Source organism: Streptomyces akebiae, assembly GCF_019599145.1.
In the GTDB taxonomy this organism is placed as follows: domain Bacteria; phylum Actinomycetota; class Actinomycetes; order Streptomycetales; family Streptomycetaceae; genus Streptomyces; species Streptomyces akebiae.
Genome location: NZ_CP080647.1, coordinates 7,115,528 through 7,230,870, shown reverse-complemented (window position 1 = coordinate 7,230,870; position 115,343 = coordinate 7,115,528). Strand labels below are relative to the sequence as shown.

Sequence of the window (115,343 nt, the reverse complement as noted above, 5' to 3'; positions counted from 1 at the left end):
GGGCCACGCCGACCGGTGACTCCGCACCGACCGACGGCCCCTGACGATGCGTCAGGGGCCGTCGCCCGTCAGTCGTTCTTCTCCGGGTCCGCGGGCGTGTCCGCCCTCAGGCGCACCACCACAGGAACTTCTCGCACGTCTCCGAGGGCGACGGCTCGGGGTCCGGGTCGTCCGGGGTCGGGTCGTCGGTGGGCTCCACCGTCGGGTCGGGGCCGGACGTGGCGGCCGGGGCGGAGGGGGACGCACCGGGGCGGGAGCCGCCGGTCGCGGACTGGTCGTCGCGCTCCTTCTCCTGCTCGGCCGCGTCCTCGTCCTTGTCGTCCTTCTCCGACTCGGAGGCGGACGGCGAGGCCGACTTGGAGGGCGAGGCGGACGGGGAGGCGTCCTCGCCGGAGCCCTCGCCCGTTTCCTCCCGCTCGACCGAACCCCCGTCGGGGGAGGCCGAGGCACCCCCCGCGGGCTCGTCGTCGGCCGCGTTGGTGGCCGGACCCGAGCCGGGGGACTCCATGCCCAGCTCCGTCAGGCTCAGCGCGCCGACGGCCAGCAGCAGCCCGGAGCCGATCAGCAGGACGCGCTTGCGTCGCCGCCGGTGGGCGGCCGCCTTGCGGTCGCGGCGGTTGGAGCGGGTCCCCGCCGCTCGCTCCCGGCCGGCCCGGCGGCGCGAGGCGCGGGGGCCGGGCTCGTCCTCGGGCACCGAGGAGGTCTGCTCCGCTTCCTCGGGGTGCGCGTCGGCGTCGTCCGCGTACGCGCTTAGCTCTTCGACGGGGGTGCCGCAGCCCGGGCAGGCGAGGGCGCCGTTGAGGTGCCGTCGGCACGGGTGGCAGTAGTCCATGACGCGGGAAGACTAGATTCCGCACAGGGAGCGTTCCTAGAGGCTCCTGTGAAGGTTGTGTGCGGAACTGGGCTTTCCGGTTTGCTCGGTTGAGGTCAAGCCCGACCATTCGCCGCGATGTCGGCGAACGCCGCGCGGTCCGCCGCACGGGGTGTGCGACGGACCGCGGGAGCCGACGTGCCGGGGAGCTCCTCGGCTCAGGTCTGCTTACGGGCCGTCATGGCCCGCTGGATCAGGATGAACGCGCAGAGCAGCACACCGGTGGCGATCTTCGTCCACCAGGAGCTGAGGGTGCCCTCGAACTGGATGATGCTCTTGATCAGGCCCAGCACGAGGACGCCGAAGAGGGTGCCGATGACATAGCCGGAGCCGCCCGTCAGCAGGGTGCCGCCGATGACCACCGCGGCGATGGCGTCGAGTTCCATGCCGACGGCGTGCAGCGGGTCACCGGACTGGATGTACAGCATGAACAGCAGGCCGGCCAGCGCCGAGCAGAAGCCGCTCACCGTGTACACGGCGATCTTGGTGCCGCCCAGCGGAAGCCCCATCAGCAGCGCCGACTGCTCGTTGCCGCCGATGGCGTACACGCGGCGTCCGAAGCGCGTGTAGTGCAGGACGTAGAAGGCTGCGGCGAGGACGGCCAGGGCCACGAGGGCGCCGATCGACAACTCCCCCAGCCCCAGGGGCACCCGTGTCTGGGCCAGCGTGCTCACCGTGGAGTCGCTGATGGAGATGGACTCCTTGCTGATGACCAGGCACAGGCCCCGGAAGAGGAAGAGCCCGGCGAGGGTCACGATGAACGGCTGGATCTCGAAGTTGTGGATCACATAGCCCATGAGGAAGCCGCCGAACGCGCCCACGCCGAGGGCGATGGGGACGACCACGATCAGGGGCAGGCCCTGACGCTCCACCAGCCAGGCGGTGAACATCGTGGTGAAGCCGATCAGCGAGCCCACGGACAGGTCGATGCCGCCGGACATGATGACGAAGGTGGCGCCCACGGCGGCGACCAGGAGGTAGCCGTTGTCGATGAACAGGTTGAGGAACACCTGCGGTTCGGCGAACCCGTAGTTCTGGTACCGGCCGAGGCCGGTGAGGTACATCGCGAGGAACAGGGCGGCCGTGACCAGGACCGGCAGCCGCCGGTCACCGAGCAGCCGGGTGATCGCGGACGCCTGGGACGCCGTACGGCCTTCCGGGGCCGTACGGGTCTTGGTGGTCGCGCTCATCGCGACACCTCCATCTTCGGGGCGGCGTCGGCCGGGGCGGCGGGCTGCGCCGGGGCGGCGGGCTTTCCGCGCCCCTTGGCGCCGAAGACCTTGGCCCGGAACTTCGGGGACTGCAGCAGGCAGACGACGATGACGACGGCCGCCTTGAAGACCAGGTTGGTCTGGGTCGGCACGCCGATGGTGTAGATCGTGGTGGTCAGGGTCTGGATCACGAGGGCGCCGATCACGGTGCCGCCGATCGAGAACCGGCCGCCGAGCAGCGAGGTGCCGCCGATGACCACGGCGAGGATCGCGTCCAGTTCGATCCACAGGCCGGCGTTGTTGCCGTCCGCGGCCGAGGTGTTGGAGCTGATCATCAGGCCCGCGATGCCCGCGCACAGGGCGCAGAACATATAGACCATGATCTTGATGCGCCGCGACCGGATGCCCACCAGGCGGCTGGCCTCGGCGTTGCCGCCGACGGACTCGACGAGCAGACCGAGCGCGGTCTTGCGGGTCAGCGCCACGGTGACGGCCACGACCGCGGCCACCACGAAGATGGAGAAGGGCAGGGTCAGCCAGTAGCCGCCGCCGATCAGCTTGTACGGCTCGCTGTTGATGGTGATGATCTGGCCGTCGGTGATCAGCTGGGCGACACCGCGTCCGGCGACCATGATGATCAGGGTCGCGATGATCGGCTGGATGCCCATCCGGGCGACCAGGAACCCGTTCCACAGACCGCAGACGACCGCGGCCACCAGGCCGATGCCCATGGCCAGGAAGACCCCGGCCAACGCGTTCTGGTCGGCCTGGTCGCTGATGTACGAACAGGTCAGGGCGCCGGTGATGGCGACGACCGCGCCGACGGAGAGGTCGATGCCGCCGGTGGCGATGACCAGGGTCATGCCGACCGCGACCAGGATCAGCGGCGAGCCGAACAGCACGATCGAGACGAGGCTGCCGTAGAGGTGGCCGTCCGTCATCTTGATCGCGAAGAAGTCGGGGGTGAAGGGGACGTTGATGAGCAGCAGGGCCACCAGGACCGCGACCGGCCAGAACAGGTGGTGGTGCGTCAGCGCTCGCCAACGGGAGGCGGTGGCTGCGGATGGGGTGCTCACTGGTGTTCTCCGCTCGCGATGGTCTCCAGGATCTTGCTGGTGGTGATCTCCGGTCCGTTGGTCAGCCGTGCCACCAGCTTGCGGTCGCGCAGGACGCCGATGGTGTGGCTGAGGCGGAGGACCTCCTCCAGCTCGGCCGCGATGTAGAGGACGGACATGCCGTCCTCGGAGAGGGAGACGACCAGTTTCTGGATCTCCGCCTTCGCGCCGATGTCGATGCCGCGCGTGGGCTCGTCCAGGATCAGCAGCTTCGGCTGGGTGATCAGCCAGCGGGCGAGCAGCACCTTCTGCTGGTTGCCGCCGCTGAGCTGGCCGACCCGGGCCTCCGGGTTGGCGGGGCGGATGTCCAGCGCCTTGATGTACTTGGCGACCAGTTCGTCGCGCTGGCCGGCCGGGATGGGCCGGGTCCAGCCGCGGGACGCCTGGAGGGCCAGGATGATGTTCTCCCGGACCGTCAGATCGGGGACCAGGCCCTCGGTCTTGCGGTTCTCCGAGCAGAACGCGACCCCGGCGCCGATGGCGTCGTTCGGGGCGCTCATCGAGACCTGCTTGCCGCCCACGGTGACCTTGCCGCTGTCGGGCTGGTCGGCGCCGAAGAGCAGCCGGGCGAGTTCGGTGCGGCCCGAACCGAGCAGACCGGCGAGGCCGACGACCTCACCCTTCTTGATCTCCAGATCGAAGGGCGCGATGCCGCCGGTCCGGCCGAGGCCCTCGGCCTCGACCAGGGTCTCGCCGACGTCGGAGCGCAGCTGGTGCTCGTGGAGCTCCTCCAGCTGGTCCAGGGCCTTGCCGATCATCAGCTCGATCAGCCCGACCTGGTCGAGGTCACGGACCATGTGCTCGCCGACCAGGGTGCCGTTGCGCAGCACCGTCATCCGGTCGCAGATCTCGTAGATCTGGTCCAGGAAGTGCGAGACGAAGAGGATGGCCACGCCCTCGTCCCTGAGCCGCCGCATCAGGCGGAACAGTTCGAGGACCTCGTCGCGGTCGAGGCTGGAGGTGGGCTCGTCCAGGACGAGCACCTTGGTGCCGGAGCCCTGGCCGTCGCTGTCGCCGTGGCCCACCGACCGTACGATCGCGACCAGTTGCTGCACGGCCAGCGGGTACGAGGACAGCGGCGCCGTCACGTCGATGTCGAGGCCGAGGCGGTCGACCATGTCCGCGGCGTCCTTGCGCAGTTGCTTCCACTGGATGCGGCCCGCGCGGGTGGGTTCACGTCCGATGAAGATGTTCTCCGCCACCGAGAGGTTGGGGCAGAGGTTGACCTCCTGGTAGACCGTGCTGATGCCGGCCTGCTGGGCCTCCAGCGGGCTGCCGATCCGCACGGACTCGCCGTCGAGGGTGATGGTGCCGCCGTCCAGGGAGTGGACCCCCGTCAGCACCTTGATGAGGGTGGACTTCCCGGCACCGTTCTCGCCCATCAGGGCGTGTATCTCACCGGGGAAGAGCCGGAAGTCGACGCCCGACAGAGCCCGTACCCCCGGAAACTCCTTGACTATGCCCGTCATCTCCAGGACGGGCCGCGGCTCTGCCATGAGCAGCGCTCCTCTTGACATGGGTTCAGGCCCGCGGGGAGCCCCCGGGACCGGGTCGTGCCCGGTCCCCTGGAGGCTCCCTGCCGGTGGGGCGGGTGGGTCAGTACTTACGGGTGGGGAGCGCGTCCTTGGCCTGGTCCTGCATGAAGTCGCTCTCCTCGGTCTTGATCCAGCGCTCGACCTTCTCGCCGTCGTGGACCTTCTGCACGACCTCCATCAGCTGGGGGCCGAGCAGCGGGTTGCACTCGACGATCGCGTTGATCTTTCCTTCGGACATCGCGATGAAGCCGTCCTTCACGCCGTCGACCGTGACGATGAGGATGTCCTTGCCGGGCTTCTTGCCGGCCGCCTCGATGGCCTGGATGGCGCCGAGACCCATGTCGTCGTTGTGCGCGTAGAGGACGTTGATGTCCGGGTTGGACTGCAGGAAGGCCGCCATGACCTGCTTGCCGCCGGCACGGGTGAAGTCACCGGTCTGGCTGACGACGATCTCCCAGTCGTCCTTGTGCTCGGCGTCCATGATCTCCTTGAAGCCCTTGGCGCGCTCGATCGCCGGGGCGGCACCGGTGGTGCCCTCCAGCTGGGCGATCTTCACCTTGCCCTTGTGGCCGGCCTTCTCCAGGACCTTCTCCAGGATCTTGGCGGCGCGGCGGCCCTCGTCGGTGAAGTCGGAGCCGACCAGGGTCACGAACAGGGACTCGTCGCTCTCGACGGAGCGGTCCGTCAGGACGACGGGGATCTTCGCGGCCTGGGCCTCCTTGAGGATGGCGTCCCAGCCGGTGACGACGACCGGCGAGAAGGCGATGACGTCCACCTTCTGCGCGATGTAGCTGCGGATCGCGGAGATCTGGTTCTCCTGCTTCTGCTGCGCGTCGGAGAACTTGAGGTTGTAGCCCGCCTCCTTGGCCGCGGACTTCACGGAGTCGGTGTTGGCGCTGCGCCAGCCGCTCTCGGAGCCGACCTGGGAGAAGCCGAGGGTGATCTTCTTGCTGCCGCCGGAACCGGAGTTGCCGCCGGAGCCCTCGTCCTCCTTGGCACAGGCCGCCAGGGTGCCCGCTGCCGCCACGCCGATCGCCGCGGTCAGGAAGTTCCGTCTGTTGAGCATGTTTCTTCTCCTTTGAAGAGCCGGTCCGGGGACGGACCGCTGGTACTCATGGGGACCGGCCGCACTGCGTCCAACCTGTCGATCATTGTTCGAAATGTCGGCCACACTGATGGATGAATGACGTTCAGTTGTTCGGTACCGCGTCAGCCCGGAGCGGTCCCCGGCAGGGGGACGTACGGGAAGGTGCTGGCGCGGACGACGAGCTGGGGTTCGATGGCGACCCGGGCGTCGGAGGGGGTCCGGCCCTCGATCAGGTCGAGCAGCAGGGCGATGCTCCGCTGGCCCACCGTAGCGAAGTCCTGCCGGACGGTGGTCAGCGGCGGGGCGAAGAACTCCGACTCCGGGATGTCGTCGAAGCCGACCACCGCCACGTCCTGAGGGGTCCGTACGCCCGCCTCGCGCAGGGCTCGCAACACCCCCAGCGCCATCTGGTCGTTGGCGACGAAGACGGCGGTGAGACCACGGCCCACCCAGCCGGCCAGTTCCTGGCCCGCCCGGTAGCCCGAGAGCGGACTCCAGTCCCCCCGCAGCGGCTGCGGCGGTTCGACGCCCGCCTCCTCGAGGGTGGCACGCCAGCCGGCGGTCCGGTCGGCGGCCTCCTGCCAGTACTCGGGTCCGGCGAGATGCCAGACCTTGCGATGGCCGGCGGCGAGCAGATGGCCGGTGGCCAGCCGCGCACCGAGGTGCTGATCCACGTTGACGCTCGGGATCTCCGCGCCGGAGCCGGTACCCACGGCCACCACCGGGAAGGGGTGCCGGAGTTCGGTGAGCGCGGCGACCGCCGACCGCTGCGGGGCGAGGGCGATCACCCCCTCCACCCCACCCTCGCTGAGACGCTCCAGGGCCTCGGACAGCGCCTGGACGGTCAGTTCGCGCAGACTGACCGTCGAGACGAGGTACCCCTCGGCCCGCGCCGCCTCCTCCAGCGCGAACAGCGTGCTGGCCGGACCGTAGAGCGTGGTGTTGGAGGCGACCACGCCCAGGGTCTGGGTGCGCCTGGTCGCCAGGGCCCGTGCGGAGAAGTTGCGGCGGTAGCCCATCTCCTCGATCGCGCGGAGCACCTTGGCCCGGGTCTCGTCCCGCACGTTGGGGTGATCCCCCAGCACACGGGACACGGTCTGGTGGGACACCCCGGCCTGGCGGGCGACGTCGGCCATGGTGGGCGGCCGCAGCTGCGAGTGTGTCACGGCCGCACCTCCTTGGCGGTCGTCTGCCGATAAGACCCGTCGTGCGGGAGCACGCTCCCGCGCCGCCGGTTTCATACCGGAGTTCCGGAACGCCCCAAGACATCCGGGGGGAAGGCTGGTTGGCGCAGTGTCGACACGACGCTCGTACCTCCTTGGATGCCGTCGGGCGATGAGTGGTGCGTTGCGGAGGTCATTGTGAGCGCTAACAATTCCTGGCGGTCAAGAGGGCTGCATCAGAGAAGGCGGTCACGTTTGAGTAACGCGACGGGCCGCCCGGGTCACGAAGGCGGCGATCGGACCCGCTCATCGGCCGGGTGACAGGCTTTTGGCCCGATCACGTCGACGCGATCCACCCCGCGGCCGTATGCCGGATCCCCGTCGGTGACAATCCCCCTGGCAGAGACCGTTTCCCGGCGTGCCGGCCGGTGGACGGCGACCCGCACGGGCGCTCCCATCGAGGCCGGAAATCGCCGCACCGCACTCAACTCACCACGGACGCAACGGACATCACGGCCCTCACCTCGGGCTCCTTGGACGTCCGCACCCCCGTCAAGGACACCGCTCACATCCGCGTGCCGCGTGCCGCGTTCACCCGCCCCCGGATCACCCCGTACCGTTCCCGGAGCGCGGGCCGCGCGGGCCACCCCGAACCGTTGTGTGTTCGACCCATTGACACTCCGACCGGGTCGTCCTTACTGTCGCGACCAGCATTTCGAACGAGCGACGAAATTTCGAACAAACCACGAACTACAGAGGGCAGGGAGTACCGTGCGCATCACGGGAATCAGCACGCACGTGGTCGGGACGCCGTGGCGAAACCTGACCTACGTCCTTGTGCACACCGACGAGGGGCTCACCGGCGTCGGCGAGACCCGCATGCTGGGCCACACCGACGCGCTGCTCGGGTATCTGCACGAGGCGAAGACGAACCACATTCTCGGCTCCGACCCGTTCGCTGTCGAGGATCTGGTCAAGCGCATGAAGTACGGCGACTACGGGCGCGCCGGCGAGATCGTGATGTCCGGCATCGCCGTCATCGAGATGGCCTGCTGGGACATCAAGGGCAAGGCCCTCGGCGTCCCGGTCTGGCAGCTGCTGGGCGGCAAGGTCACCGACAAGGTCAAGGCGTACGCCAACGGCTGGTACACCACCGAGCGCACGCCCGAGGCGTACCACAAGGCGGCGCAGGGCGTGATGGAGCGCGGCTACAAGGCGCTCAAGATCGACCCCTTCGGGACCGGCCACTTCGAGCTGGACCACGAGCAGAGCCTGTACGCCGTCTCGCTGATCGAGGCCGTGCGCGACGCCATCGGGCCGGACGCCGAGCTGATGCTGGAGATGCACGGCCGGTTCTCACCCTCGACCGCCGTGCGGCTGGCCAAGGACCTGGCACCCTTCAAGCCCGCGTGGCTGGAGGAGCCGTGCCCGCCGGAGAACCTGAAGGCACTGGAGAAGGTCGCCGCCAAGGTCGACATCCCGGTGGCCACGGGTGAGCGGATCCACGACCGGATCGAGTTCCGGGAGCTCTTCGAGAGCCAGGCCGTGGACATCATCCAGCCGGACGTCGGTCACATCGGCGGCATCTGGGAGACCCGCAAGCTGGCCGCGACCGCCGAGACCCACTACATGCTGGTCGCGCCGCACAACGTGGGCGGTCCGGTGCTGACGGCGGCCTCCCTCCAGGTCGGCTTCACCTCCCCGAACTTCAAGATCCTCGAACACTTCAACGACTTCGCGGACGCGGAGATCAAGAAGGTCGTCTCGGGCGCCCCGGAGGTCGTGGACGGTTACTTCCACCTCTCCGACAAGCCCGGCCTCGGGGTCGAGCTGGACGTGGACGCGGCGGCGGAGTTCCCGCAGCAGCAGGCCCGCTTCGACCTGTGGGCCGAGGGCTGGGAGCAGCGCAAGCCCAAGGGGAGCAAGTGACCGCCTCCCCCGACGCGGCCACCGCCGTCGTCATCGAGGCACCGGGCGAGCACCGGCTCGTCCCGCACGAGGCCCGGCAGCCGGAGGCCGGCGAGGCCCTGGTCCGGGTGCACGCCTCCGGGATCTGCGGCAGCGACCGCGAGGTCTTCCAGGGGAACCGGCCGGAGGGATACGTCCGCTACCCGCTCACCCCGGGCCACGAGTGGTCCGGCACGGTCGTCGAGGTCGGCGCCGGCGTTCCTTCAACTCTTGTAGGGCGCAAGGTAGTTGGCGAGGGCTTCCGGAACTGCCAGGTGTGCGACCGCTGCCACGCGGGCGAGACCACCCTGTGCTCGGCCGGGTACGAGGAGACCGGGTTCACCCAGCCCGGCGCGATGGCCACCACCCTCACCCTGCCCGCCCGTCTGCTGCACGTCCTGCCGGACGACGCGGATCTGACGGCGGCGGCGCTGCTGGAGCCGGCCGCGTGCATCGCGGCCGCCGCGCTCAAGGCGAACGCCGTCCCGGGCGAGCGGGTCGCCGTCGTGGGGACCGGGACACTCGGGATGTTCGCCGTTCAGTTCTTGAAGGCGGCCTCCCCCGCCGAGCTGCTCGTCGTGGGCACCCGGCCGGACCGTGCGGAGCTGTCGAAGCGCTTCGGCGCCACGGACTTCCGGACCAAGGACCAGGACCTGCCGGGCGACTTCGACGTGGTCATCGAGACCGCCGGGTCCGCGGACGCGGCGCGCACGGCGGCCGCCCTGCTGCGGCGCGGCGGGCGGCTGGTCCTGACGGGCATCCCGGCGCCGGGCGCGGACGGGCTGGACCCGACGGACCTCGTCGTACGACAGCTGGAGGTGCACACGGTGTTCGGCGCGGCGCCGGACGCGTGGGCGCACACGGTGCGGGTCTTCGGAGCCGGACTGCTGGACCCGCTGCCGCTCGTCACGCACGAGCTGCCGCTGGAGGAGTTCCCGCGCGCCATCGAGCTGGTGGGGTCCGGCGACCCGACGGTCGGAAAGGTCCTGCTGCGGCCATGACACACCCCTGAGCCGTACGCCGGTACGGGGTACCTGACGACTTCGTACCGGCGTACACCCAAGAGCTTTGTGCACCAAGAGCCGCGAACCTCGTCCGAAATATCGAACATGAAGGACAGCTTGTGACCGACACCACCTCTCCGGCGCCGCGCCGACCCGGCGAGCAGGCCCTCGCCGCGCTCGGGCTGAACGCGCCCGCCCTCGACCCTTCCGACGCCTCACCGCACGCCTTCCCCGGCGGCGGCCGCTGGCGCACCGAGGTGCCCTCCGTGGAGGGGCCCGAGGCGCTCGCCGTGGTCCTCAAGGAGGCCTCGCGGCTCGACGTGCCGATCCACCGGATCAGCCAGGGCAGCGGCGTGTGGATGCTCACCGACGCCGAGATCACCGAGATGGTGGAGGCGACGGCCGAGCGTGACATCGAGCTCTGCCTGTTCACCGGCCCGCGCGGCACCTGGGACATCGGCGCCTCCGTCCGCACCGACTCCAAGGGCGCCGGCCTGCGGGCCCGCGGCCACGACGCGGTGGCCGGCTGCGTCGAGGACGCCGTGCGCGCCACCGAACTGGGCGTGAAGTGCCTGCTCGTCGCGGACGAGGGCGTGCTGTGGACGCTGCACAGGGCCCGCGTGGAGGGGATCCTGCCGGCGGACACGACCTTCAAGGTGTCGGCGCTGATCGGACCGGTGAACCCCACCGCGTACGCCGTGTACGAGAACCTCGGCGGCGACTCGATCAATGTGCCGAGCGACCTCACGCTCGACCACCTCACGGAGATCCGGCGGGTGTCCGGCGCCCCCATGGACATGTACATCGAGGCCCCCGACGACCTCGGCGGTTATGTCCGCATGTACGAGGTCGCCGAGCTGATCCGGCGCGGCGCGCCGATCTATCTGAAGTTCGGCCTGTCGAAGTCCCCCGGGATCTACCCCTACGGGCACCACATGCGGGACCTCACGCTGTCCACGGCCAAGGAACGCGTACGGCGCGGCCGGCTGGCCCTGGACCTGCTCGCACGGCACGGGGCGGACGGCGACATGGCGCCGCTCGGCTCCCGTCTGCCGGGCGAACTGAAGCGATTCGGAAATCCCTCATAACGAACCGGACAACTGTCTTCACAGAAGAAGACGCAGTCACACAGAATCCCCCACATCTCCTCTGGCATCTTTCGGCTCATGAAGCGCCGTCCTCGCCAGAACGTTCCAGGCCTTCAAGACATCAAGGATGATGATCATGCGCACTCGCCGAGCCGCACTCGCCGCCATAGCCTCCGCCGCCTCTCTCGCCCTCGCTCTGTCCGCCTGCGGCCAGAGCGGCGAGGGTGGCAGCAAGGAGGAGAGCGGCAGCACCGGGGACGCGACCATCGGCATCTCGATGCCGACCAAGTCCTCCGAGCGCTGGATCGCCGACGGCGACAACGTGGTCGCGGACCTGAAGTCCAAGGGCTACAAGACCCAGCTGGTCTTCGGCGAGGACGACCCCGCCAAGCAGGTCTCGCAGATCGAGAACATGATCACGCAGGGCGTGAAGGCCCTGATCGTCGCGGCGATCGACAACAAGTCGATGAACAACGTGCTCCAGCAGGCCAAGGACGCGAACATCCCGGTCATCTCCTACGACCGCCTGATCCTCGGCACCGAGAACGTCGACTACTACGCCTCCTTCGACAACGAGAAGGTCGGCGAGCTCCAGGGCAACTACATCGTCGAGAAGCTCGGCCTCAAGGACGGCTCCAAGAAGGGCCCGTTCAACATCGAGCTGTTCGCCGGCTCCAACGACGACAACAACACCCGCTACTTCTTCAACGGCGCGATGAACGTCCTCAAGCCGTACATCGACAAGAAGCAGCTGGTCGTGAAGTCCGGCGAGACCGAGATCACCAAGGTCACCACGCTGCGCTGGGACGGCGCCACCGCCCAGCGCCGCATGGACGACATCCTGACCAAGGACTACAAGAGCGGCAAGGTCGACGCCGTCCTCTCGCCGTACGACGGCATCTCCATCGGCATCCTGTCGGCGCTGAAGTCCGACGGCTACGGCTCCAAGGACAAGCCGCTGCCGATCGTCACCGGCCAGGACGCCGAGGTCGGCTCGGTGAAGTCGATCATCGCGGACGAGCAGGCGATGACCGTCTACAAGGACACCCGCGAACTCGCCAAGGTGGCCTCGAACATGGTCGACGCGCTGCTGAACGACAAGAAGCCCGAGACCAACGACACCGAGACCTACGACAACGGTTCCAAGGTCGTCCCGGCGTACCTCCTCGAGCCGGTCGCCGTCGACAAGACCAACTACCAGAAGGTCGTCGTCGACTCCGGTTACATCAAGGCCGGCGACCTCAAGTAAACGCCGGAACCAACTGATTGGAAGGCACGACCATGGCGGGACCCGTCCTGGAAATGCGCTCGATCGTCAAGACCTTTCCCGGCGTCAAGGCGCTGTCGGACGTCACCCTGACCGTCCGCCAGGGCGAGGTCCACGCCATCTGCGGTGAGAACGGCGCCGGAAAGTCCACCTTGATGAAGGTGCTCTCCGGCGTCCATCCGCACGGCAGCTACGAGGGCGAGATCCTCTTCGAGGGAGAGGTCTGCGAGTTCAAGGACATCCGCGCGAGCGAGCAGCGCGGCATCGTCATCATCCACCAGGAGCTGGCGCTGTCGCCGTACCTCTCCCTGGCGGAGAACATCTTCCTCGGCAACGAGCACGCCAAGGGCGGGTTCATCAACTGGCGGGAGACCCTGCGGCACGCGACCCAACTGCTGCGCAGGGTCGGCCTCGACGACCACCCGGAGACCCGGGTCACCGACATCGGTGTGGGCAAGCAGCAGCTGGTGGAGATCGCCAAGGCACTGTCCAAGAAGGTGAAGCTGCTCATCCTGGACGAGCCGACCGCCGCCCTGAACGACGAGGACAGCGGCAAACTCCTCGATCTCATCCTGGAGTTGAAGAACCAGGGCATCACCTCGATCATCATCTCCCACAAGCTCAACGAGATCCGCAAGGTCGCCGACTCGGTGACGATCATCCGCGACGGGAAGTCGATCGAGACCCTCGACGTGAAGGCCGCGGAGACCACCGAGGACCGGATCATCAGCGGCATGGTGGGCCGCGACCTCGACAACCGCTTCCCCGAGCGCACCCCGCACGAGCCGGAGGTGGGCGCGGCACCGGCCCTGGAGATCCGCGGCTGGACCGTGCTCCACCCCATCGACCAGCAGCGCAAGGTGGTCGACGACGTGTCGATCAACGTGCGGCGCGGGGAGATCGTCGGGATCGCGGGCCTCATGGGCGCCGGCCGCACAGAGCTCGCGATGAGCGTCTTCGGCCGGACCTACGGCCGCTACGTGGGCGGCACGGTCCTCAAGGACGGCACCGAGATCCGTACGAAGTCGGTCGCCGAGGCCGTCAAGCACGGCATCGCGTACGTCACCGAGGACCGCAAGCACTACGGCCTGAACCTGATCGACACGATCAACCGGAACATCTCGTTGACCGCCCTGAACAAGGTCGCCAAGCGGGGCGTCGTCGACGAGCACGAGGAACGCCAGGTCGCCGAGCGCTACCGCAAGACCATGAACATCAAGGCACCGACGGTGTTCGAGCCGGTGGGCAAACTGTCCGGCGGCAACCAGCAGAAGGTCGTCCTCAGCAAGTGGATCTTCGCCGGTCCGGACGTGCTGATCCTGGACGAGCCGACGCGCGGTATCGACGTCGGCGCCAAGTACGAGATCTACACGGTGATCGACAAACTGGCCGCCGAGGGCAAGGCGGTCGTCTTCATCTCCTCGGAGCTGCCGGAGCTCCTCGGGATGTGCGACCGCGTCTACACCATGGCGGCGGGACGGCTGACCGGCGAGTTCTCGCGTGCAGAGGCCACGCAGGAATCGCTGATGCGCCAGATGACGAAGGACAAAGAGGTAACCCGATGAGCACGGATGTGACCGCCAAGAGCCCGGCCCCGGCGCCGCCGGGCGGCACCGGATCGGCCACGGGCGGCGGCCTGTTGCAGCTGATGCTGGACGGCATGCGCCGCAACATGCGGCAGTACGGCATGCTGATCGCCCTCGGTCTGATCGTCGCCTTCTTCGCGATCCTGACCGGCGGAGACCTGCTGCTGCCGCGCAACGTCTCCAACCTGGTCCTGCAGAACAGCTACATCCTGATCCTCGCGATCGGCATGATGCTGGTGATCGTCGCGGGCCACATCGACCTCTCGGTCGGTTCGCTCACGGCCTTCGTGGGCGCGTTCGCGGCCGTGCTGACGGTGCAGCACGACGTGCCCTGGCCGCTCGCCGTCGTCCTGTGCCTGATGGCGGGCGCGGCCGCGGGCGCGGCACAAGGGTTCTTCATCGCGTATCTCGGCATACCGTCGTTCATCGTCACCCTCGCCGGCATGCTGGTCTTCCGCGGTGTGACCGAGATCCTCCTGGAGGGTCAGACCCTCGGCCCCTTCCCCAAGGGGCTGGAGAAGATGGGCAACGGCTTCCTTCCCGAGGTCGGCCCCACCACGAACTACCACAACATCACGCTGCTGCTGGGCTTCACGCTGATCGCCTTCGTGGTCCTCCAGGAGATGCGTGACCGCAAGCGCCAGCAGGAGTTCGCCCTCGAGGTGGCGCCGCGCAACATCTTCCTGCTCAAGCTGGTCGCGATCTCGGCCGCGCTCCTCACGGTCACGATGCTGCTCGCCAGCTTCCGGGGCGCGCCGATCATCCTCCTGGTCCTGGGTGCGCTGGTGGTCGGCTACGGCTATGTGATGCGCAACTCCGTCTTCGGCCGGCACATCTACGCGATCGGCGGCAACCTGCCGGCCGCGAAGCTCTCCGGTGTGAAGGACAAGAAGGTCACCTTCCTGGTCTTCGTCAACATGGGCGTGCTCGCGGCGCTGGCGGGTCTGGCGATCGCCGCCCGTCTCAACGCGGCCTCGCCGAAGGCGGGTCTGAGCTACGAACTGGAGGCCATCGCCTCGGCGTTCATCGGCGGCGCGTCCATGAGCGGCGGTGTCGGCACCGTCCTCGGCGCGATCATCGGCGGCCTCGTCCTGGGCGTGCTCAACAACGGCATGAACCTCCTCAGCATCGGCACCGACTGGCAGCAGGTCATCAAGGGCCTGGCCCTGCTGGCGGCCGTCGGCTTCGATGTGTGGAACAAGCGCAAGAGCGGTTCCTGACACACCGGAAGGGGGCCTCGCCGACAGGCGGGGCCCCCTTTTTTCATGAACAGGAAAGTGGGGCGTCACCCGTGAAGGAACTCTTCGGCAAGCTCGCCGACGGGACCGAGATCCACCGCTGGTCGCTGGAGAACGGCGGCACACGGCTGAAGGTCCTGTCGTACGGCGGCATCGTGCAGTCACTGGAGGTACCGGACCGCGACGGCCGGTACGCCAACATCTCCCTCGGCTTCGAAACCGTCGAGGAGTACGTCGCCGGCTCCCCGTACTTCGGCGCGCTGATCGGCCGGTACGGCAACCGCCTCGCCGAGGGCCGCTTCACGCTGGACGGCACGACGTACGAGCTGTCCGTCAACGACGGCGCCAACAGCCTGCACGGCGGCTCGGGCGGCTTCGACAAGGTGGTCTGGGAGGTCGAGCCGTTCGCCCGGGACTCCGAGGTCGGGCTGTACCTGACCCACACGAGCGCCGACGGCGACATGGGCTACCCGGGCACGCTCGACGTGAAGGTGACGTACACGCTCACCTCGCGGGGTGAGTGGCGGATCGACTACGAGGCCACCACCGACCGGGCCACCGTCGTCAACCTCACCAGCCATGTGTACTGGAACCTCGCGGGCGAGGGCAGCGGCTCGGTCGGCGACCACCGCCTGACGATCGCCGCCGGTCGGTACACCCCCGTCGACTCCGACCTGATCCCCACCGGTGAGCCGGCCGGGGTCGAGGGCACCCCCTTCGACTTCCGCACGGGCAAGACGATCGCCGAGGACCTCCGCACGGCCGACCCTCAACTGCTGTACGCCAAGGGCTTCGACCACAACTGGGTGCTCGACAAGGGCGTCACGGCGGAGCCCGAGTGGGCCGCCACCCTGACCGACCCGGCGTCGGGCCGTACGCTGCGGATCGCGACGACCGAGCCGGGCCTGCAGTTCTACTCCGGGAACTTCCTGGACGGCACCCTCGTAGGACCCTCCGGGACGATCTACCGGCAGGGGGACGCGCTCTGTCTGGAGACGCAGCACTTCCCGGACTCGCCCAACAGGCCGTCCTACCCGTCGACGGTGCTGCGGCCTGGGGAGACGTACCGCTCGACGACGGTCCACACGTTCGGCTGAGGTCCGGCCGACGGCGGGTCGTCGACCCGGTGGACGGCCCGGTCGACAGCCGGTGGACGGCCCGATGAACGACCGCCTTCACAGCTCGCTCACAATTTCCCACCGAATCCTCAGTGGTTGAACAGCGCCCCCCAAGCCTCCGTATGTAGGGGCGGCCCGTGCTCCCCCGCCCGGGCCGCCCTTAGTCGTCGGACCCGGTCGTCCCCAACGGGTCCGCCCCCTACGGAGGTTCCATGGCCGACAACGTCACCTCGTTGTTCCGCAGCACTGCGGCGCACAGCCCCTCGATGGCTGCGCTGACACGTGAGGGCGGCGACGGGGTGGGTCCGGTGGACTTCTGTATCCCCTGCAACCCCTACTTCCCCACCCCCGCCATGTTCGACGACATGGCGAGCAGGCTGCGCGACATCATCACGTACTACCCGAGCAGCGCCGACACGATCACGGCCGAGCTGTGCAACCTGCTCCAGCTGCCGCCGCAGTGCGTGGCGATGGGCAACGGCTCGACCGAGCTCATCACCTGGATCGACCATCTGCTGGTCCGGGAGTCCCTCGCCGTCCCCGTCCCCACCTTCGGCCGCTGGACCGACCAGCCCATGGAGACCGGCAAGCGGGTCGACATGTTCCCGCTCCAGGAGTCCAGCGGCTTCGCCCTCGACCTCGCGCAGTACGCCGAGTTCATCCGGGCCCGCGGCACCAGGGTCGCCGTCATCTGCAACCCGAACAACCCCGACGGCGGCTTCCTCCACCGGCACGCGCTGGTGCAGTTCATGGACGCGATGGCCGACCTGGACCTGATCGTCATCGACGAGTCGTTCCTGGAGTTCGCCGACGCCGAGTCCGAGCCGTCCACGGTCCAGGACGCGGTCATGCGGCCCAACGTGGTCGTGCTGCGCAGCCTCGGCAAGAACTTCGGTCTCCACGGCATCCGCTTCGGCTATCTGGTCGCCAACCCGGCGCTCGCCGGCAAGGTCCGTTCGATGCTGCCCAAGTGGAACCTCAACTCCTTCGCCGAGCACGTGGTGTTCATGCTGAAGAACCACGGCGCCGAGTACATGGAGAGCCTGCACCAGGTCCGCCGCGACCGGCTGGACATGGCCCGCCAGCTCTCCGCCCTCCCCGGCCTGACGGTGTACCCGTCGCAGGGGAACTTCCTCTTCGTGCGCCTGCCCGTGGGCGCCGAGGGCACCGTGGTCCGCGACCGGCTGCTCACCGAGCACCGGATCCTGGTCCGCGAGTGCGGCAACAAGGTCGGCTCGTCCAGTCGCTTCCTGCGACTCGTGGTCCGGCCCCAGGTGGACGTGCGTCGCCTGGTGTCAGGCCTGGAGTCGGTTCTCTACGGGTCCAGGAGGGGAGCCGCCGTACCCGAGCTGAGCACCGGGACCAGCTACAGCTCGGGTACGGCGGCCGTGGACCGCCTGATGGGCGAGACCAACGGCACCGGGATGCACAACCTCTCCGCGCAGGCCATGAGCATGCCGGCCCCCGCGCCCGCCTCCTCCATGCAGTTCGCGTCCCCCGCGCCCACGCCCGCTCCGGCCCCGGCCCCGGCGCCCGCCGCCGCCTCCATGCAGTTCCCGGCCCCGGCCCCCGCGCCCACTCCGGCGCCGATGCCGATGCCGGTGCCGGTGCCGGTGCCCGCGCCGGCCCCGATGCCCGCCGCACCGGCCGCCGCCATGCCGGCCCCCGGCCTCCAGCCCGTCGCCCAGACCGGCATGCCCGGCCTCGCGGCCGCCGCCCAGGGCCGCCGCACCATGGGCGCGGCCCAGGGCCTCACCGCCGCCCAGGTACGCGGCCGCACCCAGCCGGAGCCCCTGGAGGAGCCGCAGGGGTGGCCGGCGGCGGGAGCGGTGTACAACCAGGTGGGCTGAGGCTCGTCCCGGCACATCGACACATCGAACACATCGGTACACCGGCACACCGGCACACATCAATGACCGACGCCCCCAACGGGCCCTTTACGGGCCGCTGTTGGGGGCGTCGGCGTTTCGCATCGGAGACCGCCCCGCCCTGCACGGACGAGGCGGTCTCCGGTGAAGTGAACGACGGTGGGCCCGAATCCGTACTTCCTGTCGCCGGTGGGACATCTCGGTCACTTCGACGCGCCGTCACCCCGTCACGCCGTCGGAATCAAAACGCAACGCACACGGCCCCGAACGCACCGGCACGCACCATACGATCAAGCCCGATCACGACTCCCGAAGTCGCGTCCCGTAGTCGCGCGTCTCGAACCGGCCGGAAGCCGGACTGGAAGCTGGAAGTGGGTGGACCGTGCGCCACAACGCCCGGACGATCGTGGCGGTCACGGCCGCACTGGGACTCGCGGCCGGGCTGTCCGGCTGCGGCGGCGGCGCGGACGCGGAGTCGGGGACGGTGTCCCTGACGGTCGTCGCGACCAACTACGGCGACAGCGTCCGCAAGAACTCCGAGGGCTACTGGGACCGCGTGGCCCTCGCGTTCGGCGCCGAGCACCCGGGGATCGACGTGGACGTCCAGGTCCACGACCCGGACGAGGTCGACGAGAAGGTGGCCGAGCTCGTCGAGCGGGGCGAGACACCGGACATCGTGCAGACGGACAGCTACTCCGAGTACGCCGCGCGCGACCTCCTCTACAGCGCCGACGAGGTGCTGTCGGTCCCGGTCCAGGCCTCCTTCGTCCGGAGCCTCGCGAACGCCGGGGAGATGGACCGCGCGCAGTACGGCATGCCCTTCACCGCGAGCACCCGGCTGCTCTACTACAACAAGGACCTGTTCGCCCAGGCGGGCCTGGAGCCCCCGAAGACCTGGGACGAACTCGTCGCCGCCGCACGGGTGTTGAAGGCGCGTGGGGTGGCGTACCCGATCGCCGTACCGCTCGGCCCGGAGGAGGCGGAGGCCGAGACGCTGACGTGGCTGTTGGCCGGCGACGGGGGTTACACCGACTCCACCAACCGCTACGACATCGCGTCCGCCGCCAACGTGGCGACGCTGACCTGGCTGAAGGAGGACCTGATCGGCGAGGGTCTCACCGGCCCGGTCCCACCCGGCGACCTGAACCGGGGTGAGGCGGTCGAGGCCTTCCTCACCGGTGAGGCGGCCATGGTCAACGCGCCCCTGTCGCTGATCCGCCAGATCAGGGACTCCTCCGACTCCGTGCCCTACGGTGCCGTACCGCTGCCGAGCCGCGACGGCAAGGAGACGCCCACCATGGGCACCGCCGACTGGGTCGTCGCCTTCCGCAACGACGACCACCGCACCGCCATCGGCCAGTTCCTCGACTTCCTCTACACCGACAAGTACGTGACCGAGCAGGCCGCCCAGTACGAACTGCTCCCCGTCACCACGTCCGCCGCCGACGCGATGCGCGCCGACAAGGCCCACAAGCCCCTCTGGAACGGCCTCGACACCCTCCAGAACCTCCGCCTCTACCCCGTCGCCGAGACCAACTGGTCCGAGGTGGCCACCGAGATCCGCCGCCGGATCGGCAAGGCGGTGACCCCGGACGGAGACCCCGAAGAGGTGCTGGAGTCGATCGCGAAGGTGGCGCGGTAGGAGACCGGCACGGCAGTGGCGGGTTGTGCTGGCGCGGAGAGGCGGTTCGGAACGCGGCACAACGCGGCAACGCGGCAACGCGGCAACGCGGCAACGCGGAGAACGCCGGGAAGCAGGCGATCCGCGTACGCGTTGTGCTGTCGCATGAGCCTGCGATTTTCGCTGATGGGTCCCGTACGAGCCTGGCGCGACGAGGAGGAGATCGAGCTGGGGCCACGCCAACAGCGTTCGGTGCTGGCGGCGTTGCTGCTGAACAACGGTGTCCGGCTGAGCAACGACCAGCTGATCGGCATGGTCTGGGACGACCCGACGCCGAGCGCGGTGATGGCGTTGCGGACGTACGTGTACAAGATCCGCAAGGCGCTTCCGGAGTTGGACCTGAAGTCCAAGGACGGCGGGTACACGGTCCGCGCGGAGATCGTCGACGACTGCGGCGGCGAACCCCTGGAGGGCCTCCGGAGTGCCTACTTCGACGCGCAGCGGGTGCGGCTCGGCGACCACCGGCTCAAGGCGCGCGAGGACTGCCTTGAACGCGAGTTCGACGTACTGGAGCTGCAGGCTCACGTCGCCGCCTTCCCCCTCAGGGAGCGTCCCCGCGCCCTCCTGATGCGCGCGCTCTACCTGGAGGGAAGACAGGGCGAAGCACTCGACCACTTCCACCGGGCACGTGCCCTCCTCCGCGCGGAACTCGGTCTCGAACCAGGGCCTGAGCTGCGCAGGGTCCACGCGCAGATCCTCAGCGGCGACCTCACCCCGCCGCACAGGCCGGAGCAGCTGCCGCCGGACCTGATCGACTTCACCGGCCGTACCGAGGAGATCGCGCAGGCTCTGCGGACGCTGCCGGGCACCGTAGGCATCACCGGTATGCGGGGCAGTGGCAAGACCGTGCTGGCCACCCGGATCGGCCACCTCGTGAGAGGCCGCTTCCCGGACGGGCAGATCTTCGTCAGGGGCCGGGACGTCGCCGGTGAGCTGTTGCGGGCGATCGGTGTGGAGAACCCCGTCGGTGACAAGGCCACGCTGTGGCGGGAGAAGGCGCGCGGCAAGCGGTTCCTCGTCGTGGTCGACGACGTGCGGGACGCGGCTTCCGTGCGCGATCTGGCCACGCCCGGCTCGGCGATGATCCTCACGAGCGTCCGCCGGTTGCACGAGCTGCCCGGGGTGAGCTGGGTGCAGATCGCCGGGCTGACCGAGCGGGAGGCGCGGGAGTTCTTCCGCAGGACCATCGGAACGGTGCGCGCGGACGCGGAACCCGAGCAGGTCGAGGTACTGCTGGAACACCTCTCGCGACTGCCGGCCCCGATCAGGGTGGCCGGCGGCAAGCTCGGCTCGCGCCCCGACTGGACGATCGAGATGTTTCTGCTGCAGATGCGGCGGGAGGGCAAGTCCGCCGACGCGCTCCCGTCCGACTGCGCCGCGATGCTGGCCCCGATGATCGCGGCGGATCAGGATCTCACCGATCCCGAACGGCACCTGCTCAGGTGTTTCGCGCGCCGGGACACCGAGGTGATCGACTCCCACGAGGCGGCGCGGATGTCCGGGTCCGACCCCGGTGAGATCGAGGGGGTGCTGGAGTCGCTCGCGGGGGTCCACCTCATCGAGCCGCTCGTGCTCGGCCGCTACCGGGTGCCGCAGTTCGTGCGCGTCTTCTTCGGGCTGCGCACACCGGTGCCGGTCAGCTGAGGGGCGAGTGAGGGCGCGCGAGGCGTAGCACCGAGCGAGGGCGAGGCGAGGCGTAGCACCGAGCGAGGGCGAGGCGAGGCGCAGGGCGTCGAGACCGGGCCGCTTCCTTCCGCACGCCCTGACCAGGCGGTATATACGGAATTTATACGCCGACGATCCTGCGGGGCCACGTTTGCAGACATGTCAACCAAGGAATTCCAGGGCAAGAAGGCACTCGTCACCGGCGCCACCTCGGGCATCGGCCGCGCGATCGCGGTCAAGCTCGCGGAGGCGGGTGCCACCGTCTACGTGACCGGGCGCAGGGCCGAACTCGGCAAGGAGACCGTCGAACTGATCGAGCGGGCGGGTGGCACGGGCCACTTCGTCGTCGCGGACGTCGCCAACCTCGACGAGGTCCGCAGCCTCGCCGCGGAGGTCGGCGAGGTGGACGTGCTCGTGAACAACGCGGGCATCTTCCCGTCCTCGCCGACCCCCGAGCAGTCGCTCCACGACTACGAGCAGATATTCGACGTCAACGTCCGCGCGACCTACTTCCTGACGGCCGCGCTCGTGCCCGCCATGGTGGCGAGGAAGAAGGGTGCGATCGTCAACGTGTCGTCGATCGCCGGGCAGATCGGCACCGCGGTGGGCTCCGTGTACAACGCCTCCAAGGCCGCGATGGACGCACTGACCCGATCGTGGGCCGTCGAGTTCGGCGCGGCGGGCGTGCGCGTCAACTCCGTGGCACCCGGTCCGATCCGCACCGACATGGCCGTCGACACAGTGGGCGAGATGTTCGAGGCGTTCAGCCAGAGCACGCCGCTCACCCGGGCCGGCCAGCCCGAGGAGATCGCCGAGGCGGTGGCGTTCCTGGCCTCCGACAGGGCCGGCTACATCACCGGTGCGGTGCTCGTCGCCGACGGCGGCTACGTCGCGACCTGAGGCATCGACCAGGCCGCCACCCTGGCCGTCGGCGCCGCCACCACACCTGAAGCCCTCACCACCGCGGCGGCCACGGGGAACACCACCCCCGTGGCCGCCGCGGCCGTCTGCACCCTCACGAAGGAGATGACCGAAGGCCCCCTCTGCTGATCGATGGACGGAAACCGATCAGCCGAGGTCGGGCGGATTCGATCACCACCCGATCGAATTCATACGGTTGCGACCAGGCGTGATGTCCTCTCGATCCACTGGGTACTCATCGGGCGAGCACGGCTAGCGTGGGCGGTGTGCGGCAGTTCGCCTTTGACGCCCAGCGCCCCGTGTTCGTACCCATCGACACCCATCGAGAGGAGGCGGCCGTGATGCCGGGCGGGGAGAGGAACGGCGGAGTCCGTGCGACGGGCGGAGCGGGCGGCGACGCCCCGGCCCTCCCTCCCGAAACGCTCCTGCTGAAACGCCACTTCACCGCGGAGAACCTCCCCCTGGTGCGTGCCCAGGTCGAGGACACGGCCGCCGCGGCGGGCCTCGGCGGCGTACGGCTCGGCGAGTTCACCCTCGCGGTCAGCGAGATCGCGGCCAACGCGGTCGAGCACGCCGGCGGTCAGGGCCGCCTCGAACTGCGCCTTCTCCCCCACGAGTTGGAGTGCCGCATCACCGACGACGGCCCCGGCTTCACCCCCGCCATCCCGGAACTCCTCCCGGGCCTCACCGGCACCTGCCCCGGCCGCGGCCTCTGGCTCGCCCACCTGGTCACCGACCGCCTGACGGTGACGACGGACAGGGCGGGGGCGGGCACGGGGACAGGGACGGGGACGGAAGTGACGCTGGCTATGCGGTTGGGGTAGAGCAACGATCCCGATACAGAGCGAGATTTCAGAACTCTCCCCTTCTGCCCGCCATGCGGCGCTATGCTCTCGGCTTCTGAACAGGCGACGCAGAAAGCAGGGGGTCGGCATGGCTGAAACGGTGAAGTGCGGTAAGTGTTTGGCCACCAAGATCCCAGGCACCCCTTGTCAGGGTTGCGGCGACGCGAGCTGAGGCCCTGGAGAGCGGCCACCTGATGGACGCATACGAGGAACTGCTCAGCCTGGCGCGCAACACGGCCTCCATACTCGTGGAAAAGGGCATCAGGCCCCGCCCGTATACGGCAGACGATGGCACTACGGTCGAGGGATGGCGCGTCGAGCAGTTGCCAGGGCATGAGCGGAGTGAGTATCGCGGCAGCGACAACTGGGAGGAGTTCCGCAGCGCCAACGAGCTGATTCTCGCCACCGACGGACGCTTCTTCACGTACACCGAGATCTGGAACAGCCATTCCGTCCTGAGCGGCAGCCCCGTCGACGAACACACTCGGGAACTGCGGCACCAGTCGTCCGCCCACCTGGTCTCCCTCGGCCCGGGCAAGCCGTTCGCAGCGGCCTCCACGATGCTGGAGAGACTGCCGTGGACCGCGGTCTCCTATGCGCCACCTCAGATCCGCCCCGTGTCTCCCGCGCCTCCCGCTCCCCGACGAGGGACCGTACCGCCCCCGGTGAGGCCGCCGGCACGCTCCGGAGATCTCGTTGGTGCCGTCCTGGGATTCGGCGGTGGATTTCTCCTCGGCTGTGCGGTGGGTTGCGTCTCCGCGCTCGTCCTGGGGGTGGCGCTGAGCCTCGGTGGTCTGGACGGTGACACCGTCGGTGTGACGACATTCTCCGCAGCGATGTTCTGCGTGGCGACAGGTACGGCGATCGGCACCGTCCAGGGATGGCGCAAAGAGACATGATCCGTGGCGAGTTGGCCGCACGAGCCCCAACCCGGGTCGCGCCACGCTCAGTTCGCCCCGTCGGTCGACATCCTCGTCCCGGCCGGGGTGGAGTCCTTCGTGATACGTTCCTGCCGCCGTGCACTGCTGCGAACTGAGGAGGTGAGACCGATCAACGCTTTGACAGGTCGGGCCTCCCTCCCTCGCATGGCCTAGGGAGTTGCCCGCAGAGGCATCCCGAAAGGCATGAATCGCTATGCGCTTCCTCTCTGAGACGTCGTCCGACGGCGTCCGCGAACAGCTCTTCACCCTCGGCGATATTCCTGGCGTGCTGTGGACGCCGGAAGATGCCGTCGCCACGCGTCCGCTCGTCTTGATGGGACACGGTGGCGGTCAGCACAAGAAGGCCCCTGGCATCCTGGCTCGTGCACGCCGCTTCGTGATCGACGGCGGTTTCGCGGTCGTGGCGGTCGACGTTCCCGCCCACGGCGACCGGCCGAAGGTCGAGGAGTACGACCGGATCGCGACTGAGAACCAGGCTCGCGTGGCAGCCGGTGAAGAATTGGCCCCGCTGATCGCCGGCTTCCAGGCGCTCGTGGCCCGCCAGACCGTGCCGGAATGGCGGGCGGTCCTGGACGCGGTTCAGCAACTGGAGCACGTAGGCGCCGCCCCGGTGGGCTACTGGGGAGTCTCGCTGGGATGCGGACTCGGTGTTCCGTTCGTCGCTGCCGAAACGCGGGTCCGCGCAGCGGTGCTGGGCCTGGGCGGGGCGCTGGCGTCGGCCGAGGCCGCCGCGCGGATCAACGTTCCGGTGGAGTTCTTGGTGCAGTGGGACGATGAGCGGGTGCCGCGAGCTCAGAGCTTGGCGCTGTTCGACGCCTTGGCGTCGGCCGAGAAGACGTTGCACGCCAACCCCGGCAAGCACGGGGAACTCCCGGCATTCGAGCTGGAGAGCGCGCTGAGGTTCTTCGCCCGACACCTCGGCTGAGTCCACGGCCCGCCACGCGCCGATCGGAACCGGATCCCGATCGGCGCGTCTGCCGCGAACCATCCGCAGGGGCGCCGGATCAGTGGTGTGGACCGGGCCGTGAGGCCTTGGTGACGCCCGGTCAGGCCAGCAGGACGTTTGCGTCGGGGACACGAATGTCGTGGCGCGGAGACACGGTCAGCCCGGGGCGATACGGCTGAGGTGCTCCCAGGACCGGTACAGATCCGCTTGGTCCTGGCCCATCGCCAAGACATGATCGAAGGACTGGCTGCCGACGATCAGCCGTCGGGGCGGGTCCGGCAGTGCGGCCAAGCTCCGCGATGACCGGAGCAGTCGCGGCGGGCTCCGGGGCGACCGCGTCGCCCCACATCGCCTCCATCTCGGTGCGCAGGGGCTGATACTGCGTCAGGGGATAGGTGGTCGTGGTGCCGATAGTGAACAGGCCGGTGTCGTAGCCGCCCATCTGCACGATGGTGACCTTGATGCCGAACCCCTCGACCTCCATCGCCAGTGCCTCGCTGCCCGAGTCCAGCGCGGCCTTGCCTGCACCGTAGAAGCCGACGGTGGCCATGCCACCGCCGCTGCCCATCGAGGTGACCTGGGCGGCAGCCACTACGCGGTCGCCGCCCGCGACGTAGAGGGTGACTCCGGGACCGGACCGCTTTTGATCGCGCGGGCCTGCGGCTGTCCGTCCTCGGCGGCGTCCGTCTCGTCATCCGTGTGCGGGTCGCGTAGTTGCCGCCGGCCCGGCGCCGGCGGGCGGGTGAAGGCATAGCGGCCGAGGAAGTTGATGTGGTCGTCCTGAAGTGGGGAGAGCCGGGAGCAGTTCGTCGGTCATGGGGAAGCCGTCGGCGGCGAGTTGCTTGACGGCGGCGTTGGTGTAGAGGCCGTTGAAGAGCACGACGGCGTTCAGGGCCAGACCGAGCGCGCCGAGCTGGTCCCTTATGCCCTCGCGGTAGTGCTGGCGCAGTTCGCCGCGCCGCCCAAAGAAGATCTTCCGGGCGAGGCGGTGGCGGGCCTCGGTGACTCAACAGGCATGCGAGGAACGTAGAGCTCGCCGGCATACTCCCCGAGGGCCGGTCCTAGCCGTTGCGGGTGACCGCCGCTTCGGCCGCCAGCGGCTCGTCGTGGCCGGTCGCGCCGTTGTCCACCTCCCCGAGGGGCGCGGAAGCGGTCGCCGCCCTCTCCTTCAGGTGCTGCCGGATCGAGTACGTCAGAGCCGCCGCCCAGAGGGCGTACACGGCGAGGTAGACCACCGCGCTCACCGCCCCCGGCGCCGCGATCCAGTCGCTGTTCAGCAGCGTGCGGACATTGGTGGCGATGATGACGCCGCCCACCGCCGAACCCAGCACCCTCGGCGGGACCATGCGGACCAGCCACGCGGCGATGGGGGCGGCGATGAGACCACCGAGGAGGAAGGCGGTGACCCAGGCCCAGTCCAGGCCCTGGGAGCCGAGGGAGAAGAGGAAGCCCAGGCTCGCGGAGACCGCCACGAGGAACTCGCTGGTGTCGATGGAGCCGATGACCTTGCGGGGTTCCATACGGCCGCTGGCCAGCAGCGCCGGTGTGCCCACGGGGCCCCAGCCGCCCCCGCCGGTCGCGTCGAGGAAGCCGGCGACCAGGCCCAGCGGGGACAGGAACCGCTTGCGCAGGGGTTGGCCGAGGCGATCCTCGGGCAGGCCGCGCAGGGTGAAGCGGGACAGGACGTAGAGGCCGAGCCCGAGGAGGATCAGCGACATCATGGGGCCGGCGACCTCGGTCGACAGCGAGGAGAGGACGGTCGCGCCGAGGAACGCGCCCACCGCGCCCGGTACGCCGATCCTGGCGACGACCTTCCAGTCCACGTTCCCGAACCGCCAGTGCGAGGCGCCCGACATCAGGGTCGTACCGATCTCGGCGAGGTGCACCGTGGCCGAGGCGGCGGCCGGGTTGGTGCCCATGGCGAGCAGCAGCGTCGTCGAGGTCACGCCGTAGGCCATGCCCAGGCTGCCGTCCACGAGCTGCGCACCCAGACCCGCCAGCGCGAGCAGTACCAGCGTCCGCATTCGTCCTTCGTCCCGTCTTCCGCCACCGCTGTTTCCTGGCTTTCCCACCGGTTAAGTAGGGATACGCCGAACGGCAACGGTACGAGATCAAGCTGAGGAAAGGCTGAGGAGGGGGTAACGATCCTGTGCACGGGGACGAAGACGGGGACCGCCGCGGAGATCCGTCAGAAGGGCCCTAAGGGTTCTCCCAGGCCGCCGGCTCCGCCGCCAGCTCCTTCACCGGCTCGGGCAGCGCGTCGGCCGCGATGTCGGCGACCGTGACGCCCTCCAGGATGCGGCGGACGTTCGCCCGCAGCGCGATCCACAGCGGCAGCAGCGGCTCGGCGGAGCCGGTGTAGGTCAGGCCGGTGGGCCGTTCGCCGCGCACCGACACGATGGGGCCGTCCACCGCCCTGATGACATCGGCGACGGTGATCGAGGCGGCGTCCCTGGCGAGCCGGTAACCGCCGCTGCCACCGCGCCGACTGGTGACGACTCCGCCCCGCCTCAGGTCCCCGAGGATGCCCTCCAGGAACTTGTGCGGAATCTCCTGCACGGTCGCGATGACTTCCGCCTTCACCGGACCGCTGTCCTGCCGCACGGCGACTTCCAGTACCGCGCGTACGGCGTAATCCGCCCGTGCCGAGATCCTCATGGCCAACATTGTCGGCCACGCGGAGGCCGTGACGGTCCCGCGCGGTCCCGCGCCGGTGGGGGCGCGGGAGCGGGGTCGTTCTCTCAGCCGAGCCGGATCACGTTCCACGACAGCGGTTCGAGGACCGCGCTGAGCACGCCGTCCCGGAGTGACGCCCCCTCACCCGCGTGCGGGGTGACCCGCTCGGGCTCCGTCAGCGTGTTCCGTGCGTCCGGGTCCGCGTCGGCCAGCACGCCGTGCTCGACGATCCGGGTCAACTCCATTCCGTTCAGGGCGACTTCCAGCGGCAGTGCCTCCGTGCGACCCCGGTTGACCGCGAACACGGTCACCGACCCGTCCTCGGCCCGCACCGCCGTCGCGTGCAGCAGATCCGCCTCGCCGTACTTCTTCGTCTCGTACGTCGGCGAGTCCACCCGTACGTCGAGCACCTCGCCCCTCCCGTACCGCGCGGCCTGCGCGAACGGGAAGAACGTCGTCTGCCGCCAGGCCGGGCCGCCGGGCTCGGTCATGATCGGGGCGATGACGTTGACGAGTTGGGCGAGGCAGGCGACGGTGACGCGGTCCGCGTGCCGGAGGAGGGCGATGAGGAGCGAGCCGAAGACGACGGCGTCGGTGACGCTGTAGTTGTCCTCCAGCAGACGGGGGGCCTCCGCCCAGTCCCGCACGCCGGAGTTCTCGATCGCGTGCCACTCCGAGATGTACCAGACGTTCCACTCGTCGAAGGAGAGGTTGATCTTCTTCTTGGACTTCAGCCTGGCGCCGATGTGGTCACAGGTGGCGACCACGTTCTCGATGAAGGACTCCATGTCGACGGCGGAGGCGAGGAAGGAGTCGATGTCGCCGTCTTCGGGCTGGTAGTAGGCGTGCAGGGAGATGTAGTCGACGAGGTCGTACGTCTCCGCCAGGACCGTCGCCTCCCACTCGGCGAACGTCGGCATGGACTGGCTGGAGGAGCCGCAGGCGACGAGTTCGACGTGCGGGTCGATCTGGCGCATCGCGCGGGCCGTCTCGGCGGCGATGCGGCCGTACTCGGTCGCCGTCTTGTGGCCGGTCTGCCAGGGGCCGTCCATCTCGTTGCCCAGGCACCAGAGTCTGATGCCGAAGGGGTCCTTGTCGCCGTGGGCGGCGCGGAGGTCGGAGAGGGCGGTGCCGGCGGGGTGGTTGGCGTACTCCTGGAGTTCGAGGGCCTCGGCGACGCCCCGGGTGCCGAGGTTGAGGGCCATCATGGGCTCGGCCCGGGGCCCGATCTTCTTCAGGAATGCGATGTACTCGGAGAGGCCGAAGCGGTTGGTCTCGGTGGAGCGCCAGGCGAGGTCGAGGCGGCGGGGGCGGTCCTCGGCGGGGCCGACGGAGTCCTCCCACTTGTAGCCGGAGACGAAGTTGCCGCCGGGGTAGCGGATCGTGGTGACGCCCAGTTCGCGGACCAGGTCCAGTACGTCGGTGCGCAGGCCCGCCTCGTCGGCGCTGGGGTGGTCCGGTTCGAAGATGCCGGTGTAGACGCAGCGGCCGAGGTGTTCCACGAAGGAGCCGAAGAGTCGGGGGTTGACCTCGCCGACCTTGAAAGCGGGGTCGAGAGTGAAGCGGGCGGTGCGGGTCATCTCGGGGCGGCCCTTCGGTGTTCGGTGCTCGGTGCTCGGTGCTCGGTGCTCGGTGCTCGGGCTTCGGTGCTCGGGCTTCGGTGCTCGGTTCTCACCGCTACCGCTCGCTGTTCGGCATTACGGACGGCGCTCGTTGAGCCGAACGGGACGTTAGGGTCGAAGCCGGAGCGAGTCAATGGGGCCCCGTCCCCGCGGCCCTGACGGGCCACGACCCAATCATCGTTCGTCAAAATTCAACGATCGTTGGATTCTCATGGTGCCGGTGGGCGGCGGCACGTAGGGTCGGCGGGTGTCTTCGCTCCCCGGCGCCCTTGCCGAGACCCTGGCCCGACTCGACGTCCGTATCGCGCAGACCGGTGCCGACCGGAGCCGACTTCTCGACGCGGGGGCCCTGGCGGAACGTACGGCCCTCGGCGAGGACGAGGTGCGGGCCCTGCTCGACGGGGACACGCCGGTGGCGGACCGGGTCGACGACCGGGTGCGCCGGCGGGTGCGGGCGGTGCACGAGGCGTATGTCGCCCGGAGCGGGAAGCGGGCCGGGGAGGTCGGCAGGGAGGTCGCGGAGCGGCTCTCGATCAGTCCCGAGTGGGCCCGGCAGCTGCTGCTCGGCAGGAAGATGCCCAACGTGCCCGATCTGACCGAACTCGCCGAGTTCTTCGGGATCGAGGACGGCGTCCGGTTCTTCACCGACCCGGCCGCGACCGTCCTGCACCGGGAACTCGGGCGGGTCCTGGCGGGACTCGACGGAGGCGCGGACGACGACGGCCCGCTGGTCGAGTTCGCCACCCGGCACGGGATCGTCACGCTCGCGCTGCGCGGGCAACGGCTCACCCCTCGCAAGCAGGAGGCGCTCGCTGTCATGCTCGAAGGGCTGCTCGGCATCGACGACGAGGAGGCCCGGCGATGAGCCGCGACGAGCGCACGGGGACCGGGCGGGCCATGGGATCCACCGGGCCGCGCGAGTCCACCGGGCCGCGCGACTCCACCGAGCCGCCCGGGCCGCGCGGAGTGCGCTGGGTACGCGGGGTACTCGGCAGGGTGCGGGGCGCGCTGGTGCCGTCGCGGTCCGGCGCCGAGATGCGGAAGCTGACGGCCGGGCTCAGCAAGGCGGTGCGGGGGAGGCTCGACGCGCCCGTCGGTGTACGGGAGTTGGGCGCGGCGCTGTGTGCGGAGATGAGCGCGCGGCGGGGTGGGCGGCCGGTGAAACTGCGGTTCGAGCGGTTCCCGGACGGGATCGGGGTGACCGGACTGTGGATGGAGTTCCCCGACTTCGATCTGGTGATCGTCGAGGAGCGGGCCGAGACCGTGCAGCAACTGGTCATCCTGGGGCATGAGTTGTGGCACATGCACGCCGGGCACTGCCATCACCATCTGCCGGGGGCGGACGCGGCGGCGCTCGCGTCCGCGGACCCGGGCGGGCCGGGCGCGCCGGGCGGGCACGCGTCCGCGGTGCCGCCGCTCTCCCCCGAGCTGTCGGCCGCCCTCGGGCAGGGCGGTACGCCCATCGCGGCCCGCAACGGCTCGCACGAGTCGGACGAGCAGGAGGCCGAGGACTTCGGGCATCGGCTGGCGACCGCCTTCCGTCCCTGGGTGGACACCGGGCAGAGCGGGTCCGCCGGAACTGCCGGAGCCGCCGGAGCCGCTGGACCAGCCGGGTCCGGCGACCCGGTCGGGCAGGCCATCCAGGCGGCCCTGGGCTATCGCCGGCACAGGAGATGAGGGGGACGGCCGTGCCCGCGACGACGACCGGGACCCTCGGCTCCGCCGGTCCCGCCGACTTCTTCGGTGAGCTGTACATCTCGTTCTGGATCCCCACGGCCGTCCTGACCGCCGCCCTGGTGATCAAACTGCCCAGCATCGTGAAGCTGTGGCGGGACTCGCTGCTGCGGGCGGTCGGCGGGCTGCTGCTGCTCGCCTGCTGCGTGTTCGTGTTCGCGGTGCCCTCGGTCATCGCGTGGACCAACCGCGTCGTGGGCGTGCCGAACGTCGCCGCGCCCTGGGTGTACTCCCTGATCACCGCGTTCTGCGCGTGCTGTCTGCTGCTGCTCGTCGCCTGGCGCAACGGCCCCGCCGACCGCTCGCCGGCGACCCGTCGGCTCATGCGGTGGGTCGTCGCCGTGTACTCGGGGGTGATCGTCGTCCTGTGGGTGCTGTTCGCGCTGGCGGACGTCCCCCGCGAGCGGCTGCGCGACCTGGACACGTACTACGCCACGACGCCCTTCATGCGCGAGGAGATCCTGCTCTACCTCGTCGCGCACACGGTGGCCTGCCTGATCACCTACCGGCTGATCCGGAACTGGGTGCGCGCGGAGAGCCTGGACGTGTGGCTGCGCGGCGGCCTGCAGGCGCTGGCCCTGGGCTGCGCGCTCAATCTGGTGTTCGACGCCGCGAAACTCACGGCGGTGGTCGCCCGGTGGACGGGGCACGACCTGGACTGGCTGAGCACGGACGTGGCGCCGCCGGTCGTCGCCCTGGCGGCCATCTGCATCGCGGTGGGCTTCATCCTGCCGCACGGCGGTCAGTATCTGCAGGACCGCTGGCGGGTGCGCAGGAGCCATCAGCGGCTGCGGCCGCTCTATCAGCTGACCCGGACCGTCGACGGCTCCCGCGTCCCCTTCGCGCTGCGCGCCACCCCGGAGTTGCGGCTCACCCGCCGGGAGACGTTCATCCGGGACGCCCTGCTCCGGCTGACCCGTCACCTCGACGGGGATCTGCGGCGCCGCGCGTACGACGCCGCGCTGGACCTCGGACACGAGGCCGGCCGGGCGAAGGCCCTTGCCGCCGCCGTGGCGATCCAGGACGCGGTGGCGACGCGGAGGCGGTCGCCGGAGAGCGGGGCCACGGCCACGCTGGTCGCGGGCCCCCTCGTCTTCCCGGGTCTCGGGACGGGTGCGGGCGATCCGGCGGGGGCGTCCGGTCGTACGGCCTTCCCCGAGCTCACGGTCTCCTCCGACCCCACCGATCTGCTGCAGGACATCGAGGCCGTGTCGCTGGTGCTGCGTGAGCCGGCCGAGATCGAGGCGGTACGAGCGCTCGCCGCCGCGTCCTCCCCGGCGGAGAACGGTGTACCCGTACGTGAGTGAACGCCCCTCCCCCGCCGGTCCGTCGTCAGCGGCGGCCCGGTCCGCCGTCGTGCTCGGCGGCTCGCTCGCCGGACGCCCGCGGCAACGCCCTGGCCAGCCTGCTCGCCCGGCCGGAGGCGAACCCCAGCCGGCGCGCCCGGCCGGGGGCAAGCGCCTCGCCCCGGTGGCACATGCACCGCTCCCCGCCCCGCCGGTCCTCCGCCCGGAGCCGCCCCGTCCGCCGTCGAACCCCGGACCGGGAGGCCCCGTGGTTCAGCCCGCGAACGCGGGCTGAGCCAAGCCCTTCCCCGCGCCCGGTACCACCAGCAGGGAGCCCGACAGGGGGTGCGGGGTCTCTGTTCCCGTGCGGGCCGTGGTGATGTAGAGGTCGGTGAGGTCGGGGCCGGCGAAGGCGCAGGCGGTGGGCCGGGGGGTGGGGAGGCTGATGACGCGGTCGAGGGTGCCGGTCGGGGTGTAGCGGCGGACCGCGCTCCCTTCCCAGAGGGCGACCCAGACACAGCCCTCGGCGTCGACGGTGAGTCCGTCGGGGAAACCGCCGCCGTCCTCGATGGTGACGAAGGGGCGCCGATCGACGGGCAGGCGGACGCCGTCGCCGGTGTCCGTGTAGTCGAAGACGTCGATCCGGCGGGTCGGCGAGTCGATGTAGTACATGAGACTGCCGTCCGGGCTCCAGCCCGTCCCGTTGCTCACGGCGACGTCGTCGAGGACCGTCGTGGCGAGGCCCTCCGCGGTGAAGCGGGCCAGGGTGCCGCCGCCCGGGGCCTCGTCGTAGCGCATGGTGCCGGCGAAGAGGGAGCCGTCGGGGGCGACGGCGGCGTCGTTGGCGCGACGGCCCGGGACCGGCTCGTGGTGCAGCCACCGGAAGGAGCCGTCGGGGTCGGTCAGACCGACGCCGTCCCGGAGGTTCAGGACGAGGCCGCCGCCGGCGCGGGGCTTGACCGCGCCGACGTGCTGCTCGGTGACGAGGACCGTGCGGCGGCCGGAGGCCGGGTCGTAGGTGTGGACCCGGGAGCCGAGGATGTCGATCCAGATCAGGCGCTGGGCGGCGGGGTCCCAGGTGGGGCCCTCGCCCAGGGCCGCGTACTCGCGGACCGCGACCTCGTAACCCGAGTGACTCGTGTTGGTGCTCATGCCACGCTCCGGTGGCCGAGGCGCTCGGACAGTTCCGCGGCGCCCTTGGCGGCGAGCTGCTCCAGCTCGATCCGGCGCTCGTCGCTCCAGCGGATCATGGGGACGGAGATGGAGATCGCGGCGACGACCCTGCCGGTGCGGTCGCGGACCGGCGCGGCGACGCAGGAGACGTCCGGGTTGGACTCGCGGTTCTCCACGGCGAGACCCCGCTCACGGATCCGGGCCAGGGCCTCGCGCAGAGCGGCCGGGTCGGTGATGCTGTTGGGAGTCATGGCGACCAGGTCGGCGTCGTCCGGGATCCGGGCGTTCAGCTCGACCTCGGGTAGGGAGGCGAGGAGCATCTTGCCCACGGAGGTGCAGTGCGCCGGGAGGCGGCGGCCCGCGGCGGAGACCATGCGCACGGCGTGCGTGGAGTCGACCTTGGCGATGTAGATGACGTCGGTGAACTCCAGGATCGCCACGTGCACCGTCTCGTCACAGGTCTCGGCGACGGACCGGGCCACCTGCTGGCCCTCGGCGGCGAGGTCCAGCTGCTCGGCGTAACGGCTGCCGAGCTGGTAGGGGCGGACCCCGAGGCGGTAGCGCCCGGGCTGGCCCTGCACCTGGACGATGTACCCCCGGGCGGCGAGCGTGGTGACCAGCTCGTGCACGGTGGTACGGGGGAGCTGGAGTCTGCGCACGATGTCGGGGGCGGACAGCGTGCCGTCCCCGTCCAGGAAGAGCTCCAATATGTCGAGCGCCCGGGTCACAGCAGGTACAAGGCGTCCCACGGTCGGCCCCCTTCCTCTGGCAGTCGGTCTGTCTGCGGCAGTGTTCGAAATTTCAACGGTCGATCGGCATGACGAACACAGGCTAGTCATAGTGCGTTGACCGGGCAATAACCGCGGACGATCGAGCGGGGAGGGAGGGGCCGGAGGGCGCGTTGCCGGGTGCGGGTGCGTGGGAGCCGGTCGCGCGGATCCCCGCGCCTCCGAAAAGCCGGGGCCGCGCCCCGTGCTTCCCAGACCCGCAGGGCCTGGCTCTCGGGGGCGCGGGGAACCGCGCGACGGTCACCGCCGCCCGCGCGGATCCCCCAGCTCCCCCCGCAACCGCTGCGCCCGAAGCACCAGCTCCAGCTCGAAGCGGCGATCGGGATCATCGATCTCGTCGCCCCAGAGTTCACGAATCTGCCGGAGACGATACCGAACGGTTTGCGGGTGCACACCAAGCCGTGTGGCGATCTCGGGTGCCCCGCCCCGGGTCTCCAGCCACGCGAGCAGCGTCTCGGCGAGGCGCCGGCCGTGGGTGGGGCCGCAGTGGGCGAGCGGGGCCAGGCAGCGCAGGGCGAGGTCGTCGATCAACTCCTCGGGCTGGAGGAGGACGAGGGCCTCGGTGTGCTCGGTGCAGTACAGGACTTCTCCGGCGGGCAGCAGCCGCCGCTCCATCAACCGCACCGCCGCCTCCGCCCAGTGCAGCGACTTCGCCGCGTCGGCCAGCGGCACCGGCGGGCCGATCGCGCCGGACCAGCCGGTCAGCGCGCGGTGCAGGAGCTCGGGGCGGCCGGCCGCGGCCGGTTCGGGGACGACCATGCGGGGCTGCTCGTACTCCATGTCGAGCAGGACGCCCTGGCCGACGGCGGGCGCCATGGCCTCACGGGCCGGGCGTAACAGGACCCCGACCGCGACCCTCTCCGGGAGGGTCCAGCCGATCCGGGCCGCGCGTTCGGCGAGCGCGTCGGCCGGGTCGCCCCGGTGGTGCTCGGCGAGCAGCAGCTCCATCAGTCGGCGTTGCAGTCGCAGACGCTCGCCCGCCTGCCGGGCCGCCGCCTCCGCGTAGCCGCGCACCGACTGGTCCACCAGACCGTCCAGGTACTCGTATCCGGCGTCGACGAGTTCGTACATCGCGGGCGGCGGGATCTCCACGCGCTGGCCGATCTCCGCGAAGCGGCGCCAGGCGAGGCGTACGCCGAGGCGGTAGATCGCCTGGAGGGAGTCGAGGCTGCGGCCGTTCAGGCCCTCGCCGCGGCCGAACTCCTGGAAGACACCGGGAGGGACGCGGGGGCGGCCCTCGGCGGTCTCCAGGTGCTGCACGAAGACCTCGATCGCCCGGCGGATCCCGATGAGGGCCATCGGTTCGCCGGAGTCGTCGAGGACGACGGGCAGGTGCGGGTACTCGCGGCGGATCTCGCCCAGGATCTCCTCCGCGAGGGCGGGGGCCTCGGCCATGGCGATCGCGGCGAACTCGCGCACCTGGAGGCGCGGCACGTCGTGCCAGGCCGAGCGGACCGTGACGGTTCCCGGGACACCGGTCACCCCTCAGCGCTCCCGGCCGGCGTTCTCGTACGTGATGAGCGGCGTGTTCGGCTGGTCCGGCGTCGCGTCGAGCAGCGCGACGATGCCGAGCGCGGCCCCCAGCGCGAGAGCGGCGGCGGCCACCATGGTGAGCACGGCGGCGAGCATTCTGGACATCGCAGGGTCAGCCTCTCGATCGACAGGTCGTCCCCACCCAGGCACCCCGCCGACTCAGTGTCAGCAATGCATTGACACTGCGTCAAGACTCCGCCTACGGTTCCCGGCCCATACGTCACGCGCACCTTCCCCTGGCGTCGTCTTTGCCGCACATCTACCCGAGCCGCACCTCCCAACGCCCCCTGGAGTGCCCGGATGCGCCGTACTGCCTCACCGTTCTCACTGGTCCTGCTGGGCCTGGGCACCTTCCTGCTGGTGCTCGCGCCGCTGCTCGCGTGGTACGTGCAGCCACGGGCCGCCGTGAATCCGATCGACATCGACACGACCGCCGTCTACACCGGCACGGGCAGCGTCTTCGACGTGGAGCAGGTGAAGACCGTGCCGGACCAGAAGATCACCGTGACCCAGCGGGTACGCGGCGATGTGGCCGAAAGTGAGCGCAGCGGGGCCGCGGTGTGGGACGTGATCACCTCGGTCGACACCGACAAGTCGCTGCCGGCGGCCGACCCGCACGACGCGCTGGACTTCACCCCGCACCGCTGGGTCAGCGACCGGAAGACCAACCGGCCGGTGCACTGCTGCGAGGAGAAGCCGTACATCGAGGGCGAGGCGTACCTGAAGTTCCCCTTCGACGTGCAGGAACGCTCCTACCGCTGGTGGGACAACACGCTCGGCGCGACGGTGACGCTCCACTACGAGGGCCGGAAGAAGATCCGGGGCTACGAGGGGCTGCGCTTCACGGCGAAGGTTCCGGCCACGAAGACCGGCTCGCGGCTCGTCCCCGGCGCCCTCGTCGACGAGCCGAACCGGCCGCAGGTGCTCGCCGAGGAGTGGTACGCCAACCACGGTCTCGAACTGGTCGTCGACCAGAGCACGGGACGTGTGCTGTACGCGCAGACCGGGCCGCGCCGGACGCTGCGGGCCCCCGGCGGCGACGAGGACGCGGCGGTGCTGCTCGACAGCCGGAAGCTCGCGTTCACCCCGGCGACGCAGAAGTTCGCGGTGGACCAGGCGGAGAAGGACAGCGGCCTGCTGCGACTGGTGGGGCGGACGGTACCGATCGGTAGCGCTGCGCTCGGTTTCGCCCTCGCCGCGACGGGTGCCGTTTTGGTCACGCGCGGGAGGCGGCGCCCCGATACGCCCGAGTCGTCCCAGGATCCCCTCACGATGTGACAGGGCGTCAGTTCAATAAACCCCGGAAATTGTCACGCCGGTGAGTAGCAGCTTCGAACCGCTGGGCGAAAACTGTCCACCCCACCCGAGCACAGCCCACCCACACCTCGCCCACAAGAACCCACCCCCACCCGAAGCCAGCCGAAGCCAGCCGAAGCCAGCCGAAGCCAGCCGAAAACCGTAGAAGACCGTAGAAGACGGCAGAAGCCGTCGGAACCAACAGACCCATCCGGACCCCCCGCCCACCGGAACATCCCCCACAGCGAACGTCCTTCTCCCCGCTGAGTTCCGCACCCCGAGACGAGTTGGAGCACCCATGCCCCAGCACGTGCCGTTCTCGCTGGTCGAGGTGTTTCCGCGCCTGGACCAGCACCGTTCGGCAGGCCCCCCACAGCCGCGCCGGATCGTCTTTCTCGCCCGCCGTGACCTGGGTAATCCGGCGGCGGGGGGCTCCGAGCTCCTCGTCGACCGGCTCGCCGACGGACTGACCGGACTCGGCCACCAGGTCACCCTGTTGTGCGGCGGCCCCGCGGCCTACCGCGACTACCGGGTCGTCTCCGCCGGCGGCGACCTGAGCCACCATCTGCGCGCCAAGTCGACCTTCGCCCGTCAGGTCGGCGACTGCGACCTCCTCGTCGAGGTGTGCAACGGCATGCCCTACCTCGCTCCGCTGTGGCACCGCGGTCCGACGATGTGCCTGGTCAACCATGTGCACACGGATCTGTGGCAGCAGCGGTTCGGCGGCCCGCTGGCCCCGGCCGCACGGCTCGGCCGAAGACTCGAACACTGGTCGCTGACGGCGGCGCAACGCCGGAACCTGCTGGTCGCCGTCTCCTCGTCCACGGCCACCGCGCTCCGCTCGATCGGTGTCGAGCGGGAGCGGATACGGGTCGTGCACAACGGCGTCGAAGAGCCCGGCCCGCGGGCCGATCGGTCACCCGAACCGCTGTTCGTGGCGGTGGGGAGGCTGGTCGAGTACAAGCGGATCGATCTGCTGCTGCGGCTCTGGGAACGGGTACGGCCGGTCACGGGCGGACGGCTCGTGATCGTCGGCGACGGGCCCGAGCGGGCGCGGCTGGAGGCGATGGCCGGGGCCGGTGTCGAGTTCGCCGGGCATGTCTCCGAGGAGGAGAAGCACCGGCTGCTGTGTGCGGCCTGGCTGCTGCTGCATCCGTCCTCGGTGGAGGGATGGGGGCTGGTCGTCACGGAGGCCGCCGTGCGGGAGACCCCCTCGGTCGCCTTCGACGTGCCCGGCCTGCGGGACTCCGTCGTGGACGGGGAGACCGGTGTGCTCGCCCGGGGCGAGTCGTCGTTCGCGGCGGCCTGGTGCGCGCTCACCCTGTCGACCGATCGGCGGGTACTGATGGGGAAGGCGGCGCGGGAGCGCGCCGCGCACTATCGGTGGGATCGCACGGTGCGGCAGTTCCGGGCGGTGGCTGCGGAGGCCGTGCGGGGTTGGTCTCCTTGAGCGCCAAACGGGTTGCCACAAGGGTGCGTTGGCGAGAGCGGATGCGTCGTGGCTTGTCGCGCAGTTCCCCGCGCCCCTATGAGGGCGCGGCAGTCGGCCCTCGTTTCAAAGATCCCTCCTTTCGGCGCTCCCTCACGCTCTTCCGCGCTTTCATGCGGGAGCAGGACGATCCCGAGTACTGCTACTCCCTGCTCGCCCGGGACGCCGTCGACCAGGTCGAGGCGTACGGGGGCGGGCCCGTCGACGGACTGACCGTGGTCGATGTCGGCGGCGGGAGCGGCTACTTCACCGAGGAGTTCCGGCGGCGCGGGGCGCAGGCCTATCTCTTCGAGCCGGATCTGGGGGAGTTGGGGACGAAGCCGCCGGACGGGGCCGTCGTCGCCGACGGGTATCTGCTGCCCCTGGCCGACGGGGTCGCGGACGTCACCTTCACCTCCAACGTGCTGGAGCACGTCGCCGATCCGCCGACCTTCATCAGTGAGCTCGTACGGGTCACGCGGCCCGGCGGGCTGATCTACGTCTCGTTCACGAACTGGCTGTCCCCGTGGGGCGGTCACGAGTGGGCGCCCTGGCACTACCTGGGGGCGGAGCGGGCACGGGCCCGCTATCGGCGCCGTACCGGGAAGGACGCCAAGCACACCCTCGGCGAGAACCTCTTCGCCGTGCACATCGGACGCACTCTGCGGCAGGTGCGCGACCGGGACGACGTGACAATCGTGTCGGCGCGCTCCCGCTACTGGCCGTTCCTCGCGGAGACCGTCGTGAAGGCGCCGGGTCTGCGTGAGTTCGCCACCTGGAACCTTCTTCTCATCCTCCGGCGGTGTCCACCATGACGAGCACGGTCCAGGCTCCACCTCCCGCGCCGGTACGGCCGCCGGGCACGACCGAGGGACCCCCCGAGGGCCCTCGGTCGCGGCGCTGGCTGCTGGGGTTCTGGGCCGTGGTGTTCGTGCTGCTGGTCGCGGCGCAGCCGGGGCGGCAGACCTTCGACACCAAGCTCGGGGTCACCACCGATCCCTGGCAGTTCGTCTCCGACCTCGGGCAGCTCTGGCACGACCGGGGCGGGTTCGGCGGCATCCAGGACCAGTACGTCGGCTATCTGTGGCCGATGCTGCCGTACTACGGGATGACCGACCTGGTCGGGCTGCCGGTGTGGCTGGCGGAGCGGCTGTGGCTGTCGCTGATCGTGACGGTGGCCTTCTGGGGTGCGCTGCGGCTGGCGGAGCGGCTGGGGGTCGGCAGTTCTGCGTCGCGCCTGCTGGCCGCCGGCGCCTACGCGCTGTGGCCCGTGTTCACCACGGTCGTCGGGTCGACCTCGGCCGCCGCGCTGCCCGGCGCCTTCCTGCCGTGGGTGCTGCTGCCGCTGACGAACGAGCGGTACAGCGCACGCGTGGCCGCCCTGCGGTCGGCGCTGGTCATCCCGTTCATGGGCGGGGTCAACGCCTCCGCGACCCTGGCCTCGCTGCTGCCCGTCGGTCTGTATCTGCTCACCCGGACGCCGGGACCCCGGCAGCGCGGGCTGATCGCCTGGTGGGTGCCGGGAGTGATCCTGGCGACGGCGTGGTGGGTGGTCCCGCTGCTGCTGCTCGGTTTCTACGGGGAGAACTTCCTTCCGTACGTGGAGAGTTCGCAGACCACGACGGCCACGATGTCGGCCACCGAGGCGCTGCGGGGCGCCGGGAACTGGGTGGCGTATCTGAACTTCGGTGAGCCCTGGCTGCCGGCCGGATGGTCCGTCGCCGCGTCCGTGCTCGTGATCCTGTCGTCGGCGCTGGCGGCGGGGCTGGGTCTCGCCGGTCTCGCGCGACGGGACATGCCGGAGCGGCGGTGGCTGGTGCTGACCGTGCTGGTCGTCGCGCTGATCACGCTCGCCGGGTACGGCGGTGCGTTCGGGGCGCCCTTCCACGGGGTGGTCCAGGACTGGCTGAACGGAGGCCTCGCGCCCTTCCGGAACATCTACAAGTTCCAGACCGGGCTGGCGCTGGCGCTCGTGCTGGGGCTCGCGCACCTGGTGGGGGTCGCCGCGCAGGCGCGCGGGGCCCGCCGGGTGCGGGGGCGGCGGTTCGCTCCGCTGATCGCCGCCCTGCTCGTCGTCCCCGGACTGCTGTGGCCGTACCTCAACGGGTCGGTGCTGCAGCCCGGTTCGTTCCAGGAGCTGCCCAAGTACTGGCAGGCGACGGCCGATTGGCTGGAGAAGTACTCGCCGGACTCGCGGGCGCTGGTCGTGCCGGCCACCGCGCACGGCATCCACACCTGGGGCACCACCGTCGACCAGCCCCTCGACGTGCTCGCCGAGTCCCGTTGGGCGCAGCGCGACTACGTGCCCTTCGGCACCCCCGGCAACCGGCGCGCGATGGACGCCGTCGAGCAGGCGCTGCTGACGGGCGCCGAAGTGCCGGGCCTGGCCGACTACTTGAGCCGAGCGGGCCTGTACTACGTCGTCGTCCGCAATGACCTGGACCCCGACCAGGTCGGCGCCGTGCCGACCACGACCGTGAAGCGGACCCTGGAGCAGTCGGGGTACGAGCGGGTCACCGGGCTCGGGCCGGTCATGACCGGCGGGCGGATCGCCGAGGGCACCCCGCTGCAGGTCGAGGGCCTGCACGCGCGGCAGCGGGCCGTGGAGATCTACCGGCCCGCCGAGGACGTACCGCGTCCCGGGCAGGCCGGGCTGAAGCGAATCGCGGACACCGCCGTCGTCTCCGGCGGGCCCGAGTCGCTGCTGCCGCTGGCCGCCGACCCGGAGCTGCGCGACCGGGCCACCGTCCTGACCGGCGACAACCATCCCGGCCTCGGCACCCCGGCCGTCCAGGTGGTCGGTGACGGGCTGCGCCGGGCGGACACCCGGTTCGGCCTGGTCAACGCCAACACGTCGTACACGTACACGGCGGACGAGCGGAACGCGAGCGGGAGTGTGCAGGACGCCGGTGAGCAGCCGAAGCAGATCCTGCCGGTGTCCGGGCTCGACCACCAGACGGTGGCCGAGCTGCGGGGTGCCGAGTCGGTGACCGCGTCGACGAGCGGCAACTGGCTGTTCCATCTGCCGCAGTACGACCCGGTGAACGCCTTCGACGGCGACCGGGACACGGCCTGGGCGGAGGGCGCGGCCGGGTCGGCGAACGGGCAGTGGCTGCGGATCGACTTCGACGGCAGCCAGGACATCCCGGAGACGTTCGAGGTCACCCCGCTGCCGCAGGACGGGGTGCGGTCGGCGCCGACCCGGATCAAGGTGGAGACCGAGCGCGGCTCGCGCTCCACGAACCTCCAGCCCGACGGCTCCACGCAGACCGTCAACGCCCGCCCCGGCGAGACGAGTTGGCTGAAGATCACGATTCTCGACTCGGCGGAGCGGCACACCGGTCTCGTCGGCGCGGGCTTCGCCGAGATCGACCTCCCCGGCGTCAAGGTCACCCGGATGCTGCGGCTGCCGACGGACGCCCAGGACCCCGAGGGCACGGCCGCCTCCGCCGAGGTGATCTCGCTCCAGCGGGCCGCCGACCCGACCGGCCTCTCGCCCACGGGCACCGAACCGGGCCTGCACCGCACGTTCGCCACCACCACGGCGGGGACGTACGAGATGAAGGCGACGGCCGTGCCCGTGCCGGGCGACGAGCTGGACAAGCTGCTGTACGAGGTCGCCCCCGACCAGCAGACCAGGATGACGGCGACCGCCGACTCCACGGCCTCGCTCGGGGCCGGGCTGTCGCCCCGCAACCTGACCGACGGCGACCTGACCACGGCGTGGATCGCGGGCGACGAGCCGACGATCCACCTCCGCTGGGGCGACAAGTGGCCGGTCGGGTCGCTCGTCCTGGCGCCGGCGGGCGGACTGTCGGCCCGTCCGACCCAGGTCGAGATCAGCTCTCCGGACGGCGCGGTCGTCGCCGCGGTCGACGAGAACGGCTGGGTCCGCTTCGACCCGATCAACACCGACCAGCTCGACATCACCGTCACCGAGACGGCCCCGATGACCGTCCACAACCCCGTCGCCGACGACGACCTGCAACTCCCGGTCGGGCTCACCGAGGCGTACGTCCCGGCCCTCGACCAGTACCGCACACCGCAGCCCGCCCCGACCCGGGACTTCGAGCTCCCGTGCGGCGAGGGCCCGGTGGTCGAGGTCGACGGGACGCTGTACGAGACGAGCGCGCGGGGTACGGTCCGGGACCTGGTGGAGCGTCGGCCGGTGGAGCTGACGCTCTGCCAGGGCGACCGTGCGGGCGGCGGGCTGGAGCTCGACGCCGCCGACCGGCACACCTTCGAGTCCGAGGACTCCGGCGCCCTGGCCGTCACGACCGTGACGCTCACCCGGGGAACGGTCACCGAACCGGCCTCCTCCGGCCGGGAGTTGGGCATTCGGGACTGGCTCGGCGACCGCCGCGAGATCACCGTCGGCGACGGCGCGGCCTCCTATCTGACGACGTACGAGAACTTCAACGACGGCTGGAAGGCCACCCTGAACGGCCGTGAGCTGACGCCGGTCCGGCTCGACGGCTGGCAGCAGGGCTGGCGCGTTCCCGGCGGCGCGGGCGGCGCGGTCAAGCTGTCGTACGAGCCGTCCGTGACGTACGAGGCCGGCCTGATCGGAGCGGGCGTCGGCCTGGTGGCCCTCATCGGACTGGCCCTCTGGCGCCGGCAGGAGCCCAACCCGGACGCGCCGCAGCCGACGCCGCCGGGCCCCGGTCTCTGGCTCGGCACGATCGCGCTCACCCTCGTCGGCATCGTCATCGCGGGCTTCTTCGCCCTCCTCGTGCCGCTGCTGGCACTCCTCGCCTGGAAACGGCACACCCTGCTCGTGCCGATCGCCTTCCTCGCGCTGGCCGGCGCCGGGGTCGCCGCCGCGTTCGGAGCGGGGGAGCCGGTGGCGGCGGACCAGGGCACGTTCGGGCCCGTGGCCCAACTCCTCGCGCTCGTCGGCCTGTTCGCGGCGCTGGTGAGCGTGGGCGCGGATGTCGCGACCTCGCCGGAACGGCCGGGCGCCACCCGGGAGTTCGAGCGTCCGCCGGGGGCGGACGGACCGACGGAGCCGTTGCCGCAGCGGCGACGGGGAGGCAAGAGGCTGAACGGCGGGCCGGTCGCGGAGGGCGGCGGATCGGTCGCGAGCCCGACGATCTCGGCGCGCGGGCCGGGCTCCCTGCAAGGAGACCCCGACACCCCGACCCGTCGCATCCCCTTCACCAAGCCGAAGTCCAGGGCGACGCCTCCGGAGGACGGCGGTGGCAGGGGAGCCGACGGCCCCGGGCACGGCGGTACGGGCGCCGGCGGTCCCGCGAACGACGGCACGGGAAGCGGTGGTACGGGAAGCGGTGGTACGGGAAGGGGGGAGCCGGGATGACGGCGCTGGACCGTCCCGCGCGGGACGACGCCGCACCGGGGCCCGTGCGGATCCCCTTCCCGGTGGTGGACGAGGTCTCCCGCCACTGCCTCCAGGAGGAGGAGCCCGAGACCGTCCACATCGAGGTCCACCTCCCCGGCCGGCTCGACCCCGACCGCCTGCGCACCGCCTTCACCGGCGCGCTCCACCACCACCCCCGCATCCTCATGCGCGAGGCCCCGGGGCGCTGGTACCGGCGCCGCTACGAGTGGGAGTTGACGCGGGAGCCGGAGGTGGAGGTGGTGACCTTCCTGTCCGCCGGGTCCCATGCGTTGCGGGACGCACGGACCAGGGCCCTGATGGAGGCACCGCCGCTGACCCTCTCCCCACCGATCCGCCTGGAGGTGGTGGAGGGAGCGGGCCCGGCGGTGGGCAGCGAGGCGTCGGACGCGGTCGGCCTCAGGGCGGGGGCGGCGGCACCTCGCGCCGCCGAGCAGCGCGAACACCCCTCGTCCGACGCCGCCCGAGGGCGCCCGAAGGACAACGGCACCGTCCTCTTCCTCACCATCAACCACACCGCGCTGGACGGCCCGGCCTGCCTGCGCATCCTCGCCACCGCCGCGCAGCTGTACGGCGGACAGGACAACGCCCCCGCCGCACCGCCCGTCCGCCCCACCCCCGCCCAGGACGAACCGGCCCCGGTCGAGACGGCGAACCCGTCCAACTGGGCCCGCCCCGCCCGCGTGGCCCGCGGCACCCCCGAGCCCTCCCCCGGCAACGGCCTGCTCGTCACCGAGCTGCCCGTGCCCCGCCGCCCGAAGTCCGCCCCGTACACCGTGAACGACCAGCTCATGGTCACCACGGCCCTGATGCTCGCCCACTGGAACCGGGAGCACGGCGCCCGCCCCCGCCCCCTCCGTATCACCATGCCGGTGGACGACCGCCCGAGGGACACGGACATGCCGATAGGCAACGGCACCCGCCTGGTCGAAGTCCCCTTCCTCCCGGCCGAGTTGCAACCATCCACCACCCCGCTCGCCGTACTCCTGCGCCGCACGGCGGACCGCACCCGCGCCCTGAAATCCCTCCCCCGCCCCCAACTCGGCCACGGCGCGTCCCTGTTGACCGCCCCGGTGGTCCCCGTGTCCTGGCGTGCCGCCCTCACCAGGGGCCTGCGCCGGGCAGCCGGGCCCTGGACGTCGACCACCCTGCTCAGCAACATCGGCCGCATCCCCTACGCGCTGGACTTCGGCGAGGAGGCGGGCCGCGCCCACGCCGTCTGGTTCTCGGCCCCCGCCCGTATGCCCCGCGGTCTCACCGTCACGACCGCCTCGACGGCGGGCCGCCTCCACCTGGCCCTGCGCTGGTCCCGGGCCCTGCTCAGCCACGGCGACGGCGCCCACCTCCGCGACCTCTTCGAGCACTATCTGCACGCGACGGAAGAGGACAACCAGTAATGCCGACCACCTCGTCCAGCTCCGCCTCGCCCACCGAGTCCTCGACCCGGGCCCCGGTGAAGGGACTTCGTGACTTCTACGAGGACCCGGCCGTCCCGGTCGCCTCCGGCACCCCCCGCAGCCTCGCCCAGGCCCGCATGCTGGCGGCCGCCCTGGGCCCGGCGGCCCGCACCGGCCCCCGCACGATCCTCGACATCGGCTGCGGCGACGGCACGGCGGCGGCCACCGCCGCGCCCCTCCTGCCCGGCCACCGCATCATCGGCGTCGACTGGTCCCAGGACGCCCTCCGCCGCGCCCGCACCCGCGTCCCGTACGCGATCCGCGGTGAACTGGCGGACGGCGGGCTGCCGTTGCGGTCGGAGTCCGCCGACGCGGTCCTGTTCAGTGAGGTCATCGAGCACCTCGTCGACCCGGACGCGGCTCTCGACGAGATCCGCCGCGTCCTGCGCCCGGGCGGCCATCTGATGCTGTCGACGCCCAATCTGGCCGCCTGGTACAACCGCGCCCTGCTCCTCGCGGGCGTCCAGCCGGTGTTCTCGGAGGTGAGCCTGCGCGGCATCCACGGCCGCCCGGGTACGGAGGTCGTGGGCCATCTGCGTCTCTACACCGCCCGCGCGCTACGGGAGTTCGTGGCCGCGTCCGGCTTCGAGGTCGTCCGGCTGCGTGGGGCGCCCTTCCACGGCGTACCGCGTCCGCTGCGCCCGCTGGACCGGCTGGCCTGCGCGGCCCCGTCGGCGGCGTCGATCCTGCTGCTGCACGCGCGGAGGACGTAGACGATGTGGTGGGGAGTGGCCGCGGCCCTGCTGGCGAACGCGCTGTACAGCACGGGATTCGTCCTGGAGAAACGAGCCCTCACCGCGATGCCGCAGGTGACGGTCCGCGAGCCGCTGAGGCTGCTGCGGCTGGTCGTCGGCAGCCCGCTGTGGATCGCCGGATCGCTGTCGCTGGCCGCCGGGTTCGCCGCCCAGCTGGCCGTCTACCGGACGCTGCCGATCGCCGCCGCCCAGGGCATCTTCGTCTCGGGCCTGGTGCTGCTGGTCCTGCTGTCGGCGCGGCTGCTCGGCGAGGAGACGACGGGCCGGGAGCGGTACGCCCTCGGGGCGATCCTCGCCGCGCTGCTGATGGTGGTGCTGTCGCTGGACGAGGGCACCGACACCGTCAGCCACGAGGCGCCGTACGCGCTGGTCCTCACGATCTGTCTGCCCGCGCTGGCGGCGGGGGTCGGGCTGTACCGGTCCGCCGAGCGGCGCGCCCGGCACCGGCACCGGCTGCCGACCACGGGTGTCGAGTACGGCGTGGCCGTGGGCCTGCTGTACGGCGTCAGTTCGCTCGCGATCAAGGGCGTGTCGAGCTATCTGACGACCAGTGCGCTCGGGGACGCGGTCGTCGGCCTGCTGCGCTCCCCGTACCCGTATCTCCTGATGTTCACCGGCGCGTTCGGTCTGGTGATGTCGCAGGCGGCGCTCCAGCGCTGCCGGGCCTCACTGATCGTGCCGGTCTGCACGACGGTGACCTGTCTGTTCACGGCCGTGCTCGGCACGCTGTCGTTCGGCGAGTCGCTGCCCGACGATCCCCTGCGGCTGACGCTGCGGCTGTCGGGCACGGTGCTGGCGGTCGGCGTGCTGCTGAGCATGCCCAAGCACGACAGTCCCCCGCCGGCCTCCCCATCCTCCGCACCAGCCAAGGAGTTGACCCCTCCATGAACCCCGACGACCCGTTGCTCCAGATCCTGGCGTGCCCGCTGGACAAGGGGCCGCTGCATCTGGTGGTCCACGAGGAGGAACGCCTCGGCCACTCCGGTGCCGACGCCGCCCGAGCGCCGGAGTCGCTGTACAACCCCCGCCTGCACCGCCGTTACCCCATCGTCGACGGCATTCCGCAACTGCTGCCGTCATCGGGCGAGCAGGTGACGGAGGACGAGCACGTCAAGCTCTCCGCGCTGCTCAGGAAGTCGGACTCATGACCACTCTCGCCGCGCGGCTCGCGCCGCTCCTCCCGGACCGGCTGGTCGCCGCGGCCGCCCGGTTCGTCTACCCGCGCTTCGAGCCGGAGCTGGCCCGGCTCGACGAACTGTGCCCGCCGGGGTGCGGTACGGCCGTGGACGTCGGCGGCTGGTACGGACCCTGGACGCGCCGGCTGGCGGGACGCGCCGGGCGGGTGGTGACCGTCGAGCCGGTGCCCCGGCTGGCCCGGCTGCTCGTCTCGGCGGTCCCCCGCAACGTCCGTGTCGTCCAGGCCGCCGCCTCGGACCGGCCGGGCACGGCCCGTCTCTGGCTGCCGCCGGGCGACGACGGGGGGCGCGGTGTGTCGTCCCTGGTCCGTCGGGACATCCACGCCCGCGCGCTGGACGTCCGCTGTGTGACCCTCGACGGGCTCGGTCTGACCGATGTCGGCTTCGTCAAGATCGATGTCGACGGCAACGAACTGGCCGTCCTGCGCGGCGCGTCCGGCCTCCTCGCGCGGGACCGCCCGGCGCTCTTCGTCGAACTGGAATCCCGTATCCAGCCGATCGCCCCGGTCGTCGACCTGCTCGCCGGCCTCGGCTACGCCGGCTGGGTCCTGCCCGCCGGAACCTGGCTCCCTCTGGACCCGGCCGCGCTGGAGGCCCACCAGGCGCGTACGTCGCACATGGCGTCCAAGGGGCTGCTCCGGCGGGTCCTGCCGTTCTCCGGGCCCCGGTACGTCAACTCGGTGCTGTTCCTGCCGGACGGGCGCCGCCCGGGTGAGCCGGCCCCCGCGTCCGGCGCCGTGGGCGACCATGGAGGGCATGTCCTCCGCGAAGCGCCCCGGGCCCGATAGGCCCACCGGCCCGTTCACCCCGCTCGACTTCCAGCTCGTGCTGCTGCGCCGGATGGCCGACCACAATCCGGAGCTCGTCGAGGACGCCCGGCGCGAGCTGGGCGTCTCGATCGCGCAGATGCGCGAGGCGAACAGACGGTGGCAGGCCATGGTGCGCTCGCCCCGGGCCCGGGGGTCGGCGTCCCGGTACCGGTCGGTCCTGGGCGCGCCCGAGTCCGTGACCCGGCGCCGCATCGGGGATCTGGAGTGCGAGGCGTGGCGGTGGCCGGTGCCGTTGTGGGACGACCTCCGGTTCGAGGTGCTGCTGGCGCCGAACGGGGCGGTGTGGAACGAGTGGCTGGTACGGGCCCCGGGGGCGGCCGGGCCCGAACCGCGCGCCCTGGAGGATCTGACCCCGTGGTCCTGCACGGTGGACGAGGTGGCACGGGCGTTCCCGCCGGCACGACCGTTGGAGGGGACGGCGCCGACGCGGTGGGGGTTGCGGTTCGTCGCGCCGGACGGGGACGGGGTGCGGCGGGAGTGCGTCGCGGAGTTCACATGGGGTTTGTTGCAGAGGGTCGCCTAAGAGCGGAAAACCTCCGGTCGCACCCGTTCAGACAGCGCACATTCACGATCGGACTTCTCCGCGACCTGCCCTGAAATCCTCCCAAGCAGAAGATTGACGATCATCCGGCCGCTGGGGACGCCGGTGGGCCTACTGTCCGTGCAGAGTTCTGATCCTCACGGGAAGGCCCTTCATGACGCCCCAGCACCCCGCGGAGCGAACCGTGCCCGTCGAGCGGCTGCGGCTGGGGGATCACGCGTGCATGGGGCCGGGGGACCGGGAGGGGGCCGGGGAGTCGCCGTGGAAGGTCTTCACCGCGTACACCCGGACGAGCCTGGCGCGCGGCGAGAAGGTCCTGCTGGTCATGGACCCGGACGACCTGAGCGACGACGAGGTGGTGTCGCTGCTGGACCGGGGCAGCGGGCAGGCGGCCGCGGCGCGGGACAGCGGCCAGCTGTCGGTCAGGCGCAACACGGAGATCTACCTGCCCGACGGCCGGTTCCAGGAGCGGCGCACGATCGACACCTACGCCTCCGAGGTCGACCGCGCCTGCGACGAGGGCTGGGCGGGCCTGCGGGTCACCGCCGACATGAGCTGGGCGCCCCGGGCGGGCCTCGGCCACGACCGGCTGCTCGACTACGAGGCCTCGGTGGCACCGCTCTTCGCGGACCCGCTGTTCACCGCGATCTGCTGGTACGACCGTCAGCGCTTCGACGACGAGCTGACCTCCCGCGTCGGCAAGGTCCATCCGCTGCGGGTCATGGAACGTCTGGACTCCCTGGAGGTCACCGGGACACCGGACGGCGGCCGGATGGCCGGCACCGCCGAGCTGAGCACCCGGAGCGAGTTCGTCGAGGCGCTGCGCGAGGCGCTGGAACACCGTGACGACTCGGGGCCCAGCCACTTCGTCCTCGACCTCCGCGACCTGTGCTTCATGGAGGCCCACTGCGCCTGGCAGCTGATCAGCCTGGCCGCCTCGCTCCCCGCCGGCAGCGAGGTCACCGTGCGCTGCGGCGAACTGCTGGGGCTGGTGCTGGAGCAGCTGGGCGCCGACGAGGTGCCCCAGCTGCTGGTCCGCGTGGAGGGTGAAGAGGACGAGGGGGACGCCGGGTGAGCGAGGGGCTGAGGCTGCGCATGGAGTTCCGCGGTCCCGAACTCCCCCTGGTGCGCGCCCTGGTGGAGGAGGCGTCACTGCGCGCCCGGTTGAGCGCCTCCGCCCGGGGTGCCTTCGGGCAGGCCGCTTCGGAGATCGCCACGGACGCCGCCGCCCGGGGCGCCGACCCCGGGGTCGTCGAACTGCGGCTAGGGGACAGCGAGTTGCGTTGCGAGGTGACGTACGGCGCTGCCGTCCCGCCCAGGGGACGGCCCGACGGGCACGGCCCCCGTCTCGCGGAGTCCCTGATCGCGGGTATCGGCGCTCCCGCCCGGATCGACGTCCGCGACACCCCCTGCGGCACCTCGGTCACCCTGTCCGCCCCGCTGCCCGGCCCGGTGCGTACGCCGCCCGTCACAGCCCCGCCCGCGCGCTGAACCAGGCCGCCACCTGACTGCGGTTGTGGAAGCCCAGCTTCACGAGGATGCGTTCGACATGACCCTCGGCGGTACGGCGGGCGATGACGAGGTCGTCGGCGATCTGCTTGTTGGTACGGCCCTGGGCGACGAGGGCCGCGACCTGCAGTTCACGGCGGGTCAGCGGGACCGGGTCGACGACGGGGACGGTGACGGGGGGCGAGGCCTTCGTCGACACCGGGGCGCGGGCCGGATCCCCGACCGTGAGGGAGCTCTCCCTCGTGCCCGAGGAGGAGCCCCGCACGTTCCGGCGTACGGCGGACACCTCCCCCTCGCGCACACCGGGACCCGAGCCGTCCCGCCCGTCGTCCGTCCTCGGCGCGAAGGCCGCGCCGTCACGCCGCACACCCGTGCGCGAGGCCGAACCCGCGCCGTCCCGCCGTCCGCCCGTGCGCGCGCCGGCCGATCCCTCCCGCGGCTCGCCCAGGGCGTAGGCCACCGCCTGCTCCGGCGTCAGACGGCCGCCCCGACGCTGGGCCAGGGCGTAGGCGTGGTCGCCGAGGGCGAGGCGGGCGTGGTGTTCGGCGGCGCGCGGGCCGCCCGGCTGGAGGGCGTCCACGGGGTTGCCGCCGATGTCGTGCCAGATCCGGTCGACGGCGCCGCGCAGCACACCGGCCCGTTCGGCGTCGCCCGCCAGCGCCTCGGCGGCGGCGAGCAGATCGAGGGTGCGGGCGAGGCTCTGGTGCTGGCTCACGGTGTACGGCAGCCGCAGACAGTCGCGGGCGTGCTCGGCGGCCCGGTCGTACTGCCCGGCCGACCAGTGCGCGAGGGCGAGGGTGCGCAGCGCCCAGGAGCGGGCCCACTGTTCACCGTGGGCCTCGCAGAGGGCGACCGCCTCGGCGCACAGCGGGATCGCCTCGTCGGCACGGCCCCGGCTGACGAGGGTGCAGGCCAGTTCGACGCGGGTGAGGACGACGAAGGCGGTGGAGGCGCGGGCCCGGCCCGGGACGAGGGCGCCGGCCGGCACGGGCGGCGGCGCGGGCACCGGGAGTTCCCCGGCGGCGTCGACCGCGGTCCGCACCGGGTCGAGGCCGGCCAGGACGGCGGCGGAGCGACTGTGGACCAGGGAGGTCAGGGCGCCCGCCCACATGGCACGGGTCAGGGCCACGTCGGGCCGGGCCCCGGCGCGCAGGGCGCCGTCCATCCAGTGCCGTCCCTCGCCCCAGATGCCGCCCGCGACCCAGTGGAACCACAGCCCGGCGGCGAGCCGCAGCCCGGCTTGCGCCTCGCCGGGGGTGGTGAGGCAGAAGTCCAGGGCGGCCCGGAAGTTGTCCTGGTCGATCCGGATGCGTTCGGTGATCTCCGTCTGGTCGGGGCCGAACCAGGCCTGCTCGTACTCGGCGCCGAGGCGCGCGAAGTGGTCCCGGTGCCGTCGCCGGGTCTCGGCCGCCTCGCCCAGGTCGTGCAGCTTCTCCAGCCCGTAGTCGCGCAGCGAGACCAGCAGCCGGTAGCGGACCTGACCGGCGTGCTCCTCCCGGACGAGCACCGACTTGTCGACGAGGCCGGCGACGGCGTCCAGCACCGCGCACGGGGCGATCTTCTCCCCGGTACCGGTGTCCTTCCCGGCGCAGACCGCCTCGGCGGCGGCCAGGTCGAAGCCGCCGACGAACACCGACAGCCACGCCCACACCAACTGCTCCTGCGGGGTGCACAGTTCATGGCTCCAGTCGACGGCGGAGCGCAGGGTGCGGTGGCGGGGCTCTGAGGTCGGGCTGCCGCAGGTCAGGAGCTGGTAGCGGTCGTCGAGGCGTTCGACGAGCTGGTCCACGCCGAGCGCCCGCACCCGGACCGCCGCCAGCTCGATGGCGAGCGGGAGCCCGTCGAGGCGGCGGCAGAGCCGGGCCACGGCCTGCTGGTTCGCCTCGCCGACGGTGAAGCCGGGGACCACGGCCGCCGCGCGGTCGGCGAACAGCCGCAGCGCGGGGAAGGACTCGACCGCCGAGGGCGTCAGCTCCTCCGGCGCGGGCGCGGGCAACGGCGGCACCTCGAACAGCTGCTCCCCGGCCAGCCCCAGCCGGTGCCTGCTGGTGGCGAGGATCCGTACGCCCTCGGTGGCCGCCAGCACCGTCCCGGCGAGGATCGCGCAACTGCGCAGCAGGTGCTCGCAGTTGTCGAGCACGATCAGTAAGCGTCGCTCGCGCAGATGGTCGACGAGGATCTCCAGCGGTGGCCGCACGGTCTCGTTGCGGACACCGAGCGCGTCGTTGACGGCGTGCGGGACGAACGCCTCGTCGCTCAACGCGGCCAGCGGCACGAGCCACACGCCGTCCGGGAAGGCCCGTGCCACCTGTCCCGCCACATGTCCGGCGAGCCGGGTCTTGCCCACCCCGCCGGGTCCCGTCAGCGTCAGCAGTCTGCCCGCCGACAACAGCCGTCTGACATCGGCCGCCTCGTCCCGTCGCCCCACGAAGCTCGTCAGCTCCGCCGGGAAACCGGGAGTGCGCCGCGACTCCGATCCGCCCACGATGCTGGTCACGCCCTCAGTTGTGGTTCCCGTACGCGCTGTTGTAACCCCGAAGGGTAGGCAGCGGGCACGGGCGGGACGCCCGCTTCGTGGATTTCCCGCCTCTTCGGGTGAGGGGAGGGTGCGGGGCCGGGAGGGTGGCGGGGCCGCCGTCGTGGTCAGCCGGTGGTCGCCGCGGTCAGGATCGCCTCGACCACACGGGGCAGCGAGGCCGGGTGCAGCCACAGGAAGAGGTTGGGCTCGACGAGCTCCAGCTCCATCACGCACGGCTGCCCGTCCGCCCCGGTGACCAGGTCGACGCGCGCGTACAGCAGCTCGGGCCGTCCCGGTACGGCGGCCAACGCCCGCTCGGCGACAGCGAGTTCGGCCTCGGTCGGGGTCCAGGGGACCAGGTCGGGGTGGGCGGTCTTCTCGGCGTCGTACGCCGTGCCGGGCGCGAGCACCGCGCCCTTGCGGCTGGCGTGCAGCAGTCGGCCGCCGAAGAACTGCAGGGCCCGCTCGCCCTCGGTGTCGATGCTGGCCACGAACGGCTGCACCATCGCGGTGAGCCCCTCGGCGCGCATCCGCTCGACGTGCGCGGTCGCCGTCTCCCGCTGGTCGGGGGTGTAGCGGGCGGCGAACCGGGCGCCCGCGCCGGAGGTGGGCTTCACGACGTACTCGTGCGCCTCGGGGAGCCGCACGGGGTCGCCGGGCGCGAGATAGTCCGTCGGCACGACGGGCACACCGGCCCGCGCGAGATCGCCGATGTACCGCTTGTCGGTGTTCCAGCGCACGACCTCGGCCGGGTTGGCGAGCCGGGTGGCCTCACCGGTCTTCTCCGCCCAGGCCACGAACTCGGCCGCGCGCCAGCTGTAGTCCCAGGTGGACCGGATGACGACGAGGTCGTGTCCGGCCCAGTCGGCCGCCGGGTCGTCCCAGCGCAGGGCCACCGCGTCGGCCCCGGCCTCCCGCAGTGCCTCCACCAGCACCGGCAGATCCCGGTCGTGGTTGACCCTGGGCCCGGGATCGTAGGTGGCGAGGGCTATGCGGGGGGCGGCTGTGCGGGCCACGGGGGCTCCATTCTCGTATCTCGTACGTCTGCGGCGCGGCTGCGGCTGGTTTCCGGGGGCCGCCCGGAGGGGCTCCGGGACGGCGGGTCCAGGGGAGCGGGCCTCCGGCCGCAGGCTAACAACCGTGGGTGACGTGGGGGCATCGCAGGTCGGCTCACGGCACCGCGGGCCCCGTGATGAAACGGCCGTCGCTGTCGTACGGCCAGACGTTGGGGACACAGCCCTTCATGCCCTTGATCTGCTGCATCATCGCCGGAGCGGGCTTGCCCTTGCCCGGGCAGGTGACGTGGCCGTGGTCGAGGAAGTGGCCGACCTCGTGGTTGATGATCAGGGCGCGGTAGTCCTCGACGGCCTCGGCGTAGACGGGGGTCGCCAGCTCCCAGCGTTCCAGGTTGACCATGACGTCGTCACCGGCCTGGCAGTTGTACTCCCCGCGGGTGTTCAGCCCGACCCGGCCGCAGAACGCGTCGACCGTACCGGGGGTCGCCACCTTGACGACGAAGTCGGTGGGGCCGCGGGAGACCCGCTGGAACGCCGATTCGCCGTCGGCGGTCCAGCCGCGCGGATCGGCGAGCACGGCCTCCACCTCTTCGGCGACATCGGCGGCCGACAGTGACAACCCCTTCTCGACGTCGACCCGGTAGCGCAGGGGCGTGCCCTTCCCCACCTTGGGACTGCCGCCTGAGGCCGTGGTGAAGGTGCCGGGCCCGGTGCTCGGGATGGTGATCGGCGAGTTGCCGGGGGAGGGCGACCCCGAGTCGCTCGGTGACGAACTGGGCGAGGAGGAAGGACTGCCGGACCCACCCGTTTCGGCGTCGGCGCTCCGACCGGGACCCGGTGAGCGCCGGGACCGCTCGGGCGAGGGCTCGGCGGACGCGGTGGCCCCGGACTCGGCGGACGCGGTGGCTCCGGACTCGCCGGCTAACTCGCCCGTGCCGCCGCTCATCCACCCCACCGCGGTGAACCCGGCGACACCGACGACCGCCACCGCCCCGAGACCGCTCCACAGCGGCCCCCGCGCCCGCGGCACGCGAGCCTTCCGCCGACGGCGGGTGCGGGTGCCGGTGCCGGTGCCGGTGCCGGTGCGAGAACGTGTTGCCTTATGCGTGCCCATGTTCCTTCAGAGTGTGATCAGTATGTGATCGGATGCGACCGAATCGATCACGAAAAGATAACGGATGATCGACTCGGCTCCGCACCACCGCTTGACCTTCACCTTCGGTGAAGCCCCAGCATCGATCGCGGAACGAGGAACGCCAGGACCGGGAGCCACGACCGGGAGAGCCAGGGGGAGCCATGGAACTGCTGACGATCGGGGCCTTCGCCAAGGCGTGTCGGCTGTCACCGAAGGCACTGCGGCTCTACGACGAGTTGGAGTTGCTGCGGCCGACCCGGGTCGACCCCGACACCGGCTACCGCTACTACGCCGCCGAGCAGTTGGAGCAGGCCCGGCTCGTGGCCTGGCTCCGCCGACTGGGCATGCCGCTGGCCCGTATCCGTACGGTGTGCGCGCTGGAGCCGGGCCCCGCCGCCCGGGAGATCCGGGCGTACTGGGCCGGGGTCGAGGCCGAGACGGCGACCCGACGCGACCTGGCGGCCTTCCTCGTGGACCACCTCACCCACACGTCCGAGGAGGACACCGCGATGCTCGAACTCCGTTACGCCGCCCTATCCGACACCGGCCTCGTCCGCGCCGCCAACCAGGACACCGCCTACGCCGGCACCCGTGTCCTCGCCGTCGCCGACGGCTTCGGTCCCGCCGGGGCCCCCGCGAGCACGGCCGCCGTGGAAGCGCTGAGGACCCTGGACCGCGACACCCTCCCGGCGGGCGGTGTGCTGAACCTGCTGGAGGACGCGGTGCGGGGCGCGACCGACGCCGTACGGGAGGTCGCGGGGACCGGGGACGACGGCACGACCCTGACGGCGATGCTGTGGACCGGCTCGCAGCTCGCCCTCGTCCACATCGGCGACTCCCGCGCGTACCTGCTGCGCAACGGCGAACTGTTCCGGATCACCCATGACCACACCGTCGTCCAGTCGATGATCGACGAGGGCCGCCTGACCCCGGAGGAGGCCACCACCCACCCCCAACCCGCCCTGCTTCTGAAGGCGTTGACCAACAGCGGTACCACCGCCACCCCCGACCTGCGCCTCCACGACGCCCAACCCGGCGACCGGTACCTCCTGTGCTCCGACGGTCTCTCCTCGGTCGTCCCCGACCCGGCCGTCCGGCGCACCCTGTCCTCGACCGCGGACCCCGAGACCGCCGTACGCGCCCTCATCACCGAGGCGAACGAGGCGGGCGGCCCCGACAACGTGAGCTGCGTGGTGGCGGACGTGGTGCCGCGCCCCAGCAGGGAGACCGGGGAGCGCTAGGGACCGCCGACACCGGATTACGGATCGGGCGCCGACCGTACCGACCACCACTGACAACGGCGGGCACGGCGCCACGGCGGGCACGGCGGGCACGGCGGCCGTGGGCCGCGCTCAGGAGGGCGAGTCGCCCGGGTCCCAGTCCAGCAGGCGGACCTTCGCGACCGTGCGGACGTGGCGGCGCATCGCGGTGGCCGCCTGCTTGGGCTGCCGGGCGGCGATGGCGTCGAGGATCGCCTGGTGCTGAGCCAGCGAACGGTCGGGCCGGCCGGGCTGACGCAGCGACTCGGTGCGGCTCTCGGCGATCTGGTCGGCGATGGAGCGCATGAACTCGGCGAGCAGACTGCTGTGCGCGGCCGCCGTGACCGCCGCGTGGAACAGCCGGTCGCCCTCGATGCCGTGCCCGTCCCGCTCGATCTCCCCGGCCATGTGGGTGAGCGCGTCCCGCATCGCGGCCAGGTCGGCCTCCGTACGGCGCTCGGCGGCCAGTTCGGCGAGCTTCGTCTCCAACGCCTCGCGGGCCTCCAGCACGTCGGGCAGCCGCCGACGCCGCTCGACCATCCGCTCGACCGGCTCGACGTCCAGGCTGTCCCGGACGAGATACGTGCCGCCGCCGTGGCGGGCCTCCACCAGGCCCTGGACCTCCAGCACGACGATGGCCTGCTTGACCGAGGCCCGGCTCACGCCCAGCCGCTGGGCCAGGTCCCGCTCGGGCGGCAGCCGGTCGCCGGCCTTGAGACCGCCCTCGGCGACGTACTGACGCAGCCGGTCGAGGACCTGCTCGTAGAGCCGCTGCTTGGCCATGGGCCGCAGGGCGTCGCTCACGATTCCCCCTCGTGCTGCTCGTGCTGCTCGTGCTGCTCGTGCTGCTCGTACCGCTCGTACCGCTGGAGTTCTTGTACGGCTGGAACGCTCGTCCGGCGTCGCTCGTCGGGAGCGTAACACCGGGGCGGGGACAGTGGCCCGATGGCCGAGTGGCTGAACCAATTTCCGCGCACCCCCTTGACGCCACCGCCCCGCGCCTCCACGCTGACCAACCGTAAGTGGCTCAGCCACTTGACCACTCGCCCACTCCACTCGCCCACATCACTCGCCCAGTTGTCAGACTCTCCCCCTCCTCTCCCCCTCTGCCGCTCCGGGACCCAACGACGGGAGCCCGTATGTCCCCCGAACTGATCTCGATCCTCGTCCTGGCCGTGGTGTTCGTCATCGCCACGACCCGTTCCGTGAACATGGGCGCGCTGGCCTTCGCCGCCGCCTTCGGAGTGGGCGAACTCGTCGCCGACCTCGACGCGGACGGCATCTTCGCCGGCTTCCCCGGCGACCTGTTCGTCGTCCTCGTCGGCGTCACCTATCTCTTCGCGATCGCCCGCGCCAACGGCACCACCGACTGGCTCGTCCATGCCTCGATCCGGCTCGTACGGGGGCGGGTGGCGCTGATCCCCTGGGTGATGTTCTTCCTCACCGGCGCGCTCACGGCGATCGGCGCGGTCAGTCCGGCGGCGGTCGCGATCGTCGCCCCCATCGCCCTCAGCTTCGCCTCGCGCTACGGCATCAGTCCCCTGCTGATGGGCGCGATGGTCGTCCACGGCGCGCAGGGGGGCGGTTTCTCCCCCATCAGCATCTACGGCACGATCGTCAACGGCATCGTCGAACGCGAAGACCTGCCCGGCAACGCACTGTTCCTCTTCCTGGCGTCCCTCATCGCCAACCTGGTGATCGCGGGAGTGGTGTTCGTCCTGTTCGGCGGCCTGAAGCTGACCTCGGCCCCCGCGCACCCGGCTGCGGGCGACAGTGCCGCCGGGGCGGCACGGGTGGGCGCAGCCACACCTCGTCCCGCCGAGCAGCGGACCCGCCCCCCGGCCGGCACCACCACCGGGGACCCGAAACCCACCGGCACCGCCACCGCGACGGACACCGGAACCGGAACCGACACCACCCTCGCCGAAACCACCCCCACACTCACCCCCGCCCGCACAGCCACCCTCACCTCCCTCGCCGCCCTGGTCGTCGCGGTCCTCGCCTTCGACCTGGACGCCGGCCTCACCGCCGTCACCCTCGCCGCCCTCCTCAGCGCCCTCTGGCCGGACGACAGCCGCAAGGCCGTGACCCAGATCGCCTGGTCCACGGTCCTCCTCATCTGCGGTGTCCTCACCTACGTCGGCGTACTCGACGAGATGGGCACCATCACCTGGGCCGGCGAGGGCGTCGGCGGCATCGGCATCCCCCTCCTCGCCGCCGTACTCCTCTGCTACATCGGCGCCGTCGTCTCGGCGTTCGCCTCCTCCGTCGGCATCATGGGTGCCCTGATCCCCCTGGCCGTACCGTTCCTGGCCCAGGGCGAGATCGGCGCGGTCGGCATGGTCGCGGCACTCGCCGTCTCCGCGACGGTCGTGGACGTCAGCCCCTTCTCCACCAACGGCGCGCTGGTGCTGGCCGCCGCACCGGACGTCGACCGCGAGCGTTTCTTCCGCCAGCTGATGATCTACGGAGGGATCGTGGTGGCCGTGGTGCCCGCCGTGGTGTGGCTGGTGCTGGTGGTCCCGGGATTCGGGTAACCCCACCGGGGAGCCCCGTGAATCAAGGTGACCCCAAGGGCAGTGCGGCACCTCGAACTACGACGACCGACGACCAATGACCAATGACCGACCGACGACCGACGACCGACGACCGACGACCGAGGAGTACCAGAACGTGTCCTCTCTCTTCCCGGCCCTCACCGGCGAAGCCCGAACCCTCGAACGCCCCGCCCTGCGCTTCGGCGACCGGTCCCTGACGTACGCGGAGCTCGCGGCCGTGACGGACGCGCTCGCCGCGCGGATCCGCGACGCGGGCCGCGTGGCCGTCTGGGCGACACCGACGTTGGAGACGGCGGTGGGCGTCGTGGCCGCGCTACGGGCCGGCGTCCCCGCCGTGCCACTCAACCCGAAGTCGGGCCAGAGCGAGCTGGGGCACATCCTGAAGGACAGCGCCCCGTCGCTGATCCTCACCGCCCCCGAGGCCGAACTCCCCGCGGCGCTCACCGAGTTGGAGCGCCTGGACATCGACGTACTGGACCGCTCGACGGCGCACCCGGGCGGAAGGCGGCCGCTCGCTGACGAACCGGCTCCCGAGGCCCCCGCCCTCATCGTCTACACCTCCGGAACCACCGGCCCGCCCAAGGGCGCCGTCATCCCCCGCCGCGCCGTCGCGACCACCCTGGACGCGCTGGCCGACGCCTGGCAGTGGACCGCCGACGACGTACTGGTCCACGCCCTGCCCCTCTTCCATGTGCACGGCCTGATCCTGGGCGTCCTCGGCCCGCTGCGGCGCGGCGGCGAGGTCCGCCACCTCGGCAGGTTCGACACGAGCGCGGTGGCCCGGGAGCTGTCGGCGGGCGCGACGATGCTGTTCGGCGTCCCGACGATGTACCACCGCATCGCGGAGACCCTGCCCGCCGACCCGGACCTGGCGAAGGCGCTCGGCCGCGCCCGCCTCCTCGTCTCCGGCTCGGCCGCGCTGCCGGTGCACGACCACGAACGGATCGCGGCGGCGACCGGCCGGCGGGTGATCGAGCGGTACGGCATGACGGAGACGCTCATGAACACCAGCGTCCGCGCCGACGGCGAACCCCGCGCCGGCACCGTCGGAGTCCCTTTGCCCGGCGTGGAGTTGAGGCTGGTCGAGGACGACGGCACCCCTCTGACCGCGTACGACGGCGAGTCGGTCGGCGAGATCCAGGTGCGCGGCCCGAACCTCTTCACCGAGTACCTCAACCGCCCCGACGCCACCGCCGCCGCGTTCACCGCCGACGGCTGGTTCCGCACCGGTGACATGGCCGTGCGCGACCCCGACGGTTACGTACGCATCGTCGGCCGCAAGGCCACTGACCTCATCAAGAGCGGCGGCTACAAGATCGGCGCCGGCGAGATCGAGAACGCGCTCCTCGAACACCCGGGCGTACGGGAGGCCGCCGTCACCGGCGCACCGGACCCCGACCTCGGCGAACGCGTCGTCGCCTGGATCGTCCCGCAGGACCCCGAATCCCCGCCCTCAGCGGAGGAGTTGGCGGCCCATGTCACCACCTTGCTCTCCCCCCACAAGCGCCCGCGGACCGTCCACTACCTCTCCGTCCTCCCCCGCAACGACATGGGCAAAATCATGAAGCGGGCGCTGAAGACGGACGAAGCCGGATGACCGACCGCCGCCTCTCGGCCCGCGAAGCCATCGCCGCCCTGACCGACGACTTCACCGAACTCCCCACCCCACGACGGGACTACGCCCCCGACGGTCCCCTCGCCTGGCAGGGCTACGACTCCGCACGGGCCCGCGCCGCCGAGCGCACCGGCGAGGAGGAGTCGGTGGTGTGGGGCCGCGCGACGATCGGCACCGCTCAGGCCGTGCTGATCTCCTTCGAGTTCGGCTTCCTGGGCGGCTCGCTGGGCGAACGCACCGGCGACCGTCTGGAGGCGGCGCACACCTACGCCCGCGCCCACCGCCTGCCGGTCGTCTCCGTCGTCGCGACGGGTGGCAGCCGTATGCAGGAGGGCATGCGCGCCCTCACCCAACTCCAGCGTGTGGCCCGCGAGTCGGCGCTGACGAACGCGGCGGGCCTGCCCCAGATCGCGGTCCTCCGTGACCCGACGACCGGCGGGGGCTGGGCCACCCTCGGCGCCGGCGCCGACATCACCCTGGCCCTCCCCGCCACCCAGATCGGCTTCGCCGGCTCCCGCGTCCGCCCCCCGGACGCGGACCCCGCGGCGTACACGGCGGACTCCCAGGTCACGGCGGGCTCCGTGGACGCGGTGGTCCACCCGGACGACCTGCGCGACACCCTGTCCCTGTGGCTGTCTCTCCTGACCAGCCCTTCCACGGACCCCGCGCCCCCGCCTCACGCGCTCCGGGGCCCCCGCCCCCTGAAGCACCCCTCCCCGCCACCGGCTGGGAAGCCGTGCAACGCGCCCGCTCCCCCCACCGCCCCCGGGCCGAGGCCTACCTGGACGCCTACTTCACCCGCCGCGCACCCCTCAGCGGTGACCGTGCCGGCGGCACCGACCCCGGCATGCTCTGCGGCTTCGGCGATCACGAGGGCCGCACCGTCGCCTACGCGGCCCAGTGCGGCACCCCGACCCGCCCGGCCGGCTACCGCACCGCCACCCGCCTCATCCGCCTCGCCGACCGCCTCGGCATCCCCGTCCTGACCCTGGTCGACACCCCCGGCGCCGCGAACGACGCCGACGCCGAACGCGAGGGCGCGGGCCCCGCCATCGCCGCCCTCTTCACCACCGTCGCCACCGCCCGCACCCCCGTCACCACCCTCCTCATCGGCGAGGGCGGCTCCGGCGGAGCCCTCGCCCTCGCGGCCCCGGCCCGCACCTGGGCCACCCCCGACTCCTACTTCTCGGTGATCGCCCCGGAACTGGCGGCCGCGATCCTGAAGCGGCCGGAGACCCTGGCCCGGGCCACAGCGGACGAACTGCGGGTACGACCGCAGGACCTGGTGGAGCTGGGCGTCGTACGGGGGATCGTCGAACCCGCGACGCCATCCCCACCCGACTGACGCCCAGCCCCACCCGACTGACGCCCGCCCCACCTCACGGACGTCCGGCCTCACCTCACCCCGTCCGGCCCCATCTCACCCCCGTCCGGCCCTCACCTCATCCACCGTCCGAAACCACCTCCCCTTACCGTCCGACAGCACCTCCCCCGCCGTCGACACGCCCCGAACCACCCGTCCGGCCGCACCCCCACCCGGCCCACCCGACAGGCACCCGGCTCCCACCCCCCGCACGATGCAAAGGGAACCAGGGAACCGCCGACCGTCGGCGGTCCGTTCGGTCCGTGCTCTCGGGAGGATCCGCAATGACCGCGATGACCGCCAGTCTGGAGCAGCTGCGCCGCTGCCACTTCGGCGTCGACCTCGGGGCCGCGCGGACCCGGGTGTATGTGAAGGGCGCGGGCCTGGTCGTGGACCAGCCGAGCGTCGCCGCCGTGAACACCCGGACGGGCGCGCTGATCGCGGTCGGGGAGTTCGCGGAGAAGATGACGGGCCGTACGCCCGACTACATCCGGGTCGTCCGGCCCGTCTCCGGCGGCACGGTGGTCGACATCGAGATGGCCCAGCGCATGCTGCGCCAGCTGCTGGGCGACCGCGTCCGCCGCACCCTGCGCCGCAAGCCCGTGCTGCGCGCCGCCGCCTGCACCCCGCACGGCGCGGACCCGCTCGCCCAACGCGCCACGATCGAGACCCTGGTGGGCCTCGGCGCGCGCCGGGTGGAACTGGTGGACACCCTCATCGCCGCGGCGGTCGGCTGCGGTCTGCCGGTGGAGCAGCCCGAGGCCACCATGATCATGGTGTGCGGGGCGGGGGCCACCGAACTCGCCGTCCTCTCGCTCGGCTCGGTCGTCAGCGCGGTACGCATCCCCGTCGGCGGCGAGACCATCGACCACGCGATCGTGCAGCACCTGCGCCTGCGCCACGAACTGACGCTGCCGAGCCAGTCGGTACGGCCGCTCCAACTGGCCCTGTCGGGCAACGGCCTCACCCCGCACGGCCCCACCTCCACCGAGATCCACGGCCTGGACGTGGCGACGGGGCTGGCGCGTTCCGTGCAGGTGGACACCGCTGCCGTACGGGACGCCATCCAGACCCCCCTCACCGCCGTGGTCGACGGCATCGGCAAGGTGCTCCGCGACTGCCCGCCCGACCTGGTGGCCGACCTCGCCGACCGCGGCATCATGATGGTCGGCGGCAGCGCCCTGCTCCCCGGCTTCGACCAGATGCTCCGGCACGCCACCGGCATGCCGGTCCACATCGCCGAGCGTCCCGACGTCTGTGCCGCACTCGGCGTCGGCGCCATGCTGGACGGCCGGATCGAACCCATCAGCCTGGACCCGGTGGGCGACTGACCGACGCGCCCGCGGTCGCCCCGGCGCGCCCGGACCGGCCCGCGTCCGAGGCCGCCTCGCCGCCACCCCTACGAACACTTCTCCGAACATGCCCGCGAGTGGCGGCACCCGGGGCACGCGAGGGCGGTCGCCACCACGACGGTCTCCTCGCGGTCGCCCCCGTGAGCCTGTGAGCCCGTGACGCCTCACCGAACACCCGTACGTGTCGTTCTCGCCGAAGTCCCCCGCCGCTAGGGTTACTTGGAGGAACACGGCCACGGAGGTGAGCGCACGGATGCCAGGGCCCGTGACCCGGATCGGTATCACCGGACACCGGGAGATCCCGGAAGCCGCCCTGTCCGCCGTCCGCTCGGGCATCCGGGCGGAGTTGCGCGGTCGCCCCTCCACCACCCGGGCCCTCAGCAGCCTCGCCGCCGGCGCCGACCAGCTCTTCGCGGAGATCGCCCTGGAGAGCGGCCTGCAACTGACCGCCGTCATCCCCGGCATGGACTACGAGACCCACCTCGGCGACGACCAGGTCCGCGCCGCCTACCGCCGTCTCCTCAAATGCTGCGCCGCACGCGAGCAACTGCCGTACGAACGCACCCACGAGGAGGCGTACTACGCCGCCGGCCGCTACATCGTCGACCACACCGACCGCATGATCGCCGTCTGGGACGGCGCCCCCGCCCGCGGCCGGGGCGGCACGGCCGACATCGTCGACTACGCACGTCTCACGGGCGTCCCGGTGACGGTGCTGTGGAGTCCGGGCGTACGCCGCGCCTGACCCTCCTGCCCGACGTGTCCGCCGCCCCGTCAGGTCCCGAACCGCACCAGCCAGTCCGTGTGCTGCGGCGAGACCAGCCGCTCCGCCTCCGCGACCGCGTCGGCCCACCCGTCCTCGGTGACGGTGGTGGTCATGGTGACGCGCAGGGTGTCCAGATCCTGTTCGACGAGCTTGTGCGCGTACGTCAACGGGCGGTGCCGTCGTACCTCCTGCCAGGCGACACCGGCCGCGGCGGCGGCGCTGAGGACCCCGGTCGGGTCCCAGCGGCTGCCGATGACACCTGAGGCCCGGGCCACGGCGGTGACCAGGGCCAGCGCGGTGAGGGTGGTGGTGACGCCCGACCAGCGTACGGACGCCTGGTGCGCCTGCCCGGCCTTGCCGCCGTACCACGCCAGCTGGTTCAGAACCCGGTCGCGGAGATAGATGTCGCGCCGCGCCGCGAAGGCCTTGGCGCGCACCGTACGCATCGTCGGCGTGATCTGCCCGAGCCCGAGTTCGGTGACGGACTCGCGCGGGTCCTCCCACCCCACCTTGCGCAGTTCGCTGAGCCGCTCCTCCAGCCGTTCGGCGAACCGTGCCTCGGGGTTGACGAGCCGTGAGGGGAACGGTCCGCCGTGGACCATGAACTGCCAGGCCAGCGACTTGACCACCTCGGCCGCCGCCCTGTGAGCCTGCCACTGTGCCCGCGCACGGCGACGGGACACATAGACGCCGATCCCTATGGTCAGGGCGTACAGCACGGCCGCGACGGCCGAGGGCACCCGACTGCCGACCCGCTCCGCGAGTGAGGCGGTGGCGGTCGCGAGCAGCAGGGCGACCAGTTGCAGACGGACGACCTTGAACGACTCACCCTGATGGGTCACCGCCTTCTCATCGCACACCTGGAACAACGGGGGCAGATCTCGATCACTCACCGTAGTGCTGGGGCCGGGCGTCGCAGCCATGCAGACCTCATACGGATGCCGGGGAATCAACGGAACGGTCATGCTCTCGTCAATCTTGAATTCACGCCAGGCCGCCTGTCGGGGAACACGACGGAGGACAGGCACCCTTTACCGTGGGAGGCGTGCGTGGTATAGGGCGTGCATGATAGAACCATGCCCTACAGTGTCGTCCGAACCTCAATGACCAGGCCCTCGCCACGGGATCTCGTCGGCAAGGGGCTGATGACGCATTGGTCTCTTGAGGAGGACGAGAAATCCATGAACGTTCCGGGCACGAAGCCAATCCGCCGACCGGGCGCGACACGACCGGCTACCGAGCGGACGGCCACACTCGCGACGATCGACACGCGTGAGCCCCGCGTCCAGCGGTTCACCGGTCGGGTGACCGAGGTTCGCGAGTCGCGCCCCGCCGGAGCGAGCGAGTTCAACTCGTCCATCTAGCTCCCGAGCACGACACCGAGACCCCAACTTCCTTGATCAACAAGGGTGTTGGGGTCTCTCGCCGCCGCCACGGGTTCCGTCGGCGCGTACACTCCGGGAAAGTGACGGACTTCCGCGGCCAGCGATCGATCCAGCAACTGGTCCTCAAGGTGCACAGCCGCTGCGACCTGGCATGCGACCACTGCTATGTGTACGAACACGCCGACCAGAGCTGGCGTGGGCGGCCGGTGGTGATCACCGAGGAGACCCTCGGCCAGGTGGCCCGCCGCCTCGCGGAATACGCGGCCGACAGCGAACTGGAATCCGTCGCCGTGATTCTGCACGGCGGAGAACCGCTTCTCGCCGGTCCGGCCCGGCTGCGGCACATGTGTGCGGAACTCACCCGTGTATTGGCGCCGGTCACGACATTGGACCTGCGCATTCACACGAATGGCGTACAACTGAACAAGCGGCACCTGGAAGTCTTCCGGGAATTCGGCGTGAAGGTCGGAATCTCACTCGACGGTGACCGGGTGGCGAACGACCGGCACCGGCTGGACCGCCGAGGCCGCAGCAGCTACGACCGGGTGCTGCGGGCGATCGGGCTCCTGCGCCTGCCGGAGTACCGGCACCTCTTCCAGGGCCTGCTGTGCACCGTGGACGTGGCCAACGATCCGGTCGCGGTGCACGACGCGCTGACCGCCCTCGAACCGCCCCGCGTCGACTACCTCCTCCCGCATTCGACGTGGGACAGCCCCCCTCCCGGACACGGCCGGGGAACGCCCTACGCCGACTGGCTGCTGAAGATCTTCGACCGCTGGGAGGAGCAGGGCCGCCCCATGCCGGTCAGGACGTTCGACTCGGTGCTCAGCACCCTGCGCGGCGGTCCCAGCCTGACGGAGGCGCTGGGGCTCGCCCCGTCGGACCTGGCGGTGATCGAGACCGACGGCACCTTCGAGCAGGCCGACTCCCTCAAGACCGCGTACGAGGGCGCACCCGCCACCGGCTACGACGTCTTCCGGCACGGCTTCGCGGAGTTCGCCGAGCACCCCGGCGTCCGGGCCCGCCAGCTGGGCATCGCGGGCGTCAGCGAGACCTGCCGTCGCTGCCCGGTCGTGGAGTCCTGCGGCGGTGGTCTCTACGCCCACCGCTACAGCGGCGAGCGCGGCTTCGACAACCCCTCCGTGTTCTGCGCCGACCTGCGCGGCCTGGTCGAGGGCATCGCCGAGCGGATCACCGAGCGCGAGCTGCACCCGGCGGTCACGGACACCGAGGACCTCCGGCTGGCCCACGTCGAGCTCAATCGGAACCTGTTGGCCCGGGCGAACGCCGCACTGTCCGGGCACGGGGACTGGGACGCGACCTGGGGGCTCCTGGTCGAACTGGACTCCGACGCCGCCACGGCGGCCCACCTGGAGACCGTTCTCGCCCACCCGTATCTGCGTACCGTGCTGGTGCGTGCTCTGGAGGGTCACGCCGACCTCCCCCGGCTGACGGCGACCGCCGTGGCGGCCGCCGTACTCGCGGAGACGGAAGCCACCCTCACCTGGTGGCAGCCGCACCGGGACCTGTACCTCCCGACCCTCGGGACGCTGCGCCTCTCGGCGCCCGGGCGGGTCGAGTGCGCGATCACGGCGGACGGCCTCCGGGCGACCGGAACGGACCGCGACGGCGGCGAACTGCGCGTCGAGTGGCGCCCGTTGACGCCGGTGGAACTCACGGGCCGGCCGCCGCTCCTCATCGACGACGCCGACCCGTACCGCGACTGTTACCCGGTGCCGGTAGCGGCCCCGCTGAGCGCCGACGACCTGGCGCTCTTCGGCAAGCGACTGCGCGCCGCGTACGACCCGCAGGACGAGCGCGAGCCGAGTCGGCGGCCGGTCCCGGACGCGTCCCTCTGCACCACGATCACCCCCCTCGCGGCGGGCGCCGGGCTCCTGCCGGGAACGGACACACCGGGTGCCCTGGGGGTGGCCGTCGACTTCGAGCCCGAGGAACTGGCCCGCGAACTGCCGCGGTTGCTACGGCGGTCCAGGCTCGCCGCCCTGCGCCAGGTCGCGGACCTGAACGTGCCCGGCACCGGCGCCGGACGCCTCCTGGACGAGGCGAGCGAGGCCATCGGCCGGGCAACCGTGTCGACCGACCGGGCCGCCCGCGCCGAGGAACTGCTCCACGCCCGCCACACCCTGGACCGGCTCACCGCTCTGCCGGATGCCCAACTCACCGAGAGTGGAGTTCACTTGGCAGAGGAACTACGAAGAGAATGGGTGACGCTGCATGGGTGACGCCACTCGACCGCAGGACCTCGCGGCCCGATTTCCCGACGACCTGGCCGAGTGGGGCGTCCGCCGTGGCGGCGTCCTGATGGTGCACTCCTCGCTGAGCGGCACCGGCCTGTCCCCCTTCGCCGTACGCGACGCGCTGCTGAGCGCCCTGGGCCCGGACGGCACCCTCGTCGTCCCCGCCTTCACCCCGGAGAACTCCGACACCTCCCGCGAGTACCAGGCGTTCACCGAAGGCATGACCGAGCGGGAGAAGGCCGAGTTCCGGGCCGGAATGCTGCCGTTCGAGAAGGACGCCACACCCTGCCCGGCGATGGGCGCGCTCGCCGAGTGCGTACGCAGCACACCGGGGGCCGTGCGCAGCGCCCACCCGCAGACCTCCTTCGCCGCACTCGGCCCGCGCGCGGCGGAGCTGCTCGCCGGCCACGATCCGCGCTGCCATCTCGGCGAGCGGTCCCCGATGGCCACGCTGTACGCGGCGGACGCCCAGATACTCCTGCTGCGCGTGGGGTTCGAGGTGTGCACCGCGTTCCACCTCGCCGAGTACCGGACCAGCCCGCCCCCGCCGACACGGACGTACCGCTGTGTGCTGGAGGAGAAGGGCAACTGGTTCGCGTACGAGGATCTCGCCCTGTTCGACGGGGACTTCGGGGAGATCGGGGCGCAGTTGCCGCGAGAACTCCTCAGGGTGCGGGAATGGGCGGGGAAGCCCGTCCTCCTCCTGGGGATGCGGGCCGCTGTCGACACCGCAGCCCGACTGATGTCCGGATATCGCTGACATATGACGTGAAACAAGCCATGCGGTCACGGGGGTGGTCGGGCACATTGTTGGTTCCGGCCAGATGACTCTCCGGCGGGGGAACAGAGGGCATCGACAGGCGGGGGGCGCGTGAACAGACATGTACGAGGGCGAGGCGCACCGGACAACCGGCCCTACTTCTTTCTGAGCTATGCCCACACTCCCTCCGGACCCGACAGCGGGGACCCGGACCACTGGGTGTACACGCTCTACAAGGACCTGTGCGCCGACATCCTGGCCATCACCGATCTGCCGGCGGGCACACCCCCGGGCTTCATGGACCGGGAGATGCGCTCGGGAGAGGGCTGGCCGGACCGGCTCAGCGACAACCTGGCGCACTGCCGGGTGTTCGTGCCGCTGTACTCCCCGCGGTACTTCAGCAGCGAGGCCTGTGGTCGGGAGTGGTTCGCGTTCAGCGACCGCATACGCCAGGCGAGGGACGCCGGCGCCGGAGACATCCCGGCGATCGTGCCGGTGCTGTGGAGTCGCGTCGGCATGGACCGGCTGCCCGAGTCCGTGCGCCACCTCCAGGTGGAGCGGAACGCGTACTGCGAGCGCTATCTGGACCACGGGATCTACGGGTTGATCAAACTCAAACGGCTGCGGGACGAGTACGACGAGACGGTGTTCACGCTCGCCCAGCGGATCGTGCAGGTCGCCGAGGAGTCGCCGCTTCCGTCGAGCACCCCCCGGCCGTTCGAGTCCACGCCGAGTGCTTTCGCTCCCCCGGGCGACGGGCCCCGCCGTATCCATCTGACCGTGGCGGCACCCGCCCGTCACCTGGTCCCGGAATCCCGGAAGAACGGCCGCTACGGCGAGAACTCCCTGCAGTGGAACCCCTACGGCGACGAGACCCCGCGGCCCATCGCCACGCTGGCGGAGGAACTGATCCGGTCGCTGGACTACCGGATCACCGTCTCCGACTTCGACAACGAGGACCCGACCACCGACGAGCCGACGGCCGGCGGGTCCGACGGACACCCCGGGGCCGAGGAGCCCGAGCCCGGCCACCCGGCGATCCTGCTGGTCGACTGCTGGGCGGTCCTCGACGAGGACCGGCGGCGCAGGCTCAAGGCGTTCGACGCGAACGCCCGCCCCTGGGTCGGCGCGATCGTCCCCTGGAACCACAGCGACGAGGAGTGCCAAGGCGCGGAAGGACGACAGGTCAAGGCGAAGCTGGAACGCACCCTCCCCCTGATCCTGGAGCGGGGGCGCCGGACCGACTGCCGGATCGCGGCCAACGGCGTGCCCTCGCTCCAGGTGTTCGCCGACGTGCTGCCGGCTCTGGCGGCGCACACGACCCGGCAGTACCTCAGGCACGCGCAGGCGCATCCGCCCGAGGGCCCACAGTTGCCGCAGCCCCGTCTCATGGGCCCCACCTACCCGCAGCAGCCCGCCGCGGGTTCCGATCACGGAGGAGAAGCATGACGGCCGGGCAGCGTGGACGGATCATCACCTTCTATTCGTACAAGGGTGGTACGGGCCGCACGATGGCCCTGGCCAACACGGCATGGATCCTCGCCGCGAACGGCAAGCGGGTCCTGACGGTCGACTGGGACCTGGAGGCGCCGGGTCTGCACCGCTTCTTCGAGCCGTTCCTGGACCCCAACGTGCTCGCCGCCACCTCGGGCGTGATCGACATCATCACCGAGTACTGCTGGGCCGCGACCACCGGTGGGCCGCGTTCCGGACCCTGGCACCGGGACTACGCCCGCGTCGAGGACCATGCCATCTCGCTCGCCCCCGAGCGCCTCAACCTGGCCTTCCCGGCGGGCGGTTCGCTCGACTTCCTGTCGGCAGGGCGACAGAACCGCGAGTACTCGGCGACGGTGTCGTCCTTCGAGTGGGACAACTTCTACGAGCGGCTGGGCGGGGGGCTGTTCCTGGACACCCTCCGCGAGGACATGAAGGCGTCCTACGACTACGTCCTCATCGACAGCCGGACGGGGCTGTCCGACAACGCGGACATCTGCACCATCCAGATGCCCGACGTGCTGGTCGACTGCTTCACGCTCAGCGGCCAGGCGCTGGACGGCGCGGCCGCCGTGGCGCACAGCGCCGAGAAGGGGTACGGCAAGCGGTGGATCCGGGTGCTGCCCGTCCCGATGCGGGTCGACGAGGCCGAGAAGGAGAAGGCCGACGCGGGACGGGCGCTGGCGCGGCTGAAGTTCGAGGGGTTACCCAAGGGGGTCGACCGTGAGGAGCTGGCGCCCGAGGAGCTGAACGCGTACTGGGGCAAGGTCGAGATCCCCTACCGCCCCTACTACGCCTACGAGGAGACCCTCGCGACCGTCGGCGACAAGAGCGGCAACGCGAACTCCCTGCTGTCCGCCTTCGAACGCCTCACCTCGGTGCTCTCCGACGACGAGGTCACCGCGCTGCCGCCCGTACCGGAACAGGTGCGGCTGCGCTGCCTGGAGGCGTTCACCCGGCAGTTGCCGCAGACGCAGGCCGTGGAGGTCCTGGTGGTCCACGCGGCGGAGAACCGGATGTGGGCCGAGTGGGTGGAGGGCGTACTCAAACGGTCCGGCTGCCGCGTCACCCTGCACGACGTGGCGACCGGCCCGCCGGAGCCCCCCGCCCCGGACACCCGCGTCCTGCTCCTGCTGTCGCACGCCTTCGACAAGTCCCGGCACGCGGACACGGTCCGCCAGGCCCTCACCACGGCCGTCCAGAACTCCCCGGCCGCCCTGCCGGCGCTGGCCCGGGTCGACGAGGTCCGGCCGACCGGCGCCTACACCGAGGTGGTGGACCTGCACCGCCTCGGCGAGGCGGACGGCGCCGACGGACTCCACGAGGTTCTGCGGCTGCGGGCCGAGCCCGTGACCGCCGGCGGGTCGGACGCCAGGTTCCCGGGCCGGGCCCCCGACATCTGGGACGCGCCCCAGCGCAACACCACCTTCACCGGCCGGAGCGTGATCCTCGACCAGCTCCGTGAACAGCTCCGCGGCGGCATCTCGGTCGTACTGCCGCGCCCCCAGGCGCTCTTCGGGCTCGGCGGCGTCGGCAAGACCCAGGTGGCGCTGGAGTACGTGCACCGGTTCATGGCCGACTACGACCTGGTGTGGTGGGTCTCCGCCGAGCACATCGACAACGTGGTGGCCTCGCTCGCCGAGCTCGGCGCCCGGATCGGCGCCCCCGGCGGCGACGACATGGCCCTGGCCTGCCAGGAGACCGTACGCATGCTGGCCCGGGGGGTGCCGACCAAGCGCTGGCTGCTGGTCTTCGACAACGCCGACAACCCCGAGGAGCTCACCCGCTTCTTCCCCACGGGCGGCGGCGGGCACATTCTCATCACCTCCCGGAACCAGGCCTGGGCGCAGCAGGGCGCGTCCCTGCCCGTCGACGTGTTCCTCCGTCAGGAGAGCGTGGAGCACCTCTCCCTGCGGGCGCCCGGCCTCAGCCCCGAGGAGGCCGACCGGGTGGCGGAGGCGGTGGGCGATCTCCCGCTCGCCGTGGAACAGGCCGCGGCCTGGCTCGCCGAGACGGCCACACCGGTCGAGGAGTACCTCAGCGAGCTCGCCGAACAGACCACCCAGGTGCTCGACCTCAACCAGCCCCCCGACTACCCCACCACGGTGGCCGCGACCTGGAACATCTCCATCGCCCGACTGCGGGAACGTTCCCCTGCCTCGGTGCGGCTGCTGCAGCTGTGCGCGTTCATGGCCCCCGAACCGATTTCGTCCCGCCTGCTCTACAGCAAGGAGATGCGGGACGAACTGCGCAAGGTGGACCCGGCCTTCCAGGAGAGCCTGATGGTGGGCCGCGCCGTCAGCGAGATCGCCCGGCTCGCCCTCGCCAAGGTCGACCAGGTCAGCAACAGCGTCCAGATCCACCGGCTGGTGCAGGCGGTCATCCGGTCCCAGCTCACCGAGGAGGAGCAGCGCCACGCCCGGCACGTCGTCCACACCGTGCTCGCGGGCGCCCGGCCCGACGACGACGAGCCCACCGACAATCCCGAGGACTGGCCGCGGTTCGAGGTGATATGGCCTCATCTGCGCGCCTCGGACATCCGCAACTGCACGGAGTCGGAGCCCCGCCGGCTGCTCATCGACCGCGTCCGGTACATGTGGAAGCGCGGGGACTTCCCGGGCGCCCAGCGCCTCGCCGACGACCTGCTGACCCACTGGAAGCCCGCACTGGGCGAGAACCACCGGCAGTATCTGTACCTGCGCTGCCAACTCGCCAACGTGCTCCGCTCGCAAGGGCGTTATGTCGAGGCCGAGGAGATCGACCGGGATCTGCTGGACCGTCAGCGCCGGGTGCTGGGACCGTCGGACGCGCACACGTACATCACCACGTCGTCCCTCGCCAGCGACTACGCGGCCCTGGGCGAGTACGGCAAGGCGGAGAAGCTGGCCCGCGAGGCACGCGAGGGGTTCAGCCGCACCTTCTATCCCTCGCACCCCCGGACGCTGAGCGCGGCGAACAACCTGGCGCTGGCCCTGCGCATGGTCGGGCGCTACGACGACGCCCGGGACATCGACCAGGACACCTACCACCGCCGCAGGGACGTTCTGGGCCCCGACCACCCCTACACCCTGTCGTCGGCCTCCAGTCTCGGCCGGGATCTGCGCGAGGTGGGCCACTACACCGAGTCGGTGACGCTGCTGTCGGGGGCGTACGAGGCTCACAAGCGCGTGCTCGGCAAGGACTTCCCCGGCACTCTCAGCTGCGCCAAGTCGCTGGCCGTGTCGCTCAGAAGGGCCGGCGAGTTCAAGGACGCGCACCGCCTGACCCAGGCGACCCGCGACCAGTACCACGCGCAGTACGACGCCCACACCCCCGACTCGCTCGCCTGCGACCTGAACCTGGCTGCCGACCTGTACGCCGCCGACAAGCGGGAGGAGGCGCGCCGGATCGCGCTGGAGGCGCTGGCCGAGTACCGGAAGGTGCCGGGCGAGGAGCACCCTTACACCCAGGCCGCGCTCAACAACCTGGGCGTCTACCACTGGGCCTGCGGAGACGCGGAGGAGGCGGAGACGGTGTTCCTGCGGGTGATGCTCCGCATGGTCGAGGTGCTGGGCGACCAGCATCCCCACACGCTCTTCTGCCGCACCAACTACGCCAACGTCCTGGCCGAGCAGGGCCGCGCGGAGGAGGCGTGGGTCCTGGAGGAGCCCTCCCGTGAGGCCCTGAAGGAGGTGCTCGGCGCACACCATCCGGAGGCCCTGGCCGTGGTCGCCAACTCCTCGCTGACGCTGCGCGCCCTGGGGCGGGTGTCGGAGGCGGACCGGCTGCGCGAGGACGTGGCTGCCGAACTGGGCAGGCTCAAACGCCAGTTGGGCGAGGGCAGTGGTGTCTCACACCTGGTGGCGCAGGGCCGGCGGGTCTACCGCGACCTGGAACCGCTGGCGGTGTGACGGCTCCTTCACGGGGCCGCTCCGGACGGTCTCACCGGCGGGGCCAGGGGCAGCAGTGTGCCTCGGAGAAGCCAGCTCAGGACCCCCGGCAGGGCACGCAGCGAGGCGAAATGGGCGGCGGCGGGTTCGAGGACGGCGGTGGCGCGGGGGATGCGGTCGGCCAGCCAGGAGGAGTGGGCCGCCGGGGAGAACACGTCCTTCGCGCCGTACCAGAACAGCACCGGCACCTGTATCTCGCCGGGCTCGAACCCCCAGGGGGAGGTCAGCGCCAGGGCGTCGTCGATCCATCCGTAGGGTGACGTGCGCACTGCCTCCTGGTAGTTGCGCAGCAGCATCGAGCGGATGCCGTTGTCGGAGACGATCAGCCGGTCCTCGTCGGTGAGGTCGTCGCGCAGTTGCTCCAGCAGCCGAGCCGGATCGGAGCGGATCGCCGCGGAGCGCGGGATGAGCCGGGCCGTGAAGCCCTGGGGGTCGGTGAGCGCGGAATGGAACTCATGGACGTTGGAAGGGGCCATTCCCGCGTACCAGTCGAGTCCGACGGCGTCCTGCGGCGCGAGCGTCACCAACGCGGCGGCCCGGGTCACCCGGTGCGGCAGCAGTGCGGCGCAGGCCAGGGCGTGCGGGGCTCCGCCGGACCGGCCCACCACCGCGAAGCGGTCCAGGCCCAGCGCGTCGGCGACGACGGTCACGTCCTCGACGGCGTCGACGACCCGTCGGCCGGGTCTGCGGTCCGATCCCCCGTACCCCGGTCGGTCGTAGCTGATGAGCCGGGTCCCCCGCTGGTAGAGGAACATCGGCCGCGGCCGGGGGCCCACCCGGCTGCCGGGCATGCCGTGGAACAGGAAGACGGGCCGCCCGGCGGGATCCCCCGAGCACTCGACCCTCAGCAACCGCCCGTCGGGCGCCCGGACATGGGTCGGTGCCCGTGCCAGGTCATACACAGCGCTCCCCCTCCCTCGGCCCGCGGGCCGAGAACACGCTGCCGGAACATTTCCCGGCCGCCCACCCCGTGAAACGAACCGCGTCGGCGCTCCTCCACCCCGGAGGGAGAGGAGCGGTACGTGTGGCTCGCACCCCACAAGCACCATGCCCGACGCGTGTCTTGACTTCACCATGCCTTCACGTCAGATTCGAGGCTCCGCACACAGCCCGGGGCGTACGGGAGCGTTGCCGCCGGGGGATCAGCACCGCCACCCGTCCCTTCGCGAGGCTGGAGCGTCCTGCATGTCCATGAGCGCGGATCCTGAGAGACGTACGGGGGCCGAGGCGGGCCCGAGTCGGCGGCGGGTGCTGGGGACGGCCGCGGGGGCCGGGGCCGCGATCGCCGCGGGTGGTGGGCTCGCGGGGACCGCCGTCGCCGCCGCTCCGCCCCTCCTCGGTACCTACGACGTGGTCGTCGTCGGCTCCGGCGCGGCCGGGATGACCGCCGCGCTCACGGCGGCGAAGCAGGGGCTGAGTTGTGTCGTCGTGGAGAAGGCGCCGACGTTCGGGGGGTCGGCGGCGCGCTCGGGCGCCGGGATCTGGCTGCCGAACAACAGCGTGATCAAGGCGGCGGGGGTGCCGGACACGCCGGCCAAGGCGGCGCAGTACCTCGCGGCCGTGGTCGGGGACGACGTGCCCGCCGACCGGCAGAAGGCGTTCCTCGATCACGGGCCCGCCATGCTGTCGTTCGTCATGGCGAACAGCCCGCTCAGGTTCCGGTGGATGGAGGGGTACAGCGACTACTACCCGGAGCTGCCGGGCGGGCTGCCGAACGGGCGGTCCATCGAGCCGGACCAGTTCGACGGGAACCTGCTGGGGGACGAGCTGGCGCGGCTGAATCCCGCCTATCTGGCCACGCCGGCCGGGATGGTGGTGTTCAGCGCCGACTACAAGTGGCTCGCGCTGACCGCCGTGAGCGTGAAGGGGCTGGCCGTCGCCACCGAGTGCCTCGCCCGGGGCACCAAGGCCGCCCTGCTCGGGCAGAAGCCGCTCACGATGGGGCAGGCGCTGGCGGGCGGCCTGCGGGCCGGACTGCTCGGCGCCGACGTTCCCGTGTGGCTCGACACCCCGCTCACCGACCTGTACTCGGAGAACGGCACCGTGAAGGGCGCGGTCGTCACCAGGAACGGCTCCGCCGGGCTCGTCCGTGCCCGCCGGGGCGTCATCATCGGCTCCGGCGGCTTCGAGCACAACGCGGCCATGCGGGCGCAGTACCAGGAGCAGCCCATCGGGACGCAGTGGTCGGTGGGGGCCAAGGAGAACACCGGCGACGGGATACGGGCCGGTCAGCGGGCCGGTGCCGATCTCGCGCTGATGGACGACGCCTGGTGGGGGCCGGCCGTCGACACCCCGGGCCAGGCCTGGTTCTGCCTCGCCGAACGCACGCTGCCCGGTGGGCTGTTGGTCAACGGGGCCGGGGCGCGGTTCGTCAACGAGGCGGGCCCCTACAGCGATGTCGTCCACACCATGTACGAGAAGGACACCTCGTCCGCCTCCCACATCCCGGCCTGGCTGATCGTCGACCAGAACTACCGCAACCGGTACCTGTTCAAGGACATCGCGCCGACCTTCCCGTTCCCCGACGAGTGGTACGACGCGGGGGCCGTCCACAAGGCGTGGACGCTCGACGCGCTGGCCGGCGCGATCGGCGTACCCGCCGCCGCCCTCCGCTCCACCGTCGACCGCTTCAACTCCCTCGCCCGGCAGGGCGACGACACCGACTTCGGGCGCGGCGACAGCGTGTACGACCACTACTACACGGACCCGTCCGTGCTCCCCAACTCCTGTCTGGCGCCCCTGTGGCTGCCGCCCTACTACGCCCTGCGCATCGTCCCCGGCGACCTCGGCACCAAGGGCGGGCTCCTCACCGACGCCCGCGCCCGAGTCCTGCGCCCGGACGGCACGGTGATCCCCGGCCTGTATGCGGCGGGCAACGCCAGCGCCGCCGTGATGGGCCGCAGTTACGCGGGCGCCGGCTCGACGATCGGACCGGCGATGACCTTCGGGTACGTGGCCGCGCTGGACATCGCCGGGAAGCTCTAGCACCGCGGCGCTGGTGCCGCGGCGCTGGTGCCGCGGCTTCAGGAAGCGGCGCCCGGGTCGTCGAGCCTCAGGTCGATCCACGGGATCGTGTCGCCGTCCAGCAGATAGCGCTCGGTCTCCACGAAACCGTGGGCGAGCGCAAACCGCAGGCCGTCCTCGTTCGAGGACAGCACGCACGTCTCGATCGCCCGGGCGCCCAGTTCCCGCGCCCGCCGCACCGCCCGCCCGTACAGCTGCTCGCCGAACCCCCGACGCCGGTGTCCGGCGAGCACGCGCGCGATCACCGTGGCCGTGGCGCCGTCCCCCTCGGGCGGACGGACGGTGGAGTTGCCGACGAGGACGCCGTCGACGTACGCGAGTTCGAGGTGGTGGCGTACGGCCCGCTCGCGGACGTCGTCGAGGGAGAGGAGGTGGGCGGGCCGGGATGATCGTGTTTTGACATCCTCCCCCTCTTAAAAGAGGGGGATTCCAACCCATATGGGTTGAGGTTCACGGACGCTCGACCGGTGGTTGGGCGGTGTCGTCCCTCCGGCACCGGCTGTCCGCCGGGGGCGGAAGATCCCGCCCTGTCCTGCCGCGACGTTGATACTCGCATTGGTATCCGCGTTGCAGGTGAAGCCACAGGAGGAACAGACGAACCCGGCTTGGCTCTTGCGCGAGTTCTTGTCGATCCACCCACAGGCACTGCACCGCAGGCTGGTGTAGGGGGCGGGAACGTCCTCGACCCGGCCGGGGGCCTTGTGCCCGGTGCGCTGCCGCAGCAGGCCCCAGCCCTGGGCGAGGATCGCCCGGTTCAGGCCGGACTTCTGCGCCACCCCACTGCCGGGCTGCTCCACGGTTCCCTTCGCGGAGCGGGTCATCGTCTTGATGTTCAGCTTTTCGAACCGGATCAGGCCGTAGGAGCGGGCGAGCATGGTGCTGGTCTTCTCGCACCAGTCCTTGCGCCGGTTCGCCTCCCGCGCCCTGAGCCCGGCCACCTTCGCACGCTCGGCCGCTTTGGCGGGGCTGCCTTTCGGGGCCCTGGCCGCCCGCCGCTGGTGCTTGCGGATCCGGGCGCGTTCCTTGACGGTGAGCTGGGGGCAGTTCAGCCTCCGGCCGTCGGAGAGGGCGGCGGTGATCGTGACACCCCGGTCGACGCCGATCACCGTATCCGTGCCGGGCGCCGGGACCGGGTCGGGGATGACGGCGAAGGCGATGTGCCACTGCCCGTTGCGGAAGGTGACCCTGAACGTCTTCGCCTCCGGCAACTGCGCCCCGTTGCCCTTGGCGCTGAGGCGGAAGCGGACCCAGCCGCAGCCGGGCACCTTCACCTGCGCCCAGCGCCGGTTCAACCTCTGCACGACCACCGAGCGGCCCATGACCTGCCTGCCGGTCTTCGCGTTCACCTTCGGCGACCCGTCCACGTGATATTCCGGCACGCGGTCGGTGCCGATGACCCGAAAGCCCTCGTGCACGTGCTTCCTGCGCCAGGTCGGCTCACCGAACCCGGACGTGAACCGGGAACTCTTGGCCCGGGCGAAGTCCTTCAACGCCTGCTGCTGCACATCCGCGTTCCCCGAACCCAGCCACTCGTTCTCCCGCCGGACCTCGGTCAGCTGACGGCACTGCTCCGCGAAACCGGGCGCGGACCTGCGACCCGGCATCCAGTACGCGTGCTGCTCGACGGCAAGATTCCACACGTACCGCGCGTGCGCGCAATGCGTGAGCATCCGCTCGGCCTGCGCGAGCGACGGATACATCCGGAAACGAGACATGCCACGAAACTAGACACCCCGTTCCCCCACCGCGCACCCCTTCGACTCACATCACCCATGAGAGTGACCGGCACACTCATCCCTTCCAGGGCAACAACCCCAACCACAGGGCCCCGACCCGCCGACACCACGAACGGTTGCGGCCGACCCCCACCCGTTGTCCCTCCCCAGACGCCGAACCACCCTGACGGCGATCCGGCATTCCCCTGCCCCGCTACGCGGGAACGGGCATTCACCTCAGCCCTGGAGGACCGGGCACTCCGCCCGACAAGCAAGGTGGACGTGCCGCCAGGCTTCGAGTTCCTCGTCCCCAGCCGCACCGTCCACGCGCTTGATGTCGAGGTCGGTCACGGCGTCAGCCTAGACAGAGTCCTGGGGTCGGGAACTCGTCGAGGAGCGCGTACGCCCGTACCGGGAACGTGCCCATGCTCTCGACCGCCGGGGGCGCGGCGTGGAAACGGAAGCCCTGCGGGGGCAGTTGCTCCAGGCCCCGCAAGTGTTCTACGACGGGGATGCCGGCGGCGAGGAGGCCGGTGTGGGCGGGGCGGGTGCCATCGTCGGTGTCGTCGATGTTGAGGGTGTCCATCCCGACGAGGACGGCGCCCTGTTCCACCAGCCAGGCCACGGCGTCGGCGGTGAGGTAGGGGTGGCCGTGGCCGTACCGGTCGGTGCCCCAGTGCCGGTCCCAGCCCGTGTGAACCAGCACCGCCCGGCCGCTCACCTCGTACGGCAGCAGCGCCGCACGGTCCACGGCCCGGCCGCGGTCGGCGACACCCTCGACGCGCACGACGACTCCTTCGAGGTCGATCAGCCGGTCGAGCGGCAGGCCCGCGAGGTCATGGCCGTCGTCGAAGCGGTGGTGCGGGCTGTCCACGTACGTGCCGGTGTTGGACACCATCGAGATGCGGCCCATGGCGAACTCGGTGCCGGGCGCGTAGATCCTCCGTGACGCCTCCCGGGTGAGGTGCTCGCCGATCTCGGGGCCGGGAAGTCCGGGATAGGTGATCATCCCGTGTCTGATGGGGTGGCTGAGGTCGACGATCCGCCGTTGCTTGGTGCTCATGCCACGCATCTTTCCTGTAGTGCCACTTCACCACAAGCGAGAATTACTGAAGCAGCACTACAGTGAAGCTTGTGGAAATGGATCCCCGCCGGCCGCGTGTCCTGGCGAAGGTGCTGCATCTCGCAGGGCCGACCGCGGCAGCTTCGCGTACGGCCACCGCCCGGTCGGCTCAGCAACACCCGTGAGCGAGACGCCTAGCGGGTGGACCCGGCGTGCTCCCGTACGCGCGCCTCGCTCGCCGTCCGGGCCTCGCGCTCGGCCCGCTCGGCGTCCTTCTCGGCGAACCCCCGCCGGCCCGGCAGGACCGCGAGGACGATCAGCGTTCCGGCGGCCATGATGACGCCGCCGACGAGACTGGTCTGGGCGACGCCGTGCGCGAACGCCTCGTGGACGGCCTCCACGACAGCCTGGGCCTGCTGGGGACCTGCGGAGGGGTCCTGGGCGACGCGCTCGGCGACGGCCAGGCCACCGCCGACCGAGTCCTTGGCCGTCTCCATCGCCTCGGCCGGGAGGCGGTTGCCGACCAGGTCGGTCAGCTCGTCCCGGTAGGCCGTGCCCAGCAGCGAGCCCAGCACCGCGATGCCCAGCGCCCCGCCCAGCTCCAGCGCGGTGTCGTTGGCGCCACCGCCGACGCCCAGCTCGGACTCGGGGAACGAGTCCATGATCGTGTCGGTCGCCGGGGAGACGCTGAGACCGATCGCGAAGCCCAGCATCATCATCGGCGCGAGGAAGTCGCCGTACGTCGAACCCTTGTCGATCTGGGTGAGCAGGAACACGCCCGCCGTGCCGACGACCATGCCGGTCACGACCATCGCCTTCACGCCCAGTTTCGGGGTCAGCCTCCCGGTCACCACGGCACCGAGGAACACCGCACCGGCCAGCGGCAGCAGCCGTACACCGGTTTCCAGCGCGTCGTGGCCGAGGACGAACTGCAGGAACTGCGTCGAGTAGTAGATCGCGCCGAACGTGCCGAAGAAGAAGAACAGCACCGCGAGCATCGAGCCGCTGAAGGGCCGATGCGTGAACTTGCGGACGTCCAGCATCGGGTGCGGGTGCCGCAGCTCCCAGGCGACGAAGGCGACCAGTCCGACTCCGGCGACCACGGCCGCGGTGACGGGGCCGACGCCCCAGCCGAAGTGCGGGCCCTCGATGGCGGCGTAGACCAGGGAGCCGACGGAGACGATCGACAGCAGACCACCGACGTAGTCGATCCGGCCCATGCCCTCCGCCCTGGACGGCGGCACCAGGGCGAGCGCGCCGATGACGGCGGCCACGGCGATCGGCACGTTGATCAGGAAGGTCGAGCCCCAGGCGTGGTCCTCCAGCAGCCAGCCGGCGACCAGCGGACCGACGGCTATCGCCAGGCCGGAGGTCGCGGTCCAGGCGGTGATGGCCTTGACCCGCTCGCTCCGGGGGAAGGTCGCGACCAGCAGGGACAGCGTGGCCGGCATCACGACCGCGGCGCCGACGCCCATGATCGCGCGGGCCGCGATGACCAGCGAGGTCGAGTCGACCATGCTCCCCATCACCGAACCGCCCGCGAAGATCAGCAGGCCCAGGATCAGCGCGCCGCGCCGGCTGTACTTGTCGCCGATCGAGCCCAGCACCAGCATCAGCGCCGCGTACGGGACGGTGTAGCCGTCGACGACCCACTGCAGATCACTGCTGCTCAGGCCCAGGTCGGTGGTCATGTCCGGGGCGGCGACGATCAGCGACGTGTTCGCCATCACCACGATCAGCAGGCTCAGGCACAGCACCAGCAGCGCCCACCAGCGCCGTGCGTACGGCCCGGTCATCTTCTCCACGGGGGTGTTCGCGAGGAAGGGCATCGGAAGCTCCTAAGGGGACGGGGAGGACAAGCGTCATCACTTAATTGCCCATCGGCGTGCAGACTAGTTTGTTGCCCACCGATGTGCAACTATCGCGGTGACCCCCTCCCTCTCACCCGCTCCCGAGGTGCCGATGTGACCAGCCGACCAGCGCCGACGCCTGGGCCCGCGCCTGCGCCTGGGCCTGGGCCTGGGCCGAGGCGACATCCGCGGCCTCGGCCTCGGCCGACACCTCCTCCGGCACAGCCCCGCGACACGTCTTCGCCTCCCACTCCGTCTCCCTCTCTCGCTCCGGCTCCGGCTCCGGCCCGGCGTCGGGACGCGCGTGCCACCCGGGCCCGGATCCTTGAGGCGGCACGGCGGGAACTGGCCCGCGACCCCGACAGCCGCCTGGAGGACATCGCCGGTGCCGCCGGTGTGGCCCGGCGCACCGTGTACGGCCACTTCGCCGGCCGGGCAGCGCTCGTGGAGGGCCTGGCCGCCGAGGCCGCGGAAGCGATCCGGCTCGCTGTCACCAGCGCTCCCGCCGCGAGCTCCGACGCCGCCGCCGACCTGGCGCGATTCGTCCTCACGGTGTGGCCCGTCGGCGACCGCTACCGCACCCTCATCCGACTGGCCCGCGGCCAGGACCTCCTCCCCGCCCACGTCGACGAACTGCTGGCCCCCGCCCGCGACCTGGTCAGCGGGCTCCTCACCCATGGCCGCCGACAGGGCGTCTTCCAGGCCACCGTCCCGCCCGGCCCGCTCAGCCGAGCCATCGAGGCCCATCTGCTGCCCCTGCTCGACTGCGTCAACCAGGGCACCTGGTCCGACGACGGCACCGGCGCCGCGACCGCCGCCCTGATCGCCGCCGGGGTCGCCCCCGACACCGCCGCCGCGAAGGTCGATCACGTACGGAGGACCGGGTCGCCCTCAAGTCCCTTCTGAAACCAGGACTCCTGCCGCACTCCCCCGAATTCCCGCCCGAACTCCTTTCGCCTCGAAGCCGTTTGGAGGAGTCCACGCATCGAGTCCCGTACGGCCGGGGCCATCAGGGAGGGCATGGACACGCCCGCCCGGCCCGACGTCGGGGTCCACGGCTACCGGCGATCGAACCGTACGGAACGGGCGGTACGCCGGGTCAGACGTCGTCGGTCGGGGCCGCGCGCATCGCCGACGCGACCTCCTCGACCACCGCACCCGCCCGCTTCTCCGCCACGCCGGCCGCGATGAGGGTGGCCGTGGCGACCCGCGTCCCGTCGTCCTCCAGCGCACCGGTGTTGACGGACTCCAGGAGAGCGACGTACATCGCCTCCAGGCCGGCGCTCTGCACGGCCGGGGGCAGCTGGGGGTGGAAGACACCGTCCCGCTGCCCGCGCTCCAGGATGCCGGTGGCGGCCTCACGGGCCGGCGCGAGCACCTCGGCGACGCGCTCGGAGCCGAGGTCCCGCCGGGCCAGCGCCAGCAGCATCCGGTAGCGGTCGCCCACGGGCCACATCCGCAGCACGAACCGCGCCAACGCCCGCTCGGCCGACTCCGCCGCCTCCGGCCCGGCCTGCACCGTTTTCCGCAACGTCTCGGCGGCTTCCTCGGCCAGCGCCTCCAACAGCGCCGCCCGCCCCGGGAAGTGACCGAAGAGGGTGCGCCGGACGACCCCGGCGGCCCGCGCCAGCTCCTCCAGCGTGACATCGGGGTTCCGCCCCAGTTCCTCACGGGCCGTGGCCAGGATGCGCGCCCGGTTGGACCGCGAATTACGGCGCAGCGGCTCGCGGGCCACGGGCTTGGTCACGGAGAACCTCGCAGGATCGGAGGGCGTACGAACAGCGGGCCCCATTTTATGTGCCACGGCCCCACCGAGGTGCCGTCACCGCGTGGGAACACCGTCACCCTGGGGCCCGCGTTCAGGCCCCGCCAACGCGCGCGGTGCTCCTTGGCGCGGGCCTGGACGTACGCCTCGCGCACCTCAGGTGGTCCAGGAGTTCGGGCCGGGTGGCGGAGTGGGGCAGGAGCGGGCCGACGAAGGCGAAGGTGGGGATGCCGGTCTCGCGCAGCTCCGCGAGGGTGCGCGGGCGCCGTGAGGCGAGCGGGGCGCGTACCTCCGGCCGGCGGCCGACCTGGTCGCCCGCGGTGGTCACGGTCGTGCCGACCTCCGCCCGGGGCAGGGCCGTGGCGCTTGTGCTCGGGCATCCTGGCCGGTTCCTCGCGGGCCAGCTCGACGGCGGTGCTCGGTCCTCCTGTCGGCCGCCCGCGTCCGGGGCGGCCCCATGCTTCTGCAACCCGGAACAATAATCTCAGGAAGTTGCTTCCTTGGAATATAAATGATTGGCTGGCGGCAGCCGAGCACGGCGTCGCCCTGACCGGCCGCGCAGGGCCGCGTCCGCACTGTTCACCGCCTGGAGGTTCTCCGATGTCCGGCGCCAGCGCCACCAGCGAAAAGGTCCCCGTCCGTGTTCACGGCGGTCCCACCAGCGTGATCGAATACGGCGGGCTCCGGTTCGTCACCGACCCCACCTTCGACCCGCCCGGCGAGTACCCGATGCCGCTCCCCGGCGACCACAAGTTCGTCAAGACCGAGCCGTCACCGGTGACCGCCGCCGATCTGGGCCGCATCGTTCGCCGTCCTGCTCTCCCACGACGAGCACGACGACAACCTGGACACCTCCGGTCGCGCCTTCCTGCCGGAGGTGCCCGTCGTCTTCACCACGGTCACCGGCGCCGGTCGTCTGGGCGGCAACGCGCGGGGCCTGGCCTTCTGGCAGAGCGCCGAGCTCAAGCGCCCCGACGGCGCCACCGTGACCGTCACCGGCCTGCCCGCCCGGCACGGCCCGGCCGGCTGCGAACCGGTCACCGGCGACGTCGTCGGCTTCATGCTCACCTCCGTCGGCCTGCCCTCGGTCCATGTCAGCGGTGACAACGCCGCGCTGGAGCACGTCAAGGAGATCGCCGAGAGGTTCGCTCCCGTCGACACCGCGATCCTCTTCCTCGGCGGCGCCCGTATGGCCTTCGCCTTCGAAGGCGCCCTGCTCACCCTCGACAGCGCCCAGGGCGCCGAAGCCGCGCGATTGCTCGGCGCCCGCCGGGTCGTCCCCGCCCACTTCGACAGCTGGGCCCACTTCAGGGAAGGCCGAGACGAGATCGAGGCCGCGTTCACCGAAGCCGGCCTGGCCGACCGCCTCGACTTCGCCCGATAGCCACCGCCCCCGTACGAGAACCCGTGGAGCAGGGAACATGACCAGCACGAACATCGATATCGCCCGCACCTATTTCCAGGCCGTCCAGACGGGAGACATGGCCACGCTCGGCGAGCTCCTGCACGCCGACATCGTCTGGCACCAGCCGGGCGCCAACCAGTTCTCCGGCGAGCGCAAGGGCCGGGACGCGGTCTTCCAGATGCTCGGCGGCATGATGGAGACGAGCGGCGGCACCTTCGCCATCGACAAGATCCGCACGCTCATGGGCAACGGCGATCTGGTCGCCGCCACCATCCACTTCAGCGGCCGCCACGACAAGGCGTCGATGAGCATGGAGGGCGTCGACCTCCTGCGCATCGAGAACGGAAAGATCACCGAGATGTGGCTCTTCTCCGCCGACCCGGCCGCCGAAGACGCCTTCTGGGGCTAGGACTCAGGGGTGTCCGAGGCCGAACTCGGCCTCGGACACCCCTGAGCCGGTCCGTACGCACACGAAAGACACCGCCCCCTGCGGAAGACGACCGAGCAGCGGTGGCGGGAGAGAAGAACGGCGTCAAGGGCCGCAACCTCGCCCGCGACGGACGCTTCGCCCTCTGCGTCGACGAGGACCGGCCACCGTACGCGTTCGTCCTGCTGCGAGGACACGCCGAAGTCTCCGACAACCCCGACGACATGCTCCACTGGGGCGGCCTCCTGGGCGCCCGCTACACGGGCGACCACCGCGCCGAGGAGTACGCGGCACGCAACGGCGGCCCCGGCAACCTCCTCGTCCGCGGCCGCGTCGACAAGGTCATCGCCTTCGACGGCATCGCCGACTGACCCGTGAGCCGTCGCGGCTCACGACGCCGGCCGGCCGGGCTGCTTCGGCGCCCGCATGCCCGCCACCGGCCTCTGCCCGGCGGCCTTCCGCTCCGCCTCCAGCGCCCGCCCGGCTGCGCGCAGCGTGCCGAGCACCTCCGTCATCTCGCGCACGGACCGCTCGGGAATGACCGACCCGATCCGCAGCTCCAACTCGTCCTCGAAGACCTTCAGCGCTCCGTCCGCCAGCTTCCGCCCCTGGGGCGTCAGCTCGACGATCGAGGAACGCCGGTCGTTCGGATTGGCCCGCCGCGCACACAGGCCCGCCGCCTCCAGACGGTCGACCACCTTGCTCGTGCCGCCCACCGTGATGGAGAACTCCTCCGCGATGTCCTGGATCCGCCGCCCCGGACGACGCAGCAGCAGGTGCAGCACCTCGAACGAGGTCAGCGGCAGGTCGTACTCGGCCCGCAACCGCTCCTCGATGCCACCCCACAGCTCGATCTCCAGCGAGACCAACTCCCGGTACAGCCGCTTCAGGTCAGCCATCACTCGTCTTCCGAAGAACCATCTTCCATGGATGATTCATGGTAATCGCGGGGGCCGCGCATCAAGCGGCCCGACAGCCGTCGTCGCGGCACGAGCGGCACCAGCGGCACCGACCTCGATGACGCCGAGAGGGCATCCCTCCGTTCCGGTTCGCCGGCGCGGCGGTTACGACGATCAGCAGGAGAGAATGACCTGTGGGGGGAATGTAAAGGCGAGGGGGCAACTGTGGGAGCGGACGGGGTAGTTGGGGACCGTGGCCAGGGGGCTCCGCTGCTGGGCCGCTCCGTCGAACTGGCCCGGTTCGACACACTGCTCGACCGTGCGGCAGGCGACGCGCGCGGCCCGGCCGGGGGCGAGGAGTTCCACGACGACGGCCGTTCCCGGCTCGTCGACATCACCGGTGAGGCAGGCATCGGCAAGAGCCGGCTGCTCGGCGAGGTCTGCGCACGGGCAGCCCGCCGCGGCATGACGGTACTGCGCGGCAGGGCCACGGAGTACGAGCGGCGGGTGCCGTTCCAGGTGTTCACCGACGCGCTCGCCCACCTCGACCCGCACGCCCTGGACGGTTTCCAGGAGACCGACGCCGTGGCGCCCCTCCTTCAGCGGAGCGGCGCGGTCGACCGTTTCGGACTGCACCGGTCCACGGCCGCCCTGCTCGCCCGGCTCGCCGCCCCGTCCGGGCTGCTGCTGGCCCTCGACGACCTGCACTGGGCGGACCCGGCGTCGCTGGAGCTGCTGGACCATCTCGTACGCCATCCCGTGCACGCCCCCGTCGTCCTGGCCGTGACCCGCCGTGACCGCCAGAGCCCCGAGTCCCTCGCCGCCGGGCTCACCCGAGGACTCGACGCCGGCACGGTCGTCAGACTCGGCCTGAGACCGCTGAGCGCGGACGACTGCGCCGAACTGGCCGGCCCCGACCTGCCACCCGCCGAGGCGGCCGCGCTGCACGCCGCGAGCGAGGGCAACCCGTTCTACTTCCTGACCCTGCTTCAGGCCCACCGCGAGAGGACGACGCCCGAGTCGTCGGCGCCGCCCGGCCTCGGCACCCTGCTGCTGGACGAACTCACCGTGCTCGCCCCCTCCCGGCGCGCCATCGTCGAGGCCGTGGCGGTCCTGGGCGAGCACGCCACCCCGGCGATGGTGAGCCGGGTGACCGGCCGCTCCGGTACCGCGTTCACCGACGACGTCCACGCTCTCACCCGCCGTGACCTGCTGCGCCCGGCACCGCAAGGCCTGTTGACCCTGCGGCATCCGGTCGTGCGCACCCTCGTCCACGAAAGCACGCCCTTCTTGCGGCGCGTCGAGATCCACGGACTGGCCGCGCGGGAACTGGCCCGCGTCGGCGCCTCGGCCGCCGAGCGGGCCCACCATGTGGAACAGGCGCTGACCGGCTGGGACCCGGCAGCGGTGGCCGTGCTGGACGAGGCCGCCGCGCGCACCGCCCGGACGGCCCCGGCGAGCTGCGCCCACTGGCTCGACGTGGCCCTCCGCCATCTGCCGGACACGCCCGAACACGCTCCCCGGCGGCGCGAGTTGGTCCTGAGGCGGGCCCGCGCACTGGCCGCGTGCGGTGGCCTGCGCGAGAGCCGCGACCTGCTCCAGGAGCTGATCGCCACCCCGCAGCGGTCGCCCGGTGGCCCGGTCACCGCCGAGGACCAGGGCCTCAGAGTGCGCGCGGTCGTCCTGTGCGCGCTGGTGGAGCGTCATCTGGGACGCTCCACCGAGGCCGTCGCGCTGCTGCGCCGCGAGCTGGCCCGCGGCCCCGCACCGGGCCACGTCGTCCGGCTCGGCCTGGAGCTCGGCTCGGCCGCGCCCCTGGACAGCGACACCTCGTACGCCCAGGTGCGCGCCGAGGTCGAGGCGGCCCTCGCGGCGGCCCGCGCCACGGGGGACGAGGTCGGGGAGGCGGGTGTCCTCGCCGTCGCCGCCCTGGGCGAGGCGTACGAGGGCAACATGACCGCGGCGCACCGGCTCGCCCGGCAGGCCGCCGCCCTGGTCGACTCCCTGCCCGACAACGACCTCACCGCGCTGTGCGAACCACTGGCCCGGCTCGGCTGGGCGGAGGCGTTCCTGGAGCACTACCCGGACGCGGAGCGGCACGCCGAGCGCGGCCTCGACATCGCCCGCCGCAGCGGTCAGCTGTATGTCGTGCCCCATCTGCTGCTGTGCCTGTCCCATGTCCGGGTCCAGACCTGCCGGATCCCCTCGGCGCTGGAACTCGCCGACCGGGCCGAGGACATCGCCCGCGGGATCGGCAGCGACCAGTTGCTCGCGTTCGTCCTGGCGAGCAAGGCCGCGGCGCTCGTCGCCGGCTGTCCGCCGGGCGATCCGCGCCCCCTCGCCGTCGCCGAGGAGGCGGTGGCCGCGGCCGGCAACGGGGTCGACTGGTGGGCCTCCACGGCCTGGTGCATCTTCGGCTGGGCCGCGCTCATGGCCGGCGATCCGGTCCGCGCCCGGGACGCGATGCTCCGGGCGGGCGGCCCCGAACTGCAGCGGATGCAGCCCTCGATGCGGCCGCTCTACCTGGAGATCCTGGTCACGTCCGCCCTGCTGACGGGCAGGCCCGAGGAGGCCCGGAGCTGGGCCGAGCGGGCCCGTAAGGAGGCGGAACAACTGGGGCTGCCGATGCAGCGGGCCTCCGCGCTGCGCAGCACCGCCCATCTGCCGCTGGCGGAGGGGGACACGGCAGCGGCGGCGGACCTGTTCGCGGAGGCCGCGGTGGAGAGCGCCCGCTGCGGCGCGGTCTTCTGGGAGGCCCACTCCCTGCTGCTGGGCGCCCCGCTGGAGGCGGCGGCGGGCCGCGGCCGGAGCGGCGCGCACGCCTGGCTCAGGGGGCGCCGACTCGCCGAGGCGGGCGGCAGCGGGATGCTGGTCGGCCTCGCCGACGCCACCCGTCCGCCCGGTGACGGCTCCGAGGCTCCGTACGGTTCCCCGGACCGCGCCGAACTCACCGAACGGCTGGCCGGCCTGACCGCCAGGGAGCTGGAGATAGCCGAACTGGTGGCGCAGGGGCTCACCAGCCAGGCCATAGCGGACCGGCTCTACGTCAGCCGGCGCACCGTCGAGACCCATGTCTCGCGCACCTTCCGCAAGACCGGGGTCTCCTCGCGTACCGCATTGGCCACGCTGATGGCCCGCCGCCGCGCCGCGATCCGTTTCGGGGACGCCCGCGCGGAGCGGGACCGACCGTGGCCGGGGTGACCTCGGCGGTGATCGGTGAGCCTCGGCGCACCGGCCACCGCGGTCTCGGCCGGGAAGCCGCCTACCTGACGTCGACGAAGTCGCCGGGCGCCGTCGCTGAGCCGGTCGTGGTGGTGCCGGCGAAGACGAAGCGGTAGTAGCCGTCGGATCCGGCCTTGGTGGTGGTGCTCAAGGCGCCGGTGCCGCTGGTCTTGACGGTCTTGAGGGTCGTGTAGGTGCTGCTGCCCTTCTTGCGGAACTGCAACCGCACCGGCTGGGTCGCGTATCCGGCGTACTTGCCCGTGGACCAGTTGGCGCGGCTCAGCTTGCCGGTGACCGTGATGGTCTTGCCCTTCTTCACCGGCTCCGGGGAGGCGTTGGCGGTCAGCTGGGCGGCACGCTTGATCTTGGTCCTGGCGACGTCGTCGTCGTAACTGGCGTTCGCGTAGAGGTCGTAGGCGCCCAGGAAGAGTTTCCAGGTCCCCGCGGTGCCGTTGCCGTCCTTGAAGGCGACCGCGGGATCGATGGTGAAGACCGTCCGGCAGCTGTAGCTGTAGCCGCCCTGGACCGGCGTCTCCGTGCAGGTGGGGTACTCGTCCGACTCCAGGGCGCCGGTGATGGTGTCCGTGCTCGAACTGTCGGTGCCCTGCCACAGGAAGGCCTGGGTGATGGCCACGCCTTCCTCGTCGAAGGCGGTGAACGTGACGGGAACGGCCTTCTTGCCCGTCACACCGAGAACGATGTCCTTGCCCTTGTTGACGACCCCGTTCTTGAAGGTGGTGCCGCCCACGGCGTCCTGCGGCTGGACGTTCTTCGAGGCGAGGGCTCTGAGATCCGTCGCCGCCCCACGGTGCTCCGCCGCCTGGGCGGCACTCGGAAGGACGAGCGCCGAGAGGACGAGGGCGCCGGAAATGACGGTGGCCGCAGCGCGTGTACGCATGTGATTCCCCCATGATGAGGTCGGGCGGCCCTGCCCGACTGTCCTTGGGGCAGGGCCTGTTGATGTGGTGAAGGTCAGCGCGCGCCCGGCCCCGCGGAAGAGGCTCAGGGTGTGGGAGAGCGGCGGACGTCGTCGATGCCGGGGTACCTCACCGGTCGAACCAGTTCCTGGCTTCCGCGGAACCGAAGCTCCGCAGCACGACGAGGGCGAAGACGATGCCCGGAAGAACCGAGACGCCACCCCCCTGGAACAGGCCCAGCAGACCGCTCAGCAGGCTCAGCGCCTCGATGACGATGACCGTGACACGTACCCCGTTCGACCGCTTGCCCGCGAAGGCGCCGCACAGGATCAGAGCACCCGCGATCAGCAGCGACAGCACCGCCACGAACCGGAGCAGCCCGGCCCCCTCGTCCTGACCGTGGTCCGCCGCGTCGTTCACCACGGCCAGCAACAGGGCGCCGGCCGCCAGGTTCAGCACGCCCTGGACCCATATCCCGACCACCGCCAGCCTGACGTTCTTCGGCATCTGCGCTTTCATGCCCGGTGTCGTCATGAACGCCATGAAACGGCACGGGTGTCAGGGGCACATCAGTAGGAGTACGTATTCCAGGTACGTATGTGCCATCCCCGCCTCCGTGTACGTATGTGCCGTCGCCGCATCCGTCGCCATCGCCGCGAGCCCCCCTCTCATCGCACGCGCCGGGCGATCGCGGTCGGCCGCGGTGCCCCTGCCGACCGGTGGGTGCCACCCCGCCGTGTGGCGGGAGCTGCCGCTCGACGGGCCGCCGACGCTCCGCTTGGCTTTAGTCTTCGAGTCGGCACAGCCGGACGACGGCAGGGACGAAGGTGAGGCGGAGCGCGCGTGATCCGGGTAGTGGTGGTGGACGACGAGGCACTGGTCCGCTCGGGCTTCCGACTCATTCTGGGCGCGTCGGAGGACATCGAGGTGGTCGCGACCGCGAGCGGCGGCGAAGCCGTGGAAGCCGTGCGCCGGGAGCGGCCGGACGTGGTGCTGCTGGACATCCGGATGCCGGACGTCGACGGGCTCACCGTGTTGCGCGAGCTGCGGACGATGCCGGATCCGCCGGTGGTGGCGATGCTGACGACGTTCGACGCCGACGAGTACATCCTGACCGCGCTGCACCACGGTGCGGCCGGCTTCCTGCTCAAGGACACCGAGCCGGAGCAACTCGCCCCCCTGGTACGCACCCTCGCCGCGGGCGGCGTGGTGCTCTCCCCCAAGGCGTCGCGGAGCCTGCTGCACAGCCACCCCGGCACCGAGGCCGCCGTCGACGAGGAGGCCGCCCGGGTCCGGCTGCTCACCCCCCGGGAGCGCGACGTCCTCGTCCTGGTGGCGGAGGGGCTGTCGAACGCCGACATCGGGGCGCGCGTCCACCTGGGTGCCGGAACAGTCAAGGACCACGTCAGCGCCATCCTGACGAAGCTTCGGGTGACGAGCCGGGTACGGGCCGCGCTGCTGGCGCAGCGGGCCGGACTGCTCGATGAGCGCCCGCGGTCGCAGGCCGGGCGATGAATCGCGCCCGCGCGCTGTGGGAGCGTGTGCCCGCGCCGGCCGTCGACCTCGTCCTGGTGATCGCGGCGGCCGTGGACGTGTGGCTGAACCTCTTGGACGACACGCGCCTCGGTGTCGCACTGGCCACCCTCGGCTGCGCCGCGCTGGCCTTCCGGCGCCGATTTCCGCTCGGCGTGTTCCTGCTCACCCTGCCCATCGCGCTGACGCAGCCCGTCGCCGTCGCTCCGCTCGCGGCGCTGTTCACGCTGGCCGAGCGTTCCCGCAACCGCCCTCTCCTCGGGGTGTGCGTCGCCCTGGTCGCCGTCGCCAACAGCACTCCGTGGCCCCTGGCCGGCCTCACCGAGGTCGGCCGGACCATGACGCTGGTCACCTTCGTGTACAGCCTGGCGACCGCCGCCGCACCGGTCCTCATCGCACAACTTCTCCAGGCGCGACGGGACTTGGCGCGACGGCTGGTCGAGATCGAGGAGGCCAGGGAACACGAGCGGGTCTTGCACGCCCAGGCCGTCCTCGCCCGCGAACGCGCCCAGCTGGCCCGCGAGATGCACGACGTGGTCTCCCACCAGGTCAGCCTGATCGCCGTACAGGCCGGAGCCATGCAGGTCGCCGCCAAGGACCTGGACGCCAAGGAGGCCGCACGCACGATCCGTTCGCTGAGCGTCACCACACTCGACGAACTGCGCACCATGGTCACGCTGCTGCGCGCCTCCGGCGGCCGAGCCACCGAGCTGACGCCTCAGCCCACACTCGCCGACCTGCACGAACTGGTGGAGTCCAGCGGCACCCACGCACAGTTGACGGGTGAACTCCCGACCACCGTGGGCACACCGGCCCAACGCGCCCTCTACCGCACGGTCCAGGAGGCGCTGACGAACGTCCGCAAGCACGCCCCCGGCGCCACGGCCCGCGTCGAACTGTGGCAGGACGGCGACGACGTCGGAGTGACCGTCGCCAACACCCCGCCCACACGTCCCTCCCTGCCCCTGCCCGGATCACAACACGGTCTGGTCGGCCTGCGGGAACGGGCCGACATCCTGCGCGGCACCCTGGAGGCGGGCCCGACCACGGAGGGCGGCTACCGGGTGCGGCTGCGGATTCCCCTCGGCGCCGACTGACCGACCGGGACCACATGGCGTCCTATCGGCCGCGCCCGTTCCGGCCCACCGGTGCGGCCGGACGTACGCCCACAGCGCCGTGACCGTCACTCATCGACGGTGTGCAGCCATCGACGGTGTGCAGCTGCCGGCCGGCGATATCCCCTCGGCCGGGGACGGCGGGGAGGAAAGGGCGCCACCGGGTGCCGGTCGCGCTGATCACGGCCCGGGCGCGCCAGGTGCCGGAGTCGGTCTCCACCCGCAGGAGCCCGCCGTCGCGGTGGACAAACGAGCACGCGTACCGGCCGCTCGACGGCAAGCTCGTACCGCTTCTCGTACTCGGCGAGGTACTCCACCCCGTGCTGCGCGTCGGGGTACTCCTGGCCGGTCCGCGGAAGCATGGGACGGCCGGGCAGCGAGGAAGGGGCGGCCGGGGAGAACAGGTGCGGGGAGTCCCAGGTCTGCTGCCAGGCCCCACCCGCCGCGGTCCGGGCGTCGAGGATGACGAAGTCGAGGCCCGGACGGCGCAGGTGGTAGCCGGCGGCGAGCCCTGCCTGGCCGCCGATCACCACCACCCGCGCGGTGTGTGTCACTCGCCGGCTTCCCTGTCGGGCGTGAAGATGAGGGCCACCAGCCCCAGTCCGACCACACCACCGACCAGCTGCATGCCGATGAAGCCCGGGACCGAGCCGGGCGCGATGCCCGCGAACGTGTCGCTGAAGGTGCGGCCGATGGTCACCGCCGGGTTGGCGAAGGACGTCGACGAGGTGAACCAGTACGCGGCGCCGATGTAGGAGGCGACGGCCACGGGGGCGAACCGCAGCTGGTCGGTGCGGGCCAGGCCGAAGATCAGCAGGATCAGGCCGGCGGTGGCGACGACCTCGCCCAGCAGCAGGTGCCCGGCGGACCGGTCGTGCGTGGACCACTCCACCAGCGGCTCGCCGAACATCGCGTCCGCCAGGATCGCGCCCGCGATCGCACCGGCGATCTGCGCGGGGACGTAGACCGCCGCCTCGCGGATCGTCACCCCGGCCCCGCCGCGTCGGCCCGTCCACCACTCGGCCAGCGTGACCACGGGGTTGAAATGCGCGCCGGAGACCGGCCCGAGCAGGAGGATCAGGACACCGAGGCCGAAGACGGTCGCCAGCGAGTTGGCAAGCAACTGCACCCCGACGTCCTTCGTGAGCTCCGTGGCCTGGATACCGGAGCCGATCACCACCGCGACCAGGGCCGCGGTGCCGACCAGTTCGGCGGCGGCGCGGGCCGCCAGCGGCCTACGCGGCGGAGTGGCGCCCGGAGCGGGCTGCGGCGCGGCGGAAGGTACGGCCGACTCCGCGGCGGACTCGTGCGTGGTGGTCAACAAGGACTCCTTGGTGCGGTTGCCGGGGGTAGCAAGGGGTCAGGGGCAGGACCGCTTGTTGTCGGCGGCGGTGCGGGCGGACTCGGCCAGGTCGGCGAACTGGCCCGCGAGGGAGGCGATGACGTCGGGCTTGAGCCGGTAGTAGGTGAACCGGCCGCACGGCTCCGTCTCCACGACCCCGGCCTCGCGCAGCACTCTCAGGTGGTTGGAGAGGTTCGTCTGCCGGGCACCGGTCTCCTCCACGAGGTGGGTGGTGCACAGCGTCTCTTCGGCGAGCAGGGTCACGATCCGGAGCCTGAGCGGGTCGGCCAGAACCCGGATCAGATCAGTGTCGACTGACGTCATCATGTGCTGATACTGTCACATCAGTGGTGGCTGACACCACTGGGTGCTGACATCATTCGCACCTGATGCCGTCGTGAGACAAGAGAGAGCCTCCGATGTCCGACAAGCCCTCCGTGCTGTTCGTCTGCGTCCACAACGCCGGCCGTTCCCAGATGGCCGCCGCATGGCTGACCCACCTGGCCGGGGACCGCGTCGAGGTCCGCTCCGCCGGCTCCAACCCGGGCGCGGGCGTCAACCCGGCCGCCGTCGAGGCCATGGCCGAGGTCGGCATCGACATCTCCGCCGAGGTCCCGAAGCTGCTCACCGTCGACGCCGTCAAGGAGTCCGACGTCTGCATCACCATGGGCTGCGGCGACACCTGCCCCGTCTTCCCGGGCAAGCGGTACCTGGACTGGCAGCTGGAGGACCCGGCGGGCCAGGGCGTCGAGGCCGTGCGTCCGATCCGTGACGAGATCAAGGTGCTGGTCGAGGGCCTGATCAAGGAGATCGCGCCGGAGCCCCAGGCATGAGCACCGGCACCGGCACTGGCACTGGCACTGGCACTGACACTGGCACGGAGATACGCGACGTCATCGTCGTCGGCTCCGGCCCCGCCGGATACACCGCCGCCCTCTACACCGCCCGCGCCTCGCTGAAGCCGCTGGTCTTCGAGGGCGCGGTCACGGCCGGCGGCGCGCTGGTGCAGACGACCGAGGTGGAGAACTTCCCCGGCTTCCGTGACGGCGTCATGGGCCCGGACCTGATGGACGACATGCGGGCCCAGGCCGAACGCTTCGGCGCCGAACTCGTCCCCGACGACATCGTCGAGGTCGACCTCACGGGTGCGGTCAAGACCGTGACGGACAGCGCGGGTACGGTCCACCGGGCGAAGGCCGTCATCGTGGCGACGGGCTCGCAGCACCGCACGCTGGGTCTGCCCGGCGAAGCCGCCCTTTCCGGCCGGGGGGTGTCGTACTGCGCGACCTGCGACGGCTTCTTCTTCCGCGAGCACGACATCGTGGTGGTCGGCGGGGGTGACACGGCGATGGAGGAGGCCACCTTCCTCTCCCGCTTCGCCAGGTCCGTGACCGTCGTCCACCGCCGCGACACGCTGCGGGCCTCCAGGACCATGCAGGAGCGCGCCTTCGCCGACCCGAAGATCTCCTTCGTCTGGAACAGCGAGGTCGCCGAGATCCACGAGGACGGCGGCAAGCTCGCCGGGCTCACCCTGCGCGACACCGTCACCGGCGAGACCTCCGGCCTCCCGGCCACCGGACTCTTCGTCGCCATCGGCCACGACCCGCGCACCGAACTGGTCACCGGCCAACTCGACCTGGACGGCGAGGGCCACCTCAAGGTCGCCTCCCCCTCCACGCGCACGAACATCCCCGGCGTCTTCGGCGCCGGTGACGTGGTCGACCACACCTACCGGCAGGCCATCACCGCCGCGGGCTCCGGCTGCGCGGCGGCCCTCGACGCCGAGCGGTACCTCGCCGCCCTCAGCGACGCCGAAGCCGCGGGCGTCGAGCCCGTCACGGCCGCCCTCTGACCACCTTCCGGAGCCAGGGCACGGCTCTCGACGGCCGCCTGGTGCGGCCCGTGCCGCCAGATCGCCTTAAGGCGAGACGGGCGAGGCGCGTCCCACAACCACGCCTTATCGGAATCACCCTAACAATGCACTTCCGGGCGCTTCAAATTCAACCACATGTTCCACGCTATTGACAGAATGAGAACCACACAAAGAAAACATCCCACATAGCTGAAAACTCCGCCTGCGTTACGAAAAGAGAGCCACAGAATATGAACCGAGAAAGCTATGGCGATAGCCAGAATGGAGCCATAGATTAACATATTGGCCGTGTAGCGCCCCCACGAACAGGCGCCAGGATCAAGGAATTCCTCACCGACAGTTACGCCAAATCGGAACGCCCCCGAAGGCCTCCTCGGGCATGTGAGGCTCTTCCGCACCGGGACACTTTGAATCAGGGAAGGGTCCATGGCCACAAGTTGCGCCAGCCTTCGCTCTACCAGGAGCGCCGCATGTGATCTTGCTCCATTCATCCCGACCATAACTTGATGGTAAGCGACAAGCGCACATGCGGGAGTGGGGGCGAACGCAAGAACGCTACCGTTAAGGGGGCTGGCTGCACTCGTGTATGCAGATATGGCCGCCATATAAGTCAAGGCGAAACCGAGTATCGCGAGAGTGTTGGTGAACACCGCTGCAGTGTCGGCGCGTTCAGCTTGATAAAGGGAAGTCAGCAGAGAAATCTCCTCGCCCCTTGAGGGCGATGGATTACTGGACATTGCACTATGCCCTTCACTCAGGCCACGCCCACCCCGCGAGGCGCCAACGTCGGGGAGCCTCGCCCCCGATGGCTTCCACCCCACTGCTACCCCAGCACTGCGACCGAATAGACGCTCGGTCGGGCAGACTTTACCTACCAGAGACCCCGGCGACGGCGGCAACCAGCATCGAACTGTCCCCACAGTCGTCGAGATGGCCATCAAGGTGGGGCAACACCACCACAAGACCGACCGGGAACTCGGCGGCTCCACCTACGGCATCAAGCACATCCTCACCGTCCGCTCCCCGCACGGCGAGCCTGATCCGACGCTCCCCGCGCTGCGCAGCAGCTGAGCCAAGCTGAGGGCATGGTGGTACCTCATCCCATCCCCCGGCACGCTCACGACTTCCCTGGCAGCCCTCGCCTGTGACGTACAGCCAGCCACCATCCGCGACTGGGTCCGCCGTGGTGTCCTCGCCCACTGCGGCGGCTCACCCAAGCGCCCGGTCTACCGCGTCGCCGACGTCATGGCGGCCAAGGACGCGGCTGAGCCATGCCGCCCGGACAGCGCGGCGAAGCAGCCGCTTCACGTGCGACGATCCATGCACCACGATCCGGGTGTACAACTGCGCCCTCAACCAGCACCCACAAGCCGCTCGGAAGCCCGAGCACCAGAGGTCCCCAGCCCGCTGGCCACGACCCACGGACGCCTGGACCAGGACTAGGTTCCGGCCACCACGGCATGGAGCGGCCCCGGCCGTGACGCGCTACGGCCCGTGCCTGGTCCCGCCCGCCTCCACGGAGGGGCCGACGCGGTTCCGCAGGTGAGAACGTTCCTGCGCCGAGAGGCTTCGGTGGGGCGGGGGACTCGAAGCCACGGCCGACGGATTATGAGTCCTTCGGGGATCTTGGCGGCCTTTGCCGATCCATGCTCATCTTGGCCGTTCCACCAGGTCAGACGCTGCACCGCACCTCACCTCTTCTCGGCCCTTGCCGGTCTTTGCCGATGCTTGTGTCCCACCTACCTCCCGACCGGGTCCCGGAAAGACAAGCCCGGCCGACGCCGAGGCGATCATGAAGCGAGCCCCGTCGCCGCGAAGGACGCCGTGTCCCGGCACATTCACCGCCAGGCGCAGCACGAGGCGTCGACTCACACTGCGGCAGCCCGTCCAGGTCGGCGCGCCGCCGGAGGACCTGGGCGCGGTTGCCGTCGGTGACCTGGAACTCCGGGCGTACGGCAGTGGTCCGGTCCCGCAGCAGTGCACCGCGTCCTCCGGCGCCAGGGAGGGACGGCGAAGACCTGCTCGCCGTGGGTCCCCGGAGCCACGGTGTCCCGGGGGGCGCGGTTGGCCAAGATCACCCGTGCGGCGCCGATGGCCGACAGTCGCGGGGCCTCAGACGCCCGGGAAGGGGGCCTAGGCTGTTGTCAGGGCCCGAGGAACGGGGGAAGCAAGGGATCATGGCGATGGGGGACGAGACCATGTCCGGACGGTCCAGGCCGTCGATGGCGGATGTCGCCCGTCACGCCGGTGTCGCGCCGCAGACGGTTTCGCGCGTGTCCAACGGCCACACCAACGTCGACCCGGCGACCAGGCAGCGGGTCGTCGAGTCGATGCGGGCGCTGGGCTACCGGCCGAACGGAGCCGCACGCGCGCTCAAGAGCGGGCGGTTCAACACGATCGGTGTCATCACCTTCACGCTCAGGACGTTCGGAAACACGCGCACGCTCGACGCCATAGCCCAGGAAGCCGCACGCGCCAAGTACGCCGTCACCCTCATCCCCGTGCCGGACCCGACCATGGGCAAGGTCTTCGGTGCCTACGACCGACTCAGCGAGGCAGCCGTCGACGGAGTGATCCTCGTCTTCGAGGCGCATCTCCTGGACACCGCGGAGTTCAGCCTGCCACCAGGGGTTCCGATGGTGGTGGTCGACTCCGGCACCGGTCCCGGTTACACGGTGGTGGACACCGATCAGGCACAGGGCGCTCGTCAGGCGACGGAGCACCTGCTGGAACTCGGCCACCGGCAGGTGTGGCACATCGCCGGCCCCCCGACCTCGTTCTCCGCGGCCCATCGGGTCGAGTCCTGGCGGCGCACCCTGCGGGATGCCGGCGTCGCCCCGCCCCCGGTGCTGTACGGCGACTGGACGACCCGGTCCGGATATCAGCACGGGTTGGCTCTGGGGCGAAGGCCGGAGGTCACGGCGATCTTCGCCGCCAACGACCATATGGCGCTCGGTGTCCTGCGTGCCCTGCACGAACTCGGCCGCCGGATTCCCGACGACATCAGCGTGGTGGGGTTCGACGACATGGAGGAGACCCATGCCTTCTGGCCACCGCTGACCACCGTGCGGCAGGACTTCGCCGCGGTCGGCCGGCTCAGTCTTCAGAAGCTGCTGAGCAAGATCGGCCGCACCGGTCCCGACACGGTCGACAAGACCTTGGTCCCGACCCGGCTGGTGGTCCGCGCGAGCACCGGAGCGCCGCCGCCCGCGCCGGAAGGCGAAGCGCGGCGGCGCTGAAACCCGTACGGGCCCGGCGAGGGTACTCGCCGGGCCCGTACGGTTCGGATCAGTGTCGGATCAGTGTCGGATCAGTGGTCTAGGGGACCAGGTGCCTACATCAGCTTCTGGTCCACTGCTGGTTGCTGCTTCCGTTGCAGAACCAGACATCGACCGCCGTGCCGTTGCCGGTGCCTCCTCCGGCTGCATCCAGGCAGAGCTCCGGGTTCGCGACGCTGGTCACGGTGAGGTCCGCGTTCACGTTCCACTGCTGGGCCGCCGCGCCGGTGCAGTCGGAGATGACCACGGGGTCTCCCGCCGTGGCTCCGGTGCCCCCCACCGTCATGCACTTGTTGCCGTAGACGGTGAGTTGTTTCTCCGCGTTCCAGTTCCAGGACTGGTTGCCGCCGTCGTTGCAGTCCCAGAGGTCGAGTTGGGTGCCGTTGGTCGTGCTGAAGCCGGGCACGTCGACGCAGCGGTTGGAGCCCACTCCGCGCAGGACCTCACCGGGAGGCGCGGGCGGCAGGTCGTTGACCGGCGGGGTCTTGCCGAAGCCGTAGCCCCAGCGCAGCTGCGCGACTCCGCTGGCGTTGTTGTCCACCAGGTTGCCCTCGGAGTCCAGCGACTCGATCGAGTAGGCGTCGCCGAACCTCAGGCCCGGCCAGTACACCAGCCCCATCCCCTTGCTGCGGGCGGTGTTGGTCACTGCCGCGAGGTACGAGGTGTAGATGTTGCCGTTCCACGCGCCGTAGTTCAGTCCGGTGGTCATCGGGGAGCCGGCCTCGTCGATGATGGTCCGGCCGGCGTACTCGCCGATCCGGGCTTCGAGGTCGGCGACCCAGTCCGCCTGCTGGGTGTGGCTGGCCCAGAAGCCGTAGAAGTGCAGCGACAGCAGCGTTCCCCGCAGTTCGCGGGCCGCGCCGACACCGGTGACGTTGTCGTTGTAGCCGGTACCGCTGATCACGACACGGCCGCGCGGGACGTCCTTGTGCTGGGCCAGCCAGCCACTGGTGACGGACACCCACTGGTCCAGGGTGTAGCCGTGCGGCTCGTTCATGGGCTCGAAGTAGACCCGTGGGTTGTGCTTGTACTCCCGCACCACGGTGTTCCACATCTTCTTCCAGGCGGCCGTGTCGTCGACCAGGCCGTCCTTGCTGGTGTTGGCCTCCCAGTAGCTGACGATGACCTTGTCGCCGTGGGCCGTGGCCGCGTCGATCGTCGCCCGGTAGGACTTCCACCAGTTGGTGCCGACGGTTGCCGGGTTGATCGGCAGTCTCAGGGTGTTGGCGCCCAGGTTCTTCTTGAAGCCGCGCACCATGCGACCCGTGGTGCGGTACACGGTGCGGTAGTCGTCGGTCACCGACAGCCCGCTGGGGACCACGGCGTCACTGGCGTAGTTGTCCCGCGGGTCCGCCCAGTTCACCCCGCGGAAGTCACTGGTACCGCCCTTCGCCCCGGGCTTCACCGGCGCGTACGAGGCGGCTGACGTCTCGGCGGACGACTGGGCGAGGGCGGGGGCGGGGGCGGTCAGGAACATGAGTGTCGCGCCGAAGCCGGCCATGAGCACACTGGCCAGTCTTCTCGACCGCGTCGGGGTCTTGGTCATGTCGTCTCCAGTGACGGAAATCGCGGAGGGCGGGGTGCGGGTTCGTCACCTGAGCCGAGGCAGTGATGAACCAGGGTCCGGATACAGACACTCGGGCCCGTGTAACCGGCCATGGTTACGTAACCATGGCCCGGACACTGGCACGCCGCCCGCACCGGTGACAAGACCCATGACGGTTCCGAATTGCGCCAGACCCCTCTTTCTGGGCCCGGGACCCGGAGCGGTTCATCGCCTGGTGGAGTCGAGGGCGGCCGTCCGGCAGGCCGTCGGTGGGCAGGGTGGTGACCTGCTTCGGGCTGCCGCCACCGGTCGGCAGCTCCCCCACACCGGAACGCGCGGCGCCGTCACCGGAGCGCGCGGCGCCGTCACCACGGCACCCTCGACGAACTCTCCCGAACCGACGGCCTCGCCGAGGCCGCGCGCCGTCTCCGGCCCGCCCGCGCAGCCGGCACCCCCCATCGCGAGGCGTTGCCGCCGGCTGTGCGGGCGGATCGGTCCGCTGCGCGGGGGGATGCCCGGCCACGAGGAATCCGGGTTCGACGTTCGCGCCAGGAAGCCGGGCCCCGGGCCGGGTCCGGCCCCGCACGCCCGCTGATACGTTTCGGCAGGTCAGAGACCCGCATGGCGGGGGCGAACGGGGGGAACGGGATCGGGCGTCGCTCCAGCGGAACGATCCCGCCGCGGCAGGGTCGGCACTGGTCGGGTGGGCGGGGCGCTGATGGTGGCCAGGCCCTTGCCGCTGCCGCCGCCGCTGCCGCCATTCGAGCGGCTGACCAGGGCGAGCAGCGCGCAGACCGTCCCCATGACAGCAGCGGTGAGGGCTCTGTGCCGTGAGGGAAGGATCACCGGGGGGCGGGCCTGTGGAGCGGGGACCACATGGCCGACTCGGCGGGTGTCCGGCGATTGCCTTCAGGTTCGCGGTCCATGGCGGTGCTCGGCCGGCTCGTACCGCCGTCTGCTTCCCCCGCTCACCCCCGGGAAGGTGCGGGTCCTGTCCGGCAGCAGGGCGGCACCCAGGCAGGCTGTTCGCTCGGCAGCGGGGTCCGGCGGGCTTGCGTAGCATGAAGGCTGTGACAGCCCGTGCACAGCCCGCGCCCGCGCCACTGAGGTGGTGGCAGGCGCTGCTGGTGCTCGGGCTGCTGGCCGGGTTGGTCGGCATGCATGGCCTCGCGCCGGGCGGGACCACCGCCGTCACGGGCCATCACTGCTCCACCGCCGCGCACGCGGACATGGCGATCATGGGCGCCGAGTCCGTCTGTGACCGCCACGGTGACGGCAGCGGACACGCACTGCATGCCGACCCGACGTGTGCGTCCGGCGCCGTCGGGGCGGGTCCGGCTCTTCCCGCGCTGGTCCCCGATCCCTGCGGCCAGGCAGGTTCGCCGGTGAGCGGCCTGCGGTCCATGGCCGCGGAGCCGGAGGGCGGGCGTGCTCCCCCCTCGCTCGCCGAGTTGCAGCTGCTGCGGAGATAGGACGAGGCCGAGCCGTATCCACCGCTGCCGCGTGCGTCGCGGCCGCCAGGTGTACGGCCCCAGCCATGTTCGCGCCCTTCGGCGCGCTCTCCCCTCTGCACCTCAGGAGTTCCGCATGACCAGCACTCGTTCCCTCGTCCGTCGCGTCGGCCTCGGCGCCACGGCAGCCGCCGCCTCACTCGTCCTCGCCGCTTGTGGCGGCGACGGCGGGTCCGACAGCGGCTCGGCCGCGCAGACATCGGCCTCGGCCAGTGCCGAGGACACCGCCGGCGCCCACAACGACCAGGACGTCTCCTTCGCCCAGGGCATGATCCCGCACCATCAGCAGGCCATCCAGATGGCGAGGATGGCCACCGCTCAGGCGTCCTCCGCCGAGGTCGAGGACCTGGCCTCGCGCATCGAGAAGGCCCAGGCCCCGGAGATCGAAACGATGTCCGGCTGGCTGAAGGCGTGGGGCGAGGAGGTGCCCTCCTCCATGCCGGGCATGGACCATGGCATGGACCACTCCGGCAGCTCCGACACGCCCGGGATGATGGACACCGAGGACATGGACGAGCTGATGGACGCGTCCGGCAAGGGCTTCGACACGATGTTCCTGACCATGATGATCGAGCACCACGAGGGCGCCGTGGACATGGCCACCACGGAGAAGGAGCGGGGACAGTACGGGCCGGCCAAGAAACTGGCCGACGACATCATCACCGCCCAGAAAGCCGAGATCGAGGAGATGAACAAGCTCCTCGGCAAGAGCTGACGACACCCGCATCGAGGCTCGGGCCTGCGTCAGGCGCGGCCCGGCCCCCATGCCGTGGGCACATCCCGCCCGGTCCCTGAGCCCCCGCTCGCCACTCCTCCTCACGCTCGTCGAGAGACCCTCCGCATGAAGATTCGTTTCCGCGCGGCCACCGCCATCACCGGGGCCGTCCTCGCGGCCGTAGTGGCCGCGTGCTCCCCCGGCTCCGACACCTCGTCCGACACGGCTTCGGCAGACGGCTCCGGCGGCCTCGCCGTCAGCCACGTCCACGGCCTGGGCATCGACCCGGCCGACGGACGCCTGTACGTCGCCACCCACGAAGGCGTGATCGCCGTGGCCGACGACGGCACCGCCGAGCGGGTCGGTGACACGGCCGACTACATGGGCTTCACCGTCATCGGGCCGAAGACGTTCCTCGGCAGCGGCCACCCCGCCGAGGGGAGCGGCGGCCACGGCAACCGCGGCCTGATCCGGTCCACCGACTCCGGCAGGACCTGGAAGAACCTCTCGCTGGGCGGCACCACCGACTTCCACTCCGTGGAGTACGCGCACGACACCGTCTACGGCTACGACAGCACCCGCGGCCTGCTGCGCGTCAGTACCGACCGCACCACCTGGGACAGCCGCGCCCGACTCACCGCCCTGGACATCGCCGTCAGCCCGAAGGACCGGGACGTCGTGCTGGCCACCACGGAGGACGGCGTCGCCGCCAGCACCGACGGCGGCCGGGCGTTCGGCACCGGTTCCGGGCGGGTCCTGGCCTTCCTGTCCTGGCCCGCGGCCGACGCCCTGTTCGGCGTCGACCTCGCAGGCGGCCTGCACCGCAGCATCGACGACGGGGCGACCTGGTCGAGGGCCGGGACCGTTCCGGGCGGGCGGCCGCAGGCCCTGACCGCCGTCGACGGCGAACGCGTCCTCGCCGCCACGCAGGACGGCGTGTACGAATCCCGCGATGGCGGCAAGACGTTCAGCGAACGTCTGCCCGTGTCCGCCGCGGGAGGGCACTGAACGCCGCTGAACACAGCATCGGGGGCTGTTCCATGTGCTTGGCCAAAGGCCGCCTGCCTGCCCCGCACCCGCCGCGGCGAGTTGGAGAAGCACCAGCGAGGAGAACCGGCTGGAGGTACGCCTCGCCGAGTTGCGCGTCCGTAGGAACACGCCGCATCCCGAGCCCGCCGACGGCAGGCGCAAGCGTCATGAGTCCTTTGGCCCGGCGCGGTCCCCGTGTGTGCCCCGAGAACGGCTACCAGGTGACGGACGGGGGTCAGTGGCTATGGGACGTGTGACCGTCCTCGGCCGGCTCGGCGGGCGCCTCGGCCGGCTTGTCCTGCTCGGCGGGAGCCTGGTCCTGCCCGGCGGGAGCCTCGGCCGTGGAGCCGTGGTCGTGGCTGTGGCCGTCGGAGCTGATGGTGCCGGCAAGGGCGGTCATGCCCAGCCAGGCGAGGGCCGAGACGACGACGACGCCGACCGCGAACGGGCTGATGAGGTGCCGCCAGCGCCCCTTGGAGTCCTTGGCGACGAACGCGACGTAGGACATGAGCAGGCCGATGGGGTCATCCAGGCGCTGCGCTCGGGAAACTGCTCGAAGTGCTGGATGCCGCCGCCGACCAGCCCGACACCGAAGGACAGCAGCAGCGAGAACGCGACCAGTGAGACTGCCTTGCTCAGCGCCGGACGCTCGTCGGCCAGCACGAACTCGTTGACGAGGGTGCCGAGGAGGAACACGAAGGCGCCGACGACGCAGATGATCGTGTACAGCGACGGATCGATCGGGTAGTGGACGACGGCGCCGGCGATGAGGGCGGCGCCCATGAAGTAGAGCATCTGCCCGACCGGGACCTCCGGCAGGGGGCTGCCCGTCTCACAGCCGGAGGGTGGACGACGCCGAGGCCGATGAGGAGCAGGCCGAGCATTAGCGGGCGTACCAGGAAGCCCTCGGCCGCTCCGGCTGTCCTCGCGTGGTTGCCCCGGGGGGCGTACGGGACGCTGTCAGGCCGCAGCTCCGAGAGGAGACGTCCCGGCCTCGCCGCTGTGTCCTTCAGCGCGCCGACGCGCCGCCCGCCCCGGTGTCGGGGGCGGCGGGGGCGCCGACGGGGTCTTCGCCGGGCGAGGGCGCCGCGCCCGGCAGCCGGAGGCGTTTGAGGGCGAGGGCGTTGACGGCGACGATGATGCTGGAGCCGGACATGGACAGGGCGGCGATCTCCGGCCGGAGCACCAGGCCGGTGGCGGGCTCGAAGACGCCTGCCGCGATCGGCAGGGCGATGGTGTTGTAGCCGATGGCCCAGCCGAGGTTCTGGCGCATCTTGCGCAGCGTGCTGCGGCCGATGCGCAGGGCAGTGGGCACGTCGAGCGGGTCGGAGCGCATCAGGACGAGGTCGGCGGTCTCGATGGCGACGTCCGTGCCGGCGCCGATGGCGATGCCGAGGTCGGCCTGGGCCAGCGCCGGGGCGTCGTTGACGCCGTCGCCGACCATGGCGACCTTGCGTCCGCCGCGCTGCAGCTCGGCGACCTTGGCCGCCTTGTCCCCGGGGAGGACCTCGGCGATGACGGTGTCGATGCCGAGGCGTCCGGCGATCCGCCGGGCCGTGGCGCGGTTGTCGCCGGTGAGCATGACCACCTCGACGCCGAGGGCGTGCAGTTCGGCCACGGCGTCGGCCGAGGTTTCCCGGGGCGCGTCGGCGATGCCGATCAGACCTGCCGCCTGCCCGTCGACGGCGGCGATGACGACGGTGCGGCCGGTGTCGGCCAGTTCCTCGCGGCGGTCGGCCAAGGGGCCGAGGTCCACACCTTCGCGCAGCGCCAGGCGACGGTTGCCGACCGCGACCCGGTGGCCGTCGACGACGGCGGTCGCGCCCTGGCCGGGGACGTTCTCGAAGTGCCGGGCGCTCGCGGGTTCCGCCCCACGGGCGTCGGCGTGGCGTACGACGGCTTCGGCCAGCGGGTGCTCCGACTCGCGCTCCACCGCCGCGACGAGCCGTAGGAGCTCCGCCTCGTCGGTGCCGGGTGCGGTGACCATGTCGGTGACTTCCGGCTCGCCCTTGGTCAGGGTGCCGGTCTTGTCCATGACGACGACCTGGATGCCGGCGGACGCCTCCAGCGCGACGGCGTTCTTGAACAGCACGCCTCGCTCCGCCCCGAGGCCGGTGCCCACCATGATGGCCGTCGGCGTCGCGAGTCCCAAGGCGTCCGGGCAGGTGATGACCACGACGGTGATGGCGAACAGCATCGCGACGCCCAGCGAGCGGTCCGTGGCCAGCAGCCAGACCGCCAAGGTGACGGCGCCGCCGATCAGGGCGACGAAGACCAGCCAGAACGCCGCCCGGTCCGCCAGCCGCTGCCCCGGTGCCTTGGAGTTCTGAGCTTCCTGGACCAGCTTGACGATCTGGGCCAGTGCGGTGTCGGCACCGACCTTGGTGGCGCGTACCCGCAGCGTGCCGTTGGCGTTGATGGTCGCGCCCACCGCCTGCGCGCCGGGCGCCTTGTGCACCGGCAGGCTCTCGCCGGTGACCATCGACTCGTCGACCTCGCTCTCGCCCTCCTCCACCACCCCGTCGACAGCGATCTTGGCTCCGGGGCGGACCAGCAACAGGTCGCCGACCACGACCTCGGCGGTCGGCACCTCGACCGGCACCCCGCCGCGTACGACGAGGGCCTGGGGCGGGGCGAGATCCAGCAGCGTGCGGATGGCGTCGTTGGCGCCGCCCCGGGCGCGCATCTCGAACCAGTGCCCCAGCAGCACGAAGGACGCCAGGACGGTGGCGGCCTCGTAGAAGACGTCGCCGCCGCCGGTGAGCGTGATGACCAAGGAGTACAGCCAGCCGGAGCCGACGGCGACCGTGACCAGCACCATCATGTCCAGGGTGCGGGCACGCAGGGCCCGCACAGCGCCGCCGAAGAAGATCGTGCACGAGTAGAAGATCACCGGCAGGCTCAGAAGGAGCGCCCACACGTCCTGCCGCAGTCCGAAGGGGACCGGCACGTCGAGGCCGAAGACGTCCTCGCCGATCGGCGACCAGATCACGATCGGCACCGAGAACAGCAGCGCCACCAGGAAGCGGTTGCGCATGTCGGCCGCCATCGCCGTCATGGACATCCCGCCGTGGCCGCCGTGGCCCATCACCTCGTGCGGGGAGGGCATCCTCTCGGGTGGAGCCGGAGCCCCGGCGTGTTCCACGTGCGCGGCCCGTGCCGGCTCCGCGGGTTCGGACAGTACGGCCGCGCCCGCGGCGCGGCCCTCGTGCCCCGTGTGCTCGCCCGCGGCCTCCCCCACGGGCGGATCGGGTTCGGCCATCGGGTCGCAGACATGGGAGGGCACCACCTGGCCCGCGCAGTGGTAGCCGCACTCGGTCACCCAGCGGCGCAGCCCGGCCAGCGACGTCCGCCGGGGGTCGAAGACCACCGTCGCCGACTGCGCGACCGGATTGACCTCGACCTCCAGTACCCCAGGGCGCCGCCCCAGCACGGTGGCGACGGTGCTCTGCTGCGACGCCCACGCCAGGCCGCGCACGTCCAGCACCGCCGTACTGCGCTCCTTCCGTGGATGCGCCGGATCGTGCCAGTGGTGAGCGTGGTCGTCGGCCGGGTGAGTCACGGTCATTCCTCCTTCGGCGTTCGTTCCGCCGCGTCCCCAACCGGGGCAGCGTGGGTGCGCAGCCACCGAGGAAGCGGGCGACCCGGTGAGGACGGCCGGGATCCGCGTCGTCACGACGGGCGCCGGCTCCTTTCACGCGCCACTTCCCCGGACCGGATGACATCGCCGCCCCGTCACAGGCCCGGGGCGCCCCACAGCGGGAACCAGCGGCTCAGGTCCTGCTCGATGCGCAGGTCGTCCGTGAGCACTGCCTTGACCTGTAGTTCCAGCGGGTTGTCGCGTTTCTCGCCGGGCAACGGAGCGAAGGGGTAGAAGGTGCCGCGCTTGTAGAGGTAGACCAACGCCATGGGGCGCAGCTCGGCGTCACGGAAGGAGACCAGGGAGCAGAGGAGTTGCGGACCGAAGCCGCTGTCCTCAAGCGCGGTGTTCACCGCGTGCAGATCGCCCACCAGCGCCGGCAGGCCGTCGGGACCGCGGCGGGAGAGCAGCCATGAGTATCCGTAGGCGTCACGGCTGAACTCCACCGGCTCACCCGCCCGTTCGGAGTCCGCGTCCAGCAGCGCCCGTACCTCCTGCTGGACTTGCGCGAAGGCCGCGCCCTCGATGGAGGCGAAGCACACCGAGCCCGCACCGGTCGGGGTGAAGCCGATGGACGCCTGGAGTGTGATCGCCGCGGAGGGCAGGCCGAAGAGCTGGTCCAGGTCGGGCTTGACCGGCTTGGACCGGCCGAGCAGGGCGTCCAGGAATCCCACGGGGTCTCAGCTCCTTCTCATGGCGTCCGGCCGCCCGGCTCGCCCAGCTCGGCGGAGATCTCCGCGAGGGCCTCCAGGCGGCGTTCCAGGCTGGGGTGGGTGGAGAACAGGTTGGCCACCGCGGTACCGGGGCCGAGGGCGGGGGTGAAGAAGAACGCGTTGAACGCCTGGGCGGTACGCAGGTCCTGCGTGGGGATGCGGGCGATGTCGCCGCTGACCTTGGTCAGGGCCGAGGCCAGAGCGGAAGGCTTCGCGGTCAGCATGGCTCCGGCGCGGTCGGCGGCCAGTTCACGGTAGCGCGAGAGCGCGCGGATGAGCAGGAAGCTCAGCGCGTAGACGAGGGCCGAGACAGCGATGACCGCCACGAGTGCGACGGCGGTGTTCTGGTCGCGCTGGCGTCCGCCGAACAACTGGGAGTAGAAGGCGAAGCGGACGACGAGTCCGGCAAGCACACCCAGGAACGAGGCGATGGTGATCACCGCCACGTCACGGTGCGCGACATGGGAGAGCTCGTGGGCGAGAACGCCATCGAGCTCCTCGGCCGTCAGGCGGCGCCGCAGTCCCGTGGTGACGCAGACGACGGCGTGGTCGGCGTTGCGGCCGGTGGCGAACGCGTTCGGCAGGTCCATCTCGGAGATGGCCACCCGGGGTTTGGGCATGTCGGCGGTGGCACACAACCGGTCGATGACGCCGTGCAGTTGGGGTTGTTCCTCGGCGGTGACGAGTCGGCCGCGCATCGCGTAGAGGGCGATCCGGTCCGAGTACCAGTACTGCGCGGCCAGCAGTCCGGCGGCGATGACGATCACCAGGACTGTGGACTTGAGCAGCACGATCAGCGCGGCGATGAATGCCACGTACACCAGCCCGAGCAGGAACATGGTGACCGCCATGCGGGCGGTCAGCTGCCGGTCGGGCTCGAAGCGGCTGCGCATCGCGTCCTCACCCGGGGATCAGGCCCTCGTCGGACAGCAGTTGTCGCACCTGCGTGAGGCTGGTGCCCTCATCGGGCAGCACGAGGTCGGACGGCGTGATGTCCTCGTCCGGCAGCGGCGTGCCCAGGCTGCGCACCGCGTCCAGCAGGGCCGACAGGGCGGTCGTGAACGCCGCCTCGTCGCCCGCGTCGGCGGCCGACTGCAGCGCGGAGTCCAGCTCGTTGAGCCGGTCCAGGTGCTCGTCGGCGATCTCGTACTGGCCCTCGCCGAGAATCCGCATGATCATGACGTCGCCTCCCTGTCCGAGCCGCCCTTCGGGGCATCAGGACCCTCCACCGCCGCCGACGCGGAAGCGGCGGGCAGCTGTGCCCTCATCCGGGCCAGCTCGACTTCCACATCCTGACCCGCACCCACCCGCTCAAGCTCGGCCTGGATGTCGTCCCGCCCGGCCGGCAGCGTGGCATCCTCCAACGCCCCGGAAGCGATCAACTCGTCCAGCGCACCCGCGCGCGCCTGCATCTGCTCGGTCTTGTCCTGGGCCCGCTGCATGGCAAGGCCCACATCGCCCAGCTCCTCGCCGATGCCGGTCACCGCCTCGGTGATCCGGGTCTGGGCCTCGGCCGCGGTGTAGGTGGCCTTGATCGTCTCCTTGCGGGTACGGAACGAGTCGACCTTCGCCTGCAGGCGCTGTGCGGCCAGGGTCAGCTTCTCCTCCTGCGCCCGCAACGACGTCTGCTGCTCCTGCAGATCGGTGATCTGCGAGGCCACGGCCGTCCGGCGGGTGAGCGCCTCGCGGGCCAGGTCCTCCCGACCGGCCGCGAGCGCCCGCTGCGCCTGGTCCTGCAGCTTGTCCGTGGACTGCCGCAACTGGTTCACCTGCAGCTCGACGCGCCTACGGCTGGTCGCCACGTCGGCCACCCCGCGCCGTACCTTCTGCAGCATCTCCAGCTGCTGGTCGTAGGAGTAGTCCAGAACCTCACGCGGGTCCTCGGCCCGGTCCAGTGCCTTGTTGGCCTTGATCCGGAACAGGGCGGCGATACGGTGAGTGATGCTGGTCATGACAACCGCCTTCCTCTCGCCTCCCGGACTCCGAGTGACTCGGGAGCGACCGGCCGGGCCGTCCGGGCACGTAAGCGACAGCAAGCCTGCCACCGCCGGTCACAGCGGCGACCACGGCTCTTCCATTGTCCGGGCACACTCCCGGCCCGGCACCTCCACCCGCCCCCGGCCGGCATCTGCCTCGGGTCGGTCACGGCATCCTCCCGGCCACTGCCGCGCCCTGAGCGGCACAGGTGTCACGCAGAGTGTCGGCGAAGGCACGGACGAGGCCTGTGGCGATGTGGCCGACACCCCACAGGCCACAGGCGCCGGCAGGTGCTCAGTGGCGAGCAGGGCGGGAAGGGGCGGTACCCACGCCGGGGTCGAGTTCATCCTCGTGTACAAGCAGTCCCTCTGCCCATGCCCCTGCATGCCTTGCCCGGACTCCACCCAGCCGGGGCCAGACCGAGATGTCAGCAGCCTTCAGGCCATGTGGCCTGTCTTGCGTCAAACGACGCGGTTGATCGGCGGGCAGTGCCACCGCGCGTCGATGACCTCGGGGCGCGGGAGGTACATGCGCAGCGCGACGAACCAGATGCCCTGCTGAGGCGTGGGCAGCCAGTTGGACTCCCGCTCGGGCCCCGGTGAGTCCGGCTGCAGGTAGAGAGTCAAGCCCCCGTCATCGTCCTGACGAGCCCCCGGGTGCGGTCTCCGACGGAGTACCTGTTGATCGGATTCCGGATCAGGTTCCGGTCCTCGTCGTAGGCGGTCAGCGACCAGAACGCGTCGACCGGAGGCAGCATCCCCGCCTCGTAGCGCAACTCGTAGCGGCCGGTGGTCAGCGTCTCAGCTTGACTCTGTCGGGGATCTTGATGTTTTCCGATGCGGCAGCATGGTCGACGGGCATGCTCAGGTAGTTCCACTGACCGATGAAGCTGTCGAGGTGCCCGTTGTCTCTGCGCCCCCGTTCTGGTGAGCAAGTCCCGCCTCTGACCACGCAGGTCGCGCGGGCGAGCAACCCGGATGGCACGACGGCGATATGGGTGCGGGACCGGCTGAACGGACTGTGGCGCGACGAGGACTTCGCGAACTGGTACCCCAGGGACGGACGTCCGGGGCTCTCGCCTGCTCAGCTGGCCACCGTCTGTGTGCTGCAGTTCCTGCTCGGTCTGTCGGACCGGCAGGCCGCCGAGGCGGTCCGCTGCCGCATCGACTTCAAGTACGCGATGGCTATGGAGCTGGACGATCCCGGATTCCACCACAGCGTGCTGGCCGACTTCCGCGACCGTCTCGCTGAAGACGGCCGTGCCGACCGCCTCCTCGACCTCGCGCTGGCCCGTCTCAAGGAGGCCGGTCTGGTGCGCGAGCGCACCACTCAGCGCACCGATTCCACCCATGTACTGGCCGCAGTGCGTGACCTGACCCGCCTGGAGCTGATCACCGAGGCGGTCCGCGCCGCACTCGAAGAGGTCGCAGGCATCTCCCCTCATCTGCTTGACGAGCTGGTCGATGAGGACTGGGGGCTTCGCTACGGCCGGCCGGTCCGCCTGGGGAAGAACCCCACCAAGCCCATGACCCGGATCCTTACCACCGGGAACGACGCCCTCCGGCTCCTCGAACACCTCCACGGAGCGGCCCGCATGTCCGGTCCTCGTGTCCAGGTTCTGCGGCAAATCATGGTGCAGAACTACCACCGTGATGCCGCAGGGCACCTTCGCTGGCGCACCGCCGAGTAGGAAGGCGGGGCGGGTCTCCCGCCGTCGTCGAGGGCGATCGTCTCGCCCTACGACACCTCGGCCCGCTACGCACGGCACGGACACATCATCAGCTGGAAGGGGTTCGCCGCTCACCTGACCGAGACCTGTGCTCCCGACGGCCCCAACGTGATCACGGATGTCGCCACCACCGCGGCCACCACCCACGACAGCCAGGTCCTGCCCGGCATCCACACCCGCCTCTCCCGCCGCGGGCTGCTGCCCGCCGAGCACCTGGTCGACGCCGGCTACACCTCCCTGCCCCACCTGGAACAAGCCGCCCGCGAACACCAGGTCACCGTCTCCGGACCGCTGAAGAGCAACCCCACGCACCAGCATCGCCGCAACGAGGGCTTCGCCCGGGACGACTTCCATATCGACTTCGATCGTCAGCAGGTCACCTGTCCCCAGGGACAGGTCAGCGCGGGCTGGCACGGCCCCTACCCGACCTCCTCGTCCACCGCGGCACCTCTGATCGTGGCACGGTTCACCAAGAGCCAGTGCCGTCCCTGCCCGGCCCGCGCCCAGTGCACCAGCACCGCCGACAGCGCCCGCACCGTGGGTTTTCCCCCGCGCGAACTCCGTGACCTGCAACTCCGCGTCCGCGCCGAACAGCAGACGCCCGAGTGGAAGGCCCGATACGCGGTCCGCTCCGGAGTGGAAGGCACGGTCAACGAGTTCGCCCACGGACACGGCATGCGGCGCTGCCGCTACCGAGGACAGGCAAAGGCCCACGTCCAGCACGTCCTGACAGCCATCGCCGTCAACATCGAGCGCCTCAGCGGACTGTCACCAACCGCGGAAACCCCCACGCCCCGCCGTGTCGGGGTGTGTCAATTTAACGGCTGATCTTGGTTGTTGATGGTCAGTTGTTGCTCGGGGTGAGGCGGCCTTCGAAGGCGATCTGGAACGCGTTCAGGGGTGCTTTCCAGCGCATGGTCCACCTCTTGCGGCCCTTGCCGGTCGGGTCCAGGCTCATCAGCGCCATGTAGATGCACTTGAGGGCGGCGGCCTCGTTGGGGAAGTGCCCGCGGGCCCGGACGGCCCTGCGGATGCGGGCGTTGACGCTCTCGATCGCGTTCGTGCTGCAGATGACCTTGCGGATCTCGACGTCGAAGGAGAGGAAGGGCACGAACTCGGCCCAGGCGTCCGACCACAGCTTCACGATCGCCGGATACTTTCGGCCCCACGTCTCCTGGAACTCGAGGAACCGCTCCGTCGCCGCGTCCTCGCTGGGCGCGGTGTAGACGGGCTTGAGAGCCTTGGCGACCTTGTCCCAGTCCTGGCGGGCCGCATATCGGAACGAGTTCCGCAGCAGGTGAACCACACACGTCTGGACGATCGTGCGAGGCCAGACGGTCTCCACCGCCTCGGGAAGGCCCTTCGGCCCGTCGCAGACCAGCATCAGCACGTCGTCCAGGCCGCGGTTCTTCAGCTCGGTGAACACGTGCAGCCAGTACTTGGCGCCCTCTCCGCCGTCGCCGGCCCAGATGCCGAGGATGTCGCGGGTCCCGTCCACCGTCACCGCCATCACGACATAGACCGGACGGTTCGCGATCTGCCCGTCCCTGATCTTGACGTTGATGGCATCCACGAACAAAACCGGGTAAACACGGTCGAGGGGACGGTTCTGCCACTCGGCCATGCCCTCCATCACCTTGTCGGTAATGGTGGAGATGGTCTGCTTGGACACCTCGGCCCCGTAGACCTCGGCCAGGTGAGCGGCGATCTCGCCGTGCGTGAGCCCCTTCGCGGACAACGACAGCACCATCTCGTCGACCCCGGTCAGCCGCCGCTGCCGCTTCCTGACGATCTGCGGCTCGAACGTGCCCGCAGTGTCACGCGGCACCTTGACCTCGACCGGCCCGACGTCGGTCAGCACAGTCTTGGCCCGGCCCCCGTTTCGGGAGTTGCCACTGCCCCGGCCGGCCGCATCGTGCTTCTCATAGCCGAGGTGATCGGCGATCTCACCGTCCAGCGCAGACTCCAGGACCCGCTTGGTCAGCTGCTGCAGCAGCCCACCCTGCCCAGTCAGCTGCAGTCCCTCCGACCGGGCCCGTTCCACCAGCATCGCGACCAGCTGCTCATCCGACACGGGGACGGACGGCCCGGACTGGGCACTCTCGACAGGTTCCACGGTCTCCAACTCAACGGCGGTATCAGCCACTTGACGTCTCTCCCATGATCGTCGGATCCGCCGTTAGATTTACACTCCCCCGTGTCGGCGTACTCTCCCTTCGGGCTGGGCCGGTACGTTTGAATGTCCCCAGTTGTTAGGCCACGTCGGTCTCTCGCTCGATGGCCTGGAGGCGGTTCTTGAGCCGGTAGCTCGGGCCGTTGATCGCGATCACTTCGCAGTGGTGCAGGAGGCGGTCGAGGATGGCGGTGGCGAGGACCTCGTCGCCGAAGACCTGGCCCCATTCGCTGAAGGTCTTGTTCGAGGTCAGGATGATGGAGCCCTTCTCGTAGCGCTTGGAGATGACCTGGAAGACCAGGTTCGCCTCGGCGCGTTCGAGGGGCTGGTAGCCCACTTCGTCGACCACGAGGACGCTCGGCCGCAGGTAGGTGCCGAGTTTGTTGACCAGTCGGCCTGCCGCTTCGGCGGCCTTCAGGCTGCGGACCATGTCGTCGAGGCTGGTGAAGTAGATCGAGTAGCCGGCCCGGCAGGCCGCGACCGCGAGAGCGACGGCGATATGCGTCTTGCCCACCCCGGGTGGCCCCAGCAGCGCGGCGTTCGCCTTGCCGTCGACGAAGGAGAGGCTGGCGAGGTCTTTGACCTTGCGAGGGTCGAGCTCGGGCTGGAAGGAGAAGTCGTACTCGTCCAGCGTCTTGTGGTGCGGCAGCTTCGACAGCCGCAGGCCCTGGCGGAAGCGGCGGTCGTCGCGGACGGCGAGTTCTTCGGACAGGACCAGGTCGAGGAAGTCGAGGTAGCCCATCTTCGCCTCGTCGGCCCGGCGGGCGTATTCGTTGATGGTTTCCGCGAGGTGGGGCAGGCCGAGCTTGCCGGCCGTGGTGCGGATGCGGGTGCCGGTCAGTTCGTCATAGACCGACAACGGCCGTCTCCCGACCTCGATCTGGGTTGCAGCGGCCCGGTTCAACAGGGCCTGCAACGGCCCGATGCGACCGGACACGGAGGACTCGCTCCGCGGTGGTGGCGGCTCGTCGCCCGTCGTGGTGCGGCGGTTCTTGCCGGTCGGCAGGCCATCCCAGTGCTCGTCCTGCTTGACGACCACGCCGCGGCCGACTGCCCGCGGATGGCTGGACAGCAGGGTCTCGCCGCTGGCATCGGGGACCGTCGTGTGCAGCATGACCTGGGATTTTGTCGCTCTGATCTCGACCAGCTGACGCGGG

96 protein-coding genes and 7 pseudogenes (2 of these 103 running past the window's edge) are annotated in these 115,343 nt (G+C 71.1%); 57 read left to right on the top strand and 46 right to left on the bottom strand.

Annotation, left to right across the window (positions count from 1 at the left end; genetic code table 11):
* Positions 1-19, top strand: partial view of a zinc metalloprotease gene (locus K1J60_RS31290; protein ID WP_220649132.1) — the 3' end only. Its footprint begins 2,351 nt before the window's first position; only the last 19 of its 2,370 coding nucleotides appear in the window; its start codon lies off the left edge, out of view; the stop codon is at positions 17-19.
* A gap of 87 nt (positions 20-106) precedes the next feature.
* Here K1J60_RS31290 and K1J60_RS31285 read toward each other — a convergent pair whose 3' ends face one another.
* The 6 genes from K1J60_RS31285 to K1J60_RS31260 all read right to left on the bottom strand — a co-directional run bounded on the left by K1J60_RS31285 (position 107) and on the right by K1J60_RS31260 (position 6,985).
* A complete protein-coding gene (locus K1J60_RS31285; RefSeq protein ID WP_220649131.1) occupies positions 107-832 on the bottom strand; it encodes an SCO2400 family protein in 726 nt (241 codons plus the stop codon).
* Between the two features lie 197 nt (positions 833-1,029).
* Entirely contained in the window at positions 1,030-2,061 is a 1,032-nt protein-coding gene (gene yjfF / locus K1J60_RS31280; RefSeq protein WP_220649130.1) for a galactofuranose ABC transporter, permease protein YjfF, read from the bottom strand.
* On the bottom strand, positions 2,058-3,158 hold the full coding sequence (locus tag K1J60_RS31275; RefSeq protein ID WP_220649129.1) for an ABC transporter permease: 1,101 nt from the start codon (positions 3,156-3,158) through the stop codon (positions 2,058-2,060). Before K1J60_RS31275 ends, yjfF begins: the two co-directional genes overlap by 4 nt.
* Entirely contained in the window at positions 3,155-4,693 is a 1,539-nt protein-coding gene (locus K1J60_RS31270; protein WP_220649128.1) for a sugar ABC transporter ATP-binding protein, read from the bottom strand. Before K1J60_RS31270 ends, K1J60_RS31275 begins: the two co-directional genes overlap by 4 nt.
* 100 nt (positions 4,694-4,793) lie before the next feature.
* On the bottom strand, positions 4,794-5,798 hold the full coding sequence (locus K1J60_RS31265; RefSeq protein ID WP_220649127.1) for an ABC transporter substrate-binding protein: 1,005 nt from the start codon (positions 5,796-5,798) through the stop codon (positions 4,794-4,796).
* Between the two features lie 143 nt (positions 5,799-5,941).
* A complete protein-coding gene (locus K1J60_RS31260) occupies positions 5,942-6,985 on the bottom strand; it encodes a LacI family DNA-binding transcriptional regulator (protein WP_220649126.1) in 1,044 nt (347 codons plus the stop codon).
* A gap of 768 nt (positions 6,986-7,753) precedes the next feature.
* Here K1J60_RS31260 and K1J60_RS31255 point away from each other — a divergent pair.
* From K1J60_RS31255 to K1J60_RS31190, 14 genes are all read left to right on the top strand, one after another.
* Entirely contained in the window at positions 7,754-8,911 is a 1,158-nt protein-coding gene (locus K1J60_RS31255; RefSeq protein WP_220649125.1) for a mandelate racemase/muconate lactonizing enzyme family protein, read from the top strand.
* On the top strand, positions 8,908-9,930 hold the full coding sequence (locus tag K1J60_RS31250) for a zinc-dependent alcohol dehydrogenase (protein WP_220649124.1): 1,023 nt from the start codon (positions 8,908-8,910) through the stop codon (positions 9,928-9,930). Before K1J60_RS31255 ends, K1J60_RS31250 begins: the two co-directional genes overlap by 4 nt.
* 122 nt (positions 9,931-10,052) lie before the next feature.
* Positions 10,053-11,021 carry a hypothetical protein gene (locus K1J60_RS31245; RefSeq protein ID WP_220649123.1) on the top strand — a complete coding sequence of 323 codons (969 nt, stop codon included), beginning with the start codon at positions 10,053-10,055 and terminating at the stop codon, positions 11,019-11,021.
* A 136-nt stretch (positions 11,022-11,157) separates the two neighbouring features.
* Positions 11,158-12,270: a multiple monosaccharide ABC transporter substrate-binding protein gene (gene chvE / locus K1J60_RS31240; protein WP_220649122.1), complete on the top strand. Its 1,113-nt coding sequence runs from the start codon at positions 11,158-11,160 to the stop codon at positions 12,268-12,270.
* 32 nt (positions 12,271-12,302) lie between these two features.
* Positions 12,303-13,853: a multiple monosaccharide ABC transporter ATP-binding protein gene (gene mmsA / locus K1J60_RS31235; protein WP_220649121.1), complete on the top strand. Its 1,551-nt coding sequence runs from the start codon at positions 12,303-12,305 to the stop codon at positions 13,851-13,853.
* Positions 13,850-15,094, top strand: a complete 1,245-nt coding sequence (mmsB, locus tag K1J60_RS31230; RefSeq protein ID WP_220649120.1) for a multiple monosaccharide ABC transporter permease — start codon at positions 13,850-13,852, stop codon at positions 15,092-15,094. The genes mmsA and mmsB overlap by 4 nt, the downstream gene beginning before the upstream one ends.
* Positions 15,067-16,209, top strand: coding sequence for an aldose epimerase family protein (locus tag K1J60_RS31225; protein WP_450166678.1), 1,143 nt, complete (start codon positions 15,067-15,069; stop codon positions 16,207-16,209). The genes mmsB and K1J60_RS31225 overlap by 28 nt, the downstream gene beginning before the upstream one ends.
* Before the next feature lie 233 nt (positions 16,210-16,442).
* A complete protein-coding gene (locus tag K1J60_RS31220; RefSeq protein WP_220649118.1) occupies positions 16,443-18,080 on the top strand; it encodes a pyridoxal phosphate-dependent aminotransferase in 1,638 nt (545 codons plus the stop codon).
* Positions 18,081-18,480: 400 nt separating this feature from the next.
* Positions 18,481-19,740, top strand: a complete 1,260-nt coding sequence (locus K1J60_RS31215; protein ID WP_259408006.1) for an ABC transporter substrate-binding protein — start codon at positions 18,481-18,483, stop codon at positions 19,738-19,740.
* A 144-nt stretch (positions 19,741-19,884) separates the two neighbouring features.
* Positions 19,885-21,423 carry an AfsR/SARP family transcriptional regulator gene (locus K1J60_RS31210; RefSeq protein WP_220649117.1) on the top strand — a complete coding sequence of 513 codons (1,539 nt, stop codon included), beginning with the start codon at positions 19,885-19,887 and terminating at the stop codon, positions 21,421-21,423.
* Between the two features lie 180 nt (positions 21,424-21,603).
* Positions 21,604-22,344, top strand: a complete 741-nt coding sequence (locus K1J60_RS31205) for an SDR family NAD(P)-dependent oxidoreductase (RefSeq protein WP_220649116.1) — start codon at positions 21,604-21,606, stop codon at positions 22,342-22,344.
* A 362-nt stretch (positions 22,345-22,706) separates the two neighbouring features.
* Complete coding sequence (locus tag K1J60_RS31200; protein ID WP_398684311.1) at positions 22,707-23,189, top strand: ATP-binding protein; 483 nt, start codon at positions 22,707-22,709, stop codon at positions 23,187-23,189.
* 215 nt (positions 23,190-23,404) lie between these two features.
* Entirely contained in the window at positions 23,405-24,109 is a 705-nt protein-coding gene (locus K1J60_RS31195; protein WP_220649115.1) for a hypothetical protein, read from the top strand.
* Between the two features lie 235 nt (positions 24,110-24,344).
* Positions 24,345-25,076 carry a dienelactone hydrolase family protein gene (locus K1J60_RS31190; protein ID WP_220649114.1) on the top strand — a complete coding sequence of 244 codons (732 nt, stop codon included), beginning with the start codon at positions 24,345-24,347 and terminating at the stop codon, positions 25,074-25,076.
* 121 nt (positions 25,077-25,197) lie between these two features.
* On the opposite strand, the gene K1J60_RS31185 is transcribed toward K1J60_RS31190, so the two are convergent.
* The 5 genes and pseudogenes from K1J60_RS31185 to arfA all read right to left on the bottom strand — a co-directional run bounded on the left by K1J60_RS31185 (position 25,198) and on the right by arfA (position 29,353).
* Entirely contained in the window at positions 25,198-25,689 is a 492-nt protein-coding gene (locus K1J60_RS31185; protein WP_259408005.1) for an SDR family NAD(P)-dependent oxidoreductase, read from the bottom strand.
* Positions 25,690-25,799: 110 nt separating this feature from the next.
* Positions 25,800-26,103, bottom strand: a pseudogene (locus K1J60_RS31180) (Tn3 family transposase); the annotation flags it as partial.
* A gap of 55 nt (positions 26,104-26,158) precedes the next feature.
* Positions 26,159-27,121 carry a sulfite exporter TauE/SafE family protein gene (locus K1J60_RS31175; protein WP_220649113.1) on the bottom strand — a complete coding sequence of 321 codons (963 nt, stop codon included), beginning with the start codon at positions 27,119-27,121 and terminating at the stop codon, positions 26,159-26,161.
* Between the two features lie 175 nt (positions 27,122-27,296).
* Complete coding sequence (locus K1J60_RS31170) at positions 27,297-27,755, bottom strand: RrF2 family transcriptional regulator (protein ID WP_220649112.1); 459 nt, start codon at positions 27,753-27,755, stop codon at positions 27,297-27,299.
* A gap of 83 nt (positions 27,756-27,838) precedes the next feature.
* Positions 27,839-29,353, bottom strand: coding sequence for an arabinosylfuranosidase ArfA (arfA, locus tag K1J60_RS31165; protein WP_220649111.1), 1,515 nt, complete (start codon positions 29,351-29,353; stop codon positions 27,839-27,841).
* Positions 29,354-29,642: 289 nt separating this feature from the next.
* On the opposite strand from arfA, the gene K1J60_RS31160 reads away from it, so the two are divergent.
* Genes K1J60_RS31160 through K1J60_RS31150 form a run of 3 tightly spaced genes read left to right on the top strand, consistent with a single transcriptional unit; the run spans position 29,643 to position 32,436 of the window.
* Positions 29,643-30,260 (top strand): transcriptional regulator, encoded by a 618-nt coding sequence (locus tag K1J60_RS31160; protein WP_220649110.1) that lies wholly within the window; start codon positions 29,643-29,645, stop codon positions 30,258-30,260.
* On the top strand, positions 30,257-31,072 hold the full coding sequence (locus tag K1J60_RS31155) for a toxin-antitoxin system, toxin component (protein WP_259408004.1): 816 nt from the start codon (positions 30,257-30,259) through the stop codon (positions 31,070-31,072). Before K1J60_RS31160 ends, K1J60_RS31155 begins: the two co-directional genes overlap by 4 nt.
* Positions 31,069-32,436 carry an MAB_1171c family putative transporter gene (locus K1J60_RS31150; RefSeq protein WP_220649109.1) on the top strand — a complete coding sequence of 456 codons (1,368 nt, stop codon included), beginning with the start codon at positions 31,069-31,071 and terminating at the stop codon, positions 32,434-32,436. Before K1J60_RS31155 ends, K1J60_RS31150 begins: the two co-directional genes overlap by 4 nt.
* Positions 32,437-32,461: 25 nt before the next feature.
* Here K1J60_RS31150 and K1J60_RS31145 read toward each other — a convergent pair whose 3' ends face one another.
* From K1J60_RS31145 to K1J60_RS31125, 5 genes are all read right to left on the bottom strand, one after another.
* Entirely contained in the window at positions 32,462-32,608 is a 147-nt protein-coding gene (locus K1J60_RS31145) for a hypothetical protein (RefSeq protein ID WP_220649108.1), read from the bottom strand.
* Between the two features lie 80 nt (positions 32,609-32,688).
* Positions 32,689-33,567 (bottom strand): SMP-30/gluconolactonase/LRE family protein, encoded by an 879-nt coding sequence (locus K1J60_RS31140; RefSeq protein WP_220649107.1) that lies wholly within the window; start codon positions 33,565-33,567, stop codon positions 32,689-32,691.
* Positions 33,564-34,337, bottom strand: a complete 774-nt coding sequence (locus K1J60_RS31135; protein WP_220649106.1) for an IclR family transcriptional regulator — start codon at positions 34,335-34,337, stop codon at positions 33,564-33,566. Before K1J60_RS31135 ends, K1J60_RS31140 begins: the two co-directional genes overlap by 4 nt.
* Before the next feature lie 279 nt (positions 34,338-34,616).
* On the bottom strand, positions 34,617-35,858 hold the full coding sequence (locus tag K1J60_RS31130; protein WP_220649105.1) for a helix-turn-helix domain-containing protein: 1,242 nt from the start codon (positions 35,856-35,858) through the stop codon (positions 34,617-34,619).
* 3 nt (positions 35,859-35,861) lie between these two features.
* Positions 35,862-36,014, bottom strand: coding sequence for a hypothetical protein (locus K1J60_RS31125; RefSeq protein ID WP_192829653.1), 153 nt, complete (start codon positions 36,012-36,014; stop codon positions 35,862-35,864).
* A gap of 195 nt (positions 36,015-36,209) precedes the next feature.
* On the opposite strand from K1J60_RS31125, the gene K1J60_RS31120 reads away from it, so the two are divergent.
* The 12 genes from K1J60_RS31120 (at position 36,210) to K1J60_RS31065 (ending at position 50,299) form a co-directional block, all read left to right on the top strand.
* Positions 36,210-37,187, top strand: coding sequence for a DUF3068 domain-containing protein (locus K1J60_RS31120; RefSeq protein ID WP_220649104.1), 978 nt, complete (start codon positions 36,210-36,212; stop codon positions 37,185-37,187).
* Positions 37,188-37,503: 316 nt separating this feature from the next.
* Positions 37,504-38,655, top strand: a complete 1,152-nt coding sequence (locus K1J60_RS31115) for a glycosyltransferase family 4 protein (protein ID WP_220649103.1) — start codon at positions 37,504-37,506, stop codon at positions 38,653-38,655.
* A gap of 152 nt (positions 38,656-38,807) precedes the next feature.
* A complete protein-coding gene (locus tag K1J60_RS31110) occupies positions 38,808-39,488 on the top strand; it encodes a class I SAM-dependent methyltransferase (protein ID WP_220649102.1) in 681 nt (226 codons plus the stop codon).
* Positions 39,485-43,990, top strand: a complete 4,506-nt coding sequence (locus K1J60_RS31105) for an alpha-(1->3)-arabinofuranosyltransferase domain-containing protein (RefSeq protein WP_220651781.1) — start codon at positions 39,485-39,487, stop codon at positions 43,988-43,990. The genes K1J60_RS31110 and K1J60_RS31105 overlap by 4 nt, the downstream gene beginning before the upstream one ends.
* Positions 43,987-45,426 carry a condensation protein gene (locus tag K1J60_RS31100; RefSeq protein WP_220649101.1) on the top strand — a complete coding sequence of 480 codons (1,440 nt, stop codon included), beginning with the start codon at positions 43,987-43,989 and terminating at the stop codon, positions 45,424-45,426. The genes K1J60_RS31105 and K1J60_RS31100 overlap by 4 nt, the downstream gene beginning before the upstream one ends.
* The gene (locus K1J60_RS31095) at positions 45,426-46,199 is read left to right on the top strand and encodes a class I SAM-dependent methyltransferase (protein ID WP_220649100.1); all 774 of its coding nucleotides are present in this window, start codon (positions 45,426-45,428) and stop codon (positions 46,197-46,199) included. The genes K1J60_RS31100 and K1J60_RS31095 overlap by 1 nt, the downstream gene beginning before the upstream one ends.
* A gap of 15 nt (positions 46,200-46,214) precedes the next feature.
* The gene (locus tag K1J60_RS31090; RefSeq protein ID WP_220651780.1) at positions 46,215-47,129 is read left to right on the top strand and encodes a hypothetical protein; all 915 of its coding nucleotides are present in this window, start codon (positions 46,215-46,217) and stop codon (positions 47,127-47,129) included.
* Entirely contained in the window at positions 47,126-47,389 is a 264-nt protein-coding gene (locus K1J60_RS31085; RefSeq protein ID WP_220649099.1) for a Trm112 family protein, read from the top strand. The genes K1J60_RS31090 and K1J60_RS31085 overlap by 4 nt, the downstream gene beginning before the upstream one ends.
* Positions 47,386-48,225, top strand: coding sequence for an FkbM family methyltransferase (locus tag K1J60_RS31080; protein WP_220649098.1), 840 nt, complete (start codon positions 47,386-47,388; stop codon positions 48,223-48,225). The genes K1J60_RS31085 and K1J60_RS31080 overlap by 4 nt, the downstream gene beginning before the upstream one ends.
* On the top strand, positions 48,185-48,790 hold the full coding sequence (locus K1J60_RS31075; protein ID WP_398683575.1) for a hypothetical protein: 606 nt from the start codon (positions 48,185-48,187) through the stop codon (positions 48,788-48,790). Before K1J60_RS31080 ends, K1J60_RS31075 begins: the two co-directional genes overlap by 41 nt.
* A gap of 172 nt (positions 48,791-48,962) precedes the next feature.
* Complete coding sequence (locus K1J60_RS31070; RefSeq protein ID WP_220649096.1) at positions 48,963-49,883, top strand: MEDS domain-containing protein; 921 nt, start codon at positions 48,963-48,965, stop codon at positions 49,881-49,883.
* On the top strand, positions 49,880-50,299 hold the full coding sequence (locus K1J60_RS31065; protein ID WP_259408003.1) for an ATP-binding protein: 420 nt from the start codon (positions 49,880-49,882) through the stop codon (positions 50,297-50,299). Before K1J60_RS31070 ends, K1J60_RS31065 begins: the two co-directional genes overlap by 4 nt.
* Here K1J60_RS31065 and K1J60_RS31060 read toward each other — a convergent pair.
* The 3 genes from K1J60_RS31060 to K1J60_RS31050 form a co-directional block, all read right to left on the bottom strand.
* Positions 50,277-52,814 (bottom strand): LuxR C-terminal-related transcriptional regulator, encoded by a 2,538-nt coding sequence (locus tag K1J60_RS31060; RefSeq protein ID WP_220649095.1) that lies wholly within the window; start codon positions 52,812-52,814, stop codon positions 50,277-50,279. The two genes, K1J60_RS31065 and K1J60_RS31060, sit on opposite strands and share 23 nt — an antisense overlap.
* A gap of 146 nt (positions 52,815-52,960) precedes the next feature.
* The gene (locus tag K1J60_RS31055; protein ID WP_220649094.1) at positions 52,961-53,851 is read right to left on the bottom strand and encodes an ATP-grasp domain-containing protein; all 891 of its coding nucleotides are present in this window, start codon (positions 53,849-53,851) and stop codon (positions 52,961-52,963) included.
* Between the two features lie 154 nt (positions 53,852-54,005).
* On the bottom strand, positions 54,006-54,839 hold the full coding sequence (locus K1J60_RS31050; protein WP_259408339.1) for a DUF3152 domain-containing protein: 834 nt from the start codon (positions 54,837-54,839) through the stop codon (positions 54,006-54,008).
* A 308-nt stretch (positions 54,840-55,147) separates the two neighbouring features.
* Here K1J60_RS31050 and K1J60_RS31045 point away from each other — a divergent pair, with 308 nt between their 5' ends.
* The gene (locus K1J60_RS31045) at positions 55,148-56,227 is read left to right on the top strand and encodes a MerR family transcriptional regulator (RefSeq protein WP_220649092.1); all 1,080 of its coding nucleotides are present in this window, start codon (positions 55,148-55,150) and stop codon (positions 56,225-56,227) included.
* Positions 56,228-56,338: 111 nt separating this feature from the next.
* On the opposite strand, the gene K1J60_RS31040 is transcribed toward K1J60_RS31045, so the two are convergent.
* Positions 56,339-57,049 (bottom strand): FadR/GntR family transcriptional regulator, encoded by a 711-nt coding sequence (locus K1J60_RS31040; protein WP_220649091.1) that lies wholly within the window; start codon positions 57,047-57,049, stop codon positions 56,339-56,341.
* A 335-nt stretch (positions 57,050-57,384) separates the two neighbouring features.
* Between K1J60_RS31040 and K1J60_RS31035 the strand changes: the two genes are divergently transcribed.
* From K1J60_RS31035 to K1J60_RS31015, 5 genes and pseudogenes are all read left to right on the top strand, one after another.
* Positions 57,385-58,782 carry an SLC13 family permease gene (locus K1J60_RS31035; protein WP_220649090.1) on the top strand — a complete coding sequence of 466 codons (1,398 nt, stop codon included), beginning with the start codon at positions 57,385-57,387 and terminating at the stop codon, positions 58,780-58,782.
* 136 nt (positions 58,783-58,918) lie between these two features.
* Positions 58,919-60,400 carry an acyl-CoA synthetase gene (locus tag K1J60_RS31030; protein ID WP_220651778.1) on the top strand — a complete coding sequence of 494 codons (1,482 nt, stop codon included), beginning with the start codon at positions 58,919-58,921 and terminating at the stop codon, positions 60,398-60,400.
* Positions 60,397-61,763, top strand: a pseudogene (locus tag K1J60_RS31025) (carboxyl transferase domain-containing protein). Before K1J60_RS31030 ends, K1J60_RS31025 begins: the two are co-directional and overlap by 4 nt.
* 311 nt (positions 61,764-62,074) lie before the next feature.
* On the top strand, positions 62,075-63,112 hold the full coding sequence (locus K1J60_RS31020; RefSeq protein WP_215457781.1) for a rod shape-determining protein: 1,038 nt from the start codon (positions 62,075-62,077) through the stop codon (positions 63,110-63,112).
* Positions 63,113-63,386: 274 nt separating this feature from the next.
* Positions 63,387-63,878 carry a hypothetical protein gene (locus K1J60_RS31015; RefSeq protein ID WP_259408002.1) on the top strand — a complete coding sequence of 164 codons (492 nt, stop codon included), beginning with the start codon at positions 63,387-63,389 and terminating at the stop codon, positions 63,876-63,878.
* Between the two features lie 29 nt (positions 63,879-63,907).
* On the opposite strand, the gene K1J60_RS31010 is transcribed toward K1J60_RS31015, so the two are convergent.
* On the bottom strand, positions 63,908-64,822 hold the full coding sequence (locus K1J60_RS31010) for a DUF4231 domain-containing protein (RefSeq protein WP_220649089.1): 915 nt from the start codon (positions 64,820-64,822) through the stop codon (positions 63,908-63,910).
* Between the two features lie 542 nt (positions 64,823-65,364).
* Between K1J60_RS31010 and fxsBH the strand changes: the two genes are divergently transcribed.
* The 4 genes from fxsBH (at position 65,365) to fxsT (ending at position 73,686) form a co-directional block, all read left to right on the top strand.
* Positions 65,365-67,527 (top strand): radical SAM/SPASM protein FxsBH, inactivated beta-hydroxylase extension form, encoded by a 2,163-nt coding sequence (gene fxsBH, locus K1J60_RS31005; protein WP_220649088.1) that lies wholly within the window; start codon positions 65,365-65,367, stop codon positions 67,525-67,527.
* Positions 67,520-68,302 carry an AAC(3) family N-acetyltransferase gene (locus K1J60_RS31000; RefSeq protein WP_220649087.1) on the top strand — a complete coding sequence of 261 codons (783 nt, stop codon included), beginning with the start codon at positions 67,520-67,522 and terminating at the stop codon, positions 68,300-68,302. The genes fxsBH and K1J60_RS31000 overlap by 8 nt, the downstream gene beginning before the upstream one ends.
* A 111-nt stretch (positions 68,303-68,413) precedes the next feature.
* On the top strand, positions 68,414-69,751 hold the full coding sequence (locus K1J60_RS30995; protein WP_220649086.1) for a TIR-like protein FxsC: 1,338 nt from the start codon (positions 68,414-68,416) through the stop codon (positions 69,749-69,751).
* Complete coding sequence (gene fxsT / locus K1J60_RS30990) at positions 69,748-73,686, top strand: FxSxx-COOH system tetratricopeptide repeat protein (protein WP_220649085.1); 3,939 nt, start codon at positions 69,748-69,750, stop codon at positions 73,684-73,686. The genes K1J60_RS30995 and fxsT overlap by 4 nt, the downstream gene beginning before the upstream one ends.
* Positions 73,687-73,694: 8 nt before the next feature.
* On the opposite strand, the gene K1J60_RS30985 is transcribed toward fxsT, so the two are convergent.
* Positions 73,695-74,627 carry an alpha/beta fold hydrolase gene (locus tag K1J60_RS30985; protein WP_259408001.1) on the bottom strand — a complete coding sequence of 311 codons (933 nt, stop codon included), beginning with the start codon at positions 74,625-74,627 and terminating at the stop codon, positions 73,695-73,697.
* 289 nt (positions 74,628-74,916) lie between these two features.
* Between K1J60_RS30985 and kstD the strand changes: the two genes are divergently transcribed.
* On the top strand, positions 74,917-76,710 hold the full coding sequence (gene kstD, locus K1J60_RS30980) for a 3-oxosteroid 1-dehydrogenase (RefSeq protein WP_220649083.1): 1,794 nt from the start codon (positions 74,917-74,919) through the stop codon (positions 76,708-76,710).
* A 38-nt stretch (positions 76,711-76,748) separates the two neighbouring features.
* Here kstD and K1J60_RS30975 read toward each other — a convergent pair.
* The 4 genes and pseudogenes from K1J60_RS30975 to K1J60_RS30960 all read right to left on the bottom strand — a co-directional run.
* Positions 76,749-77,129 (bottom strand): annotated as a pseudogene (locus K1J60_RS30975) (N-acetyltransferase family protein); the annotation flags it as partial.
* 33 nt (positions 77,130-77,162) lie between these two features.
* Complete coding sequence (locus K1J60_RS30970; RefSeq protein WP_220649082.1) at positions 77,163-78,464, bottom strand: RNA-guided endonuclease InsQ/TnpB family protein; 1,302 nt, start codon at positions 78,462-78,464, stop codon at positions 77,163-77,165.
* A gap of 355 nt (positions 78,465-78,819) precedes the next feature.
* Positions 78,820-79,527: a cyclase family protein gene (locus K1J60_RS30965; protein ID WP_259408000.1), complete on the bottom strand. Its 708-nt coding sequence runs from the start codon at positions 79,525-79,527 to the stop codon at positions 78,820-78,822.
* 194 nt (positions 79,528-79,721) lie between these two features.
* Complete coding sequence (locus K1J60_RS30960) at positions 79,722-81,356, bottom strand: MFS transporter (protein WP_220649081.1); 1,635 nt, start codon at positions 81,354-81,356, stop codon at positions 79,722-79,724.
* Between the two features lie 342 nt (positions 81,357-81,698).
* Here K1J60_RS30960 and K1J60_RS30955 point away from each other — a divergent pair, with 342 nt between their 5' ends.
* Positions 81,699-82,283 (top strand): TetR/AcrR family transcriptional regulator, encoded by a 585-nt coding sequence (locus K1J60_RS30955; protein WP_259408337.1) that lies wholly within the window; start codon positions 81,699-81,701, stop codon positions 82,281-82,283.
* A gap of 193 nt (positions 82,284-82,476) precedes the next feature.
* Here K1J60_RS30955 and K1J60_RS30950 read toward each other — a convergent pair whose 3' ends face one another.
* Positions 82,477-83,124, bottom strand: coding sequence for a TetR/AcrR family transcriptional regulator (locus K1J60_RS30950; protein WP_220649079.1), 648 nt, complete (start codon positions 83,122-83,124; stop codon positions 82,477-82,479).
* Positions 83,125-83,236: 112 nt separating this feature from the next.
* The gene (locus tag K1J60_RS30945) at positions 83,237-83,470 is read right to left on the bottom strand and encodes a hypothetical protein (RefSeq protein ID WP_259407999.1); all 234 of its coding nucleotides are present in this window, start codon (positions 83,468-83,470) and stop codon (positions 83,237-83,239) included.
* Positions 83,471-83,742: 272 nt separating this feature from the next.
* On the opposite strand from K1J60_RS30945, the pseudogene K1J60_RS30940 reads away from it, so the two are divergent.
* From K1J60_RS30940 to K1J60_RS30930, 3 genes and pseudogenes are all read left to right on the top strand, one after another.
* Positions 83,743-84,526: pseudogene (locus tag K1J60_RS30940) on the top strand (MBL fold metallo-hydrolase).
* A 37-nt stretch (positions 84,527-84,563) separates the two neighbouring features.
* A complete protein-coding gene (locus K1J60_RS30935; RefSeq protein ID WP_220649078.1) occupies positions 84,564-84,956 on the top strand; it encodes a nuclear transport factor 2 family protein in 393 nt (130 codons plus the stop codon).
* 41 nt (positions 84,957-84,997) lie between these two features.
* Positions 84,998-85,345, top strand: coding sequence for a pyridoxamine 5'-phosphate oxidase family protein (locus K1J60_RS30930; protein WP_398684307.1), 348 nt, complete (start codon positions 84,998-85,000; stop codon positions 85,343-85,345).
* An 18-nt stretch (positions 85,346-85,363) separates the two neighbouring features.
* On the opposite strand, the gene K1J60_RS30925 is transcribed toward K1J60_RS30930, so the two are convergent.
* Complete coding sequence (locus tag K1J60_RS30925) at positions 85,364-85,873, bottom strand: MarR family winged helix-turn-helix transcriptional regulator (RefSeq protein ID WP_220649077.1); 510 nt, start codon at positions 85,871-85,873, stop codon at positions 85,364-85,366.
* Between the two features lie 270 nt (positions 85,874-86,143).
* Here K1J60_RS30925 and K1J60_RS30920 point away from each other — a divergent pair, with 270 nt between their 5' ends.
* A complete protein-coding gene (locus tag K1J60_RS30920; RefSeq protein ID WP_220651777.1) occupies positions 86,144-89,074 on the top strand; it encodes a helix-turn-helix transcriptional regulator in 2,931 nt (976 codons plus the stop codon).
* Positions 89,075-89,135: 61 nt separating this feature from the next.
* Here K1J60_RS30920 and K1J60_RS30915 read toward each other — a convergent pair whose 3' ends face one another.
* Positions 89,136-89,993, bottom strand: coding sequence for a hypothetical protein (locus K1J60_RS30915; protein WP_220649076.1), 858 nt, complete (start codon positions 89,991-89,993; stop codon positions 89,136-89,138).
* A gap of 148 nt (positions 89,994-90,141) precedes the next feature.
* Positions 90,142-90,531 carry a hypothetical protein gene (locus K1J60_RS30910; protein ID WP_259407998.1) on the bottom strand — a complete coding sequence of 130 codons (390 nt, stop codon included), beginning with the start codon at positions 90,529-90,531 and terminating at the stop codon, positions 90,142-90,144.
* Between the two features lie 324 nt (positions 90,532-90,855).
* Here K1J60_RS30910 and K1J60_RS30905 point away from each other — a divergent pair, with 324 nt between their 5' ends.
* A complete protein-coding gene (locus K1J60_RS30905) occupies positions 90,856-91,527 on the top strand; it encodes a response regulator (protein WP_220649075.1) in 672 nt (223 codons plus the stop codon).
* Positions 91,524-92,642: a sensor histidine kinase gene (locus K1J60_RS30900; protein ID WP_220649074.1), complete on the top strand. Its 1,119-nt coding sequence runs from the start codon at positions 91,524-91,526 to the stop codon at positions 92,640-92,642. Before K1J60_RS30905 ends, K1J60_RS30900 begins: the two co-directional genes overlap by 4 nt.
* Before the next feature lie 64 nt (positions 92,643-92,706).
* On the opposite strand, the pseudogene K1J60_RS30895 reads toward K1J60_RS30900, so the two are convergent.
* The 3 genes and pseudogenes from K1J60_RS30895 to K1J60_RS30885 all read right to left on the bottom strand — a co-directional run.
* Positions 92,707-93,214: pseudogene (locus K1J60_RS30895) on the bottom strand (NAD(P)-binding domain-containing protein); the annotation flags it as partial.
* The gene (locus tag K1J60_RS30890) at positions 93,211-93,981 is read right to left on the bottom strand and encodes an aquaporin (RefSeq protein WP_220649073.1); all 771 of its coding nucleotides are present in this window, start codon (positions 93,979-93,981) and stop codon (positions 93,211-93,213) included. The gene K1J60_RS30890 and the pseudogene K1J60_RS30895, both read right to left, overlap by 4 nt.
* A gap of 39 nt (positions 93,982-94,020) precedes the next feature.
* Positions 94,021-94,329, bottom strand: coding sequence for an ArsR/SmtB family transcription factor (locus tag K1J60_RS30885; protein WP_220649072.1), 309 nt, complete (start codon positions 94,327-94,329; stop codon positions 94,021-94,023).
* Between the two features lie 92 nt (positions 94,330-94,421).
* Here K1J60_RS30885 and K1J60_RS30880 point away from each other — a divergent pair, with 92 nt between their 5' ends.
* From K1J60_RS30880 to K1J60_RS30865, 4 genes are all read left to right on the top strand, one after another.
* Positions 94,422-94,835: an arsenate reductase ArsC gene (locus K1J60_RS30880; RefSeq protein ID WP_220649071.1), complete on the top strand. Its 414-nt coding sequence runs from the start codon at positions 94,422-94,424 to the stop codon at positions 94,833-94,835.
* The gene (gene trxB / locus K1J60_RS30875; RefSeq protein ID WP_220649070.1) at positions 94,832-95,854 is read left to right on the top strand and encodes a thioredoxin-disulfide reductase; all 1,023 of its coding nucleotides are present in this window, start codon (positions 94,832-94,834) and stop codon (positions 95,852-95,854) included. The genes K1J60_RS30880 and trxB overlap by 4 nt, the downstream gene beginning before the upstream one ends.
* Positions 95,855-96,805: 951 nt before the next feature.
* Positions 96,806-96,946 carry a hypothetical protein gene (locus tag K1J60_RS30870; RefSeq protein ID WP_220649069.1) on the top strand — a complete coding sequence of 47 codons (141 nt, stop codon included), beginning with the start codon at positions 96,806-96,808 and terminating at the stop codon, positions 96,944-96,946.
* Between the two features lie 1,106 nt (positions 96,947-98,052).
* Positions 98,053-99,114 carry a LacI family DNA-binding transcriptional regulator gene (locus K1J60_RS30865; protein WP_220649068.1) on the top strand — a complete coding sequence of 354 codons (1,062 nt, stop codon included), beginning with the start codon at positions 98,053-98,055 and terminating at the stop codon, positions 99,112-99,114.
* Positions 99,115-99,214: 100 nt separating this feature from the next.
* Here the strand turns inward: K1J60_RS30865 and K1J60_RS30860 are convergent, their stop codons facing one another.
* Positions 99,215-100,699: a ricin-type beta-trefoil lectin domain protein gene (locus tag K1J60_RS30860; protein ID WP_220649067.1), complete on the bottom strand. Its 1,485-nt coding sequence runs from the start codon at positions 100,697-100,699 to the stop codon at positions 99,215-99,217.
* A 1,070-nt stretch (positions 100,700-101,769) separates the two neighbouring features.
* Here K1J60_RS30860 and K1J60_RS30855 point away from each other — a divergent pair.
* The 3 genes from K1J60_RS30855 to K1J60_RS30845 all read left to right on the top strand — a co-directional run bounded on the left by K1J60_RS30855 (position 101,770) and on the right by K1J60_RS30845 (position 103,933).
* Positions 101,770-102,171, top strand: a complete 402-nt coding sequence (locus K1J60_RS30855; RefSeq protein WP_259407997.1) for a DUF6153 family protein — start codon at positions 101,770-101,772, stop codon at positions 102,169-102,171.
* 115 nt (positions 102,172-102,286) lie between these two features.
* On the top strand, positions 102,287-102,925 hold the full coding sequence (locus K1J60_RS30850) for a DUF305 domain-containing protein (RefSeq protein WP_220649065.1): 639 nt from the start codon (positions 102,287-102,289) through the stop codon (positions 102,923-102,925).
* Positions 102,926-103,051: 126 nt separating this feature from the next.
* Positions 103,052-103,933, top strand: coding sequence for a F510_1955 family glycosylhydrolase (locus tag K1J60_RS30845; protein ID WP_220649064.1), 882 nt, complete (start codon positions 103,052-103,054; stop codon positions 103,931-103,933).
* Positions 103,934-104,189: 256 nt separating this feature from the next.
* Here K1J60_RS30845 and K1J60_RS30840 read toward each other — a convergent pair whose 3' ends face one another.
* From K1J60_RS30840 to K1J60_RS46190, 8 genes and pseudogenes are all read right to left on the bottom strand, one after another.
* The gene (locus tag K1J60_RS30840) at positions 104,190-104,354 is read right to left on the bottom strand and encodes a hypothetical protein (RefSeq protein ID WP_220649063.1); all 165 of its coding nucleotides are present in this window, start codon (positions 104,352-104,354) and stop codon (positions 104,190-104,192) included.
* The gene (locus K1J60_RS30835) at positions 104,351-104,749 is read right to left on the bottom strand and encodes a hypothetical protein (protein WP_220649062.1); all 399 of its coding nucleotides are present in this window, start codon (positions 104,747-104,749) and stop codon (positions 104,351-104,353) included. The genes K1J60_RS30840 and K1J60_RS30835 overlap by 4 nt, the downstream gene beginning before the upstream one ends.
* Before the next feature lie 214 nt (positions 104,750-104,963).
* Entirely contained in the window at positions 104,964-107,522 is a 2,559-nt protein-coding gene (locus tag K1J60_RS30830; RefSeq protein ID WP_259407996.1) for a heavy metal translocating P-type ATPase, read from the bottom strand.
* Between the two features lie 167 nt (positions 107,523-107,689).
* A complete protein-coding gene (gene pspAB, locus K1J60_RS30825) occupies positions 107,690-108,268 on the bottom strand; it encodes a PspA-associated protein PspAB (protein WP_220649061.1) in 579 nt (192 codons plus the stop codon).
* Between the two features lie 17 nt (positions 108,269-108,285).
* Entirely contained in the window at positions 108,286-109,200 is a 915-nt protein-coding gene (htpX, locus tag K1J60_RS30820; protein ID WP_220649060.1) for a zinc metalloprotease HtpX, read from the bottom strand.
* A gap of 7 nt (positions 109,201-109,207) precedes the next feature.
* A complete protein-coding gene (gene pspAA / locus K1J60_RS30815; protein ID WP_220649059.1) occupies positions 109,208-109,486 on the bottom strand; it encodes a PspA-associated protein PspAA in 279 nt (92 codons plus the stop codon).
* Positions 109,483-110,259, bottom strand: a complete 777-nt coding sequence (locus K1J60_RS30810; RefSeq protein WP_220649058.1) for a PspA/IM30 family protein — start codon at positions 110,257-110,259, stop codon at positions 109,483-109,485. The genes pspAA and K1J60_RS30810 overlap by 4 nt, the downstream gene beginning before the upstream one ends.
* 486 nt (positions 110,260-110,745) lie before the next feature.
* A pseudogene (locus K1J60_RS46190) lies at positions 110,746-111,041 on the bottom strand (DUF1214 domain-containing protein).
* Between the two features lie 240 nt (positions 111,042-111,281).
* Here K1J60_RS46190 and K1J60_RS46185 point away from each other — a divergent pair.
* Both K1J60_RS46185 and K1J60_RS46180 read left to right on the top strand, forming a co-directional pair.
* The gene (locus K1J60_RS46185) at positions 111,282-111,974 is read left to right on the top strand and encodes a transposase (RefSeq protein ID WP_259407995.1); all 693 of its coding nucleotides are present in this window, start codon (positions 111,282-111,284) and stop codon (positions 111,972-111,974) included.
* A gap of 147 nt (positions 111,975-112,121) precedes the next feature.
* Entirely contained in the window at positions 112,122-112,841 is a 720-nt protein-coding gene (locus tag K1J60_RS46180) for a transposase (protein ID WP_259407994.1), read from the top strand.
* A 16-nt stretch (positions 112,842-112,857) separates the two neighbouring features.
* Here the strand turns inward: K1J60_RS46180 and K1J60_RS30790 are convergent, their stop codons facing one another.
* From K1J60_RS30790 to istA, 3 genes and pseudogenes are all read right to left on the bottom strand, one after another.
* Positions 112,858-114,063: an IS256 family transposase gene (locus K1J60_RS30790; RefSeq protein ID WP_259408336.1), complete on the bottom strand. Its 1,206-nt coding sequence runs from the start codon at positions 114,061-114,063 to the stop codon at positions 112,858-112,860.
* Positions 114,064-114,265: 202 nt separating this feature from the next.
* Positions 114,266-115,045 (bottom strand): IS21-like element helper ATPase IstB, encoded by a 780-nt coding sequence (gene istB / locus K1J60_RS30785; protein WP_220649054.1) that lies wholly within the window; start codon positions 115,043-115,045, stop codon positions 114,266-114,268.
* A 183-nt stretch (positions 115,046-115,228) separates the two neighbouring features.
* Positions 115,229-115,343 (bottom strand): annotated as a pseudogene (istA, locus tag K1J60_RS30780) (IS21 family transposase); its annotated part runs 1,049 nt beyond the window's last position; the annotation flags it as partial.

Coding starts and splice junctions, on each gene's coding strand:
- K1J60_RS31285 (WP_220649131.1), bottom strand. CDS start 832: ATGGACTACTGCCACCCGTGCCGACGGCACCTCAACGGCGCCCTCGCC.
- yjfF (WP_220649130.1), bottom strand. CDS start 2,061: ATGAGCGCGACCACCAAGACCCGTACGGCCCCGGAAGGCCGTACGGCG.
- K1J60_RS31270 (WP_220649128.1), bottom strand. CDS start 4,693: ATGGCAGAGCCGCGGCCCGTCCTGGAGATGACGGGCATAGTCAAGGAG.
- K1J60_RS31265 (WP_220649127.1), bottom strand. CDS start 5,798: ATGCTCAACAGACGGAACTTCCTGACCGCGGCGATCGGCGTGGCGGCA.
- chvE (WP_220649122.1), top strand. CDS start 11,158: ATGCGCACTCGCCGAGCCGCACTCGCCGCCATAGCCTCCGCCGCCTCT.
- mmsA (WP_220649121.1), top strand. CDS start 12,303: ATGGCGGGACCCGTCCTGGAAATGCGCTCGATCGTCAAGACCTTTCCC.
- mmsB (WP_220649120.1), top strand. CDS start 13,850: ATGAGCACGGATGTGACCGCCAAGAGCCCGGCCCCGGCGCCGCCGGGC.
- K1J60_RS31220 (WP_220649118.1), top strand. CDS start 16,443: ATGGCCGACAACGTCACCTCGTTGTTCCGCAGCACTGCGGCGCACAGC.
- K1J60_RS31210 (WP_220649117.1), top strand. CDS start 19,885: ATGAGCCTGCGATTTTCGCTGATGGGTCCCGTACGAGCCTGGCGCGAC.
- K1J60_RS31205 (WP_220649116.1), top strand. CDS start 21,604: ATGTCAACCAAGGAATTCCAGGGCAAGAAGGCACTCGTCACCGGCGCC.
- K1J60_RS31200 (WP_398684311.1), top strand. CDS start 22,707: ATGCCGGGCGGGGAGAGGAACGGCGGAGTCCGTGCGACGGGCGGAGCG.
- K1J60_RS31195 (WP_220649115.1), top strand. CDS start 23,405: ATGGACGCATACGAGGAACTGCTCAGCCTGGCGCGCAACACGGCCTCC.
- K1J60_RS31190 (WP_220649114.1), top strand. CDS start 24,345: ATGCGCTTCCTCTCTGAGACGTCGTCCGACGGCGTCCGCGAACAGCTC.
- K1J60_RS31175 (WP_220649113.1), bottom strand. CDS start 27,121: ATGCGGACGCTGGTACTGCTCGCGCTGGCGGGTCTGGGTGCGCAGCTC.
- K1J60_RS31170 (WP_220649112.1), bottom strand. CDS start 27,755: ATGAGGATCTCGGCACGGGCGGATTACGCCGTACGCGCGGTACTGGAA.
- arfA (WP_220649111.1), bottom strand. CDS start 29,353: ATGACCCGCACCGCCCGCTTCACTCTCGACCCCGCTTTCAAGGTCGGC.
- K1J60_RS31155 (WP_259408004.1), top strand. CDS start 30,257: ATGAGCCGCGACGAGCGCACGGGGACCGGGCGGGCCATGGGATCCACC.
- K1J60_RS31150 (WP_220649109.1), top strand. CDS start 31,069: ATGAGGGGGACGGCCGTGCCCGCGACGACGACCGGGACCCTCGGCTCC.
- K1J60_RS31145 (WP_220649108.1), bottom strand. CDS start 32,608: ATGTGCCACCGGGGCGAGGCGCTTGCCCCCGGCCGGGCGCGCCGGCTG.
- K1J60_RS31140 (WP_220649107.1), bottom strand. CDS start 33,567: ATGAGCACCAACACGAGTCACTCGGGTTACGAGGTCGCGGTCCGCGAG.
- K1J60_RS31125 (WP_192829653.1), bottom strand. CDS start 36,014: ATGTCCAGAATGCTCGCCGCCGTGCTCACCATGGTGGCCGCCGCCGCT.
- K1J60_RS31120 (WP_220649104.1), top strand. CDS start 36,210: ATGCGCCGTACTGCCTCACCGTTCTCACTGGTCCTGCTGGGCCTGGGC.
- K1J60_RS31115 (WP_220649103.1), top strand. CDS start 37,504: ATGCCCCAGCACGTGCCGTTCTCGCTGGTCGAGGTGTTTCCGCGCCTG.
- K1J60_RS31110 (WP_220649102.1), top strand. CDS start 38,808: ATGCGGGAGCAGGACGATCCCGAGTACTGCTACTCCCTGCTCGCCCGG.
- K1J60_RS31105 (WP_220651781.1), top strand. CDS start 39,485: ATGACGAGCACGGTCCAGGCTCCACCTCCCGCGCCGGTACGGCCGCCG.
- K1J60_RS31100 (WP_220649101.1), top strand. CDS start 43,987: ATGACGGCGCTGGACCGTCCCGCGCGGGACGACGCCGCACCGGGGCCC.
- K1J60_RS31095 (WP_220649100.1), top strand. CDS start 45,426: ATGCCGACCACCTCGTCCAGCTCCGCCTCGCCCACCGAGTCCTCGACC.
- K1J60_RS31085 (WP_220649099.1), top strand. CDS start 47,126: ATGAACCCCGACGACCCGTTGCTCCAGATCCTGGCGTGCCCGCTGGAC.
- K1J60_RS31080 (WP_220649098.1), top strand. CDS start 47,386: ATGACCACTCTCGCCGCGCGGCTCGCGCCGCTCCTCCCGGACCGGCTG.
- K1J60_RS31075 (WP_398683575.1), top strand. CDS start 48,185: ATGGAGGGCATGTCCTCCGCGAAGCGCCCCGGGCCCGATAGGCCCACC.
- K1J60_RS31070 (WP_220649096.1), top strand. CDS start 48,963: ATGACGCCCCAGCACCCCGCGGAGCGAACCGTGCCCGTCGAGCGGCTG.
- K1J60_RS31045 (WP_220649092.1), top strand. CDS start 55,148: ATGGAACTGCTGACGATCGGGGCCTTCGCCAAGGCGTGTCGGCTGTCA.
- K1J60_RS31035 (WP_220649090.1), top strand. CDS start 57,385: ATGTCCCCCGAACTGATCTCGATCCTCGTCCTGGCCGTGGTGTTCGTC.
- K1J60_RS31020 (WP_215457781.1), top strand. CDS start 62,075: ATGACCGCCAGTCTGGAGCAGCTGCGCCGCTGCCACTTCGGCGTCGAC.
- K1J60_RS31015 (WP_259408002.1), top strand. CDS start 63,387: ATGCCAGGGCCCGTGACCCGGATCGGTATCACCGGACACCGGGAGATC.
- K1J60_RS31010 (WP_220649089.1), bottom strand. CDS start 64,822: ATGGCTGCGACGCCCGGCCCCAGCACTACGGTGAGTGATCGAGATCTG.
- K1J60_RS31000 (WP_220649087.1), top strand. CDS start 67,520: ATGGGTGACGCCACTCGACCGCAGGACCTCGCGGCCCGATTTCCCGAC.
- fxsT (WP_220649085.1), top strand. CDS start 69,748: ATGACGGCCGGGCAGCGTGGACGGATCATCACCTTCTATTCGTACAAG.
- kstD (WP_220649083.1), top strand. CDS start 74,917: ATGAGCGCGGATCCTGAGAGACGTACGGGGGCCGAGGCGGGCCCGAGT.
- K1J60_RS30970 (WP_220649082.1), bottom strand. CDS start 78,464: ATGTCTCGTTTCCGGATGTATCCGTCGCTCGCGCAGGCCGAGCGGATG.
- K1J60_RS30965 (WP_259408000.1), bottom strand. CDS start 79,527: ATGAGCACCAAGCAACGGCGGATCGTCGACCTCAGCCACCCCATCAGA.
- K1J60_RS30960 (WP_220649081.1), bottom strand. CDS start 81,356: ATGCCCTTCCTCGCGAACACCCCCGTGGAGAAGATGACCGGGCCGTAC.
- K1J60_RS30935 (WP_220649078.1), top strand. CDS start 84,564: ATGACCAGCACGAACATCGATATCGCCCGCACCTATTTCCAGGCCGTC.
- K1J60_RS30925 (WP_220649077.1), bottom strand. CDS start 85,873: ATGGCTGACCTGAAGCGGCTGTACCGGGAGTTGGTCTCGCTGGAGATC.
- K1J60_RS30915 (WP_220649076.1), bottom strand. CDS start 89,993: ATGCGTACACGCGCTGCGGCCACCGTCATTTCCGGCGCCCTCGTCCTC.
- K1J60_RS30910 (WP_259407998.1), bottom strand. CDS start 90,531: ATGAAAGCGCAGATGCCGAAGAACGTCAGGCTGGCGGTGGTCGGGATA.
- K1J60_RS30900 (WP_220649074.1), top strand. CDS start 91,524: ATGAATCGCGCCCGCGCGCTGTGGGAGCGTGTGCCCGCGCCGGCCGTC.
- K1J60_RS30885 (WP_220649072.1), bottom strand. CDS start 94,329: ATGATGACGTCAGTCGACACTGATCTGATCCGGGTTCTGGCCGACCCG.
- K1J60_RS30880 (WP_220649071.1), top strand. CDS start 94,422: ATGTCCGACAAGCCCTCCGTGCTGTTCGTCTGCGTCCACAACGCCGGC.
- trxB (WP_220649070.1), top strand. CDS start 94,832: ATGAGCACCGGCACCGGCACTGGCACTGGCACTGGCACTGACACTGGC.
- K1J60_RS30870 (WP_220649069.1), top strand. CDS start 96,806: ATGGCCATCAAGGTGGGGCAACACCACCACAAGACCGACCGGGAACTC.
- K1J60_RS30865 (WP_220649068.1), top strand. CDS start 98,053: ATGGCGATGGGGGACGAGACCATGTCCGGACGGTCCAGGCCGTCGATG.
- K1J60_RS30860 (WP_220649067.1), bottom strand. CDS start 100,699: ATGACCAAGACCCCGACGCGGTCGAGAAGACTGGCCAGTGTGCTCATG.
- K1J60_RS30850 (WP_220649065.1), top strand. CDS start 102,287: ATGACCAGCACTCGTTCCCTCGTCCGTCGCGTCGGCCTCGGCGCCACG.
- K1J60_RS30845 (WP_220649064.1), top strand. CDS start 103,052: ATGAAGATTCGTTTCCGCGCGGCCACCGCCATCACCGGGGCCGTCCTC.
- K1J60_RS30840 (WP_220649063.1), bottom strand. CDS start 104,354: ATGACCGCCCTTGCCGGCACCATCAGCTCCGACGGCCACAGCCACGAC.
- K1J60_RS30835 (WP_220649062.1), bottom strand. CDS start 104,749: ATGCTCTACTTCATGGGCGCCGCCCTCATCGCCGGCGCCGTCGTCCAC.
- K1J60_RS30830 (WP_259407996.1), bottom strand. CDS start 107,522: ATGACCGTGACTCACCCGGCCGACGACCACGCTCACCACTGGCACGAT.
- htpX (WP_220649060.1), bottom strand. CDS start 109,200: ATGCGCAGCCGCTTCGAGCCCGACCGGCAGCTGACCGCCCGCATGGCG.
- pspAA (WP_220649059.1), bottom strand. CDS start 109,486: ATGATCATGCGGATTCTCGGCGAGGGCCAGTACGAGATCGCCGACGAG.
- K1J60_RS30810 (WP_220649058.1), bottom strand. CDS start 110,259: ATGACCAGCATCACTCACCGTATCGCCGCCCTGTTCCGGATCAAGGCC.
- K1J60_RS30790 (WP_259408336.1), bottom strand. CDS start 114,063: ATGCTGGTGGAACGGGCCCGGTCGGAGGGACTGCAGCTGACTGGGCAG.